The sequence below is a fragment of the Methylophilus sp. QUAN genome, assembly GCF_015354445.1.
Taxonomy (GTDB): Bacteria; Pseudomonadota; Gammaproteobacteria; order Burkholderiales; family Methylophilaceae; genus Methylophilus.
In genome coordinates this window covers 634,386-749,728 of the sequence record NZ_JADKYT010000002.1, presented here as the reverse complement: position 1 = coordinate 749,728, position 115,343 = coordinate 634,386, and the positions used below count along the sequence as shown (strand labels likewise).

113 protein-coding genes (2 of these 113 cut by a window edge) are annotated in these 115,343 nt (G+C 46.1%); 21 read left to right on the top strand and 92 right to left on the bottom strand.

What is annotated here, in order from left to right; genetic code table 11:
- The 17 genes from ccmI to INP79_RS11965 all read right to left on the bottom strand — a co-directional run.
- Positions 1 to 270, bottom strand: partial view of a c-type cytochrome biogenesis protein CcmI gene (ccmI, locus tag INP79_RS12045; RefSeq protein ID WP_194754475.1) — the 5' end (the start) only. 558 nt of this gene lie to the left of the window's left edge; 270 of the gene's 828 nt are visible here — the first part of the coding sequence; the start codon lies at positions 268 to 270; its stop codon lies beyond the left edge, outside the window.
- Complete coding sequence (locus INP79_RS12040) at positions 267 to 725, bottom strand: cytochrome c-type biogenesis protein (protein WP_228519922.1); 459 nt, start codon at positions 723 to 725, stop codon at positions 267 to 269. The genes ccmI and INP79_RS12040 overlap by 4 nt, the downstream gene beginning before the upstream one ends.
- Positions 726 to 751: 26 nt before the next feature.
- Positions 752 to 1,291 (bottom strand): DsbE family thiol:disulfide interchange protein, encoded by a 540-nt coding sequence (locus INP79_RS12035; protein WP_194754473.1) that lies wholly within the window; start codon positions 1,289 to 1,291, stop codon positions 752 to 754.
- Complete coding sequence (locus tag INP79_RS12030) at positions 1,288 to 3,258, bottom strand: heme lyase CcmF/NrfE family subunit (protein WP_194754472.1); 1,971 nt, start codon at positions 3,256 to 3,258, stop codon at positions 1,288 to 1,290. Before INP79_RS12030 ends, INP79_RS12035 begins: the two co-directional genes overlap by 4 nt.
- On the bottom strand, positions 3,255 to 3,722 hold the full coding sequence (gene ccmE, locus INP79_RS12025) for a cytochrome c maturation protein CcmE (RefSeq protein ID WP_194754471.1): 468 nt from the start codon (positions 3,720 to 3,722) through the stop codon (positions 3,255 to 3,257). The genes INP79_RS12030 and ccmE overlap by 4 nt, the downstream gene beginning before the upstream one ends.
- Positions 3,719 to 3,862, bottom strand: coding sequence for a heme exporter protein CcmD (gene ccmD / locus INP79_RS15665; protein ID WP_370583268.1), 144 nt, complete (start codon positions 3,860 to 3,862; stop codon positions 3,719 to 3,721). Before ccmD ends, ccmE begins: the two co-directional genes overlap by 4 nt.
- A 23-nt stretch (positions 3,863 to 3,885) precedes the next feature.
- Entirely contained in the window at positions 3,886 to 4,641 is a 756-nt protein-coding gene (locus INP79_RS12015) for a heme ABC transporter permease (protein ID WP_194754469.1), read from the bottom strand.
- A gap of 17 nt (positions 4,642 to 4,658) precedes the next feature.
- The gene (gene ccmB / locus INP79_RS12010; RefSeq protein WP_194754468.1) at positions 4,659 to 5,330 is read right to left on the bottom strand and encodes a heme exporter protein CcmB; all 672 of its coding nucleotides are present in this window, start codon (positions 5,328 to 5,330) and stop codon (positions 4,659 to 4,661) included.
- Positions 5,327 to 6,001, bottom strand: a complete 675-nt coding sequence (gene ccmA, locus INP79_RS15660) for a cytochrome c biogenesis heme-transporting ATPase CcmA (RefSeq protein ID WP_194754467.1) — start codon at positions 5,999 to 6,001, stop codon at positions 5,327 to 5,329. Before ccmA ends, ccmB begins: the two co-directional genes overlap by 4 nt.
- A 96-nt stretch (positions 6,002 to 6,097) precedes the next feature.
- A complete protein-coding gene (gene msrB / locus INP79_RS12000; RefSeq protein ID WP_194754466.1) occupies positions 6,098 to 6,541 on the bottom strand; it encodes a peptide-methionine (R)-S-oxide reductase MsrB in 444 nt (147 codons plus the stop codon).
- Positions 6,542 to 6,720: 179 nt separating this feature from the next.
- The gene (locus INP79_RS11995; protein ID WP_194754465.1) at positions 6,721 to 7,638 is read right to left on the bottom strand and encodes an NADP-dependent oxidoreductase; all 918 of its coding nucleotides are present in this window, start codon (positions 7,636 to 7,638) and stop codon (positions 6,721 to 6,723) included.
- Positions 7,639 to 7,690: 52 nt separating this feature from the next.
- Positions 7,691 to 8,272, bottom strand: a complete 582-nt coding sequence (locus INP79_RS11990; RefSeq protein WP_194754464.1) for a cytochrome P460 family protein — start codon at positions 8,270 to 8,272, stop codon at positions 7,691 to 7,693.
- A gap of 44 nt (positions 8,273 to 8,316) precedes the next feature.
- Positions 8,317 to 8,913, bottom strand: coding sequence for a cytochrome P460 family protein (locus INP79_RS11985; protein WP_194754463.1), 597 nt, complete (start codon positions 8,911 to 8,913; stop codon positions 8,317 to 8,319).
- A gap of 347 nt (positions 8,914 to 9,260) precedes the next feature.
- A complete protein-coding gene (locus INP79_RS11980) occupies positions 9,261 to 9,974 on the bottom strand; it encodes a hypothetical protein (protein ID WP_194754462.1) in 714 nt (237 codons plus the stop codon).
- A gap of 29 nt (positions 9,975 to 10,003) precedes the next feature.
- Entirely contained in the window at positions 10,004 to 10,285 is a 282-nt protein-coding gene (locus tag INP79_RS11975) for a hypothetical protein (protein WP_194754461.1), read from the bottom strand.
- Between the two features lie 170 nt (positions 10,286 to 10,455).
- Positions 10,456 to 10,974 carry a YkgB family protein gene (locus tag INP79_RS11970; protein ID WP_194754460.1) on the bottom strand — a complete coding sequence of 173 codons (519 nt, stop codon included), beginning with the start codon at positions 10,972 to 10,974 and terminating at the stop codon, positions 10,456 to 10,458.
- A 161-nt stretch (positions 10,975 to 11,135) separates the two neighbouring features.
- Entirely contained in the window at positions 11,136 to 12,086 is a 951-nt protein-coding gene (locus INP79_RS11965; RefSeq protein ID WP_228519920.1) for an AraC family transcriptional regulator, read from the bottom strand.
- 357 nt (positions 12,087 to 12,443) lie between these two features.
- On the opposite strand from INP79_RS11965, the gene INP79_RS11960 reads away from it, so the two are divergent.
- Positions 12,444 to 12,914, top strand: coding sequence for an EF-hand domain-containing protein (locus tag INP79_RS11960; protein ID WP_194754459.1), 471 nt, complete (start codon positions 12,444 to 12,446; stop codon positions 12,912 to 12,914).
- Positions 12,915 to 13,017: 103 nt separating this feature from the next.
- On the opposite strand, the gene INP79_RS11955 is transcribed toward INP79_RS11960, so the two are convergent.
- The 3 genes from INP79_RS11955 to INP79_RS11945 all read right to left on the bottom strand — a co-directional run bounded on the left by INP79_RS11955 (position 13,018) and on the right by INP79_RS11945 (position 15,104).
- The gene (locus tag INP79_RS11955; RefSeq protein WP_194754458.1) at positions 13,018 to 13,932 is read right to left on the bottom strand and encodes a thioredoxin family protein; all 915 of its coding nucleotides are present in this window, start codon (positions 13,930 to 13,932) and stop codon (positions 13,018 to 13,020) included.
- 90 nt (positions 13,933 to 14,022) lie between these two features.
- Positions 14,023 to 14,646 carry an FMN-dependent NADH-azoreductase gene (locus INP79_RS11950; protein ID WP_194754457.1) on the bottom strand — a complete coding sequence of 208 codons (624 nt, stop codon included), beginning with the start codon at positions 14,644 to 14,646 and terminating at the stop codon, positions 14,023 to 14,025.
- Positions 14,646 to 15,104: a GNAT family N-acetyltransferase gene (locus tag INP79_RS11945; RefSeq protein WP_194754456.1), complete on the bottom strand. Its 459-nt coding sequence runs from the start codon at positions 15,102 to 15,104 to the stop codon at positions 14,646 to 14,648. Before INP79_RS11945 ends, INP79_RS11950 begins: the two co-directional genes overlap by 1 nt.
- 92 nt (positions 15,105 to 15,196) lie before the next feature.
- Here INP79_RS11945 and INP79_RS11940 point away from each other — a divergent pair, with 92 nt between their 5' ends.
- Positions 15,197 to 16,627 carry a PLP-dependent aminotransferase family protein gene (locus INP79_RS11940; RefSeq protein WP_228519918.1) on the top strand — a complete coding sequence of 477 codons (1,431 nt, stop codon included), beginning with the start codon at positions 15,197 to 15,199 and terminating at the stop codon, positions 16,625 to 16,627.
- Between the two features lie 43 nt (positions 16,628 to 16,670).
- Positions 16,671 to 16,961: a nucleotidyltransferase family protein gene (locus INP79_RS11935; RefSeq protein WP_194754455.1), complete on the top strand. Its 291-nt coding sequence runs from the start codon at positions 16,671 to 16,673 to the stop codon at positions 16,959 to 16,961.
- A 102-nt stretch (positions 16,962 to 17,063) separates the two neighbouring features.
- Here INP79_RS11935 and INP79_RS11930 read toward each other — a convergent pair whose 3' ends face one another.
- From INP79_RS11930 to INP79_RS11900, 7 genes are all read right to left on the bottom strand, one after another.
- Positions 17,064 to 17,372 (bottom strand): hypothetical protein, encoded by a 309-nt coding sequence (locus tag INP79_RS11930; protein ID WP_194754454.1) that lies wholly within the window; start codon positions 17,370 to 17,372, stop codon positions 17,064 to 17,066.
- A gap of 348 nt (positions 17,373 to 17,720) precedes the next feature.
- Positions 17,721 to 18,871 (bottom strand): IS3 family transposase gene (locus tag INP79_RS11925; RefSeq protein WP_370583266.1). Its coding sequence is split into 2 segments (ribosomal slippage): positions 17,721 to 18,628 and positions 18,628 to 18,871, totalling 1,152 coding nucleotides; the frame shifts between segments, so codons are not numbered across the junction.
- 41 nt (positions 18,872 to 18,912) lie between these two features.
- The gene (locus INP79_RS11920) at positions 18,913 to 19,653 is read right to left on the bottom strand and encodes a hypothetical protein (protein WP_194754452.1); all 741 of its coding nucleotides are present in this window, start codon (positions 19,651 to 19,653) and stop codon (positions 18,913 to 18,915) included.
- 228 nt (positions 19,654 to 19,881) lie between these two features.
- The gene (locus tag INP79_RS11915) at positions 19,882 to 20,091 is read right to left on the bottom strand and encodes a hypothetical protein (RefSeq protein WP_194754451.1); all 210 of its coding nucleotides are present in this window, start codon (positions 20,089 to 20,091) and stop codon (positions 19,882 to 19,884) included.
- Positions 20,092 to 20,150: 59 nt separating this feature from the next.
- Positions 20,151 to 20,525, bottom strand: coding sequence for a DUF779 domain-containing protein (locus INP79_RS11910; RefSeq protein WP_194754450.1), 375 nt, complete (start codon positions 20,523 to 20,525; stop codon positions 20,151 to 20,153).
- 19 nt (positions 20,526 to 20,544) lie between these two features.
- Positions 20,545 to 21,261, bottom strand: coding sequence for a cysteine hydrolase family protein (locus INP79_RS11905; protein WP_194754449.1), 717 nt, complete (start codon positions 21,259 to 21,261; stop codon positions 20,545 to 20,547).
- 52 nt (positions 21,262 to 21,313) lie between these two features.
- Complete coding sequence (locus tag INP79_RS11900) at positions 21,314 to 21,880, bottom strand: TetR/AcrR family transcriptional regulator (protein ID WP_194754448.1); 567 nt, start codon at positions 21,878 to 21,880, stop codon at positions 21,314 to 21,316.
- 178 nt (positions 21,881 to 22,058) lie between these two features.
- Between INP79_RS11900 and INP79_RS11895 the strand changes: the two genes are divergently transcribed.
- Positions 22,059 to 22,592: a hypothetical protein gene (locus tag INP79_RS11895; protein WP_194754447.1), complete on the top strand. Its 534-nt coding sequence runs from the start codon at positions 22,059 to 22,061 to the stop codon at positions 22,590 to 22,592.
- A gap of 72 nt (positions 22,593 to 22,664) precedes the next feature.
- Here the strand turns inward: INP79_RS11895 and scpA are convergent, their stop codons facing one another.
- The 10 genes from scpA to INP79_RS11845 form a co-directional block, all read right to left on the bottom strand.
- Complete coding sequence (gene scpA, locus INP79_RS11890) at positions 22,665 to 24,755, bottom strand: methylmalonyl-CoA mutase (RefSeq protein WP_194754446.1); 2,091 nt, start codon at positions 24,753 to 24,755, stop codon at positions 22,665 to 22,667.
- Positions 24,745 to 25,575 carry a Pnap_2097 family protein gene (locus INP79_RS11885; protein WP_194754445.1) on the bottom strand — a complete coding sequence of 277 codons (831 nt, stop codon included), beginning with the start codon at positions 25,573 to 25,575 and terminating at the stop codon, positions 24,745 to 24,747. The genes scpA and INP79_RS11885 overlap by 11 nt, the downstream gene beginning before the upstream one ends.
- An 11-nt stretch (positions 25,576 to 25,586) precedes the next feature.
- A complete protein-coding gene (locus INP79_RS11880) occupies positions 25,587 to 26,873 on the bottom strand; it encodes an MSMEG_0569 family flavin-dependent oxidoreductase (RefSeq protein WP_194754444.1) in 1,287 nt (428 codons plus the stop codon).
- Positions 26,874 to 26,905: 32 nt separating this feature from the next.
- A complete protein-coding gene (locus INP79_RS11875) occupies positions 26,906 to 27,202 on the bottom strand; it encodes an MSMEG_0570 family nitrogen starvation response protein (RefSeq protein ID WP_194754443.1) in 297 nt (98 codons plus the stop codon).
- 30 nt (positions 27,203 to 27,232) lie between these two features.
- On the bottom strand, positions 27,233 to 28,207 hold the full coding sequence (locus tag INP79_RS11870) for a sll0787 family AIR synthase-like protein (protein WP_194754442.1): 975 nt from the start codon (positions 28,205 to 28,207) through the stop codon (positions 27,233 to 27,235).
- A 2-nt stretch (positions 28,208 to 28,209) separates the two neighbouring features.
- Positions 28,210 to 28,791, bottom strand: a complete 582-nt coding sequence (locus tag INP79_RS11865) for an MSMEG_0567/Sll0786 family nitrogen starvation N-acetyltransferase (RefSeq protein WP_194754441.1) — start codon at positions 28,789 to 28,791, stop codon at positions 28,210 to 28,212.
- A complete protein-coding gene (locus INP79_RS11860) occupies positions 28,784 to 29,902 on the bottom strand; it encodes an MSMEG_0568 family radical SAM protein (RefSeq protein WP_194754440.1) in 1,119 nt (372 codons plus the stop codon). The genes INP79_RS11865 and INP79_RS11860 overlap by 8 nt, the downstream gene beginning before the upstream one ends.
- A complete protein-coding gene (locus INP79_RS11855) occupies positions 29,874 to 30,884 on the bottom strand; it encodes a Nit6803 family nitrilase (protein ID WP_194754439.1) in 1,011 nt (336 codons plus the stop codon). The genes INP79_RS11860 and INP79_RS11855 overlap by 29 nt, the downstream gene beginning before the upstream one ends.
- A gap of 43 nt (positions 30,885 to 30,927) precedes the next feature.
- Positions 30,928 to 31,410: an MSMEG_0572/Sll0783 family nitrogen starvation response protein gene (locus INP79_RS11850; protein ID WP_194754438.1), complete on the bottom strand. Its 483-nt coding sequence runs from the start codon at positions 31,408 to 31,410 to the stop codon at positions 30,928 to 30,930.
- 310 nt (positions 31,411 to 31,720) lie between these two features.
- The gene (locus tag INP79_RS11845) at positions 31,721 to 32,944 is read right to left on the bottom strand and encodes a porin (protein WP_194754437.1); all 1,224 of its coding nucleotides are present in this window, start codon (positions 32,942 to 32,944) and stop codon (positions 31,721 to 31,723) included.
- 306 nt (positions 32,945 to 33,250) lie between these two features.
- Here INP79_RS11845 and INP79_RS11840 point away from each other — a divergent pair, with 306 nt between their 5' ends.
- Positions 33,251 to 34,642 (top strand): PLP-dependent aminotransferase family protein, encoded by a 1,392-nt coding sequence (locus INP79_RS11840; RefSeq protein WP_194754436.1) that lies wholly within the window; start codon positions 33,251 to 33,253, stop codon positions 34,640 to 34,642.
- A gap of 221 nt (positions 34,643 to 34,863) precedes the next feature.
- On the opposite strand, the gene INP79_RS11835 is transcribed toward INP79_RS11840, so the two are convergent.
- From INP79_RS11835 to INP79_RS11810, 6 genes are all read right to left on the bottom strand, one after another.
- Positions 34,864 to 35,940: a two-component system response regulator gene (locus tag INP79_RS11835; protein ID WP_194754435.1), complete on the bottom strand. Its 1,077-nt coding sequence runs from the start codon at positions 35,938 to 35,940 to the stop codon at positions 34,864 to 34,866.
- 42 nt (positions 35,941 to 35,982) lie between these two features.
- On the bottom strand, positions 35,983 to 36,342 hold the full coding sequence (locus INP79_RS11830) for a response regulator (protein WP_194754434.1): 360 nt from the start codon (positions 36,340 to 36,342) through the stop codon (positions 35,983 to 35,985).
- Positions 36,343 to 36,363: 21 nt separating this feature from the next.
- On the bottom strand, positions 36,364 to 39,558 hold the full coding sequence (locus INP79_RS11825) for a response regulator (RefSeq protein WP_194754433.1): 3,195 nt from the start codon (positions 39,556 to 39,558) through the stop codon (positions 36,364 to 36,366).
- A 304-nt stretch (positions 39,559 to 39,862) separates the two neighbouring features.
- Entirely contained in the window at positions 39,863 to 40,759 is an 897-nt protein-coding gene (locus INP79_RS11820) for a hypothetical protein (protein ID WP_194754432.1), read from the bottom strand.
- A gap of 314 nt (positions 40,760 to 41,073) precedes the next feature.
- Entirely contained in the window at positions 41,074 to 41,589 is a 516-nt protein-coding gene (locus tag INP79_RS11815; RefSeq protein WP_194754431.1) for an FxDxF family PEP-CTERM protein, read from the bottom strand.
- Positions 41,590 to 41,852: 263 nt separating this feature from the next.
- Positions 41,853 to 43,655, bottom strand: coding sequence for a PQQ-binding-like beta-propeller repeat protein (locus INP79_RS11810; protein WP_228519916.1), 1,803 nt, complete (start codon positions 43,653 to 43,655; stop codon positions 41,853 to 41,855).
- Positions 43,656 to 43,810: 155 nt separating this feature from the next.
- On the opposite strand from INP79_RS11810, the gene INP79_RS11805 reads away from it, so the two are divergent.
- Genes INP79_RS11805 through INP79_RS11755 form a run of 11 tightly spaced genes read left to right on the top strand, consistent with a single transcriptional unit; the run spans position 43,811 to position 55,452 of the window.
- On the top strand, positions 43,811 to 44,863 hold the full coding sequence (locus tag INP79_RS11805; RefSeq protein ID WP_194754430.1) for a cyclopropane-fatty-acyl-phospholipid synthase family protein: 1,053 nt from the start codon (positions 43,811 to 43,813) through the stop codon (positions 44,861 to 44,863).
- Between the two features lie 30 nt (positions 44,864 to 44,893).
- Positions 44,894 to 45,418 carry a DUF2878 domain-containing protein gene (locus tag INP79_RS11800; RefSeq protein ID WP_194754429.1) on the top strand — a complete coding sequence of 175 codons (525 nt, stop codon included), beginning with the start codon at positions 44,894 to 44,896 and terminating at the stop codon, positions 45,416 to 45,418.
- Entirely contained in the window at positions 45,415 to 46,191 is a 777-nt protein-coding gene (locus INP79_RS11795; protein ID WP_194754428.1) for a DUF1295 domain-containing protein, read from the top strand. The genes INP79_RS11800 and INP79_RS11795 overlap by 4 nt, the downstream gene beginning before the upstream one ends.
- Positions 46,184 to 46,819: a DUF6134 family protein gene (locus INP79_RS11790; RefSeq protein WP_228519914.1), complete on the top strand. Its 636-nt coding sequence runs from the start codon at positions 46,184 to 46,186 to the stop codon at positions 46,817 to 46,819. Before INP79_RS11795 ends, INP79_RS11790 begins: the two co-directional genes overlap by 8 nt.
- Before the next feature lie 5 nt (positions 46,820 to 46,824).
- A complete protein-coding gene (locus INP79_RS11785) occupies positions 46,825 to 47,364 on the top strand; it encodes a lipocalin family protein (RefSeq protein ID WP_228519912.1) in 540 nt (179 codons plus the stop codon).
- Between the two features lie 42 nt (positions 47,365 to 47,406).
- On the top strand, positions 47,407 to 48,348 hold the full coding sequence (locus INP79_RS11780) for an acyl-CoA desaturase (RefSeq protein ID WP_194754427.1): 942 nt from the start codon (positions 47,407 to 47,409) through the stop codon (positions 48,346 to 48,348).
- 9 nt (positions 48,349 to 48,357) lie between these two features.
- Positions 48,358 to 49,605, top strand: a complete 1,248-nt coding sequence (locus INP79_RS11775; RefSeq protein WP_194754577.1) for an NAD(P)/FAD-dependent oxidoreductase — start codon at positions 48,358 to 48,360, stop codon at positions 49,603 to 49,605.
- A complete protein-coding gene (locus INP79_RS11770) occupies positions 49,602 to 50,384 on the top strand; it encodes a DUF1365 domain-containing protein (RefSeq protein WP_228519911.1) in 783 nt (260 codons plus the stop codon). Before INP79_RS11775 ends, INP79_RS11770 begins: the two co-directional genes overlap by 4 nt.
- A 2-nt stretch (positions 50,385 to 50,386) precedes the next feature.
- Positions 50,387 to 51,673, top strand: a complete 1,287-nt coding sequence (locus INP79_RS11765; RefSeq protein ID WP_194754426.1) for a cyclopropane-fatty-acyl-phospholipid synthase family protein — start codon at positions 50,387 to 50,389, stop codon at positions 51,671 to 51,673.
- 9 nt (positions 51,674 to 51,682) lie between these two features.
- Complete coding sequence (gene mnmC / locus INP79_RS11760; RefSeq protein ID WP_370583263.1) at positions 51,683 to 53,668, top strand: bifunctional tRNA (5-methylaminomethyl-2-thiouridine)(34)-methyltransferase MnmD/FAD-dependent 5-carboxymethylaminomethyl-2-thiouridine(34) oxidoreductase MnmC; 1,986 nt, start codon at positions 51,683 to 51,685, stop codon at positions 53,666 to 53,668.
- Positions 53,665 to 55,452, top strand: a complete 1,788-nt coding sequence (locus INP79_RS11755; RefSeq protein ID WP_194754425.1) for a tetratricopeptide repeat protein — start codon at positions 53,665 to 53,667, stop codon at positions 55,450 to 55,452. The genes mnmC and INP79_RS11755 overlap by 4 nt, the downstream gene beginning before the upstream one ends.
- Here the strand turns inward: INP79_RS11755 and INP79_RS11750 are convergent.
- On the bottom strand, positions 55,449 to 56,360 hold the full coding sequence (locus INP79_RS11750; protein WP_194754424.1) for a DMT family transporter: 912 nt from the start codon (positions 56,358 to 56,360) through the stop codon (positions 55,449 to 55,451). The two genes, INP79_RS11755 and INP79_RS11750, sit on opposite strands and share 4 nt — an antisense overlap.
- 15 nt (positions 56,361 to 56,375) lie before the next feature.
- On the opposite strand from INP79_RS11750, the gene dapC reads away from it, so the two are divergent.
- Entirely contained in the window at positions 56,376 to 57,563 is a 1,188-nt protein-coding gene (dapC, locus tag INP79_RS11745) for a succinyldiaminopimelate transaminase (RefSeq protein ID WP_194754423.1), read from the top strand.
- Positions 57,564 to 57,631: 68 nt separating this feature from the next.
- Here the strand turns inward: dapC and INP79_RS11740 are convergent, their stop codons facing one another.
- From INP79_RS11740 to INP79_RS11710, 7 genes are all read right to left on the bottom strand, one after another.
- Positions 57,632 to 58,147 carry a PEP-CTERM sorting domain-containing protein gene (locus tag INP79_RS11740; protein WP_194754422.1) on the bottom strand — a complete coding sequence of 172 codons (516 nt, stop codon included), beginning with the start codon at positions 58,145 to 58,147 and terminating at the stop codon, positions 57,632 to 57,634.
- A 39-nt stretch (positions 58,148 to 58,186) separates the two neighbouring features.
- A complete protein-coding gene (locus tag INP79_RS11735; protein ID WP_194754421.1) occupies positions 58,187 to 58,690 on the bottom strand; it encodes a PEP-CTERM sorting domain-containing protein in 504 nt (167 codons plus the stop codon).
- Between the two features lie 357 nt (positions 58,691 to 59,047).
- Positions 59,048 to 60,493 carry a phosphomannomutase gene (locus INP79_RS11730; protein WP_228519909.1) on the bottom strand — a complete coding sequence of 482 codons (1,446 nt, stop codon included), beginning with the start codon at positions 60,491 to 60,493 and terminating at the stop codon, positions 59,048 to 59,050.
- Positions 60,480 to 61,892 carry a mannose-1-phosphate guanylyltransferase/mannose-6-phosphate isomerase gene (locus tag INP79_RS11725; protein WP_194754420.1) on the bottom strand — a complete coding sequence of 471 codons (1,413 nt, stop codon included), beginning with the start codon at positions 61,890 to 61,892 and terminating at the stop codon, positions 60,480 to 60,482. The genes INP79_RS11730 and INP79_RS11725 overlap by 14 nt, the downstream gene beginning before the upstream one ends.
- A 33-nt stretch (positions 61,893 to 61,925) precedes the next feature.
- On the bottom strand, positions 61,926 to 62,900 hold the full coding sequence (gene galE, locus INP79_RS11720; RefSeq protein WP_194754419.1) for a UDP-glucose 4-epimerase GalE: 975 nt from the start codon (positions 62,898 to 62,900) through the stop codon (positions 61,926 to 61,928).
- A 40-nt stretch (positions 62,901 to 62,940) separates the two neighbouring features.
- On the bottom strand, positions 62,941 to 63,708 hold the full coding sequence (locus INP79_RS11715) for a WecB/TagA/CpsF family glycosyltransferase (protein WP_194754418.1): 768 nt from the start codon (positions 63,706 to 63,708) through the stop codon (positions 62,941 to 62,943).
- A 44-nt stretch (positions 63,709 to 63,752) separates the two neighbouring features.
- The gene (locus tag INP79_RS11710; protein WP_194754417.1) at positions 63,753 to 64,943 is read right to left on the bottom strand and encodes a glycosyltransferase family 2 protein; all 1,191 of its coding nucleotides are present in this window, start codon (positions 64,941 to 64,943) and stop codon (positions 63,753 to 63,755) included.
- Positions 64,944 to 65,649: 706 nt separating this feature from the next.
- Between INP79_RS11710 and INP79_RS11705 the strand changes: the two genes are divergently transcribed.
- Entirely contained in the window at positions 65,650 to 67,128 is a 1,479-nt protein-coding gene (locus INP79_RS11705) for an Atrophin-1 multi-domain protein (RefSeq protein WP_228519907.1), read from the top strand.
- A 101-nt stretch (positions 67,129 to 67,229) separates the two neighbouring features.
- Here INP79_RS11705 and INP79_RS11700 read toward each other — a convergent pair whose 3' ends face one another.
- The 21 genes from INP79_RS11700 to epsL all read right to left on the bottom strand — a co-directional run bounded on the left by INP79_RS11700 (position 67,230) and on the right by epsL (position 90,643).
- A complete protein-coding gene (locus INP79_RS11700) occupies positions 67,230 to 68,666 on the bottom strand; it encodes an Atrophin-1 multi-domain protein (protein WP_228519905.1) in 1,437 nt (478 codons plus the stop codon).
- 24 nt (positions 68,667 to 68,690) lie between these two features.
- Entirely contained in the window at positions 68,691 to 69,812 is a 1,122-nt protein-coding gene (locus INP79_RS11695; protein ID WP_194754416.1) for an acyltransferase, read from the bottom strand.
- Between the two features lie 24 nt (positions 69,813 to 69,836).
- Positions 69,837 to 71,462, bottom strand: a complete 1,626-nt coding sequence (locus tag INP79_RS11690) for an FAD-dependent oxidoreductase (RefSeq protein WP_194754415.1) — start codon at positions 71,460 to 71,462, stop codon at positions 69,837 to 69,839.
- Entirely contained in the window at positions 71,455 to 72,675 is a 1,221-nt protein-coding gene (locus tag INP79_RS11685; protein ID WP_194754414.1) for a glycosyltransferase family 4 protein, read from the bottom strand. Before INP79_RS11685 ends, INP79_RS11690 begins: the two co-directional genes overlap by 8 nt.
- A 15-nt stretch (positions 72,676 to 72,690) precedes the next feature.
- Positions 72,691 to 73,644, bottom strand: coding sequence for an NAD(P)-dependent oxidoreductase (locus INP79_RS11680; protein ID WP_194754413.1), 954 nt, complete (start codon positions 73,642 to 73,644; stop codon positions 72,691 to 72,693).
- Positions 73,641 to 74,651: an acyltransferase family protein gene (locus INP79_RS11675; protein ID WP_194754412.1), complete on the bottom strand. Its 1,011-nt coding sequence runs from the start codon at positions 74,649 to 74,651 to the stop codon at positions 73,641 to 73,643. The genes INP79_RS11680 and INP79_RS11675 overlap by 4 nt, the downstream gene beginning before the upstream one ends.
- Positions 74,644 to 75,171: a serine O-acetyltransferase gene (locus tag INP79_RS11670; protein ID WP_194754411.1), complete on the bottom strand. Its 528-nt coding sequence runs from the start codon at positions 75,169 to 75,171 to the stop codon at positions 74,644 to 74,646. The genes INP79_RS11675 and INP79_RS11670 overlap by 8 nt, the downstream gene beginning before the upstream one ends.
- 21 nt (positions 75,172 to 75,192) lie before the next feature.
- A complete protein-coding gene (locus tag INP79_RS11665) occupies positions 75,193 to 76,575 on the bottom strand; it encodes an O-antigen ligase family protein (protein WP_194754410.1) in 1,383 nt (460 codons plus the stop codon).
- 42 nt (positions 76,576 to 76,617) lie between these two features.
- Entirely contained in the window at positions 76,618 to 77,646 is a 1,029-nt protein-coding gene (locus INP79_RS11660; RefSeq protein ID WP_194754409.1) for an acyltransferase, read from the bottom strand.
- A gap of 5 nt (positions 77,647 to 77,651) precedes the next feature.
- Positions 77,652 to 78,623, bottom strand: coding sequence for an SIS domain-containing protein (locus INP79_RS11655; protein ID WP_194754408.1), 972 nt, complete (start codon positions 78,621 to 78,623; stop codon positions 77,652 to 77,654).
- Positions 78,624 to 78,662: 39 nt separating this feature from the next.
- On the bottom strand, positions 78,663 to 79,940 hold the full coding sequence (gene kdsB / locus INP79_RS11650) for a 3-deoxy-manno-octulosonate cytidylyltransferase (protein WP_194754407.1): 1,278 nt from the start codon (positions 79,938 to 79,940) through the stop codon (positions 78,663 to 78,665).
- Between the two features lie 13 nt (positions 79,941 to 79,953).
- Entirely contained in the window at positions 79,954 to 80,793 is an 840-nt protein-coding gene (gene kdsA / locus INP79_RS11645) for a 3-deoxy-8-phosphooctulonate synthase (RefSeq protein ID WP_194754406.1), read from the bottom strand.
- 20 nt (positions 80,794 to 80,813) lie between these two features.
- Entirely contained in the window at positions 80,814 to 82,130 is a 1,317-nt protein-coding gene (locus INP79_RS11640; RefSeq protein ID WP_194754405.1) for a hypothetical protein, read from the bottom strand.
- Positions 82,131 to 82,139: 9 nt separating this feature from the next.
- Complete coding sequence (locus INP79_RS11635; protein ID WP_194754404.1) at positions 82,140 to 83,546, bottom strand: lipopolysaccharide biosynthesis protein; 1,407 nt, start codon at positions 83,544 to 83,546, stop codon at positions 82,140 to 82,142.
- A gap of 3 nt (positions 83,547 to 83,549) precedes the next feature.
- A complete protein-coding gene (locus INP79_RS11630; protein WP_194754403.1) occupies positions 83,550 to 84,278 on the bottom strand; it encodes an exosortase C-terminal domain/associated protein EpsI in 729 nt (242 codons plus the stop codon).
- An 8-nt stretch (positions 84,279 to 84,286) separates the two neighbouring features.
- Positions 84,287 to 85,183, bottom strand: a complete 897-nt coding sequence (gene xrtB, locus INP79_RS11625; protein ID WP_194754402.1) for an exosortase B — start codon at positions 85,181 to 85,183, stop codon at positions 84,287 to 84,289.
- The gene (gene epsG / locus INP79_RS11620) at positions 85,180 to 86,049 is read right to left on the bottom strand and encodes a chain length determinant protein tyrosine kinase EpsG (RefSeq protein WP_194754401.1); all 870 of its coding nucleotides are present in this window, start codon (positions 86,047 to 86,049) and stop codon (positions 85,180 to 85,182) included. The genes xrtB and epsG overlap by 4 nt, the downstream gene beginning before the upstream one ends.
- A gap of 51 nt (positions 86,050 to 86,100) precedes the next feature.
- Positions 86,101 to 87,450 (bottom strand): chain length determinant protein EpsF, encoded by a 1,350-nt coding sequence (epsF, locus tag INP79_RS11615; protein ID WP_194754400.1) that lies wholly within the window; start codon positions 87,448 to 87,450, stop codon positions 86,101 to 86,103.
- 15 nt (positions 87,451 to 87,465) lie between these two features.
- Positions 87,466 to 88,494 (bottom strand): SLBB domain-containing protein, encoded by a 1,029-nt coding sequence (locus tag INP79_RS11610; protein WP_194754399.1) that lies wholly within the window; start codon positions 88,492 to 88,494, stop codon positions 87,466 to 87,468.
- 85 nt (positions 88,495 to 88,579) lie between these two features.
- Positions 88,580 to 89,401, bottom strand: a complete 822-nt coding sequence (locus tag INP79_RS11605) for an EpsD family peptidyl-prolyl cis-trans isomerase (protein WP_194754398.1) — start codon at positions 89,399 to 89,401, stop codon at positions 88,580 to 88,582.
- Positions 89,402 to 89,440: 39 nt separating this feature from the next.
- Positions 89,441 to 90,643, bottom strand: a complete 1,203-nt coding sequence (epsL, locus tag INP79_RS11600) for an XrtB/PEP-CTERM-associated polysaccharide biosynthesis outer membrane protein EpsL (protein WP_228519903.1) — start codon at positions 90,641 to 90,643, stop codon at positions 89,441 to 89,443.
- Positions 90,644 to 90,887: 244 nt separating this feature from the next.
- Here epsL and INP79_RS11595 point away from each other — a divergent pair, with 244 nt between their 5' ends.
- Positions 90,888 to 92,297 (top strand): undecaprenyl-phosphate glucose phosphotransferase, encoded by a 1,410-nt coding sequence (locus INP79_RS11595; RefSeq protein WP_228519901.1) that lies wholly within the window; start codon positions 90,888 to 90,890, stop codon positions 92,295 to 92,297.
- A 54-nt stretch (positions 92,298 to 92,351) separates the two neighbouring features.
- Here the strand turns inward: INP79_RS11595 and INP79_RS11590 are convergent, their stop codons facing one another.
- From INP79_RS11590 to INP79_RS11550, 9 genes are all read right to left on the bottom strand, one after another.
- Positions 92,352 to 93,518, bottom strand: a complete 1,167-nt coding sequence (locus INP79_RS11590; RefSeq protein WP_194754396.1) for a nucleotide sugar dehydrogenase — start codon at positions 93,516 to 93,518, stop codon at positions 92,352 to 92,354.
- 154 nt (positions 93,519 to 93,672) lie between these two features.
- Positions 93,673 to 94,623 carry a tRNA (adenosine(37)-N6)-dimethylallyltransferase MiaA gene (miaA, locus tag INP79_RS11585; RefSeq protein WP_194754395.1) on the bottom strand — a complete coding sequence of 317 codons (951 nt, stop codon included), beginning with the start codon at positions 94,621 to 94,623 and terminating at the stop codon, positions 93,673 to 93,675.
- A 36-nt stretch (positions 94,624 to 94,659) separates the two neighbouring features.
- Positions 94,660 to 95,031 carry a 4a-hydroxytetrahydrobiopterin dehydratase gene (locus tag INP79_RS11580; RefSeq protein ID WP_194754394.1) on the bottom strand — a complete coding sequence of 124 codons (372 nt, stop codon included), beginning with the start codon at positions 95,029 to 95,031 and terminating at the stop codon, positions 94,660 to 94,662.
- Positions 95,032 to 95,093: 62 nt separating this feature from the next.
- On the bottom strand, positions 95,094 to 95,957 hold the full coding sequence (locus INP79_RS11575; protein WP_194754393.1) for a triphosphoribosyl-dephospho-CoA synthase: 864 nt from the start codon (positions 95,955 to 95,957) through the stop codon (positions 95,094 to 95,096).
- Complete coding sequence (locus tag INP79_RS11570; protein ID WP_194754392.1) at positions 95,954 to 96,865, bottom strand: RimK family alpha-L-glutamate ligase; 912 nt, start codon at positions 96,863 to 96,865, stop codon at positions 95,954 to 95,956. Before INP79_RS11570 ends, INP79_RS11575 begins: the two co-directional genes overlap by 4 nt.
- Positions 96,866 to 96,947: 82 nt before the next feature.
- A complete protein-coding gene (mch, locus tag INP79_RS11565; RefSeq protein ID WP_194754391.1) occupies positions 96,948 to 97,922 on the bottom strand; it encodes a methenyltetrahydromethanopterin cyclohydrolase in 975 nt (324 codons plus the stop codon).
- Positions 97,888 to 98,970, bottom strand: coding sequence for an ATP-grasp domain-containing protein (locus INP79_RS11560; protein ID WP_228519899.1), 1,083 nt, complete (start codon positions 98,968 to 98,970; stop codon positions 97,888 to 97,890). The genes mch and INP79_RS11560 overlap by 35 nt, the downstream gene beginning before the upstream one ends.
- Positions 98,971 to 98,993: 23 nt before the next feature.
- Positions 98,994 to 99,887, bottom strand: coding sequence for an NAD(P)-dependent methylenetetrahydromethanopterin dehydrogenase (locus INP79_RS11555; protein WP_194754390.1), 894 nt, complete (start codon positions 99,885 to 99,887; stop codon positions 98,994 to 98,996).
- Between the two features lie 119 nt (positions 99,888 to 100,006).
- Entirely contained in the window at positions 100,007 to 100,981 is a 975-nt protein-coding gene (locus tag INP79_RS11550) for a hypothetical protein (RefSeq protein WP_194754389.1), read from the bottom strand.
- Positions 100,982 to 101,185: 204 nt separating this feature from the next.
- On the opposite strand from INP79_RS11550, the gene ppsA reads away from it, so the two are divergent.
- Together ppsA and INP79_RS11540 are read left to right on the top strand one after the other, a co-directional pair.
- Positions 101,186 to 103,558: a phosphoenolpyruvate synthase gene (ppsA, locus tag INP79_RS11545; RefSeq protein ID WP_194742031.1), complete on the top strand. Its 2,373-nt coding sequence runs from the start codon at positions 101,186 to 101,188 to the stop codon at positions 103,556 to 103,558.
- Between the two features lie 37 nt (positions 103,559 to 103,595).
- On the top strand, positions 103,596 to 104,399 hold the full coding sequence (locus INP79_RS11540) for a pyruvate, water dikinase regulatory protein (RefSeq protein WP_194742032.1): 804 nt from the start codon (positions 103,596 to 103,598) through the stop codon (positions 104,397 to 104,399).
- 38 nt (positions 104,400 to 104,437) lie between these two features.
- Here INP79_RS11540 and INP79_RS11535 read toward each other — a convergent pair whose 3' ends face one another.
- From INP79_RS11535 to gyrA, 11 genes are all read right to left on the bottom strand, one after another.
- The gene (locus INP79_RS11535) at positions 104,438 to 105,124 is read right to left on the bottom strand and encodes a hypothetical protein (protein WP_194754388.1); all 687 of its coding nucleotides are present in this window, start codon (positions 105,122 to 105,124) and stop codon (positions 104,438 to 104,440) included.
- A gap of 133 nt (positions 105,125 to 105,257) precedes the next feature.
- On the bottom strand, positions 105,258 to 106,472 hold the full coding sequence (locus INP79_RS11530) for a multidrug effflux MFS transporter (protein WP_194754387.1): 1,215 nt from the start codon (positions 106,470 to 106,472) through the stop codon (positions 105,258 to 105,260).
- 79 nt (positions 106,473 to 106,551) lie between these two features.
- Positions 106,552 to 107,733 carry a pyrroloquinoline quinone biosynthesis protein PqqE gene (gene pqqE / locus INP79_RS11525; protein ID WP_194742035.1) on the bottom strand — a complete coding sequence of 394 codons (1,182 nt, stop codon included), beginning with the start codon at positions 107,731 to 107,733 and terminating at the stop codon, positions 106,552 to 106,554.
- Between the two features lie 17 nt (positions 107,734 to 107,750).
- Complete coding sequence (pqqD, locus tag INP79_RS11520; protein WP_194754386.1) at positions 107,751 to 108,035, bottom strand: pyrroloquinoline quinone biosynthesis peptide chaperone PqqD; 285 nt, start codon at positions 108,033 to 108,035, stop codon at positions 107,751 to 107,753.
- 35 nt (positions 108,036 to 108,070) lie between these two features.
- The gene (gene pqqC, locus INP79_RS11515) at positions 108,071 to 108,835 is read right to left on the bottom strand and encodes a pyrroloquinoline-quinone synthase PqqC (protein ID WP_194754385.1); all 765 of its coding nucleotides are present in this window, start codon (positions 108,833 to 108,835) and stop codon (positions 108,071 to 108,073) included.
- A 9-nt stretch (positions 108,836 to 108,844) separates the two neighbouring features.
- Positions 108,845 to 109,786 (bottom strand): pyrroloquinoline quinone biosynthesis protein PqqB, encoded by a 942-nt coding sequence (pqqB, locus tag INP79_RS11510; RefSeq protein WP_194754384.1) that lies wholly within the window; start codon positions 109,784 to 109,786, stop codon positions 108,845 to 108,847.
- A 280-nt stretch (positions 109,787 to 110,066) separates the two neighbouring features.
- Positions 110,067 to 111,149, bottom strand: coding sequence for a 3-deoxy-7-phosphoheptulonate synthase (locus INP79_RS11505; RefSeq protein ID WP_194754383.1), 1,083 nt, complete (start codon positions 111,147 to 111,149; stop codon positions 110,067 to 110,069).
- Positions 111,146 to 112,258 carry a histidinol-phosphate transaminase gene (gene hisC / locus INP79_RS11500; protein WP_194754382.1) on the bottom strand — a complete coding sequence of 371 codons (1,113 nt, stop codon included), beginning with the start codon at positions 112,256 to 112,258 and terminating at the stop codon, positions 111,146 to 111,148. The genes INP79_RS11505 and hisC overlap by 4 nt, the downstream gene beginning before the upstream one ends.
- A gap of 8 nt (positions 112,259 to 112,266) precedes the next feature.
- Positions 112,267 to 113,349, bottom strand: coding sequence for a prephenate dehydratase (gene pheA / locus INP79_RS11495; RefSeq protein WP_194754381.1), 1,083 nt, complete (start codon positions 113,347 to 113,349; stop codon positions 112,267 to 112,269).
- Positions 113,350 to 113,372: 23 nt separating this feature from the next.
- Positions 113,373 to 114,452, bottom strand: coding sequence for a 3-phosphoserine/phosphohydroxythreonine transaminase (gene serC, locus INP79_RS11490; RefSeq protein WP_194754380.1), 1,080 nt, complete (start codon positions 114,450 to 114,452; stop codon positions 113,373 to 113,375).
- Positions 114,453 to 114,476: 24 nt separating this feature from the next.
- On the bottom strand, positions 114,477 to 115,343 hold the 3' end of the coding sequence (gyrA, locus tag INP79_RS11485) for a DNA gyrase subunit A (RefSeq protein WP_194742043.1). It continues 1,704 nt past the right edge of the window; 867 of the gene's 2,571 nt are visible here — the last part of the coding sequence; the start codon falls outside the window, past its right edge; the stop codon is at positions 114,477 to 114,479.

The window sequence follows — 115,343 nt, the reverse complement described above, 5'->3', positions numbered from 1 at the left end:
CAAAGAGTCGATGGATGGCGAATCCGAAATATGTGCGTCCTGTAAAAGTTCGCGTCCTAGTTCAGACTCCCCCGCTTCCAGTTGTTCTAAGGTCAGAAGGCCAGTTTTATAGAGAGCCTCCAGCTCATGAAGTCGATCTAGATAGAGCTTGGTATTGACGTCCGTGCGGTTTATTTGATGATTGTTTTTAAAACAGCGCATCAGTGGTACTAAAACGAATGCTAATGAAACAAAGCACAAACTCCATGCATAAAACCAGAACGTGTTCATGACTGCTTCTCACTTGATTGCGCTGCATCATTTAAAAGGCTGATGAGGCGAAGTTGCTCATCCTCGGAAAGTAGTCGCTCCCCTTTGAATCGGTCTCGTCGCCTCACCGATACAATGGCTGCCACTGCAAGACATCCCGATAACATCATTACAACTGGACCTAAATAAAGCGGTAGTGTCTTAGATGACAGCTTAGGATCGTATAGAACATATTCACCATATCTACCCACCATGAAATCTATGATTTGCTCATTAGATTTACCGGCTTTAAGCATGCGATTAATTTCAAATCGCAGGTCCTCAGCGATGGGTGAACCAGATTCTGCTATGTTTTGGTTCTGGCATTTCGGGCACCGGAGAACCAGTGTGAGATCGTGATAACGCTGGAGCAAGATATCATCCGAGTTCAGAGAAGAACTTTTTGCTAACCCATTTGAGCCATACATGCTGGCCATTAAAACAAATGCGAGAGATAATCGCCTCATTGTTTATTCTCCGCTACGAGTTTATGGTAGATAGGTTCGAGCTTTTCATGCCAGACACGCATATCTATGGCACCTACATATTTATCTCTGATGATGCCTTTTGAATCTATTAAAAAAGTCTCAGGTGCACCATAAACACCCAGATTCAAGCCCAAGGAGCCGTCAGCATCGTGAATGGTTAGTCGATAAGGGTTTTGTAAGTTTTTTAGCCAACGTTGAGCATCTGCTCGGTCATCTTTGTAATTTATGCCGTAGATGATCACGCCCTGTTTGGCTAAGGCGTTTAGTACGGCATGTTCTTCACGGCAGGAAGGACACCAGGTTCCCCAGACATTGATTAGAGCTGGAGATCCTTTTAAGTCATCTTGAGTGAGGCTCAGTGAAGAATCATTGGTCGAGGAAAGCAAGAAGCTTGGAACTGGTTTGCCAATCAGGGGCGATGGCAAACGAGATGGATCAAGAAACAGTCCTCGGTAGAGTACCGCGGCCAAGACAAGGAATAACCCGAGGGGCAATAGAAGTAATAAGCGCTTCATGATTGCGTACCAAATGCACGACTTCCAAAGCTGCGAAGGCGGCTTAGCATGCGATAGCGACCATCGCTTGCGGCCATTAGTCCTCCAAGTGCCATCATAAGTGCACCAAACCATATCCAGCGTACAAACGGTTTTATTTGCACCCTTACCGCCCAAGCGCCACCACCCAGAGGCTCTCCCAACGCGACAAAGTAATCACGAATAAAGCCGGCCTGAATTCCTGCTTCAGTCATGACGGACTGTCTGGTTGGATATATACGCTTTTCGGGATGAAGCACGGCAACCTCTTGACCATCGCGTAGAACTTTGACGAGCCCTAGATCAGAAATGTAATTGGGGCCCTGAGATTGACGGGTTCCTTCAAACTGAAAGTAATAACCTTCTAATTCAATGGCTGAACCAGGTACCATCCGGGCTTCCCGTTCCGAGCTACCAATCGTAGCGAGTACAGCACCAACTGCGCAGACTACAAAACCCAAATGCGCTAGTTGCATGCTCCAATAGCTCCTGCCAAGTCCAGCTATACCTTTAAGTAGCCCTCTGTGTCGTGTTTTGTCGAAGATGTCCCGTACACCTGCCAAGATAACAATGCTTGCCAGTAACACGCAGCTTACTGCCGCCAGATTCAATCGTTGCTGCAGCATTGCTACTACGGCTGCGAGAAAGAAACTGATGAATAGTATTGGGGTAAGCAAATGCTTAAGTTTATTAAACGAAGTGTCTTTCCACTTGGTAAGGACACCTATCGCAACAGCGATCATCAGTAATGCCATAGTGGGCACAAACATGAAGTTGAAGTACGGAGGACCTACAGAAAGCTTAGTCCCAATCAAGGCATCCAAAATTAGCGGATAAAGGGTTCCCAGCAAGATAGTTCCAGCTGCCACTGTTAGTAACACATTGTTGACCAAGAGTAGTGTCTCTCTCGACAGCAAGCCGAAACCAATATGGCTTTTGAGTGTTGGCGCCCGGACAGCAAATAAAGTTAAAGAACCCCCAATCACAAGGAGAAGAAACGTCAGTACGAATACTCCCCTGGCTGGATCAGCGGCAAATGCATGCACAGAGGTCAGTACCCCGGATCGAACCAGAAATGTACCCAGCAAACTCAACGAGAATGTTGCTATAGCCATTAATACGGTCCAACTTTTAAACGTGCCACGCTTCTCCGTTGCCACCAGGGAATGTATTAGAGCTGCACCAACTAACCAGGGCATGAATGATGCATTTTCCACTGGATCCCAAAACCACCAGCTTCCCCACCCTAGCTCGGCATAAGCCCACCAGGAGCCCAGTGTGATGCCCATGCCCAGGAATGCCCAAGCGGTCAACGTCCATGGGCGCGACCATCGTGCCCATGCACCATCCAGCCTACCGTCCAATAGTGCGGCAATAGCAAAAGCAAATACCACTGAAAATCCAACATATCCCGTATACAAGATAGGCGGATGGAAGATCAGGCCTATATGCTGCAAGAGAGGGTTTAGATCCTGACCTTCCACGGGAGTATTTAAAAGCAAGCGAGAGAATGGATTTGAGGTAATGATCAGTAATAATAAAAAACCAATACTGATCATACTCATCACAGCTAATACTCGGGCAAGCATGCTTTCGGGCAACTGCTTTCCGCTCAGAGAGACGGCAGTCATCCAAAATGAAAGAATCCAGACCCACAAGAGCAATGATCCTTCATGTGCGGCCCAGATAGCGCTGAACTTATAGTACCAGGGCAGCAAACTGTTGGAGTTGTGGGCAACGTACGCTACTGAAAAGTCGTCCGTCAGCAAGGAATAGCCTAAACAAGCGAACGAAAACGTTATGAAAGTGAGTTGACCCCAAGATGCAGACTTGGCCAGCCCCATCCACTGTGGGTCTTTATAAGCTGCGCCCAGTAATGGAATGATGGCTTGCATGACTGCTATGCAAAGTGCCAGGATCAGGGAGAGTAAACCAAGTTCTGGAATCATTTACCATTATCCTCTAACGGTTTAGTCAGTTGATTAGCTGCGCTTGCTTCTTTCAAAGCATGTGCAGCCTCAGGTGGCATATAGTTCTCATCATGCTTTGCCAAAATCTGATCGGCCTGAAGCACCTTATCCTGGTTAAGTTTGCCCAGTGCAACGACCCCCTGCCCTTCACGGAAAAGATCCGGGAGGATGCCTTTGTACTTCACGAGGATATTGCGATCGCCATCAGTAATACTGAATTGCAATTCAAGAGAGTCTGTAGTGCGAACCAATGACCCTTTTTCCACTAACCCTCCGGCTCGTATAAAAATCCCCTCGGGAACCTCACCAGCAATGATTTGGCTGGGCGTGAAGAATAGGTTGATATTCTCTTGAAGAGCTGTGAGTGCCAGACCCAAGGCCGTGCTTACACCGCAAACTAGTAGAAATATCTTGCCAAGTCTTCTTTTACGGATCGGAGTCATCGTGATGCTTCTCTTTGCCTGCGTTTAGATAACTGATCCAAATAGCGCCGGCGTGCCATGAAGGTTAAGACTACGTTTAGTAGCATTAAAAAAATGCATAGTCCGTAGGCAGTCCAGACATAACCTCCATGACCTCCCATAGCAAGACTAGATATGAAGGAACTCATTTATGCTCTCCTATGAGTCTGTCAATTTCAGTTGTAGACCATTGGCTGCCGTTTTCACGTTGTAACACTTCAAGTCGCATGCGCATGAACAACATCGCACCGAAATAACAATAAAAACCTATTACAGTCAGTAATAATGGAAACCACATCTGGGTTGGCATTGCTGGTTTTTGAGTGAATGAGAAACTGGCTGATTGATGCAAGGTGTTCCACCATTCAACCGAGTATTTGATAATTGGAATGTTGACCACGCCGACCAAGGACAGGACCGCACAAGCCCGTGCTGAATTATCACGATTCGTAATTGCTTGCCCCAGTGCAATTACGCCCAGATAAAGAAATAACAGAATAAGCATGGATGTGAGACGAGCATCCCAGACCCAGTAAGCGCCCCACGTGGGTTTGCCCCATATAGAGCCAGTCATTAGTGCGATGACGGTCATCCAAACGCCAATCGGTGCAGCCTGGCGAAGGGCAATATCAGCAAGTTTAATCTTCCAGATCAGGCCTACCGCACCAGCCACCGCCAACATGACATAAATCGACTGAGCCAATATGGCGGCTGGAACATGGATGTAGATGATGCGGAAACTGTTTCCTTGTTGATAGTCAGGAGGTGCAAAAAACAGTCCCCATACTATGCCGACAGTTAACAAAACCACGCTAGTAATGGTCAGCCATGGCAAATATCTGCCGCTTAAGGCATAAAACCATTTTGGGGATCCCCATTTATGTAGCCAAACCCAATTCATTTTCAATGTCCTTTCAATCACTCGGTAACGCTAATTGAAAGGCTGGCGCCAATGGCAAACGGTGTCAGGGTAATTGCCAATACCGTGAGGCATGCCAGCCAAAGTATATGTGCAGTGATGGGGAGGCCTTGTAACGAGGCCTCAACTGCTCCGCAACCCAAAATCAAGACGGGTACATATAGGGGAAGTATCAAAAGCGCTAGCAATACCCCTCCTCTTCTGAGCCCTACAGTTAGAGCGGCTCCGATAGCACCGATTAGACTTAGGATTGGCGTTCCTAATAAAAGCGATAGCATCAATGCAGGAAGGCAGTAACCTGGAAGCCCCAGCATCAAAGCCAGGACTGGAGCAAGCACGACTAATGACAGGCCAGTACAAATCCAATTGGCCGATACTTTTGCCAGGCTTAGAATTGCTAATGAGTTCGGCGACACAATCCATTGCTCAAGCGAACCATCATCAAAGTCCGATCGGAATAATCCTTCAAGTGACAACAGCACTGCGAGTAGCGCAGAAACCCATAACAGACCCGGTGCGGAAGCTCTTAAAAAGTCTGGTTGAGTGCCTAGGGCTAACGGAAATAAAGATCCAACCAGGGTGAAAAATGCTAAGGGATTAACGAGTTCAGACGGTTGTCGAAACAGCACGCGTAACTCATAAAGGAATGAGGTAATGAATAGGTTATTCAAGATGCGTACTGCCTCAAGTCAAGTCCAGAATAAGCGTGTGGTCTGGTGTTCAATTCGTGATGGGTAGTCAAAACAACCAGTCCACCATTACGGCAATGTGTTTCCAAATGCGCTTCCAGCTGCCATATGGCTTCAGCGTCTAGACAAGTAAATGGTTCGTCCAACACCCACAAAGATGCTGGATTTGATAAGTAAAGACGGGCCAGGGCTACACGACGTTGTTGACCGGCTGACAGAGCATGGCAAGGGGTGTCTTCGAAGTCTCTTAAGCCCACCTTTTCTAATGCAAGGGGGATTTCCGAACTCGCAGATCTATTATGCAGAGACTGCAGCCATTCCAAGTTTTCTCGAGCTGTCAGAGTTGCTTTAATTCCTGGGGTATGTCCAATCCAAATCATTCTCGAAGCCAGAGTATTACGAAGGTCGGCGAGTGGCCGGCCTAACAGTAATACATGCCCGGATGTTGGTTGGTTTAGTCCATTTAGGAGACGCAGTAAGCTGCTCTTGCCACTGCCGTTATGACCCCGAATATGCAACATATCACCTGCTCTAAGCTTGAAGCTAAGGGACTTAAAGAGTTGGCGATTATTCCTCACACAACTTAAATCTACCGCTTCAAGTATCGGGGATGAGCCAAGACTGCTTTTCTTTTGGGAATGGAGTTCGAGCATGACAATGCATTTTTCTGAATAATCTATTTCGTTTTATTCAGTACTTATCGGACGACCCGATGCAAATAACCTCAGAATGAACCGTATACATATGTGTCATGCCTCTCTGATCTGACTAATAAATTCCCTATAGCCTTCACGTTCCATGTCGTCGCGATGAATGAAACGAAGCGAGGCTGAATTAATGCAATATCTAAGTCCGCCTTGATCAGGTGGTCCGTCAGGAAAAACATGGCCGAGATGGCTGTCTCCATGGGTCGATCTCACTTCAGTCCGAATCATTCCGAGAGAGTTATCACGAAGAGTATTGATATTTTCTGAAACAACTGGCCTTGTGAAACTTGGCCAGCCACATCCGGAATCATATTTATCCGTTGATATGAATAATGGCTCTCCTGAAACGATATCAACATAAATGCCAGGCTCGTGATGATCGTCGTATATCCCAGTAAACGGTGCTTCTGTTCCGCCTTCTTGGGTGACTCGCCTCTGTTCATCAGTCAATTGCTTGATTGCTTTCTGCGACTTACGATACTGCATAGTGAAACTCCAATGCGTTAATTAAGGAACAAGGATGTGGGTATGCGAATCTAGCTTAATAATCCAGAAATACTTTCCGTTTATGAAGTGATGAACATCCCCAGGAAATTTTGCTTATTTTTTTAATTGCCTGTTCTAACCTGACCCAAATTTGAAACACTTGTGATTCACCTACATTCCTAGCACCGAATATGGATAATCGTTTTCCCAGAGATGCGGTGGTGCATATTTAAATCTGCCGCTGCGTTTTCTAATGTGATCACTCTTCCAATATTTGCCAGCAGCCGGCCATCGCGGATCCGATTAGCGAGTTCAACGAGCTGACTGCGGTCAGCCTCTACAACAAAATCAATTACTTCAATGTTTTGAGGGAGTGAAGATTGTGGGCCTACTACCGAGACAAACACTCCCCCGGGTCTAATCAAGTTTGCTGAACGCGCACCTATTTCCCCGCCGATGACATCAAAGACCAGATCAACAACATCTATGCCTTCAAGTATCTCGTTATCCAAATCAATAAATTCGTGACAGCCATAGTGAAGAGCTTTCATACGATCAACTGCACGTCCAGTGCCAATAACGTGAGCCCCTGCTTCTAAAGCGAGTTGTGAAACCATTGTGCCTACAGCGCCGGCAGCTCCGTGAACGAGAATGCGTTGACCCGCCTTAATACGGCCGTGCTGGAATAAACCTTGCCATGCAGTCAAGCCTGAAATAGGTAGACTTGCGCCCACTGAAAACTCAATATCTTCAGGAAGTGGAGCAAGGTTGCGTGCTTCTATGGCGATATACTCAGCGAGCGAACCGTCTCTATACCAATCAGCAAGGCCGAACACGCGTTGACCGATCGATAGTCCGGTCGTGCCATAGCCAACAGATGTCACCACTCCAGCTAATTCATGCCCAGGAATTGTTGGACTCCTGATCAGCCCTCTCCTATCTATCCAAGTGGGAGGCCATTCCATTTCATCTCGAACAAACCCTGCAGCGAAAACCTGCACAACTACTTCGTTAATCCCCGCTTCTGGTACAGGTCGATCAACTAGCTGCATACCAGACAAGCCAGTTTCCTGGTCGTCTACAACGATCGCCTTCATGGCCCATCTCTCCTTAGTACAACTGGGCCATAGATCTTAATGGCCCACATCACTATTTATTTTTTAGAACTGGATAACCTGAGCTGTAAACCCAGTCAGAATTTTTTGCAGGTACATGGCATGCCTGGCAATCGGTTACGTAGTTGGTAGAGGTTGTGTTTTTTGGATCTTTAGCGTCAAACCAAGCCCAGCCCCAACCATCTCCCCAGAGCTTGTTATCAGGAAAGCGGTGCAAATCGTCTTTAACCATGACAAACCAACCTACTAAATTTCCCGGACTGCCGACGAGTCCTGTCGTCATTTTATTGTTGGCAGATTTGTATACTTCTTTGACCAGTACTGTGCCATCAGGGTAGTGACCTGTCCTTCTAAAAGCAGAAATTGTTTTAGGAGAGGCATAAACTACATGCATTTCCTTGTTGCCCGGCTCAGGATCTGAAGCTACCGCCCATGTGCCAAGCATTTGATACACTGTTCTGTATTCCTTGGGAACGTGCATATTCCCCTTACCGTCAACGACTTCAGCAGCAGCCCCCTTATAGGCAGGAGCTGATTCAGCGTATACAAAAGCTGGAACGCCCACCATCATTGATAAGAGTAATGGGGTGTAACATAAGGTATTGATAATTTTCATAGTGTTATTCTCTTTACATTAGATGATAGGCGCTCGCAAGGAACTTACTTATCTAACAACGGATAGAACTGCGTCCATACGTCGTCTTTTTTCGCACTCGCAATATGGCAGTATGCACATTCGCCTTTACCTTTGACTTTTGCTGTAGGTGCTTTTGGTTCGCTGTGGTTGAAGTTGAAGTATCCCCACCCCCCCGTTTCAGCAAATCGCTTGGAGTCTTTAACAGTCACATCCGCACCATTGAGTTTTCCAGGGAAATAGCCACGACCTGAAGGCTCATCGCGAGAGCCATCAGCATGCTGGCCTGGAAGAGTAAGTTGCAGCTCTTTGAAAAAGATTGTTCCTTCTGGGAATTTGCCGGTTTTTTTGTAAATCTCGTACGAACCTGGTTCAATGTAGACATTGTGATATTCAGGGAAACCAGCTTTGCCATTATTAAGGCCGTTTGGAGTTATTGGAGAACCTACATACACCCACTCGTTGAAGTTCTTTGGCAGAATTAACTCCCCGGAGTCAGTGTATTCCGGCAGGTAACGTTTTCTTGCCGGAAGGTTTCCATCGTCTGTCCCTGGTTGCGCTAATGCAGTTGTAGCAGTTATTGCAAAAGCTACCAGACTGGTGATCAACAAAGAAGTACGCATCTCATCTCTCCTATTTTGTAATTGATGTGGAAGTCATCTTAGCGATATCCAAGTTCTGTTTGGTCTCGAATATGTTCTTATTCGTCCATATCTTTATCCACGTCTTTTTTGGAAAGCTAACTTTTGGAAAAAAACATTTGTTGCTGCCCTGCAATAAAGAAATTTCAGAGCATAGGAGGTGAACAAGACAAAAGTCTGGATAAAATATTCTGTCTTTCGCATGTGGCCAACCTAGATCAATATAGTAACCAAGTGAGCAGCAAGACCTTAAGAAAAAAGCCCCAATGGGGCTTTTGTTTAATAGGTTTTTTGGACGAGATAGTCGAATGCTAGCTATGCTTTATTGTTTAGTCAGCAACCTCTTCTAACATATCGATCTCACGTAACAACATACGTCCGAGATGGGTGATGGCCATATAACTAGTGCGGGGCCTACCGGTAAATTTGTCAAACTCTGGAAGCCCAGTGTCTCGATCCAATCTGACATTAGATCTAAGTAACCCTAAACGCTCAAGATGCTCTTTGTAGCTGTCTTGGATAGCACTTTTGTCCATTACGGCTTCTTCAGCGCCGATATGAGCCCTGGCATGCTTAAAAACATTGGCATGTTTATCTCGAAACTTTACATCACCGCCAATAGTAGGATTCAAATAAAAACGGAGCCACAATACTTCTTCGTCATTGAGCTCTGATAGCAGTCCAAGAAGATATCTCTGCCGGCCGGCCTCGATATCTTCATTGGCCAACCCTTTCGCAACAATTGATGCGATATATGCCGTGCGTTCAGGAGTAATTGATCTGGATGCAGCTATGAATCCATCTTCGGCGAGCACTAAATTTTCCGGTTGCGCCAGTGAGGCCCTTATCACCTTTTCTTCGGCTTGCGACAGGCGCAATTCAAGTTCTTGCACATATAAGCTTAGTCGATCCAATCTTTGGTTTGGGACCAGGTGATCAACTATTTCTGTAAGTAATGGCCCCACAAAGGGAACAATACCTACGATTGATTTGCCGACTGAAGCTATAAGGTCGTTCTTCTTTTCACCGAATAAAGGATTCATAGTGCTTCCAGCTGGAAAGATGGTTCAGTTTAATGGGATGCCCAATTAGTTTCTAACCATTTTGTGACATTAGCATGGCTTCTAACATCGCCAGGTAACTTATCTTTGATCATCCGTTCCACTTTTAGGCCGGATTCCTTTTTTTCAAGAGAGTGTTTTTTTGCAAAGTTGTTTATGAACGCTAAAACTTCATAGCCTTCATTGCGATTAAGCAACGTGCTATCAGGCTTGCCGGTAGCTCTGGGATCATCTGGTGGGATCGCGTTCCATGAATATTCGTAAACCAAATCTGATTTTTGTAACAGTGCCATAAAGCCTCCTTAGATGAATTTAAAAGTTCTTACTGTTATATCCATACAAACTCGTCTTGCAGTTACTCATTTACTAGCTCACTTCGCTGCTCGACTTTACGCTGGAAAACGCATTTTTGTCTAGAACCGCATGCTTTCCCCAGCAGCTATCAGCCGAAACTCAATTCAAGTTAACCAATGTTTTCATGATTTCTTGGACTGGATCCATATCGTTGAACCGAAGCTAAAAACAAACAAATTGATGCAGCCAGTAATACGCTGTCTTTGAGTAAGAACTGACCTGGCATAGCACCTAATGCAGGAAACCCTCCCTCAGAAGCCTCTGTGATACCTGGTGTGGTCAACATGAAAGTTAGAGTGATGATATAAGTCACTGCTGACATGGCTGCTCCCAGAGCTGAAAAGAGCGGATTGAAGGCACCGGCAATTAATGCAACTGCTGTTGAAAGCTCAAGTATGCCAATAACATAACTTGCACCCGTCACTCCAAACAACGAATTTAACCAGCTCATTAAAGGACTGTGGGTGATAAATGGCGAAATAGCATTGGCCTCGTATGCAGTGAATTTCATTCCGCCAAACCAAAGAAAAATCAAGACCAAAGCCCATCTGAGATACACGAGAAAAGCTCGCGACCCAGCACTTTCTTCTGCGATTTGCAGCCGATATCCATTTTTACTAATTTTCATTTTAATTTCCTTTCGTTGTTATAGAACTCTCTGGTGGAGAGTGCTTGTAAGCTTTAGTTACCTAAACGCAAACAATCGGATTTAAGCTATCCCCGGGTAATGCAGGAGCTAGCAATAAACTTCTTTAGGTTTCCTGTCCATTGTCAGCCTAGTCCCTGGCATCATGTTGGGGCAACCGTATGCTTACGACGGAAACCACTTGGATCCACGCCATAAACTTCACTAAAAGATAAGGAGAAATTACTTCTGCTTGAAAACCCAACTCGCTTTGCGACTTCTGTTACTGGAAGCGAAGTGGTGACCAATAGGTCACTTGCTCGCCTGAGACGGAGTAACTTGACGAGGTTCATGGGTGACTGACCAAAAGCGCGGCGAAACGCAGCAGCAAATGCAGACCGACTCATACCTGCAATCCTGGCTAGGTTATCCACGGTGTATTCGACTGCAGGCTGCTCAATGATGGCGTGTAATGCACGACTTAGTCTTGGATCCGTAACACCGGTTAACCAGGGTAATGGGGATGCTCCATCCTCCATCCTGCGTCGTAAAGACAGAACTAAACATTGTTTTAGTAAGGCTTCAGTCAAAACACGCGAACCCATACTCGGTCTTGCCGATTCGGCCATCAACATTACAAACTGATCATGCAGTCCGTTTTTGGTGTCAAAACGAACCACGAAGGGTTCACCCAATGAAGTGAATAGATCAGGACCACCCGTTAAACCAACTCGAATTTCGCCGCATGATGTGATGATGCCTTGTTGCCCATCTCCAACAGTCAACATGGGAACCGATTCGTTTGTTGCCGATCCGCAAATACGCGCTCTATGTTCAATTCGTACTTGTTTTTGCGCGCCACTTTCAATCCGGTAAGGAAGATCAGGTGGTAGAAGTACAAAAGTATTTCTATCAAGTGGAATTGGTAACGCGTTATGGACTATCAGCGAGCCCATACCGTCTACGCAATAGTGGAGAGTAGCTGTTTTGCACGCATCAAAACGCGCTCCCCAGCCATCGCGAATATCGCAAATAGTGAAGTGGACAACGCCAACGTCAAGTACTGACAGTAAGCGATCCATGGCCATATGTGAGGGTGAGGTGTAATTAAACATGGGACGGATTCTGAGTGAAATTTGAAGGCATTAAAACTGCCGATCTGAATTTATAGACGAATAAGAACCAAATCGAGACCATACAGAACACGGACATAGCTAAGATGATTTCGTGATTGATCGTGAGTAAAAATTGGGACTGGTATTTCATATTCGCTCCTTTAAAAACGGCGGATAACTTGTTTACGAAATTAACTTAATCCTGATGTTTTAAGTTATTGAAAACTACAAATTACTTAATTATCAATATCTTATTTTATTCATTCCATCACTCCGAAGCCTTAATTCGGCTCTTGACGGAAAATAGTTATAGTTTCCTGAAGAAGCCTCCTCATCAATTATTTAAAAGGAAATACTATGTCTCAATCGAAAAAACTGACGCTAGCTGCGATCTCCTTGGTTGCTTCAATATCCACTGTTGCTATCGCACAACCTGATTTGGATACCGGAGGCTACGAACGTGAGCTCCAAACCAAAGAAATGATGGAAATGCTTGATGCAAACGGTAACAGCATGGTTACGAAAGAAGAATTCAACAATTACTACAACAAAGTCTTTGATATCCTTGATAAAAACAAAGACGGCCACTTAGATGAAAAAGAATGGATTGGTGCTACTAAAGACATCAAACCAAGTCTTGCCACTGGTGGTTATGTTCGAGAGTTAGGATCGGTGAAGCTTATGGGTTCAATGGATATCGATAAAAACAACAAAGTCTCCAGGCAGGAGTTCATGGCTTTACACGCCACCATTTTCAACAGAATGGACCTCAAAAACGAGGGTGAAATTGATCCCCAAAACTGGTTGAGAAAAATTACCCGCAACTGAATATTGATTTAAGCCAGAAGATGCAATTTCGATTGTTATCTTCGTCAGAAGCTTCAAACAAGGGCACGATTTTCGTGCCCTTGTTTCTTACGAATTTCCTCCATTACTTACAAAATTCCATGCGGGCTTTACAGAGTTTTGTTTCGTCAAAGTCACTAGTTCGAAAAACTTCTTTTCCGTTATCTAGAAGCACTAACGTTGGAAATCTACGTATTTGAGAATCGAATATTTGCTGGTTAGTAGTGTCGATCTCGATAGGATAAGAAACATTGAATCTGAGGGCATATTTGCGAATATCCTCCTCGTTGGTCCAGAGTCTGGTGGCGACACCTTTCCATGCGATCGCCTTGTTTTTGGCTTGAAGCTCATTTACTAGATTCTGGGACTGAACACATTGCTGGCTCATGCTCGGCCTGGAAGATTTCAAATACCAATCGCACCAAGTCGCGAAATAAAAGATTGCTTGCCGTCCGCTTGGCTGGTTTGGTTTCGACTCAGCATTTACCGAGTGGGTCTCAGCCTGATGAGGAGTTTGCTTAGGATTATCTAGCAACACCTTTTGCAAAGCTTCATCTACAGGATTGGTGTCGATGTAGCCTTTGTAAGCAATCTGGCCAGATTTATTCACCACTACATGATAGGGAGTCCCAATCAGGTTTAATTTCTGTGCTAGTTCACCATCCTTATCGATGACTACATCCATCGATAATTTAAACTTATTGATAACTTCTGCAACAGATTTTTTGTCATCGTTAACACCGAGGTTAACAGCGATGATTTTAATTTTCCCTTTGTACTTTTTCTGAGTGGCCTCTAAGTGAGGCATTTGCTTAATACAATCCCTGCACCAGGTAGCCCAAAACTTTATGTATACAGGGGTATTCCCTTTGTATGAGTCCACATCAATTTGCGCTCCATTCACCGTCTCAAGCATTACATGTTCTGGGAATGTCTGAGCGCCGAATGTCTCCATCGAAAATAACAAAAGAAAGAAATAATAAAGGTTTCTGAGATTCATATAGCGCCCATTAATTAAATAAATAACTTCTATAGAAACAGGGAATTTCTAGATCCAAGTTACTGATTACAGCCGAGTACAGTTTTGGAATCACACTCCTAAATCTGCCAAAAGTTCGGATACATGAGACCTGGCCAATGACCTGGCATATTCTGCAGCATCCGGTCCATGTCCCATCGATTCAAGGTATATAAATTCGACGTTGGTAATGCCTATAGTTTTTAGAATTTCCTTCATGTAAGGCGTAAGAAAATCAGGTTGCCAGGCAGGTCTGCTTGTGTGATGTCCTCCAGAAGCGACTACAACGTAAGTTCTCTTGTCGCCAATCAATCCTACTTTGCCTTGGGGCGTTAACTTTATAGTACGGTGAGCACGTACGACGTGATCAATCCAAGCCTTGAGCACAGACGGAACAGTAAAATTGTGCATGGGAGTGGCAATCACCAAGATATCGCTCGCCTCAACTTCTTTAATAAGGGTTTCTGATAACTTCAGAGCTTCCACCTCTTCAGGTGTTCGCAAGTTTTCTGGTACCTCAGATGCTAAGGCGTGCTGGCTAGAAACATGCGGGATTGGAGATGTACTGAGATCCCGCTCGACTATTTTTGACAACCCGAAAATGTCAGCCAAACGGTTAACTAACTCCTGACCGAATGTCCCACTGTCAGATCCCTTAATTTTGGGGCTACAGCGAATAAACAAAATTGATTTCATTATTGATCTCCCAATTGATATGAAAAATGCATGCCCATGGCCAGCATGCCCATGCGGTAGTAAAAACGTTGTGCAAGTGAGTTTCCGATACCTGTATCCAGGATCACTTTGTTGTAATGTTGTGATCGGGCAAATTCAAATATATATTTCAGTAGGCGTTCGCCTAACTTATGCCCTCGTCGACTTTTGCTGGTCACAAGGTCGTCCACGTAAATGAAATTGCCGTGAATGATCATTTCTTTATCCCTGAAGCCGGCTAGCGCAACTGGAACTCCGTTCTCTTGTGCAGTAAGAAGCTGATAACCACGTTCACGCATTCTGAGTACTTGGTCCAAAAAACTTTGTGCGCTAGTCAGATTAGGACGTAGCTCGCGCATCACCTCGAAGCAAGCAAGAATCTCCTCGTCGCTTTCCGCAAATTTGATAACAATGTCTGGAGAATTCAATTTTTTGGCCATGTTCGCTCTTTCTTATTAATACTCAATGGTGTGAACTTTAAGGATTAAATGACATAATTAACAGGGTCATGTTTTGATTAAATAAGTAGGCCATGATGCGAAAATCAGATATGCATATTGAGCTGAATTCAGAAAGCCAACAGCCAATTTATTTGCAGATTTACCTCCGTTTCAGAGAAGCTATCTCCGAAGGATTACTCAAGCCTGGAGACAGGGTGCCTTCATTACGAAATTTGGCTGAAGACCTCAATTTAGCTCGAGGCACGATAGAAACGGCATATGGAATGCTGATTGGTGAAGGCTACTTCTTGTCTCAAGGTCAGGCGGGTACTGTGATAGCCCCCTTCCTAGAGGAGCATCTTCCGACGATACGTATAGTGGAACAGTCAACTCCGTATCCGTATCCTCGATCAAGACACCTTAGCTCGACCCCTCTTCCGTTAAGCCTAGGCCTCCCTGCCTTAGATACATTTCCCCGTAAGCTCTGGGCGAAATTGGGTTCTCAAGTGCTTAGATCGGCTACTGAAGCTGATATGGGATACCCATCACAACTAGGTTTAATGTCACTTCGTTATGCATTGGCCTCTTACCTCAAAGTCTCGCGTGGAATATCGTGCAAGCCTGAGCAAATCATCATTACCGACGGTTATCGAGGGTCGCTTGATTTGATATGCCGGGCATTCTTAAATCCGGGAGAGAAAGTGTGGATGGAAGATCCGGGATATCCCGCAGCGTTGAAACTCATTCAAGCGGCTGGAGGCGATGTCGTTTATGTGCCGGTAGATCAGGAAGGCATCGTAGTCACTAGAGGGGTAGATAATGCTCCAGAAGCAAAAATGGCTGTGGTCACGCCCTCTCATCAAAGTCCGTTAGGCATGACGCTTTCCCTGGAGCGCAGGCTCGCACTGCTTGAATGGGCCGCAAATAATCACGCTTGGATAGTTGAAGATGATTATGACGGGGAATATCGCTATGCTTCGCGCCCTATCCCGGCCCTCAAAAGCCTGGACTCACAAGACCGGGTTATTTTTTGCGGGACAATGAGCAAAGTAATTTCACCCTCTCTTCGACTCGCTTATATCGTAGTGCCCGAGTCACAGGTAAATCACGTTGAAACAATTTGCAGGATTTTCCAAAATGGATGTCCGTGGGTTACTCAGGCAACGGTGGCTGAATTCATTACGCAAGGCCACTTTTCTAGACATCTCAAGAAGACGCGTTCTTTATATAAACTTCGAAGACAGTTCCTTGTACAGGCATTAATGGAGGTTTATGGAGAGGATGTTAGTATTGAGTTACAAGCAGGAGGAATGCATTTAGTTGTTCGGCTGAATAAAATAAACGATGACAAATATTTGGTTCGGCACCTTAATGAAGCCGGTTTCGGCATTCGAGCCCTATCAGACTGGGGATCGCAATATTTTGAAGGTCAAGGTTTGATTATGGGCTTTACGAATATCCACTCAACTGAATATGCGAAAGAGCTGATTCTAAGAATGAAAAAATCTACAGCGAATCTTTGATTCAATTTCGGAAAATGATCATACCAACATATAGAGGAAGTCTATGAAACAGTCGGAAGCTCTCGAAATGAATAGACGGGCAATTAGAGAAATTGTCGTTCAGAATAATGCTTGTAACGCAAAGGTGTTTGGTTCAGTTTTGACTGGCGAAGATACCGAATCAAGTGACCTGGACATTCTGGTTGAACCTACTGGAAACACTACCTTGTTTGACCTGGGCGCAATTCAGTATCAGCTAAGAACCCTACTTGGGATTAAAGTCCATGTTTTGACTCCTAACGGACTTCCAGACTCTTTCCGAGAGATAGTCGTTTCAGAGGCTTTGCTGATTTGACTTTACAATTCTTGGATTTATGCATTTTATAAGCGAATATCGATAACCCTATTGCACCTATAGTCCCAATAACACTTAGGTAAATTGCAACATTCAGCATGATTATTCGTCGCTCTTATGCCCTTTCTGGGCCCATCCATCAGCAATAGCACTTTCAATTTCTTCGAGAGTGGCTACATGATCTGTTTTATCTGCAAGCGACCCAACAAAACTAGTGATATCCCCCTTTGGGGATGTTTTTTGACGAGCTTGTAGCAACACTTCCTGTATCTCCTTCGCGCTCTGCCTTAACAGCTGAATTTCCTCTGGAGTAAGCATGCCGGGACCTTTGCCTTTACGTTGCTCATTAAGCTTGAGTGTAGAAGGTGTAACACTAATCTGGTCGTTTGGATGGAAAGATTCTTTTGACATGAAAATGTTAATCAAACTTCAAAATTGTCTTGAAATTTAAGTCCTCCGAAAATTCCCTTTTCCCCTGCAGATCATGATCAAAACCACATCCATTTTCAACTTCAAAACGATAGATACAACCACTCTCGTCGTTAACTTTGTATTTCGCCTGTAAGACGCTTTTCAGGATTTGTAGTTTCCAACTTTTGGATTTATTCAAATATCCTGGACTGATCACATAGGCCTTGGCGGTTTGATTATTACTGGCAAACTCTGTCAGTTTGTTTATATCTGACAATAAGTGAGTTGTCGTGCATAACACTTCTTCGTCCGAATCGAATTCAGGTACTTTGAATCGACCCGGCTAGCCTAGATATTTTCGAGCCTCTCGAAATACCGCCGTTCAAACTCTGCGGGAGCGAGTTGATCAGCATAGCCATGTCGGCGTTTTGGATTGTAAAACATTTCGATGTAATCGAAGACATCCCGCCTTGCCTCTTCGCGTGTCAAATAAATCTTTCGCCTTATGCGCTCACGCTTCAATAGTTGAAAGAAGCTTTCGGCCACAGCGTTATCATGACAATTGCCACGACGACTCTGACTTGCACATAAGTGATGAGTCTTCAGGAAGTCACGCCACTCATAACTATTGAATTGACTACCCTGATCGGAGTGGATAACAACCTCTTGTTCAGGTTGCCTACGCCACACAGCCATGAGAAGTGCATTAATTGCGAGTTCACTCTCCATCCTCGGCTGCATAGACCAGCCAATCACTTGTCGGGAGAATAAATCCAAGACAACCGCCAGATACAACCATCCTTCATGCGTTCGGATATAGGTAATATCTGTGACCCATATCTTATTAGGCTCCATGACGTCGAATTGCTGGGCAACGTGATTAGGGGCTGCAATAGATGGCCTGCTATAGCGGCCACCTGGTCGACGCCGATAACCAGTCTGCGAGCGCAAGCCTTCCTGCTTCATCAATCGATAGACGCGATGTTTGCCGCAGCGCTCGCCGACATCTCGCAAATCCTGCGTGATCTTACGATAGCCATACACGCCACCACTCTCTAGCCAGAATTGCTTGATCAGCCCAGTCATCCGCTCATCTTCACGCTGCCTATTGGATTGGGGCGCATTTTTCCATGCATAAAACCCACTGGGATGTACATTCATCACGTGACACATACGGTATATCGAGTACAGCCGATGATGTTCGCGAATGAATGCGTACTTTACTGCGACACTTTTGCAAAGTACGCGGCGGCCTTTTTTAAGATGTCACGCTCTTCGGTGACGCGTTTAAGTTCTTTGCGAAGGCGGAGTATCTCTGCGTGATCCGCTGCCTTCACTTGGTAAGCATCCGAATTGGGACCGTAGGCTTTTAGCCATGCGTACAGGCTATGTGTTGAAACACCCAGACGGGAGGAAACCTCTGCAACAGAGTACTGCCGTTCGTTGATCAATTTGACCGCTTCTTGTTTGAATTCCTCAGTGAATCTTTTATTGCTCATTTAATACTCCTGTTAACCTCAATTATGAGGCTAAAAAGTATCTAATGCAGCCGGGTCGATTCAGGGTTGTTCTTACTTGGATCATCTATCCCTGATCCTGTGGTACTAGGTAGTCTATGAAAACCATTTGTTTCCAAGGTTTTGAAAAACCTCTCAATAAATGGTCTGTCATTGGGATTATGTCGATTTACAACTAAAGGTTCGGTGTAGCCTGAGGAAATGAGACTTAATTTTGATTTAACCCGATCTGAAATATTGGCTAGAGCCTGATCAGTACTGAATTCTTTCCATAAAACACCGCAATATTTTGAGGAATAACCCGAAGGAAATCCAGCCCCATCGTTGTATTTCAATGTTGGGATCATTAATTGCCTAGGCTGCCATTCGGTCAGCGCTGATTTGATGGCCTCTAAGACATCACTTGAATTGCACTCTCGTCTCAGAGAAAGGTAATACCCTAAAATTGCTCGAGATTTTACTTCTTCAATAATTATTACCCATAGTCTCTTTAAGATCTTGGGTATTAACTCCCCAAATTGTGAAGGAATAAGAATGCAAAACATTGCATCGATGTGATGCGCATCGCACTCTACACGTTGAAAAGCTTCTGTTACCGGCCGGTCACTGCCATCTGAAGTTACAAAAGTCTTTGAAGCACCTTCCGATTGATTAGCTGCAATTGCTAACCTTGGATTTTCTAGTTGAATTTTATTAACATATTCAGCAAGTGCGTTATAAGCTAACTTATGAGTATTAAAGGGATAGGCATTTTTTATTTCCAACCCCAATTCCCTACATTTATCCAAGAATTTTTTTTGCAAACTTCTTATTGAAATCCTACTTTCGTAAACTTCTTTCTTCTTAAATTTTTTAAATACCTCTCTTTCTATCAAGTCCTTTAAAACAGTATGATTTTCTAAAAGAGAAAGAAATGCTCCAGAGTATCCATTTGTTTCGAATAAAGATGGATCAACCTTGCTTAACCTATTATGATATTTAACCTTACTTCCCTACATTAATTGAGAAAATGCCAAGGAGACTAAGATTGAAATAACCCATGAAAATAACCAACCACTTAGCCAAGTACCCAAGGTTACCTTTTCAATACCAAAATGGGAAAGTAAGAATTGTGCACTAGTAATTGAACTGGCAAAACCCGTTGGAATAGCAATCTTAATTAGCTTTAAATGTCTCACGCTCTTCCCGCCGATCATCAGCATGCCAATGAATACTCATGTTGAAAGCTGGGGAAAATAATTTTCCCCGCCTCCATCCTGACTTAAGCTAACTCAGGCAAAGCTACTACCAAAGCGCTCCACTCCTCGTCAGTAAATAATCTAGACTTAGTAACAAAGCTGCGTCCATCAGGTGCATTCAATGAGAAAGTATTGTTATTCCCAACCTCTAGTTCAAGGATCAGCTGAGTGTGTTTCATATACTCATACTGAGATTTGGACATGAAATATGGAACGCTTCCAACAAAGCCAATCTGGATATCGTTGGGGCCAATCGCATATTCGTTTTTGGGGTAACACATTGGAGTACTACCCTCGCAACAACCTGATGACTGAAAGAAAATTAAGTCACCATATTGCTCCTTTAAAAGCTCAACTGCCTTCTTACTTTCCTCAGATGCTACGACACGTTCCACCATGCTCATCTCCCTTAATAAGCTATTTAGTTTTACTAGCTAACTGATTGACGGTTTCGTCAGTAGTCCAAAGCGCATGTGCAATAAATCTAAAATTAATTAACGCGGCCAAATATCCGTCTCCTTCTGGCACTCTTGGCGCAGCAGTGGCATCTCTAACGACAGCAACCTCAAAACCTTGCTCTACCAACTCACGCAAATGTGATTCAATACACAAATTTGCCGCCATACCCGCTAGCAAAACTTGTGTTACACCTTTCTTTCTTAACTGAAGTGCAAGATCATTGCTTTCAGGCCCATAGACCTTATGTGGAGAAGCAATGATTGTTTTTCCATCAAGAATGTAAGGCTTATATATTTCCAGGAAATCTGCGCCCGACCCCTCAAAACCTTCCAAACTTAATGGGCTCTTTCTTTCGAACATGCCAATGTCATGCATTACATGCTCCAATGGCCCTCCAAAATCCCACTGATGATCTACCGGATAGTAAAAATGAGGGGACACTGCTACCGTTATTTCAGATCTTTTTGCTGCCTTGAACAGTGACTCGATATTTGAAACTGTATTGTTCTCTGTTACGCATTCGCCGACGAAAGGCCAACTTACCCCCTGCGGAGTAAGAAAATCGTTTTGTGGATCGACGACGACTAATGCAACACGATTAATATCAAGTTCGAATTGGCTTTTTGGCAATACTGGATTTGTCGGATCGGCATAAATACTCTTACTTTCTTTCATCTTAATCTCCTTTAAAAGACGACTGGTCAACTATTTAAATGCTTAAAAAAATTTACTTCAAAATTTGTTTCAAAAAAATATTTTTAAAACTTAAAAATGGGGTATTACTTTTTAGCAACTTAGCTTGCATAACCGCCCCCTCAAATCCTGATATGCAAACGTCGGCCAGTTGATTTAGCTCATTTTCAGCTTTATTTGGAAACTCAGCCTGGATCTTTGTTAAAAGTAGCTTTTTCCATTGAATGAAAATTTCTAACAAAGTATCTCTAACAACAGCGTTGTTTCCACCTAACTCCAAAGCGAGATTACCTAATAAACACCCCTTAACAAACAGATTCTCCTCATGGTAATTAGCCAATAAGTCAAAATGCTCAATAAGGGTTGTGGCCCTACCGTTTACCGAATGATCTGACTCTAAAATTCCTACCCAGTAAGCCTGCAATATCTCAACAGCAAAAGCCTCCTTGCTTTCAAAATAGCTGTAAAAAGACCCTTTAGGGATATTCGCTGCTTGCGCAATATCTTGGACTGAACATGCATTGAATCCATTAGCTTGAACGAATTCTTGCCCTACGGATAAAATCTTTTCTCTAACAACAAAATTGACTGGGCGTGGCATAACTTAAAATAGATGACCGGTTGGTTTTTTATATTATTGAACCACCAAATCCAAATGTCAATTAGTTTTTTTTAATTTTCGAGTAGAAATAAGCATAAAGATGGCTTTTACTCTGGAAAAAGCTTGAGCTTCTAATTAGTTAGGATTGTTTCTGAAATTCCACATGGAGAGAATAGCAATGTCATTAATCAATGGTATTAGTAACAACATCAGAGTCTTTGAAAAACTAGCGAGCAAGCAAGATTCAGATAAAGCTAATACGCCACCACCTCAAGCCACTGAATCCTCCAAAGTAACGCTTAGTGAGGATGCCAAGGCCCTGGCCAATTTTACAAACAAAGGAATTGCGGTATCGATGAAGGAATTCGATACCCCATTAACTAAAACAAATGCTGCAGGTAGCTCCGCACAGTTTTCCAATTCAATTGTCACAGACAAAAAGATTTCAAAGGATGATTTTGCAGCTTTATTAAGCAGCCTTGGCGTTAAAGAAACAGATCAACAAGACATTATCTCAGCGTTTGACACAAACTCTGACAACACTATCTCACACGGTGAAATTCTAAAATCGCTCTCTCAAGCCGCACAAAATAACAGCCCGCTATCCCAGTCCATTTTAAATTTAATGGACAAAAACGGAAACAATGATGGACAAGTCTCCGCTCAAGAGTATGCCAACATTTCAACAAGACTTTATGATGCTGAAAGTTAACAAGTTAATTAGAAATCGATGCATCACTAGACTTTAATACCCTCGAACCTGTCTAGGCTTACTAATTGACAATCATGGCCAATTATTCAAACTTCTTTTTTTAATAATACTCATCAATGAAGGGATTGCTTTTTGAATCGTCACTCCGGGTTCCATCACAAAAGCCACTCCGTATCTTTTTAAGGCTTCATGATCCTCAACAGGCACAATGCCACCTAAAACTACTGGTATATCAATATTCTTACACCTTAGCTCGTACATTAATTGGGGGATTAGTTCATTATGAGCATTCGCCAAAGAAGAAATGGCAATCATATCTGCCTCAAAATTACTTGCATAAGAAACGATGTTTTCGATGTGAATAAATAATGGAAGTTGTTTAACCTCACAACCCGAATCACACAAAATAGAGGTTACGACATTTGCTCCTCTATCATGCCCGTCTTGACCAACTTTCGCTACAAGCACCCTAGGCGATCTACTAAGAAGGTCGGCAATATCGCTCACTGCCTGTTTAGCAGTCATCCATTCAGGATGATCGTCGATTTCACCCTTATAGATGCCTTCAATCAAAACAGGAAATTGTTGATGCCTTGGAAAAGCTTTTGTGAGAGCGTCAGTGCATTCTTGAATAGTAGCTCGGTATTTGATTGCCTCTATAGTCGCACTTAACAAATTACCCTGCCTTTTTTGAGCTACTCTGCTGAGATTTTTAAGGGCGCGTCGAACTTTCATATCGTCACGACAAAGCTTCATTGCCTTTATTTTAGTTGTTTGCTGTAAACGAATCACATCTGAGTCAAAATTAAGACTCTCAGTCTTGTGCGTAATATTATCCGCACCAACAACTTTCTGTTTTCCAGAGTCAAGGTTAGCCTGAGTTTTTGCAGCACGTGTCTGAATTAATTTCTGAATCAAGCTGTCATCAAGGGCCTTTAACATTCCGCCCGCAGAGTCAATGTGATTGAAAACAGCTTTGACTTCATCAATGACTTCTGCCGTAATTTTTTCCATCATGTAGGATCCGGCCCATGGGTCAATGACATTGCAGATGCCAGTTTCTTCCTGCAAAATTCGCTGAGTGTCCCTTGCCACCTTTGATGATTGTTCGGTAGGCAATGAGTAGGCTTCATCGTAGGAGTTGGTATGTAGAGACTGAGTACCGCCAAACGCCGCTGCCATGGCCTGTGCTGTCGTACGGGCAATATTATTCAATGGATCTCCTGCAACCAAAGACCAACCCGAGGTTTGGCAGTGCATTCTGAGTGCCTTTGCTTTTTTGCTGGTTACGCCATAGCTTTCAAGCAATTCGGTCCATATCAATCTGGCCGCTCTCAGTTTTGCAATTTCCAGGTAAAAGTCAGAACCTACGCAGAAGAAAAATGTGAGATGCTCACAGAATTTATTGATGTCCCAGCCTTGCTTGATTGCATACTCAATATAGGTTTTTGCATTAGATAGGGTTAACGCAAGCTCAAGCACAGGGTCAGCACCCGCTTCCTGAAAGTGATATCCAGAAATAGACATGGAGTTGAACCTGGGGATATTCTGGGCGTTGTACTCAACGATATCCGCAGCGATTCTGAGTGACATCTCTGGCGAGAAAATATAAGTATTTCTTACCATAAATTCTTTCAGAATATCGTTTTGGATCGTCCCGCTGAGGTCCGCCACATTAAAACCAAGCTCATCTGCTGCAACAATATAGGCCGCCATGATTGGCAATACAGCACCGTTCATGGTCATTGAAACTGAGATGTCATTCAGTGGTATCCCAGCAAGGAGCTCCTTCATATCTTCAACGCTATCAATGGCAACACCTGCTTTGCCAACGTCTCCAGCTGCATGAGGGCTGTCGGAGTCCCACCCTCTATGAGTAGGCAGGTCAAATGCAACGGAAAGGCCTTTGGCCCCATTGCCTACGGCATTACGGTAGAGCTGGTTTGTTGTCTTGGCATCACCAAATCCCGCATACTGCCTTATTGTCCACGGCCTTTGTGTATACATGGTCGGGTATGGACCACGTAAAAAAGGTAACTCACCTGGTTTACTATTCAGATGGGTAATCCACTGCAAGTCCTCAGCTGTATATAAGGGCTTATACTTAAATCCGGTTTCAATATTTAACCCAGACTCAGGGGTTTGAATAAGGCTAGGTTGCATGTTTTGCCCTTCTCTTGATCGTAAAGACATCCGCAATTTTGACGTTCTGGTTATTTACGACCTCACACCAATGCAGTAGTGTATCCGTCGACAACTCCACTGAGCCTAAAGTAATGGTCAATGAGTCACCAACATTGATGTTGCCGTAGTAGTAAAGCTCACGAGAATCCAAGGCCCATAACTCATCACCTCTAAACCACTCCCACTCAGCCTTATCGATATAGTTTTGGAAGCTTGCGAAGTACAGGAAATTGGCTCCATTAAAATCTGAGTGTGGGCAAGGAGTATAGGTCAGGGCATGTTTCTTTCCGGTGTAGTACCGCTTAATGCCCATATGCTCGACCCAATTACCGCTTCTAGCCATCTTTGCAAAGGCGACCCACTCATCCAGCTGTTCACGATCCCCATTAAACTCCGTAGGCTCTGCCTTAAAGCTCGCTCTTGTGACAGATTGATTGTTCTTGAATTCACGGCGGAACACGAAAGTGGAGAGCATCGTTACCTGAGCACATTGAAAGCTTCTGGACGTGACAGTATGCTCTCCCAGGTATCTAGCTGGCCCAACCCTGGCAACCTCTGAGCGTATCGAAAAGGACTGATTCTCATCGATACCCTCCAGTGATTTAGACTTAATCTTTACCGCAGTAAACGCCGCATATGCTTTGTTCCCAGATAGATCAAAGAACTCAGGTAACTCTTGGTTATTGAGCTCAGCCAACCCCAACCAATGGCGATGACCACACTCTTTGAGCAACCAGTTCTCTGATAGCCCCTCATAAGACAATTGAGGCATGCCAGCGATGTAGACTTCTTCTTGCAAACTCATACTCCTTAAGCAGCTTCCTTAGCTTCGATCTTTGATTTGGCTGAACTAATCGCTTCGGAAATATATTTGGCATCACGATCAATGCCTGAGAATCTGCCTGACCCCCAAGTGTAGAGCCATGGCAATCCAAGGAAGTAAAGCCCCGCTTGTGGAGTGATCCCACGTGTATGGGATGGATAGCCACGGCCAGTAAATATAGGCGCATCGATCCAGCTAAAATCTGGTCTGAAGCCAATGCACCAGACAATGCTTGTAATACCAGAGTTAGCCAGGTCTAACTCTAAGTTTTCCTTTTCAGGCTTCCATACAGGTGCATAGCTAGAGGAAGCTGGCGCATCAATATTATTTTCTGCAATGTATTTATCAATTGTCTGATTAATACGGTTATAGACGGCATCGGCCTGATCTAACAACTCGCTCAAATTGCCGCTAAATTCAAATACACCATCTTTGAAGTCATTCAGGAATCCAAATAACTGCATGCCTTCGCTGGCAAATCTACGCAAGTCGATATCTCTACCGCCATCGCGACCAGTTACATAATGGTTGGTGTTATCACGCACACCTTCGCGTAATGGATGCTGGTCAACTGGTAAGTCGTAGTAGTTCATATCTGCCAACCAATCCACTACATCTTTACCCCTGTAGAAGCGAGCGCATCTTGGAGCATCCCCAACGGCCAGGAACACTTTACGGCCGGCCAAATGTAGGTCCTCTGCGATTTGAGCACCTGATTGACCGGAGCCAACAACCAGAACAGCCCCCTCAGGTAGCATGCTCGGGTTGCGATATTGCTCCGAGTGAATTTGTTTAACGGTTGCCGGAATTCTTTCCGCCATTCTTGGAATAATCGGCACATGGTAGCCACCTGATGCCACAACTACTTGGTCAGCCGTGTACTCACCATCAGACGTTGTCACAGCAAAACCGCCTTGAGGAAGAGATTTCACTTGTTTAACCTCAACGCCCTCTTTGATTGGTGGGTTCACATGCTTAATGAAGCCATCCAGGAAGGCAATGATTTCCTCTTTAACCATGAAGCCGTGAGGATCGGCGCCACTATAGGAGTAGCCTGGTAAGTTACATTGCCAGTTAGGTGTCACAAGACAGAATGTGTCCCAGCGTTGTGTGCGCCATGCATGAGTTGCCGTATGCTTTTCAATGACCAGGTGATCAGTGTTTGTCTGCTGCAAATAGTAGCTGAGTGATAATCCAGCTTGGCCGCCGCCGACCACGATCACAGAGAAATGGCTTTTGTTGAAGGTTAAATTCGATTGAATTGTGTTGTTCATGTTCTTTCCTCAGTAATGATTAATGGCTTGGTTTAAAGGTCGTTCTCAGTAATTCTTCTGATGAGAATTTTTGATCCTTTAGGGAAGTTGCCTTTCGCAACCAAGTCCTCAATGGTTTTTAATTGATCTGCCGCAGCTGAGCAGCTGTATCCATATTTAGCCCTGACTTTTTCAGACGCTTGTGCCAGTCCCTCTCTCACTTTTTCCATGAAGACGTCAACTTCATAAGACTCGCCCTCAACTAAGAACTGTTTGATCACTGTTGAAGGTGAGTAGCATTGGGACCGGCTTTCATCTGGCCAGACAACATTAAAATAAACGCTAGGCATAGGTTCTCCTTTTCGAGCTTTAAGCCTCAGTCAGTCCGCACTGACAGAGGGCAAAATAAAATTATTAGTATTCAAATCCCAGAGGGTTTCTGTATTGCCTTGATAGCCAAGAGTGACTAATTTCGTATTGTTGATACTTCCAATTTCCTGGCAGGCAATGAATCTGTCTTTGAACTTCTTGATGACGGCGTCACTGTTCTCTGGTCTGACCGACAAAATGAAACCAAAGCTTGGGAACGCAGATAACCAACGCAGCATAGGAACGTCTGCAGGAATTGGTAATGCATCCAGGTTTATATGGGCTCCAGCCTTTGAGCACTCCAGCAGCATGATGGATGTACCTATGACACCAGCCATGCTGATATCTTTAGCGGCATCACATAGTCCCTCTTCCGCCAGCGTTGGAAGTATTTCGAGATCGCCCCTCAGTCTTTCTGAAGAGGCCTTTGTTGATGCATTCCAATACGGATATGCGCTTTCAAACTTGCCTCGCATATCGATAGCCATCAGAAGCTTGTCGCCAGGGCGCGCATTAAAGCTTGATAATAATTTCTTGGCCTTGCCCAAAATGGATACTGCTAACTGGCCTTGATTAGACCTGACGTTAGAGTGCCCACCGACAATAGGAACACCATAAGCTTTTGAGGCTTTTGCCATACCCTCGACAATGGCTTTAGCATTGATGGCTCCCTCGCTCCAGAGAGCATTCACCACCGCTAATGGCCGCCCGCCCATGGCATAGATGTCACTGATATTCACCATGACTCCGCTGTAACCGGCAAACTCTGGCATTTCCCGGACAAACTCGCCAACGAGGCCTTCGATAGCAAACAGGAGATATTCATCACCATCAGGAATCGCGGCACAATCGTCGCCAATCAGAATGTCCTGGGCTGAGTTAACAGGTACAACCTTGTTTAAATAACCAAGCACATCTGAAATATCGTGTTTATGTTGGAAGAACCTGCTTGCCTTCAGTGACTTCACAATTTCATTGAGAGCCATGATCAACTCCTGGCCTGAATCACGAAGCCTTCAGTTGGCTTTTTAAAGGCGGGATACTTATCCAACCGGGCTTGCATCAAGTGATGCGAGCGGTTGAGCAGCGTCTCCTGCTGTAAGATGTCCCAATGCAAGCGTCTGAACAAGGGTACGTTTTGACTTTGAACATGCGCTAAAAAGGTCGTGCAACCGACCCAGTTCGCGCTACTCACAGCCAGCTTGATAAGCGAAGCGCCAAGCTTTCCTTGAGACCTGAACTTTTGATGAACTGCAAGGCGTGATCCGTACCAAACGCCAGGCTCATCCTCATGGATACGCACCGTGCCTACTACAGCATCTGGGTGACCAGCTTCACATGACAGGGCGACGATAATTTGCGCTTTTTCATCAATCGCATCTTTATCATTGCCATCAAAGATGCCCTGCTCTTCGCAAAAAACATCTTTACGAATTTGCATTGCTTGCTCAATCTCCCATGCCGAGGTTGCCCATTTGATCAGATACTCAACCGGCTGATATTTGGGAAATTCCGCATAAATTGGGTAATCAAAACTTGAATGGTCGCCTTGTAGAGAAGAATCAAGCATGTTCCACCTCATATGTAGACAGAGATGAACAGGCGCCACATTTACCACAACCCGCTTTGATGTCCTCAGAGGTCATTTTTGCCCGTTTGAGCATGCCACCCAAAGGTTCCAGAATCGAGCGCATAAAGTCTGGCGTTGGGGCCGGATGGTCTTCGAGAGGGGTTCCTGTGATGGGTACAAAAGGCACAACGAAAGGATAAACTCCGATGTCGATCAACTGTTCTGACATGCTCAAAATAGCCTCTTTGCTATCACCCAGGCCGGCAAGGATGTATGTATTCACCTGGCCTCGACCAAATACTGCAACAGCGGCTTCGAAGGCTTCAAAATACTTATCCAGGCTTACTTGAGCTTTCCCGGGCATGACTTTCTCTCTAACTTCTTGGGTCACTGCCTCCAAATGCAGGCCAATTGAATCAACGCCTACATCTTTCATGCGATTAAACCAATTAAGATCCTCTGGTGGTTCGCATTGAACTTGAACAGGCAGATCTACTGCAGCTTTAATGGCTGCGACACTTTCACACAGAATTTTGGCCCCACGGTCATCCGTTGCAGGTGTGCCTGTTGTTAAAATCATGTGTTTTACACCGTCAAGGCGAACGGCTGCACTTGCAACCTCCGCTAATTGACTTGGCGTTTTATAAGGAATCGTTCTTCCAGCAGATAACGACTGGCCAATCGAACAAAATTTGCATGACTGCTTTTTACTTTCGTATCTCACACATGTTTGAAGCACAGTTGTCGCTAACACATCAGCGCTATGCAATGTCGCAATATGTGAGTAAGGAATGCCGTCCTCTGTTTTCAGATCGTAGAACTTAGGTGCCTTTGGAAAGCTAATCTCAGCGATGGGTATAATCCCCTTCAACAGCTTACTTACACCTGCTTGATCCGGAATATCAGCCTTGAATGATGAATTCCATGCTGTATTCGTATGCACCGGCACCATGACAGTGACACCATCAATCGTGACCGCCTTATGATCAGAAGGACCCGCGCCACCTCGCCTGCTAGAGGCACCAATGTTTGGTTGTTCTAATCGCAGACCAATGGACTGCAATTCAGTAATGAGTTGCTGTTTAGTTTGAACTGCCAAGCTTGTCTTCATTTTTCAACTCCTCTGCGATGTGCATTTGTTCGTTTTGTGGTCGCCCCTCGTTCATTGGAAATATTGTTTTTGTTGGCGTGTCATTAATCGCCAGGCTTAACAGCTCCGGTCGTGAGTAATGACCGACGGAGTCCATCATTCTTTTTCGCTTAGTGATTAAGGACATATCCAAGTCAGCAATCACCATGCCCTCGCCTTCTCTTAATGGATCAGCTAAGTGCTGCCCTTCTGGCGAAATAATTGCGGTGTTACAGCCACCTCTTAATGCTTTTTGCATTTTGGGGTCATCCGTAATTGATTTGATCTGATCATCTGTCAGCCAGCCCGTCGAATTGATCACGAAGCAACCAGATTCAAGTGCGTGGTGGCGAATAGTGACTTCCATTTGATCGGCGAAAATTTGACCAACCATGGAGCCTGGGAATTGAGCACAATGAATTTCTTCATGCTGTGTCATCAGTGAATATCTAGCTAATGGGTTGTAATGCTCCCAGCAGGCAAGTGCGCCGACACGACCAACTTTGGTATCAACGACTTTCAGCCCAGCCGCATCGCCCTGCCCCCATATCATTCGCTCATGATAAGTGGGTGTAATTTTTCTTCGCTTGAGCAGCACTTCACCGCTAGCATCGAAGATTAATTGAGTGTTGTATAAGCTGCCGTTGTCACGCTCATTGACGCCTAACACGACAACCATTTGATTGGTCCTGGCACGCTCTGAAATTGCCTGGGTAATCGGGCCAGGTATCACGACACTCTTCTCATAAAGCTTCAAATGCTCAGCACCGGCAAGCACTGGCGGAGTAATGAAGGAGAAGTATGGGTAATAAGGGAGAAATGTTTCAGGGAAGACGATAATTTGTACCCCCTTGGCACCTGCCTCATCAATGACACTACAAACCTTCTTCGCAGTTCCATCAGCCGATTCAAAATCAGGAGTAATCTGAACTGCTGCCGCCTTAATAATTCGCTTTTCTGACATCGTGATACCTATCCCTTATTTAATTACACAGTCCTAGATTTAATTACACAGTCCAGGTGTCGATAATCACAGCGTTGTCACGCACGTGTAACAGCTTCAAATCCAGAACATCCAGAGGATTGATTGGGCGAATGCCTTCGATCAATGCAGGCTCACCATGACCGTACAGCGCTTGCAATGCAAAACGGCATGCATAGACCTTCCCACCTTCAGCCATGAACTTTGTCAGCTGACGATTGAAGTTCAAGTGGCCAGGAAATGCCTCATCACCCAACTTTGGAAAGCCGCGTTGAACACCGAGAGTTACACCTGGGCCGTAGAGTAGAATGGATGTCTCAAAGCCTTTGCGTTGCAGGCGAGTTGCTTGCAGCATGTTTACAAAGCCGATGGAGCCTTCGAACGCTACTGTGTGGAAAGTCACCAAAGCCTTCTGACCTGGCTCCGCTTTTACGTCTTCAAATACCTTCTCTTCAAAATCAACGAAAAAGTCTCCGTCTTGATGTTTGGGTGCTGTGATTGCAGGCATTTTTTTCTCCATAAATGATTTTCAAAATGAAAAGAACTCATTTTCTCTTCACAGTGACAATAGCAATCGGTATGCCATCAATTAATTTAAATAATGCAATCAATTTGCAATCAATATGAAATAAATTGGTATTGATCGGCAGTAATTTTTTTAGGAAATTTGGTTGGTTATTTACCGCCCGCCAACTGGAAGCCCATGCGCACCAAATTGATTCAATGCGCACCATTTTGGATGCACTTGTTTGGATCGCCTGAATAAAAAAAGCCCGACGTTAGGCCAGGCAAAGAGAGAGGTTTGAGAATCTTTAAAATTAGAACTGCAGCTGAACGCCAAGTGTTACCTTGTTCTCGTCTTTAGCGTTTGAGTAGTCATTTTTAGTGTAAGTGGCACTTAACCGTGCATTGTGACCATCAATCACGTAGTGCACGCCGTAATCGTATTGCTTGGTTTCACTGGAGAGCACGTCGACCGACAGAGCGCCGCCATCACCCTTTGTTGAGTCAGCATCAAACTTTTGATATCTGAAGTAAGGTTGCAGCTTTCCCCAACCAATCTGCTGAGGGAATAATAAGGCTGATGAAAACAGATAGGCTTTGCCTTGCTTGATGCCACCAACGTTTGCAGTCAAGCTTGGAGTAGAGGTTAATAGTGATTTTGATACATCTGATCTCCCATCAGTATCGAATTTATATATGCCCGCCTCTACATCGAGAAAGCCGAAACCAACATCCTTTTCCCAAAGCAAATCTGCGTTATATGCCAGGTAATCGCCTTTTAAATTTGCACTGCCCACACCATTCTTTTGATATTGAGATGCAAAGCCGATAGATAAGTAATCCTTCCCATAGAAGGTACTGGCAGTGTAGTAAGCTGGGGTCATGCCCTCACCCCAAAAGTCATATTGCACACGCCCTGCATAGAGCAAATTATCATCTTCACTGGAGGCGCCTTTGAAGTTGTTGTGCCCCTCAAAGGATCCAACTGAGTAGATTAAATGCTGGTCAATCAATTTACCCCACACGGTCACACCAGTATCACGGCCAGCCAGCTGGCTTGGATATTGAGCAACAACACCTGGATACAGCCAGGAGGACAGAAAGTATGGTCCATCCAAGTTGGAACGATCGCTTGGTGTTAGCATGCGCCCAGCCCAAAGATTGAATTCGGGTGCAAACTCAAATTGCGCGATCGCCTCATAGATTTCAAAATTCTCACCAAGTTTAGAGCCGCCGGTTGTGCTTTCAGCACCATGTGTGCCTTCAAGGTTCAGTGTGCCTTTAATAACCCTATTCAACTGGGCACTGGTGTAGATACGAGTACTATATACATCGAAATCATTGGAGCGAGATTTGCCATCTGCGGCACCATCTGAAGCTGAAGTGTAAGCAGCTCTTAAGCCTAAGCCCAAATGGAGAAATTTATCTTCACCAAAGCTAATAGTGGCACCAGCATGAGCATTACTGGCAACCATCCCGAGCATCGCCTGGGCAAGGACTAACTTTAGTTTAGTTTTTGAAACTGCATTCTTTTTCATAGGCTCTACATTCCCTGAGTTAATAGTTAAGTGATAAACGCACCTGGAGATGCGCTAACCCAGTTCAGCAACAGCCATGCCATTTACTTTTTAACAAAAAGCAATCAATATGCAATCATATTGATATATTATTGCTAATAGGACTTTAAGTTTTTTTATCGATTTATTGAAAGAAATATTGCTCCTCGGCTAGAAGTGATTTCATGGTTCAATTAGGTGCAATATTGAAAGTTTGGTCGCCACAAAATGGTGCCAGTGCAGTATAAAAGTCGATACATGCTTTTTAGATTTCTAGGGAAATAAAAGATGGCCCCGAATATTCAACACTGGATAAAGCGCTTAAAAGATAGCAACAAACCTGCATATCTACTTGTGGCAGATTTGATAGAAGAGGATATAAGCAACGAAAGATTACGTCCTCGGGATCAATTACCTACCCTAAGAGAGCTGTCTCAATTTCTAGATTTAAATTACACAACGATATCCAGAGCTTACAGTGAAGCTAAACGCCGTGGCCTCATAGACTCTCAAGCCGGCTCAGGCACCTTCATCAAAGGTAAACCTCCAGCATTTAAACTAAGAGATGGCAGCAGCATTGCAATGACCATGAACATGCCACCAGAACCCATGTCCGTGGCACAAAAGATCAAGGAAGATGCTGCAAGAATAGTTTCAAATGCCGACCTATACGACCTGTTGAGATACCAAGACTTTGGAGGCACTCCAGAAGAAAGACAGGTGGCCGCCTCATGGTTGAAACAATACGTTCCCACCTGCGGCGCAGAGCAAGTTCTGGTGTGCCCTGGCATACACTCGGTACTACTAGCATTAATGACCAACTTAGCTAGACCAGGGGAAACCATCTGTGTCGAGGACCTGGTCTATCCGGGCATTAAGGCGATTGCAGCTCAACTGGGCATCACTCTGTTATCCATTCCTAGTGATAAAGACGGGCCCGTAGTTTCTGCTTTTGAGGAAGCTTGTAAAACCAAGAGAATCAAAGGCTTCTATTGCAATCCCACCATTCAAAACCCAAGCACATTGACGATGACCAAACATCGGAGGGAAGCTCTTGCTGATGTTGCGATCCGCTTTAACGTTCCAATTATTGAGGATGACGCGTATGGCATGCTACCAACTGACAGATTGGACACTATCGCAAGCATCGCCCCAGAGGTGACCTGGTATATCAGCGGCTTTTCCAAGTGCTTTGGTGCAGGACTTAGAACTGCCTTTGTCGCAGCCCCTTCTCAAAGACAGGCGCAACGTTTAGCAGGCTCTTTAAGAGCCACATCTGTAATGTCTAGCCCCATCACTAATCTATTAATTACCAATTGGATCAAGAATGGCATTGTTGATGACATGCTGAAGGCTATTCGATCTGAGTCGGCAACTCGTGTCCGCTTGGCCAGTCGCATATTAGATATGTGGCAATTCATGTCACACCCGGAAGGATTTCATATATGGCTTCCAGTGCCCAATACAACAGGGTGGAGCCCATCCGAACTTGCTGTTCATTTAAGATCTAATGGTATTAGCGTCGTATCTAGTTCCGCATTCTGCACGGATAATAATCCACCAGATGCCGTCAGAATTTGCTTAGGTGGCCCCACTACAAGAGAAGAGTGTGAGCACAGCTTGAAAATTATAGCCGATACATTGGAGTACCCTCATCATATGCACCTGCAGATTATGTAAAGCATGTATGAATGGGTAAAGCAACTCATGAACAAATGGCCTCTAGCTCTATTCTTTTAAAAGAATTCACGAAGTAAATATTACTTCGTGAAGTTCAACTGATTGTTTTAAATTGAAATATGTTCACGAACTTACTCAGAGTTCAGAGAAGTTAAATTAATGTTGTGGCTATTCATCCAGCTGTTCAGGCAAGAACGCAAGATGCTGAATTTGACAGATGCTTAATCTGCACCGTCTGAGTGTTCGTCGAAGATCTCTCTGAAACGATTGGCGAGTTTTTTGAATGCATTGAGTATGCATGGATCAAAGTGTTCAGGCTGCGTACGGCCGTCGCCTTGCATGATAATTTGCAACGTATGCTCGTGTGAGTACGCTGGCTTGTATGGGCGTTTGCTACGCAGCGCATCATAGACATCGCTCATCATCATGATGCGTGCTGATAATGGGATTTGTTCTTGTTGCAGACCATTCGGATAGCCGGTGCCATCCCAGCGCTCGTGATGGTTTAAGGCGATTTCTGCACCCATGATGGTAAATGGTGAGGTACTTTTGCCGTGCCCTAAAATACTATTGCCCAAGACAGTGTGGGTTTTCATCACTTCCCACTCCTCATCTGTGTGTGGGCCCGGTTTGAGTAAGATATGGTCCGGGATACCAATTTTGCCGACATCATGTAGCGGGCTGGCATGATATATCGTATCAATAAAATTTGAGTCCATGCCCAAATCTGTTGCCAGTTCTTTGCAGTAAAAGGCGATGCGGTGAATGTGCTCGCCGGTTTCTTTATCCCTGAACTCTGCCGCACGCATAATGCTGAACATGGAGTCAAAGTAACTGGTGAGCAATTGCGCGGTCCGCTCTTCTACCTGTATTTCCAGTGTATGGCTATAATCGGTCAGGAAGTCGTTATATTCCTTTAGTCGCAGCAAGTTACGCACTCTGATCCAGAGCTCGGCCCTGTCTATGGGTTTGGTGACAAACTCTTCAACACCACATTGCAGGGCGCGCATTTTGGACGTGCGGTCTATCAATGCCGTGAGCATAATAATCGGAATGATTTTTGTCGCTTCATTATTTTTTAATTGTTCAGCCAGCTCGAAGCCGTTCAATACCGGCATCATGGCATCCAGCAGAATCAGGTCTGGTTGATGGCTTAAGGTCATTTCGAGCGCCATTTTGCCATCGTGGGCTTGCAGTGTGGCGTAGCCTTCAGCGGTGAGCAAGGCTTCCAGGAAGGCACGATTGTTTTCTTCATCATCGACAATCAGAATGGTTTTACGCGTGACTTTCATATCCATGTGATGGGTCCCCTGCAAGCGTATTTTCTGGTGATGTCTGCTTTAAAGTAAGGCATCTACTGTTTGCAGAAACTCTTTATAGCGGATAGGTTTTGCGATATAGCTGTCGCACCCTGCCTGGCGCATTTTCTCTTCATCCCCCTTCATGGCAAAGGCCGTGAGCGCGATGATTTTGATATGACTGGTTTGAGCATCTTCTTTAAGCAGTCGTGTCGCGGTCAGGCCATCCATGCCTGGAAGCTGAATATCCATGAGGATCACTGCGGGTAACAGGCTACGTGCAATGTCCAGGCCATCCAGCGCGTTAACGGCCTGTAGTACCTCGTGTCCAGAGCTTTCAAGCAGCAGTTGCGCCAGTTTCATATTGTTAGGATTGTCTTCAACGATGAGTATTTTCGCCATGCCCACCCTCTCTTCTTGATATTACGGCTGCTTGGCCTGGCCAGCCAATGCGCGATGCACTTCGCTTAAGAAGTTGCCATGATTAAATTCAGATTTTTCGAGGACGGCTAATACATGGCCTTTAAGCACGTGGTGTTCTGCTGGTGCCAGGAATTTTGAGGTGACGATAATGATAGGGATTTTTGCCGTACGTTTGTCCTGTTTTAGCTCTTCGACCACCTCAAAGCCATTAACTTCCGGCATCATTAAATCCAGGATGATTAGGTCTGGTTTCTGTTGTTTTGCAATTTGAGCGGCCTCATGGCCGCCATAAGCACGCATCACCGAGTATCTGGCATGCTCAAGATAAGACGAAATAATTTCTACGGCTTTAGGGTCATCGTCGACAACCAATACCTTCACGCTGGCTTGATTGTTGATTGGGGATGTCAATCCCAGCTTGCCAAGCGCTGTATGTAAATCATCGGCAGAAACGGGTTTTTGTAATACCTGAGCTGCGCCGAGTGATAGGCCTCGGTTGCTGTCCGCGACAATAGACAGGATCACTACCGGAATATGGGCCAGCTTCTGATTAGCCTTGAGCTTTGTCAAAAATTCCCAGCCATCCATGCCTGGCAGCAAAATATCCAGCGTAATTAAATCAGGTGGCGCACCATCGGCCAAAATAGCCAGGGCAATTTCGGCGGTGGCTGCACGCGTCACACGGCAATGGTCAGATTCCAGTTGCAACCTGATCAAGTCGGCGGCACGGTCATCATCCTCCAGAACCAGCACATGCGGTGACTCTTTATTTAATAATTGACCGGCGGTCTCTTTAGCCTGATGAATGGTATTTTCAGGTGCCAGCAGATTGACTTTATATTGCAGCCAGACCGTGAATGTACTGCCCTCCCCTGGCGTGCTGCGGACGGCGACTGCGCCGCCATGCAGCTCTGCCAGCTTGCGCACGAGTGCCAGCCCTAGCCCTGTGCCCTCAAAACGCCGGGAAAGCGTGCTTTCTAGTTGAACAAAGGGTTGGAATAGACGCTCAATGTCCTGCGCCTCAATGCCTATCCCGGTATCGGTAATGGCAATCTGAATGAAGTGTTGCGCGTTACCTATGGGCGATATCTGGTGTGACGGAATGTCTTTGGTCTGCTCAAGTACGGCGGCACGCTCAAGCAAGCTGGCTTGCAAGGTTATCTGCCCGCCTTCAGGCGTAAATTTAACGGCATTGGACAGCAGATTATAAATAATCTGCTTCACCTTTCGTGCATCCAACCACGCATTGCCTAAGTCTTCCGATAAGTCCGCTTGCAGTTTGATATGTTGCGTAGTGGCTTTTTCCTTAACAATAGAGAGGCTGTTTTGCAGCAGCACTTTAACGTCGGCGATTTCAGGTTCAAGCTCCATGCGGCCTGCTTCTATTTTTGACAAATCCAGTACATCATTAATCAATGACAGCAGGTGCTGCCCGCTTTCAAAAATATCGCTGATATACTCTTTTTGCTTGTCTGCTAACGGCCCAGTTAAGCCATCCCGCAGGATCTCGGAGAAGCCGATAATGGCATTGAGTGGCGTTCGTAGTTCATGCGACATGGTGGCCAGGAATTCAGATTTCATGCGGTCTGCTTCGAGTAGCTGTTCGTTTTTTGAGCCGATTTCTTCACTACGCAGGTGCAACTGTTCGGCCAGTAATTTGAGGTCACCATATTGCTGAATATTATGCAGCGCGACACCAAGCTGCGCAGCCAAGCGCTCGATAAAGGTTTGGTCGCGCTCGGTAAGGCTTTGAGTGGCTGCAAGCACCAGTACGGCCAGGCGCTTTTCCTGGTAGGTCACCGGGCAGATGATGATGCCAGCTGGCTTGATAGATACCAGCCCGGCTTCAATGGTCAGTGATGGTAACTCGTTGGTATCGCCCAGTATCAGTGTCTGGTTCTTTTGAATGGCCTCCCCGATCACGCCATGCCCCAATTTAAACTCATTGAGGATATCGATCGGGGCCGCATGCGTGCTCTCCAGCTGATAGCAGCCACTCCATTCATCATAACCATAAATGGCCGAGACCGGCAGCGCATGGTTGTTGGCTAGAATGTCCAGCATGCCGGTCAAGATTGTTGCGCGGTCATCATTGGCATTGAATAACCTTAAAACCTCGCTATGGGTTTGGTCATAAATAGCTGCGTTGGTCAGGTCGACTTGAATCTGTTTAAAGTCGCTGACATTGCGTGCAACCATCGATAAATGTGACGGCATTCCATCCACATCCCGATGCGCCACGATGACTTGTGACACAGGAATCTGTATGCCGGCGCGGGTAATATAAGCAGACTCGCCACTCCAGACGCCACTGCTTAACGCAGCAGGGATTGCTTGATGATGGATTAAATCAGTCGCCCAGTCTGGCCGTATGTGCGAAATCGCCTGAGGTGTGATTTCTTCCTGTTCACCAATGCCCAGGAGCTTGCGCCCGCCGCTATTCAGGTAAAAGAAATCTCCCTGCAGATTTGCGTTGGCGATGAGGTCAGGCGAAGCATCAAGGATATCCGTGAGTCGTTTTTGCTCTGTGGAGGCTTGTTTGCGGATATGCAGGTCCCGCTGAATACGCCAGATCAGCAGTGGGAAAAAAATTAAAATGGCAATAGACATGACCGCAAGCAGCGTTAGCAGGTCTTTGGCGTGGCTCTGTTCAGATTGTGTACGGTCAGTGAGCAGGTTCTGCTCTTCAAGTGACATTGCACTAAAGACACCACGAATCTCAAGCATGTCTTCCCTGCGGATATAGTCTTTACGCAGAGTCTCTTTTAGTTTATCGGCCGAAGTGGTGCGCGCAATCTCGATAATGTGATTAAAGTAAATAATCCGCTTATCAATCAGTTGCCTCAATTGGGTAATTTGCTGCTGCTGGAAGTAGTTATCTTTGGTCAGTACGGCAAGCTCGGTGACATCTTTTTGTAAGTCAGCCAGTGCCGCGTCGCGGCGTGTAATAGAGCTATCATCAGCCGTGAGCAGGAAGCCGCGTTGTGAAACTTCTAGTTGATTGAATAGCACCAGGCCTTTATCCAGCTTGGAAATGACCTCGTTAGTATGGCTGACCCAGCGGTTATTTTCAGCGAAACGCTGCAGGTAGACCATGCTGGTAATACCAAGCAAAACGAGCAATACAAAGAAACTGATGAATCCATAAATAATGACGGATTCCAGCGCCCACAGCTCTTTCTTTTTCGAACTCATACCAATGAAACCTTGCCGTTCAACATTATGACTCCTTCTTGTTTTTAACTTCAAGGATCAATCAGTTCCGGTGCTCGCACTGTAGAGCTATTAAATACTAAATTAAGAAAACACGTAAGTATTTTATTTGTATCAATTAAATTATGTGAGTAATAGGATATTGGGAAATAGTCGCAGCGCTTGCGCAGGGATATCTGCTCTTCTCCGGCTAAGATCGACTGAGATAAGGCAAAGCATGAATCAGGCGCGGCAATAAAAAAAGGGCTACAAGAGCCCTAAAAGTCACGAGAGGGTGACGTTGCTACTATTCGGATTTGCGGCGTGCGATGCTGCTGATGAGTAGCATGCCTGCCATCAGCAATGCGTATGCGTCGGATTCCGGTACGGCGCTGGCGACATAGCTAATACCACTGACATAAGTGTTGACTTGCAGGTAGCCGACTTTATCGCTGCCTGTGTAGTTGATATATGCGGCGCCCAATACGTCGGTCTTGTCATCATTCTGGCCGATATAGTCATAGGTTTGTGTTTGGTTGTTCCACACAGCGTCGTAACTGGCATTAGCACTGATGCTGGAATAACTGCTTTGTGAGCCTGAATTACCTGATGGCTGCGTCCCCCATACATTCAGCACTGAGGAGGCGCTGGCAGCTTCATTGCCCCAGCCATCCTGGTAACCTACGGTTGTGCTGGCAGAGGCGCTCACATTGGCGCTGAACACCACGCCGGTATACGCGCCCAGTGTAAACGTATCGTAGTTGTAATAAGGCGCGTAAGAGCCGCCCTGAAAATAGCAATAGTTGCCAGCCACGGTGGTGCCGTCAGCATAGCCATAAGAGGCCATGCTCATACCATTAATATTGGTTTCATCGCCACCACTGCTAATGCTTGATGTGGCCGCACTGTGCGCAGTGCTTGTACTTGAGCTGTTGTTTGAACCAATATAGGTGCCCAATGCACCATTAGTTGGGAAATTACCATTGGCCGTGTCATAAGCATAGACATAGGTGTAGTTACTGTAGCCGTAGTAGGTATTATTGCCCCAGTTAATGCTGGGCAAAATGCTGTCTAGCGGGTTTAAATCAATCAGGGTCACCGTCACCGGCCCCAATGTGGCTGTTGCATAACTCATCGCCTGTGCGCCTTGAGACACAAGCGCCAGTGAGACTGCTGCTGCCAGCAAACCAAATTTAGCGCGCATAACCTCTTCTCCTCAAGTAGTAAATCTATTGAATATCAATGACATCTATAAAGATCATGCGCAAGTGGATTCATGGATTTGTTATATCTTCCCTCACCTATGCACAACACTTGTTAACATTTTACATTAATTAATATAACATATGTAAATATTTGGTTGTTGATGGTGGGAGGAATAAATGGGTGCATGAGGGGAAGCTATGCGCCGGTTCAATGGCCGATTGGTTAATCATCAATGAGGTCTATGTTGCGGTAGGCTTGAAAAGCAAAAAGGGCTCAAAGAGCCCTTTTAAAACTGCTTAAATAAGCGAGCGCTTATTTAGTTTTACGACGAGTAACCAAACCCATCAAACCCAAACCAGCCAGCATCAAAGCGTATGTATCCGCTTCTGGTACTGGTGTCAGTGGATTGATGTTAAAGCTGACATTGAAGTCACCGCCCAAAGAACCAGACAGTTTGCCTGTGGCAGTCAGGAAATAAGTACCAGCAGCCAGGTTAGTCAATGTGGTCACGGCTTCGCCGTTTGCATCATAAAAACCATAGTTCATGAATGTTACGTCATACTGTGCATTGTTGCCTGTGGTGATTTCTGTGATGCTGTATGAAAAATCAGACACCTGAGTCAGGTTGATTTCATAAATATCTTCAAAATATGGGCCTCTGGTATTCAAAGCGCCAGTATTTTTTGTGAAATCTGCATCAGCGATCAGGCGAACGAAATCCAGGCTTTGGCTGGTGGTATAAACGCCAAAGTCTTGCGCTTGTGCTGCAGACATAGATGCAATGCCGAATACGCCAGCGATTGCCATTTTTTTCAAGGTTTGAAACATTATGACTTCTCCAAGGATGAATACTAACTAAAAAACTATAATCATTATTTGTGACAACTGTTAGATACACAATAGTACTAACGGGCTACTCCACGGCTTATTTTTATAATCATAAAACTGCAATTTCAAAATCGCAGCCATTCTAACTGTTTACGCTACATTCTGTAAATCTAACAATCTGTTTTTCAAGATAAAAATGCCATTTTTAGCAATTAAACAAATGCATGACAGTCAATTTAATTGGCTGGTATTTTAAAAAGGGATTAATGCTTTGGCGGCAATTTAAACGTTAAAATACGGTCACCTTGCTTGAAACCAAACAGCGAATTACCGCCACTGACCACCGCAATATATTGTTCGCCATTGATTTGATATGTAATCGGTGGCGCATTGACGCCATACTCCGATGCAAACTGCCATAACGATTGCCCGGTTTGACTGTCATAGGCGGCGAATTTTCCATCGCCCTCCCCGCAAAATAATAAACCGCCCGCCGTGGCCAGCACACCACCTACCAAAGGCTGGCTGGTTTTGTGTTGCCAGGCAATCTGCCCGGATTTAAGGTCAATTGCACTGAGTAAGCCCCAGCGCGCATCGTCTGTTGGTTCGCTGGCAGCATAGCGGATTGGCTTTTCACCTGCGCTGACTTCAGTTTCGTGCACGCTGTATTTGATCGGGCTGTGCATCGCCGCGACATAAGCCTTTTGCTGCTGTTCATCTACGCTGACTGGCGACCAATTGGCACCACCAAGAATGCCCGGGTAGACAATCGTGCCTTCTGCGCTCGGTTTTTTGAATAGGTTGTGTTGTGGTACAAAGGGTGCCGACTTAGCCAGGAATTGCCCGTTGGCACGGTCATGAATATAGAACCAGCCCGTTTTACTCGCCTGGCCGACTGCAGCAATGGTTTTTCCCTGGAGGTTGTAATTAAACAATACTGGCGGGCTGGCCAAATCATAGCCCCATAAGTCATGTGGTACTTGTTGGTAATGCCATTTGTATTTGCCGGTTTCTGTATCCAGGGCGACCAGCGAAACGGTGTAAAGGTTGTCGCCAGGCCTGGAAACATCATTCATTTGCGGCGACGGATTGCCTGTCCCAAAATAGAGGGTATGGCTGGCCGTATCAATGGCTGGTGTGCTCCATGCTGAGCCGCCGCCAAAGCGCGCAGCGTCCGGGTAGTCTTTCAGCGCGGCTTGCTCCGCAGCAACATCTCGATCGAATTGATTATCGTCAGCGGTTTTTGTTGCAAACTGCCCTTCCCAGCCTTGCTTGGGTATCGTGTCAAATTGCCATACCTGGTGACCGTCATTGACATCAAACGCCGCCAGAAAACCTGGGCGGCCATAGCGCCCGGTGACGCCTATCACCGCGCCCAAGGGCGCATCACTGCGCGGGTTGTCGATATGCAGGCCGTAACCAACACCGGTAATACCAATAATGACTTTATGCCGGTATACCACCGGCGCCATAGCGATGCCCACGCCGGTGCCGCCAGTGACTTTACGTGTTTTATTCGGATCCGAGCCACTTAAAGCATCCTGGTGTTCGGTATTCACCTGGTTGCCTGCTACATCAATATCCCACAGCTTTTGCCCGCTTTGTGCATCCAGTGCGATCAGCCTGGCATCCACAGTGCCAATAAAGACCTTGCCTTCTGCCACGGCGACGCCGCGATTGGCTGGGCCACAGCACATTTGCCAATCTGCTTTGCGTTCGTGTGTGTATTTCCATAATGGCTTGCCGCTGGCTGCATCCAGGGCTAATACGTGGTTAAACGGCAGGCTGACATACATGATGCCATTCACCACAATAGGCGTGGCCTGAAAGGTTGCCTTCACGCCTGTTTCGACAGACCAAGCTGGTTGCAATTGGGATACATTGTTTTGGTTGATCTGCGACAGCGCTGAAAAACGCTGCGATGCCATATTTAAACCATAACTTGGCCAATCCACCTGGTTATTGTGTTGTGCCTGCGGCTTGGTCGCTTGTGTGCAGGCCAGCAAGAGGCCGCAAATGGTAGCAGTAATGCAACGTGTAATCTGTTTGTGAGGTGCCAGGTTCATATCAAAAGCCCATAAACTATACAGGTTAGTATACACCTTAAAAGTGTGGACTTGCGAAGTGGATTAGCCGATGCAAAAAAATTTAAACCACGAAACTAAATCTAGCCTGAAATGGCCATAGACAGTATCAATTAATTCGTACAATAATAATAAGCATGACAACTAAATCTAAAAAAACACCTATTGGACTCAAGCTGGCCGAGAAGGGAATGTTATCTGATGCGTTAATCCGTCGCGGCATCAGGTCGTTGTGCAAGGACAGGTTGCAGGATATCGCTGCTGGGGATTGCGAAAGCATGCAGTGCAAGCTGATCCAGTTTATTGAGCAAATGGGCTTGGCTGACATTGCGCTCTTACCTGAAAAAGCCAATGCGCAGCACTATGAAATACCGTCGTCGTTTTACCAGTATTGTCTGGGCATGAACCGTAAATACAGCAGCTGTTTTTGGCAGCATGATACGCAAACACTCGATGAAGCCGAGCAACTGGCGCTAGCGCAAACCTGTTCACATGCCTGCCTGGGTGGGCCATTAGATATATTAGAACTGGGTTGTGGCTGGGGCTCGCTGACCTTGTGGATGGCCAGTCATTATCCTAGTGCGCAGATTACCGGGGTTTCTAACTCAGCCTCGCAACGCGAATATATCTTGCAGCAAGCCAATGCACGGGGACTGTCGAATATCAATATCATTACCGCAGACATGAATGTGTTTGATACTACGCAAACATTTGACCGCGTGGTGTCTGTAGAGATGTTCGAGCATATGCGCAATTACCAGGCGTTGTATGCACGCGTGGCGCGTTGGCTCAAACCGGATGGTTTGTTTTTTAAGCACATATTCGTGCACAAAGACGCGGTCTATCCATTTGATGTGAAAGCAGATGATGACTGGATGAGTCAGTACTTTTTTAGTGGTGGCATGATGCCCAGTGATGATCTGCCACTGTATTTCCAGGATGACCTGAAAATTGTGAACAAGTGGCGCTGGAACGGCACGCATTATCAAAAAACGGCTAATGCATGGCTTGCCAATATGGATAAACATCATGCTGAACTGACCTCTGTTTTAGAGTCGATTTATGGCAAGGCAGACGCTGAACTCTGGCGTCAACGCTGGCGTATTTTCTTTATGGCATGTGCCGAACTGTTTGGTTTCAATCAAGGCCAGACATGGTGGGTGAGCCACTATCTGTTTTCAAAAAAATAGAAAACACTAGATATGCCAACGCAAAAGTGGATGATCCTTAATTTTCTGGGCTTTCAGTTGTTATGGTGGGTCTGTGTGTTATCCGCAACCTCCACTGTTGGCGGGCTCGTGCTACTGTTGGTGGCTTTAATTTCAGCCGCTCAATTACACTGGCTCGAAGGTTGGCAGCAAGTTGTGCCCACCCTGCTTGCTGCCACGACAGGCTGCATTCTTGATCAAACCATGCTGATGGCTGGCTGGATCAAGTTTCATCCTCAATTGCCGCTAGCGCATGTTGCCGTGCTGCCCCTTTGGATGATGGCATTGTGGATGGCGTTTGCGAATACACTGAATCTCAGCATGCGCTGGATGCAACAACACTTGTTTATGGCAGCCGTTTTGGGTGCAATTTTTGGTCCTGTTGCCTATTTGGCTGCCGAAAAACTGGGTGCAGTGCGACTGCCCTACTCCACGTTAAGCTTGGTTTTGATCGCCATTGAATGGGCGGTGGCCTTGCCACTGATGCTGTTGATACGCCGCCGCTTTAACCAACATATGGGTATCGCCCTGCCATGATTTACTACTACGCCCTGATCGCTATCCTGACGTTCGCGCTCTGCGGATGGCTGCTGAGTTTTGCTACACGTCACTACAGCCATGTCGATAGTATGTGGAGTTTGTTTATGGCGATCACGGCTTACGTGACAGCGATATTCACTTGCGACCTGTCACTGCGCGCCGCGCTGGTATTAGCTGCAGTGACATTGTGGGCGTTGCGTCTGAGTATTTTTCTCACCTGGCGCAACTGGGGGAAAGAGGACCATCGCTACGAAACGATACGCATCAACAACGAGCCCTTTTTCGTTTTTAAGAGTGTTTATATTATTTTTGCTTTCCAGGGAGTATTGGGCTGGTTGATTTCCTATCCTGTCTACAGCGCTGTCAGCAGCCATACACCGCTGCAATGGCTGGACTATGCAGGTTTATCTTTATTTGTAATCGGGTTTTACTGGGAGGTGGTTGCAGATTGGCAGCTCATGCAGTTTCGAGCACAGCCCGAGCATGATGCCGCCGTGATGAATCATGGTTTATGGCGATATAGCAGACATCCCAACTATTTTGGTGAGGCCCTCATCTGGTGGGGCTTCGCGTTGTTCGCCGCGACGGATGGCAATGTCTTTATTTGGTTTTCGCCCGTTTTAATGACTTTTTTACTGCTCAAATTCAGTGGTGTGTATTTGATGGAGCAGACCATACACAGGCGTAGGCCAGGTTACCGCGAATATGTCGCAACGACCAATGCGTTTATCCCCGGTTTACCAAAAAGCAAGCGGGCTGACCATGATTAAACGCATAACGCTAAGCTTGGCCTTAGCCTATAGCGTGTTGTGCAGTCAGATGGTGCAAGCACAAGAATGGTCATTTGCTGTCTGGCTCGATCAACAGCAGATCGGCACACACCGTTTTAGCTTAGACCAAAACCAACTGCAAAGCCGGGCAGACTTTAAAGTGAAAGTGTTGTTTATCAATGCTTATCGCTACCAGCACCAAGCCGATGAAACCTGGCAAGGTCCATGCCTGAAAAAACTCAGCGCCCATACCGAAGAAAATAAAGCGCGCACCGACGTCAGAGGTCAGCAGCAGGATGCGCAGTTCGTGGTGGAGAACAATAGCCGTAAGCAATTCCTGCCTGGCTGCGTGATGACATTTGCTTACTGGAATCCGGAAATTCTCAAGCAAACGCGCTTGCTCAATCCGCAAAATGCAGAGTATCTGGATATCACGGTGACAGATCAGGGGTTTAAAAATATTACCGTCAAAGGGCAAGTTATCAGTGCTCACCAATATTATTTGCAAGGCAGGTTTGAAGGAAAAGACAAGCTGAAAATTACCTTGTGGTATGACCAGAAACAAGAATGGGTGGGACTGGAATCGGTCACGCCAGAAGGATATAAAATTGTTTATAAACCCATTTAATCAATATGATGAATATTTTAGTTAAAGTGATTTGTATCATGACGCTATTGGGATTAAGTGCCTGTCAAAACCTGCCGACGATCAAAACGGTGCACCAGGTGGATCTGGATCGCTTTATGGGTTACTGGTATGTGATCGCAGCGATTCCTACATTGATCGAAAAGGATCCATACAACCCGCATGAACGATATGAAAAAAATGCGGATGGCAGTATTGCGACCACCTTCAGTTTTCGCCAAAGCAGCTTTGACGGACCAGTTAAAACCTATCATCCGACAGGCTATGTGGTGCCTGATAGCGGTAATGCTGAATGGCGGATGCAGTTTTTATGGCCATTCAAGTCGGAATATTTAATCGCCTACCTGAGTGACGATTACCAGCACACCATTATTGCCAGAAATAAGCGCGACTATGTCTGGCTGATGTCGCGCACGCCACACCTGGACAAGGAAACTTACACCAATCTGGTTTCAAGGATTGAGGCGATGGGCTATGACGTGCGCAAATTGCGCGTTTTTCCGCAGCAAGATTCCCATACAAAATAAACCAACAATAATACGCATGAGACTTTGGAGAGAGGTATCACGATGCAACAGAGAACGCATGGCCTGCTCTGGCGGCTGATAGGCTGGCTGGATAATCAGCAATACCAGCCCCCGGCATATGCCAATGCTGAGAGCATAGACTGGTGGCGGGTATTGCCTTTTGTCGCGCTGCATATTGCCTTGCTTGCTCTGTTATGGGTCGGTTGGAGCCCATTTGCTGTCATGTTTGCTTTGTTGATGTATGTGGTGCGCATGTTTGCCGTGACGGGGTTTTATCATCGTTATTTTGCGCACAAAACCTTTCAAACTTCGCGGATTGCACAATTCGTGTTTGCATTAATTGGTGCGATGGCCGTGCAGCGAGGCCCGTTGTGGTGGGCGGCACATCATCGCAGCCACCATGTACATGCCGATCAGCCGCAAGATATACACTCCCCTCACCAGCATGGCTTTTTATGGAGCCACCTGGGCTGGTTTTTAAGTCATGCCAACTTTAAAACACAGGTGGATCGTGTCCGTGAGTTGACTCGATTCAAAGAGCTCTGCTGGCTGGATCGTTTTGATAGCCTGGTCCCTATTGCGCTGGCATTTGGCTTGTTTGGCCTGGGCGAGCTGCTCAGTCAGTATGCGCCTGGATTGCAGACAAATGGCTGGCAGCTATTGGTGTGGGGATTTGTCGTGTCTACGATTGCTTTGTATCACGCCACATTTTGCGTCAACTCGCTGGCCCATGTCTGGGGCAGCCGTCGTTATGCCACACGTGACCACAGCCGCAACAATTTGCTGATCGCTATTTTCACTCTGGGCGAAGGCTGGCATAACAATCACCACCATTTTCCGGGCTCAGCCAAACAGGGGTTTTATTGGTGGGAGATTGATTTCACCTACTATGGCTTAAAGGTGCTGGAGGCCATGGGACTCATCTGGAACCTCAAGCAAGTGCCGGTCGACGTGCGTGATCAACGTGCGGTAGAAAGGCCTTAATCCATGGGGTTGAATATCGCAATCATCGGTGGCGGCATTGCTGGTAACACCCTTGCCTACCATTTGCATCAACAGCACCAGATTACCCTGTTTGAAGCCAATGACTATATTGGCGGACATACGCATACCCATCAGGTAGAGGTCGGCGGCGAAACCCATGCAGTAGACACCGGCTTTATTGTTTTCAATGATAAAACCTACCCGCAATTTGAACGCCTGCTGCGTGAAGCCGGCGTTGCCTGGCGTGATAGCAGCATGAGTTTCAGCGTGCGTAACGAGTTAACCGGTCTTGAGTACAATGGCACCACGTTTAACAGCCTGTTTGCGCAGCGGCGAAATTTACTCTCCCCGGCGTTTTACCGCATGGTGCGCGATATCCTGCGCTTTAACAAACAGTCTCTCAGCCTGTTAGCTCCTGGGACAGAAATTGCACTCGGCGAATATTTGCAACAGCATGGATATTCCCGGCAATTTATCCGCGATTACATTATCCCTATGGGTGCAGCTATCTGGTCTACCGATGCCGAGCAAATGCTGCAATTTCCTGCGCGCTTTTTTGTGCGGTTTTTTCACCACCATGGCATGCTCACTATAGACCAGCGGCCCCAATGGCGGACCATCGTTGGCGGTTCTGCGGCCTATCTGCAAAAGCTAACGGCTGGTTACCGTGATCGCATCGAGCTCAATTGTCCAGTGGCATCAGTGCAGCGGCATGCACAAGGCGTGACGCTAAACACCAAAAACGGCCAGTCGCTCACGTTTGACTATGTGTTTTTTGCCTGCCATAGCGATGAAGCCCTGCGTATTCTGGGCGTGGAGGCGACTGCTGCCGAGTCTGACATCCTGGCCGCGATTCCTTACCAGGATAATACGGTGTATCTGCATACCGATGCGCGTTTGATGCCCAAGCGCAAGCTTGCCTGGGCGGCTTGGAATTACCATGTTACGCCGAGCCCGAGTGGCAAGGTACAAGTCACCTACAATATGAATATTCTGCAAGGCATACAATCCGCTGAGCCTTTACTGGTCACACTCAACTATACCGATGCGATTGATCCGGCCAAAATCATCAAAAAATTGCATTATCGTCATCCGCTTTATACTCTGCAAGGCGCGCGTGCGCAGGCCAGACATGCCGATATCAGCGGCCATAACCGCACAGGCTACGCCGGTGCCTACTGGCGCAACGGATTTCATGAAGACGGCGTTGTCAGTGCATTGGCTGCCATTGATCACTTCAAGGTGGCGATGCGATGACTGCCCCAGGCATGCCTCAACGAGTAACGCGTAGCGCCATCTACACCGGATGGGTCAGCCATCAGCGTTTGCAGCCCAGGCTGCATGGCTTTAAATACCGCTTATTCATGCTTTACCTGGATTTGGAAGAGTTGCCATTATTGTTTGAAAACAATCGATTATGGTCATATCTTAAACCGAACTTAGCTTACTTTAGACGTGAGGATTATTTAGGCGCCACTGACAAACCACTGGATCTTTGTGTGCGTGACCTGGTAGAGCAACACACCGGCCAACGACCTTTAGGGCGCATAGGTTTGCTCACCCATGGCCGTTATTGGGGCATTTGCTTTAACCCGGTCAGTTTTTATTACTGCCACGATCAGGCTGGTGAATTACAGGCAATTGTCAGTCATATCACCAATACACCGTGGAAAGCGCAATTTGCGTATGTGCATGATGTGAAGCAAGACCGGTCACTGTTATTTGAACTACAAAAAAGCTTTCATGTGTCGCCTTTTATGCCTATGGATATTCAATATCAATGGCAGTTTTCACCGCCTGATGCGACGCTCAGTGTCCATATGCAAAGTTGGCAGCAAGCGCAGGCCATGTTTTATGCCACATTAAAACTGCAACGCCAGCCCTGGCAAGCCAGCACGTTGAACAGGCTGTTGTTCAGTTATCCATGGATGACCCTGAAAGTCATTGTGGCGATCTACTGGCAAGCACTACGCCTATGGCTTAAAAGAACTCCTTTTTATTCACACCCTGACCAGCATTCCCGTTTTGGAGACTGACCATGAAGTCTGAACTTTCTTCGCCCCCCATCATCATGGATACACTGACTGCACCGCTCAAATCTAAAAGCCGTGCCAGATGGGTAGCCACATTGGCCAAATCGCAAGTGCTCAAACGTCTGGCCAGCTTGAAAGTGGGCCAACTCACGGTGATTGATGGCATTGAGAAATATGTGTTTGGTCAAGCATCGACACAAGCACCTGTCGCAACCATCACCATTTTGGATTCACGCTTTTATGGTGAAATTGCCTTCGGTGGCAGTATTGGCGCCGGTGAGGCTTATATGCTGGGTTACTGGCAGGCGGATTCACTCACCAATGTCATTCGCTTGATGGTGCTGAATCAAGCAGTGACTGATACGTTGGAAGGCGGCTATCAGTGGCTGAGCAAACCGCTACTCAAGCTTTTTCATTGGCTGAATAGTAATAGCGAAGCTGGAAGCCAAAAAAATATTGCGGCGCATTATGACCTGGGTAACGATTTGTTCAAGCTGTTTCTGGATCCGAGCATGATGTATTCGTCGGCGATTTTTGATACAGAGGCGACGACACTGCAAGCAGCGTCAGCACGTAAGTTACAGGTCATTTGCGACAAGTTGCAACTGACCGCTCATGATCATGTGCTTGAAATAGGCACTGGCTGGGGCGGGTTTGCTATTTATGCGGCCAAACACTATGGATGCAGAGTCACCACCACGACCATTTCTGAGCAACAATATGTGTTGGCAAAAGCACACATTGCCGCTGAGGGCTTACAGGCGCAGATTACGCTACTCAAGCAAGATTACCGGCAATTGCAAGGGCAGTATGACAAGCTGGTTTCGATTGAGATGATAGAAGCTGTCGGGCACCAGTATTACGATACTTATTTTAGTAAGGTCAGCCAACTGCTAAAGCCTGATGGCGTGGCTTTGATTCAGGCCATCACCATTGCCGACCAGCGTTATGACAGTGCGATTCGTTCGGTAGACTTTATCCAGCGCTATATTTTCCCGGGCTCTAACATCCCCTCCAATACTGCCATGCTGGCCAGTATGACCCGTAGCAGCGATTTGCGATTAGTGGATTTGCAGGATATCGGCCTGCACTACGCCACTACCTTGCGCCACTGGCGGGAGAATTTTTTTGCCAATATAGAAGCAGTGAGAAAATTGGGCTATAGCGAAGTGTTTATTCGCATGTGGGATTTTTATTTAAGTTATTGTGAGGGCGGATTTGCCGAGTGTGCGCTGGGTGATGTGCATCTGTTACTGGCAAAACCTGGTTACCGGATCAAGCAGCGCGTGTAACGCTATTGTGTGCGTGATAAACTTGCGGCCATGAGCACGCATGCAGTATTGGAGTGGCGGGATGGCCTGCCCTACTCCACACAATTCGATGATGTTTATTTCTCAGTCAACCCGGATCATCCACAGCATGGGCTGGCTGAAACACGTCATGTCTTTCTGCAACACAACCAGTTACAGGCCAGATGGCAGCAATTGCCGACCGACCGCCCCAGCCATTTTGTGATTGTTGAAACCGGCTTTGGCAGTGGCCTTAACTTTTTGGCGGCCCTGCAACTGTGGCAGGAAACCGCACCGGCGAATGCCCATCTGCATTTTGTCAGTATTGAAATTGCGCCATTTACCTTGCAAGACCTGCAGATGGCGCATGCACATTTCCCAGAGCTCGCTGCCATGAGCCAGGCTTTATGCCAGCAATATCATTTGTTGCAACCAGGCATTAATCAGCTGGAGCTACCTGCATTTTCTGCCAGTTTGACCTTGCATATCGGCGATAGTCAGCAGATATTACCGCAGCTACAACTGCAGGCTGATGCCTGGTTTCTGGATGGATTTGCCCCGGCGAAAAACCCTCAAATGTGGCAGCCTTATTTATTTGAATGTATGGCCAGATGCGCCCATGCCGGGACCACATTTGCCACGTTTACCAGTGCGGGACTGGTCAAGCGTGGTTTGCAAGCGGTTGGCTTTCAGGTTGAAAAAACACGCGGATTTGGCAAAAAACGTGAAATGTTATGCGGCGCATGGCCGTTATCCGAACAGTCCGCTGCAGCATTGCCTAAAGTGGCGATTATTGGGGCCGGTATTGCTGGATCTAGTACCGCCTGGCAGTTAGCCGGTTTAGGCTGCGAGGTGCATGTGTTTGAACGTGCCGCGCAGATTGCCAATGGCGCCTCTGGCAATCCCCGAGGCATGCTCTACCCCAGGCTGAATGCCGAAAAACCGCAAAATGATCAATTGGCATGGCGCAGCTATAGTTTTAGTGTGCGGCATTATGCCAGCCTTAATTTGGGTGAAGAGGCTTTTCAAGTCTGTGGTTTGTTACAGCTGGGGAGTAACCCGCGCGAGCATAAGCGGGTACAAAAAGTGGCCAGCCGCTATGCAGCATTAGGCTTGTTGCAACAACTCGATGCGGCTCAGGCCAGCGTGCAGGCTGGGGTTAGTCTGACGCATGATTGCCTGTACTTTGCTGCGGGTGCCTGGGTGAATCCAGCCACAGCCTGTGCGCGAATGATGGACCATGCCAATATTACGCTGCATCTGCAGCAGGATATTCGTCAATTGTCTCTACAAAAACAAGGTTGGCAGCTGAGTCATCAGGCTGGCGCAATCAATGATTACTTTGATGCTGTGATTGTCTGCAATGCGGCAGACGCGGCCAAGCTATTGCCTGGTAGTGGCATGTGGCTGAATCCGGTGCGCGGCCAGATGGGCATGATTGCCGGGCAGCCATCTATGCAGGCCCTCAAGGTCGTGTTATGTGGCGATGGTTATTTGACGCCCTTGTTTAAAGGTCAACATGCGATGGGGGCTACTTTTGCCCCGGGTGATTGTAGCACCGAGGTGCGCGAGCAGGATAACTTGAGTAACCTCGACATGGTGGGCAAGTTAAGTCCGCATTTTGATCATGTCAGCGCCGCAGACGTGACTTATGCGCGCGCATCGTCCAGGTGCGGTTCACCGGACTATTTGCCTTATGTCGGGCCTGTGCTGCCGACAGCAACGTTGAATGCACAAGAGGCGCCTATTAGCGATTTTGCAGCATTACCTGCGCCGCAAGGTTTATATGTGCATGTCGCGCATGGCAGCAAAGGCCTGATGACAGCGCCTTATTGTGGCGCCATGCTGGCCAGGCGCTTGCTAAGCGATTTTGGCACCCAGTTGCCGCAACTGACAGAAGACAGTTTTTGGGCGGGTTTGCATCCGCAGCGTCATTTATTCAAGCAACTGGGTTGGAAATCATTGCTCAATCCATTCAATGATCAGGCATCAGCATGAATGACAGCATTCAGCAGTTAAAGCAGCAATTGGCGCGCACGCCACAAGATCCTGAGCTGTATTATGAACTGGGGCGACACTACCTGGTACTTAAGCAAGCTGAGGATGCAGAACAGGCATTTCTTCAGGCGCTACGTTGGGCGCCGGATCATCCGCAAATATTGATGCAACTTGGCAACGTCGCCAGTTTGCGCGGGAATGAGGCTGCCGCTGCGCAATATTTCAGGCAATCGTTGGCACAAGATGTGCAACAGGCCGATGTACATTTCAACCTGGCGAATAGCCTGCGCAAGCTGGGTGACAATGCCCTGGCGATTCAACATTACAAGCATGCCCTGGCTCTGGCACCTGACGATGCCGAGTGTCACAACAACCTGGGCAATGCTTACCGTGAACAAGGCCAGCTGGATTTAGCCGTAGCGGCGTATGCACAGGCGATCAAGCTGGATCCTCACCTGCTACATGCCAAAGTGCACTGGATTCATCAAAAACAACATATGGCAGACTGGCAAGGGCTGGATACTGCCATTGCCGAGGTGCGTGCTGCATTAACGCACAATCCCCAGGCGCAGATTCCGCCGTTTGCGTTTTTGGCGATGCCGGGTACCACGGCGACAGAGCAACTGGCATGCGCAAGCAATTGGGCACAGTTGCATTATGGCCATATCCAGCCCCTGGCAGCTTCGCCACAGGCTAGCCAAACAGTCAATCAGCAGCGCATCAAAGTCGCCTACCTGTCTTCTGATTTCCGCCGTCACCCACTGGCTTATTTAGTCACGGATGTGATTGCTGCGCATGATTCACACCAGTTTGAAGTATTTTTATATAGCAACAGCAAAGACGACCACTCAGATGAGCGTCTCGCCTTGTTTGCCGCAGCCAATCACTGGGTAGATATCACCAGCATGGCAGATGCTGCAGTCGCTTCACATATGCAGCGCATAGGGATAGATGTCCTGGTTGATTTAACGGGCTATACGCAAAATAGCCGTAGCGGCGTCGCCGCCTACCGCCCTGCCCGCGCCCACATTAATTGGCTGGGCTATCCCGGCAGTATGGGCCTGGTAAATGGCAGGCCATTATTTGATGCCATTATTGTAGATAACACCTTGAACGCCGTGGAGTTGGCCGAGCAGCCCGTGGTATTGCCATGCTATCAGGCAAACAATGCACAACGCCCCATGGCTGAGGCTGGTACACGCGAACAGCATGGCTTACCTGCACAGGGTTTCGTGTTTTGTTGCTTGAACCAGAGTTTTAAAATCACACCGGATGTGTTTACTGGCTGGATGCGTATTCTGCAGCAAGTGCCAGATAGTGTTTTGTGGCTATTACAATGTAACCAGTGGGCCACACGGCATCTGCAACAGCAGGCGCAAGCCGCTGGCATTACTGCCGATCGATTGGTGTTTGCGCCACGCACCAACATTGCGCAGCATATTGCCAGGCAGCAACATGCCGACCTGATGCTGGATACTGCGCCTTATAACGCGCATACCACCGCCAGTGATGCTTTATGGCAAGGGATTCCCCTGCTCACGCTGGCTGGCGACACGTTCCCGGCCAGGGTCAGTGCCAGTTTGCTCAAGCATATCGGGCTGGATGAATGCATTTGTGCCGACTGGGCGACGCTTGAACAGCGCGCTATCACTTTGGCGCATGATGCAAGCGCACTGGCATTGCTCAAGTCTAAAGTGAAAAGCCAGGCTGGTGTGCTGTTTGAGCCGCACACATTCTGCCTGCAACTGGAGCAGGCTTATCGGCAATTGCTGTCTCGCGCTTAGTCAGACTCGCCGACACTGACAGATAATATGCCTGCGGCAATAATGCAACAGCCGCCTATCATTTCCATCGCTGACATTGTTTCGTGCGCCAGGAAATAGGCTGCAACCGCTGCAACAATCAACTCAGTCATAAACAAGACGGATGCCTGAATCGCCGGAATTTTAGTCACGCCATATTGCACTAGCAAGGTCGCTGAAACCAGCAATAAGGCAATCACCAATAGCGTGATTGCCACTTGTGAAGTGAAGAGTGATGCCGTCATAAATGCAAGGCCAGCGATGCCAGATTGCCAGAATAATACCAATAGGGATAAGCCAAAGACGCCCAGCCACACCAGCATGCCTTTAGCTGCAATCGTCAAATGTGTGGAAAAGCGGGTCATGACATTGGTTAAAGAAAAACCTATTCCGGCAGAGAGCGCCAGCCAGTCCGAGGTGGATTGCGGCCAGGGCCACATCCATTGCCCGTTGGTTAGCATTAAAACGGCGCCTAATAACGATAATGCAATGGCCAGTAGTTGCGGTTTATGCCAGGGCTCATGCAGCCAAACTCTCGCCAGTAACAAGGTCCACAGTGGCGACAAGTAAAATAGCAGCATCACCCGCATGACTTCACCGTCAATAATCGCCAGCACATAGGCCAGGTTGGTCCAGCCTGCAATCAGGCTCAACCAATAGGCAGAGGCCGGGACTTGCAGGATGCATGTGAATCGCCGCCAAAACAGCATGCCACCTATCAGCAACGCCAGGCTATAGCTCAACAAGCTGGATTGCACGCCAGACAGACCAATATCGTTGAGCAGGCGGTAGGGATACCAGATAACACCCCAGCACAACGCACCATAGATCAATGCCGCTGAGGCTGTATATTTTTGCCCGGAAGCTTTTTGTTTATGTGACAGGCTCACTTATAATACACACCTATGAATCCAAATTTAAACCTACTCCAACCTTATCCTTTTCAGCGCCTGCGTGATCTGTTTCAGGGCCTGACGCCTAATCCGGCGTTTAGCCCTGTCAATCTGTCGATTGGTGAGCCTAAACACGCCACACCGAGTATCATTAGTGGCGCACTCGCCAGCAACCTGGGGGGATTGGCCAGTTATCCTACCACAATCGGGATCCCTGCCCTGCGTGAAGCGATTAATCAGTGGTTGCAACGTCGCTATAGCATACCGGCACTCAATATCGATAAAGCGATTCTGCCGGTGAATGGCAGTCGAGAAGCATTGTTTGCATTTGCGCAAGCGGTGGTCGATACCAGTGTTACCCAGCAACCAGTCGTGATTTCTCCTAATCCGTTTTACCAGATTTATGAAGGTGCCGCCTTTTTGGCTGGTGCGCAACCCTACTTTATCAACACCACGCCAGACAACGACTTTGTCATGGACCTGACACAAGTGCCGGTGGATATCCTCAAGCGTACACAACTAGTGTTTGTATGCAGCCCGGGTAACCCATCCGGCAAGGTCATGGATATCCAGGCTTGGAAAACCCTGTTTGAACTGTCTGACCAATATGGGTTTGTCATTGCGTCGGATGAGTGTTATTCAGAAATCTATTTTGATGAAAATAACCCACCTGTAGGTGCCTTGCAGGCTGCGCATCAGCTTGGGCGCGACTTTAGCCGTGTCGTCATGTTCAGCTCGCTGTCCAAGCGATCAAACGTACCAGGCATGCGCTCGGGCTTTGTAGCGGGCGATGCTGATATTGTTGAAAAGTTTGCCTTGTATCGTACCTACCATGGCTGCGCCATGAACCCGGCCGTGCAGGCAGCCAGTGTCGTCGCCTGGAATGATGAGACGCATGTGATTCATAATCGTGCTTTATACAGTGAAAAATTCAGCGCTGTGACGCCCTTGTTGCAACACGTCTGGCCACACACGCAATTGCCGGATGCAGCATTTTATTTGTGGATTAACACACAACAAGACGACACCGTTGTTGCCAGGCAGTTATACCAGGAGTTGAATATTACGGTATTGCCAGGCTCTTTCCTGGCGCGTGAAGCGCATGGCCTAAACCCCGGCAAGGGTTTTATTCGTATGGCGCTAGTGGCGTCGACAGAAGGAACCATCGCTGCCGCTCAAAGAATCAAAGACTACTTATAGTAAGGCATGTGTTAAAAACAAAAAAGCCGGTTGCAAATGCAAACCGGCTTTTTTGTTGCAAGCAAAAATTAAGCAAATTTTCTGCGAGCGATCAAACCAATGATACCCAAACCAACCAGCATCAATGCATTGCTTTCTGGTTCTGGTACTGGCACGGTTTCATACGCAGTGAAAGTCAGTTTGTTTTTCAAAGTCACATTCAATGCACCAGGATTGAACTTGAATACATAGTCATCGCCGGCTGCCAGATTGGCAAAAGTGAAGGTCGTTGTTGCACCAAATGTTAGTAATGGAATGTTGTATGAAGAAATAAAGTGATTTGAGGAGTCATACAGGCTAAATGTTGAACCAATGCCAATACCCAAAAGCGCTTTGAAGTCCACAGTCACCGTGGAGTCAGAGCTCAAATCAAACTTGTATAGATCTGGCAACCACAAACCGTCAATTTGCAACAAGGATTGATCAACCACCGGGCCAGCATTCAAGTCGCCCAAGTCAGTCACGTTTGTCGTCGCAAACGCCTGATGTGAGAAGCTGATGGCAGAAATTAAGGCCATAGATCCCAATACATTAGATACTTTCATATCCTCTCCTCTAAATTAAAAAACAAAAAACCTTTTAATTTAAGCAGAATGTGATTTACGCGCAGACACCAGGCTAATCATGCCCAGGCCCGCCAGCATGATCAAGGCCAAGTCTGGCTCAGGTACTGGAGTGCTCACATTGGTGCTTAAGAAATATTGTCCACCGCTAAATCCGTCAGCAGTGCCAGAAACCCTTAACTGGTAAGACTCACCTGCTGCTAAGAGATATGGCCCAGTCAGCAATGTATTGGAGGAGTCATAGAGACCATAGGTTAAGGTTCCATCCACGATGTTGTATGCAGGCTCTTCCAGCTCTGTCGTTTTGAAAGTAAATGGAAGAGAGAATGTTAAGGAGGGGTCAATAAATAAGTCATAAATATCCGTGAAGTTAAACGCACCGATGACGCCTGCATCACGATTTACAGAGACGAGTAAAGGGGTGTCACCATAGCTTAAAGTGACGTTGGTGGCATTCGCATTGCCAGTGAACGCAACAACAGATGCGGTCACAATTGATACATTTTTTAGCCATTGCATAAACATGCTACTTCTCCTCGGAAAGTGAATTGTGGTCATCTTATTATGTCGAGAGCTACTTTTATATAGCCCAAATTGACCAATCACTTTATGATTGTTAATAAGCAAAAAATAGACCAGGTTCTTTGTTTTTTTATAACCCATTGATTTGTATTTAATTTTCAATGGGTGGCAGGTGCTTGAAATTTTAGAATATGTTTGAATTGCACCACCATTTTGAAAGGTGTTGCGTGTAATGCACCATTTCAATGCACTTATTGTACCGGGACTTTACAAAACATAGCAAAAGAATTTGTCAGAAATATGACAGTAGGGACTATATTTCTGACGTGATTCTTTTATTTTAAATGCGATAGTAAGTGATTAGAGGCAAGCCAGCTGTTTCAGAATCACATCAACAAGTTGATTTGACGATATTGCGGAGTTAGTTTCGACATAACACCTGAGTTCTGGCGCGTTACCTGATGGACGTAAATGAACGATGTTGCCTGACTGACAGGTCACTCTAAGGCCATCCGTGGCGTCAACACTGGAAACCGTTTCATCCAGATTCAGCGCTTGCAACATTTGTTGTGCTGAACTGGACCAGTTTTCAAGCAAGGCCTTACTTTTTTCTGTTGCAAAATTTTGCAGGCGATCACTAGCCGTATACCGTTGCGGCAATGAGGCTACCAACGCAGAAAGCGGTTGGTTTTGGCGTTTTGATTGTGCCAGCAGACAGACCACAGGCAATACTGCATCACGGGTTGGCAGTGGTGCCAATGTTGGGTAGGCCGGCACGGTTGAGCCTAACAAGAAGCCACCGTTAGCTTCAAAACCGGCCACGCTGCTGGCGCCGTTTTCTTGCAACGTTTCCATGCCAGCAATTACATAAGGCGAACCTATGCGTGTGCGTGTGACTTGCTTAAATGCGCCACTGGTCTCGATGGCCGTGTTACAACTGACAGGCACCGCCAGATGCGTGATATTGAGTGCGTGTGCTGTCAGCAACCCCACAATATCACCACGTAACCACTGCCCTTTTTCATCGCTCATTAAAGGGCGGTCACCATCGCCATCGGTTGAAATAATTGCGTCTACAGAATATTCCTTGGCCCAATCCAATCCCTTCTGCATATCCTCTGCAGAAACTGCCTCGGTATCAATCGGGACAAAGGTATCCGAGCGCGCCAGGCAAATGACTTCGGCACCTAATTCGCGCAGTAATTGTGGCATCAAATCACGGCCAACGCTGGAGTGTTGGTACACTGCCAGTGTTTGGCCTGCGAGGGTGCCCTCGCCCAGCAAGTCTTTATAGCGCTGGATATACGCATTTTTGGCTGTGAGATCTTCTGCCGGTAAAGCAGATGATACTCCGGCAAATGGCTGCAACTCACATGCCAGCATGGCGCTTTCGTCGGCCTTGCTGATTTCACCGTCAGGACGGTAGAACTTGAGGCCATTACGGTCAAATGGAATATGGCTGCCGGTCACCATGATGCCAGGTATATTGCGCGTTTGTGCAAACAAGGCAAGCGCCGGAGTGGGAATCGCCCCGCAAAAAACAACCTCCAGACCTAGCTGCTCAAGCATCGCGACACAAGCGGTGGCAATTCTTGGGCTGCTGGGACGCAAGTCAATGGCAATCGCCACCTGCTTAAAGTTAAAAGACTGCTTGAGTGTCTGGATAAACGCTTGCGTGTAAGCTGCACACACCTCGTCTGTCATGGCAGTCACCAATCCTCTGGCACCACTGGTGCCAAAGGCCACACCGCTTTGCTGCATCACTGCTTGTAACACATCAGTACCTTGCATCTTAGTTGCGGCCATAGGTATCTTCATAACGGACAATATCATCTTCGCCCAGATAGCTGCCAGATTGCACTTCAATCAAATGCAATGGTAATTTGCCTGGGTTTTCCAAGCGATGTGTGGAGCCAATCGGGATGTAGGTCGATTCATTTTCGGTAAACAGCTTGGTCTGACCATCGACGGTAATCATGGCTGACCCGCTCACGACCACCCAGTGCTCGGCGCGATGATGGTGCATTTGCAGCGACAGTTTCTCACCAGGTTTGACCATAATCCGCTTCACCTGGAAGCGCTCACCGACATCAATGCCCTCATACCAGCCCCATGGGCGATAAACGCGTGGATGCACCTGATGCTCGGTCCGACCACTGGCCTTGAGATGATCGACAATGTTTTTTACATCCTGTGCACAGTCCCGATGCGCCACCAGCACTGCATCACCGGTTTCTACAATCAGTAAATCTTCCACGCCGACGGCAGCGACAAATCTATGCTCGGCGCGTATCAATGTGTTTTTGACGTTTTTCAGAAACACATCGCCACGTGCAGCATTGCCCGCCTCGTCATTTGGCTGCACGTCTTTTAATGCTGTCCAAGAGCCAACATCATTCCAGCCCATGCTTGCCGGGACAACCGCTGCCAGTTTGGTTTTTTCCATGACCGCGTAGTCAATCGAATCTGAAGGTGACTCAGCAAATGAGGCTTCGTGCAGGCGCACAAAATCCAGGTCTTTGTAACTTTGTTCAACCGCTTTGGACACAGCGCTCACCATGGCAGGCGCATATTGTTGCAACTCGCCCAGGAAGACCGCCGGTTTAAACAAAAACATCCCGCTATTCCAGTTAAAGTTACCGGCATCCAGGTATTGCTGTGCTGTGGCTGCATCAGGTTTCTCTACAAAACGCGCCACTTCAAAGCAACCCTCGGCATCACCAAGTGTGTTGCCCGATTGAATATAACCATAACCCGTTTCAGGGTGCGTTGGTTTAATGCCAAACGTCACCAGCCTGCCCTGCTCTGCGGCCACACTGGCGCGACGTACGGCAGCTTCAAAGGCCGCTACATCGGTAATCACATGATCTGCTGGTAATACCAGCATCAAGACCTCTTTATCCTTGAGGGCAATGGCCGCTGCTGCGATGGCAGGTGCCGTATTGCGCGCGACAGGCTCCAGCACAATGGCTTCTGGATTGAGGCCAACCAAACGCAACTGCTCTGCGACGAGAAAGCGATGATCATTGCCACATACCACAATTGGCGACTCCACATCGGCCCAACTGGAAAGCCTCAGCAGCGTTTCTTGCAGCATGGTATTTTCAGTGACCAAGGGCAACAGCTGCTTAGGCAATACTGCACGTGATAAAGGCCATAAACGAGTGCCGGAACCACCAGAAAGAATCACTGGAACAATTTTCATCTGTATCAACCTTATGCCTGTATTTTGAATTCGTTAATTTAACTGCTTGCGTTCCCACTGCCATGCGTGCGCAACGATGGTTTCCAGATCAGTAAAGCGGGGCTGCCATGCCAGTATATTTCTTGCACGTTTGGCATCGGCCACCAGCCTGGCTGGATCCCCTTCACGCCTTGGGCCGTTAATCACCGTGACCGGTTTGCCTGATACTTTTTGTACGGCATCAATGACTTCCTGTACAGAAAATCCGGAGCCATTACCAAGGTTGAAGCGATCGCTACCGCCGCCTTTATTCAAGTATTCCAGTGCTGCCAAATGTGCAGAACACAGGTCTACAATATGAATATAGTCGCGAATGCAGGTGCCATCAGGTGTGTCGTAATCACGACCAAAGACCTGAATACTATCGCGTCGACCAGAGGCCGCCTGCAGGATCAATGGAATCAAATGCGTTTCTGGATCGTGGCGTTCACCCAGTTGACCTTCAGGGTCAGCGCCTGCTGCATTAAAGTAACGCAAGCAGACTGAGCGTAAATCGAACGCTTTGTCATAGTCGGCCAGCACTTGTTCAATCATCCACTTTGAGCGTCCATAAGGATTCAATGGGCGGTTAGGATGGGCTTCATCAATCGGCACGTAATCAGGCTCACCAAATACCGCTGCGGTGGATGAAAAAATGAATTTCCTCACATCAAACTGCAACATGGCATCCAGCAAATTCAGCGTATTGGTCACATTATTGCGGTAGTAGATGTCTGGCTTGCGCACAGATTCTCCAACCTGAATATAAGAGGCAAAATGCATGACCGATTCTGGCTGATGCTGCTTAAATACTTGACTCAGGCATGCTGGATCTGCCAAATCACCTTCCACAAAGGTGCCACCTAGCACCGCATCACGGTGACCGCTAGACAGATTATCCAGTGTGATCACCTCGTGGCCGGCACCCAGCAACATTTTGACCATATGTGAGCCAATATAACCTGCTCCGCCTACGACTAACACTCGCATTTATTCGGCTTTCATTTAAAACTATTGATAGGCATCAAGATTATTTTCTAGGCGCCATCCACTCCCTAAAGAAGAGTTTGGGGAAAATAATTGCATCGACTAAATATCTTTTTACCAGGCGTTTCGGCTCTGAACACATTCTATGTAGCCACTCCAGGCCAAACTTGCGCATCCACATCGGAGCCCTGGGTTTGTTGCCTGCCAGAAAATCAATGGTGGCACCAACACACAACGCGACTTTGACAGGCAGCTTATGTGCATATTTATCCACCCAGATTTCTTGCTTGGGCGCCCCCAGGCCGATGACCAGTAAATCTGCTTTGGCATTTGCCACGGATTGGCAAATCCGCTCGCAATAATCACTGTCTTTCTCAAAACCAAAGTCCGGACTCAATATACCAACCACTTCAACCACTGGCCATTGTGATTTGATATTCGCGGCAGCTACTTCACCTACACCAGGCATGGCGCCAAGTAAGTATATTCTGAGTGGCAAATTGTTTTGTTGAAAACGGGTAAATATATTCGGCACCAAGTCACTGCCAGGCACGGTTTCCGGTAATGGTTTACCCAGCAGTTTTGACGCCAGCACAACTGGTTTTCCATCTGCGACAACCATAGCGGCATGGGCATAAGCCTGTTTGAATGCTGAATTTTTCTCCAACTGCACAACATGGTCTACATTGGGTGTAACAACATATTTACAGTCGTTGCCTCCGAATTGCAGCCATTCCTGTAGCACATCGACTGTCTCTTTCATCGAAAACTTGTGGATGGTAATACCAAACATTTCTATTTTATTAATCATATCTTTAACTTAAGTTGATGTTACCTATGGGGCGAAGGCAAAAGTTACTCATCACGTTTTGAACGGACCCATTCTGATTGCCGATGAAAAATAAATTTCGCATAAATAGGCAGCTTCATCAGGATGTAATACGGGATACTTAGTAATTGCCCCAAGCTAATTGCTTTGCGACCATAGGCAAGCCAGAAAAGCATAATAGATATGACAAATATAGCAAACACTGCTACAGCGTTGACCAATAGTGATGCAAAGGCGTTCGAAATAAGCGTGAGCGCCAAACCGCCCATCAACAAAGACATTAGCATGATGGCCATTAAAGACAATGGAGGGACGATTAAGTCTATGCCCATTGCGAATAAATTGAGGTTTTTATGCGTAATGCCTTTCCGTAGTACGCTAGGAACATCCTTAATAATAATCCCTAAATGACCATGCTCCCAGCGCGTGCGCTGGGTTTTTATCCCTTCTTCATTTACAGGGAAGTCACTATAAACAAGTGCTGCTGGGCAAAAAACTGGGGCAAATCCAATGTCTGCAAAATCCAGCCCCATTTTCATATCCTCGACAATGTGTCCGCTCGCAAAGTTAACCTTGGAGATGAGGCTCCATGAAAAAGCCATCCCCGAGCCTGTCAATTGGCACGGCAACCTCAATTGCATAAAACCCAAAGGCCGGACAAAGTTTTTAAGCAGCCATGCAAACTCTGCTATTTTAGTTTTTATGGATGACTGAGCAGATGATCTCATTAAATAGCAGGCTTGCACTGGGCGAGCCTCATGTTTTGCCGTGTTGATCAGTGCAGTGATGGCATTAGACTCCAGCACACAATCTGCATCAACGATCACCACATAATCAGGTGCTGCCTCTTTAGCTAAATGACGCACACCAAAGTCTAGCGCATAACCTTTACCACGTAGGCTCTGATCAAATCGCTCAACCGCTGTGGCGCCTGCTGCACGGGCTATGTGGGCCGTGTCATCTTCGCAGTTGTCCGCAACTACTAATACCTCTACTTTTGTTGACTGCGCTTTTAGAGACGCTAGTGTTGGGAGAATGTTACTGGATTCATTATGTGCGGGAATTAGAACTGTCACGCGATCAGTAATAGCATCATTTACATTCACTCTTGCTTTACGAGAGGCAAAGGCAGCGAAAAAAACTTGAATAAATAAAACTAAGGTCGGGATAGCAAAAACAATAATTAAAAGGCTATAAATAATCTGGATGAATAGCATTAAAGTCCTAATTCACATACGTTATTAATTAGGCTAGGAGGTTACTGGCCCAACAAGCCTTATTAAAACTTTTAAATAACGAAAAATCAACCTCAAGGACTACTGCTTACAATAATAAAAGTAGGTAGTCATGTAAGAATACAATAAAAACAATCTCTGAGGACTGACTTTACATATCTCTGCGCCCCATAGCTGTCACTAAACACAGCCAATCTAATCAACGATGGTATCTTTTTTGCTTTAAACATTCCAGCTCGATATTGAGCCTGAAAAAGTAAGCATTTTAAGTCTAGGCACTCTCAAAATTACCCAGATTGGTCACTTTTTTTAAAATCCATATCCACACTGTGACAAATTCTGACTGTTTTTTGAAGGTTTGCGATGGGATGTGAATCTAAATCGGGTAAAAAAATTAACCGGGTCTTTTGGCTATCTCAATAGTCTTTCTGCTTAAACAAAACAACGGCCGCAAGGCTTGAATGATGCAGGTGAGTTAGAAGTGGTATTGGAAAGTGTTTCAGCTCTTGACAGCATATATACGCGACACCTGCGTATTTTGCTGGCCAGAAATATCAGTGCAATCAACATTGTAAAGCGTACGAAATAGGTCTTAGATTGGTCTATCGATCTGCTCCCTAAAGTTACTGCGTCAACTTTACAACTTGCTGATCATTTAAATCATAACCTTTCCTTGCAGGAGTAAGTGATGAAAGCATCTACTAAAGTGTCTTTTATTATCCAGAGTTGCCTCGCCACAGGCTTTTTATTATCCAGTTTTCACGCCAATAGTGAAGTTGCTCCGAATTTTCCAGGGTCTCGAGCACAGTCCACTAATAGTGCATCGAACCAAGTGGGCCTTTCGCAATACTACGAAAAACCATTTACAAGTAGCTCTTTATGGAACAGCAGACCCATCTCACCGACTTTTTCAAATTTCGTGATTCCCACTGCAAAATATAACCCTTTAATCGAATCTGTCGGTTATTCTTCAGGCTGTTTTTTTGCAGATGATAAAAGTGGGCCGATGGCAGTAAAACCTACTCCAGGCATTAAAGGCTTGAAAGATGCCGATTCAGAAACGTACCTGCCGCAGATCGTGATACCACATTGGCCAGATAACGTCGAGCCGGCAGCTGGTGGCGATGGCCATGCAGATATTTACGATGTGTCGAGCGGAGTAATTCATTCTTTCTGGCAACTTAAAAAGTTAAACGGTGTTTGGACTGCAAACCTATATTCATGGTCACCAATCAATGGTTCTGGCTGGGGAGATCCAGCGCATTATTACCAAGGTGCCAGGGCTGTGGGTATCGGTGCTTGCGCAGGGATTATTCGTAAAAGCGAGTTTTTAAGTAACGCCACAATTTATCCGCATGCGCTTGCCATGTCACTGTTTCAAACAGGCTTAGCCCCTGGATATGTGTTCCCTGCAACCTCGGCAGACTCCCATAGTGCGATTAATACTGGTCAGATTCCCGAAGGGGCATTATTAATGCTACCAGCAGACTTTGACGTTTCTAAGGTTAAGACGCCAGAGTTAATCAAGATTGTGAATACCTTGAAAGTGTTTGGTGCTTATGTTGTTGATGCAAACTATGAGACACCCTTTGTGATATACGCTGAAATAGGCTCAGGGCTTAATTTGCATAAAAATGGCTATAACATGAAAGCGGTCAATGAGTTGCAGTTGATTCGTCAGTCTTTGCGCATGGTCACATCGGCTAAATATTGGATAAATGCAAATGGCAGCCCATTTATCCCAGACAAAAATTTGAATATTTTATCTATGCGTGGCCCATGGGGGCTAAACAAGGGTAACGGCTGGTACAAAGACCACCCGAGTATCGGACAATTTGATACTTGGAAACAGGCGGTGGTTTTCGGCCCGACCACAGCACCAATTGTACAGTCCAACCCTACCAACCGTTTTATCAGCCAAGTGACATGGGCTAAACCCAACGCCAGTGAAAAATTCAAGCTGACAGCGATTACAACGGGTGGCGCCAAGCTAAGGTTGATTATTTATGATAAAGAGCGGAAAACAAGAGTAGACACCTATGACCTTTCTAATGGTCAAACGGTCACATTTGATTGGCCAGCTGGTGATTTGTACTTTAACTTGTTAGCCACAAGTGGCGTTGGTCAAGGTTCAAGTGTAAGAGGTAATTTAATGCGCGTAAAATAATAACCAGTACTGCCCCACGGCCTAATCATCAGTATGGCTTATTGATGATGTCAGTACAGCATGGGGCAGGTCACTACACGTAGTATGTTAAATAGCTATAGCTACTTTTGTTTGATTAATTCAGCCTTGATACTAGAGCTATCGCCAACGCCACTGGAAACTATCAATGTGATTGAAAAGTTATCAGTGGGCCAGGTAAAAGTCTCAAACTCTTCGTTTTTGAGTTCTTTCGATTGAAAGACAACTTTTTTTTGCGTTTTATCAACTATCTTAAACGCTAGGGTTGCACCTCCTTTAGAAAAGGCAGATAGCTTGAACGATTCCCCGGTAATTGGCTTTGCCCAGTTAATAATTTGCATGGATCTACCAGAGTAGTTTTCCTGAACAGTCACCTGTGTTGTTTTACCAAAAACAACTTCCTGTTTCAAAGTATCAAACTCGCCAGCTTTATTGCCTTGTCTTAATGTCCATGGCCCTCGCATTGAAAGTAAATTTAAATTTCTATCTGGCATGAAACTATTACCGTTTCCATCCACCCAGCCATCTGTTGATACTACTTGCCGTAAATTGGATCGAATAATGTGAAGCTCGTTGGCAAGCTGCCCATCCCATAGTAAATTTGACCTCTTTAGCTTAAGTTCTTTTGAACCATTTTCTACATAAATAACAAATGGAGTACCGGTATTGCGATCTACAACATAAGCCCCGTATGTTTTTAAAGTTTGAGCAATTTTTATTATGGTTGGATTTTTTAATTGAGTCATATTGAAGTTAGATGGAAGCATTAAAAGAGCTCCCTCAGGAATTTGACCACTATTCGTTGTCGCAGCGTTTGTATCTGCCGATGTCGCAGGAAAAACATAGCTAGGATTAGAGGCTAAAGCATTATGAGCAAGCGAAAGTGCTAAAGCATGCTCAAAAATTGGTTTCCCATCGTCAAACTCATGCTGTCGTATAATGCCTGCTGATGTTGGAACTCCAGCGGCCCTTGCACCTTGAAAATAGTGACCAGGCTCGGCCCACCCACTGCCACCTAAAGGAGACCATGCGTATTGAGTTGCATACCATTTGTTGTCGATTAGTTTTAATTGCCAGAATGAATGAACAATGCCAAGCCCCTCATCAATAATATCAGCATGACCATCACCACTTTGAGATGGCAGAACGTCTTTGGGCCAGTGCAATATTTTAATATTGGGCTTGAATACTTCAGAGTCAGGATCCCAAAGCCCCCTTTTTTCCGGGTAGCCATTTACAGTGACTTCAGTATCGCTATTGGTCGCCAAAAAAACACCAGTAGAATATTTACCTTGCTGAACAGCAGGATAATAAATAGAGGTTGGAATTTCAAAATCTAACAACTTGGGATTGATGGGCTTTGAATTCCACAAAGAGTTCGCAGAGAAGGGTTTTAAATATGTGCCAAAACTTGAATCATTCAACTCCGCTGCATTCGCATAATTAATAAAAACAATGGATATTAAAAGAACTAAAACTATAGCTTTTAGATTAGATTGCTTTTTAATTACGTGATTCATAGTTAATCCTTCTTTGATTAAAGGTTAAGCCTTTAAACCAATAAATTGTCTAGATTTCCTTCTAAAAGGATTTTCAATCAAAATAAATGTCAAATATGCGCAGCATAAGGCCGTGGCTAAAAAGCCGATAGCTAAGAACATTCCCTCGATATTAGAAAACTGAGGCGTCAAAAGATTCTCAACTTTTATTTCTGGGCGTTTAAACACAAATCTCACCGCTTGAGAGTAGAACCAGAGCACTGCTGAATGAGACATGTATAAGGAAAAAGATAACTTACCTAACCAAACAAAAAGTGTGTTTGAAAGTATTGTTTGCTTCCCGGCTTCATTAGTTTTAAGTATGGAGATAATCAACAATGCTGTTAATAGAAACATTATGACATTCAATGAGTTTCTACTATCCGTAAAGTAAGCAAAAACAAAGATAGTGCCTAATAGCAAATAACTAAGGTAGTTGTAATTTAAGGCGGGGAGTGAGTAGCGCTCATACATACGTGCAACTAGGCAACCTAAGAAAAAGCCTGTGATGCAACGCATCATGAAGTCATACCCATTAAAATCTAAAACCAATAACAGAATAAAGCCTACTAAAAACAGTAAGCCAAAAAAGTAGAACTTTAATGTTTTGGCAAAAAGTGTAATGAATGCAAAAATAAGATAGGTGTAAAACTCGGCGCTGATAGACCATGCTGGGCCATTAAAAACGATTGCTTGTTGGTTTGGCCAAAAAGCCTGTATTAATAATAACTCTTTTAAAAATGCGAATCCGTTATTCTCTGAAAATGGCTGCTTGTTAAGGCTGGGCATATTAAACTTGACTTGAAGAACGTACTTCAAACACTCAATGCCTAGGTAAACTAATAAAAATGTTAAATGTACAGGATACAAACGCCCAAATCGAAGAAACTGAAACTTTGCAAGCTCCATAAATGAGTTAACCCTTGAGCTGTATGCCTTACATATAACAAATCCGGATAAAACAAAAAACAAATCGACCATCAAGTAGGCATTCCTGAAAATAGGAAAAGAGTGAAGCTGCAATGACCAAGCCGGCACATGAGACATCACAACCATTAATGCGGCAAGTCCACGTATGCTTTCTAGTTCATCAATTTTTGATGGCTGCGTATTTCGATGTTTAGACATGTGTATTCCCGTTTTTTTGAAAGTCTATTTTAAGTAGTTTGCAATTTTCAAACTTAAAGCAACTATTGTTAACGTAGGGTTCGCATGGCCATTAGTCGTAAACACAGATGAACTCGCAATAAACAAGTTTTCAACCCCGTGAACTCGGCCATCGCTATTCACAATGCTATTGGAGTCAGAGGTACCCATTCTTGTAGATCCAATATGATGCCCACCTACAGGCAAAGCTGACGAGACGCCCTCTTCTAGCTTCTTGGCATCAAACTCTAATCGGCAGTGATCTGTTTTCTCTAATAGTTTTTTTAATAGCTGAAATGATCTAATACCCGAGTCTATATCTTGATCAGTCATTCGCCACTCTACTTTAATTCTGGGCATTCCAAAGCGGTCAACGGCATCAAGCAGGCTAATCTGATTGTGTTTATCTGGCACTTGCTCACTGTTAAACTCCAGTGGATAAGTGCCGTTTTTGTTATTAATAAGCGTATATGGCAGTTTACGCTTGGCAAGCTGGCGCTTTAGTATCCAGTCCATTCCAAATTTGGCAACAGAATGGGCATCGGTCACTACATTAGAAACATGTGCAAAATATTGCCTATTGCCAGCAATCTCTTGCCCACCATGATTCAAAATGGCTTGATACTCTTTGGCCAGCACAGACTTGGCAAGATAGATTGTCGACAACACACCACTGCCATGTGAGGGATCTGCATAAGCAGGGAAATGTAACCTAAACGTCGAGTTTAAAAGGTGGTGCTGATCCAGGAATGCTTCATTAAATTGCAACTTCCTGCGTGCATAAACACCATCCATTGTTTTTTCAAACTCAAAGTAAGGCTTGTTTTGATTGAAACGTAATGAACCAAAAATAAGATCATAATGACATGCGTAGTACTTACCGAGGCTGCTGTCAAATCGCTCCCACGCCGGTGTATGCTTGCGAGTTGCAAGCATCAATCTTGTAGACTCAATCCCGCCCCCAGCAATGACTACTTGGTTGACCTTCATATTCAAGCGTGATTCGCCATTATTAAGTTCAATTGATTCAACGCTATCCCCTGACTTATTCATATGCATTGAAGTGACGCGTGTCCCTTTCAATACGAGAATGTGTTTAGAGGATTTAAGTTCCGCCCCAAATTTTCTGGCGAAATCTGTGGGCAAGCTATATCGTTCGATGAGCTCTTTGATCTCACCATCCAGCTGTTTTAGATCTTCGAACATAGCGGCTTGATTGCGCAATGCATTCACAGTGAAATCATTTTCCCCTGCATCACAATAATCAAGAGCTTGTGAATAATAAGGAAACAACTCATCAGCCTTTAAAGGCCAACCGCTGTTAGGTACGTAGTCGCGCTGCTTAAGGTCGTAACTATCTAGCGGAACACAACGGCCACCCCATAAATGGGTGGTTCCGCCCAGTCGCTGATAGCGAAACTCAGTCGTGGTTGCATGAGGGCTTACCGCCTCGCCCGTATAAGCATCATTATTTTGAACCTCTTTCCAATCGCCGCCCTCAATCAATAATACTCGTTTACCCTGACGAGATAGTGCAATTGCCAACGTAATTCCTGCTGCCCCACCGCCAATAATGCAGACTGGATAAGACTCTAGCTCACTGAGTTGGCAGTCTTTCAATGCATTAATCATGAGCTGTACCATCCGTAAACAGTGTTTCCAGTTTTGTCAGCTCAATTTGTAAGTTAAAGTCTTGCTCAATTTTTTTACGGGCATTTTGACTGACTCTGGATCTAAATTCAGCGTCATTTATATATTTTTTAATTGCCGTACTTAAGCCATCAATATCTGAAGGCGACACGACCAAGCCAGAGTATTCTGGTGTGATGAGCTCAACAACGCCACCAACATACGTACCAATCACAGGCACACCGATTGCCATAGACTCCATTAAAGATACGGGAACGCCTTCTGCAAAACTTGGCAGAATGAAGAGATCACTATTGGTTAAAGCATTACGGATCGTTTGTTGATCTGCAAAGCCAGCAAAGGTGACATATACATTTAAACCGTGGCTAGATACCAGTTGCTCCAGCAGTTTACGGTCAGCACCATCACCATACAGGGTTAAGTGGAATTGCAAGCCTTGATTTTTTAGTTCAACCAAACTTTGCAATAAAATCGGCACGCCCTTCTCACCTGCCAGGCGCCCAACATATAGCATATTGACGGGCTTATCCTCACCAGGATTGGCTTTAGGCGCAAACACATATTCTGAAATATCTACGCCACAATGTACGATTTTTAACTTATGCCAATCAGCCTGATCAGAGAAAAGCATCACTTGGCTTTTGCAATAGTGGCTGATGCAAACAATAAAGGCCGAGTGTTTAACTTTTTCACGTAAAGCCCACTCTTGCGGCTCAAAGAAAATATGCGGGCCATGAATAGTAACGCTATATGGAATATCACTTAACTTTCCAGCAAGCATACTCACTGTGCCACTGCTATCGCCAAAGTGATTATGTAAATGAGAAATCTTATTAATAAGCAATGACTGTGCAAGCAATAAGGCTTCTTGAAAATAAAATAGCTGGAATAGCCAACCTTTCAAACCTGCACGCGATGTTCTTAATGCCAGATTGAGTGCATTAAAATACTTCCCAGGTTGAGTGAATAACCACCTGATATTTAATCCAATAAGCGCCAACGGATTTGCCGGCAAAAGATAGTGTGTATTTTCTCGCTCAGATTTAACCAGATTACTGACATTGTGATCTATGCCGGGTTTGCGTAATGCATAAGTCAAAACATCATGTCCTTGATGTCTTAAATGTAAAACCTCGCGCTGGATAAACGTATCAGTGGCTCGAGGATAAGCGCTGGTAAAATAAGCTATTCTCATATCAGCTTTTCTTAATTACTTGAATTTATTAGGCTTCCAACCTAGTAGGCTTTTGGCCACCTGATTGGAGTAAACGAAAGGTTTTAGTCGGGTTGCGAATGCTTGAGGCATAAATAAACTCGGCAAATGTTGCTCGAGCTGTAAGAGCTTAAATAAGCGATACGTCTGTTGCACAAACAAATTAAAAAAACGCCAATTAATAGAAAAATATTTTTGGGGTAAGAGATTATAGTCACGTAACCGTGCAATATAGTCGGATTGGCTAGGTAAATCATCCTCCACAAAGTTCACACAAAAGTAACTTGCTGACTTTAGAGGTTGATTAGCTGCTGCCAAAAGGCCTTCAATTAAGGAGTTAACTTCGACAACTGGAATCTGTCCACCATTTTTGATAATAATGGCACTGTTTTGTTTAACGATACCAGCGTAGGCATTATTTAGTTTTTCACTCTCATAAACCAACCCAGGCCTTGTTATTACTACGCTTGCCCAATAGTTTTTAGCGTAGCAAATAAAGGCTGCCTCTTGCATGGACTTTAGTGCGGCATATTTACCCATGCGTCTATATTGATTACATCGACGGATGTTTTCATCTACTAAACCACCAGCCTCTAAGCTCTCAAAATCAAGTACGGAAAGGCTACTCATCCCTAATAGTCGTGGTGTTTTTGCATCCTGCATAGCTTGTAGTAAGCGATTTGTTCCCAAAAGCAAGCGCTCAAATGACTCACTTGACTTTGGACTCATGGACACAGCAAGATGAATTACGCCATCAATTTTAAGTAAGGCCAAGTCTGGAATTTCATCAACTTCAATATCCAACTCTAGAAAACTAAAATTGGACAGTTGATTAAGATCACATAAAACCGAACGAGTGTCTAAACCCACTACTTCATGGCCAGATTCACATAGTTTTTTTGTAAGCTTTGATCCAATAAACCCATTACAACCTGTAATTAAAAACTTCATTTGTTTTTTAAAGGATATCCATTAATTAATCTAGATACATATGGCACTTTATCTAACATATACACAATTACTAACAATACAAAAATATCTACCAAGCCAGTAATGATGGGATTAAAAGCAAGTCTGCTAGTGTATCCATGCACTAGGTAATTAAAGCCAACAAACGGTAAAGTACGATACCCAATAAATGTGAATAGTTTATTGTCGCCGATGCGGTGTGCGATAGCCATTGCAACCCACGCACCTATTAATGCTAGTAAGAAATGAGCAACAATTTCGTATCCAAACTCTCCGTAATAAGCTCTAGCCATCACAATTGTTGACTCATTTAAGAGTGGAGTTATTACGATTAAGAGGCTTGCTATAATGAATACGGACATTGCTTTACTCTCTACCGGAGCTATGGTGGTTATATTTCCTTTTAAATAAACAGCAATCAGTCTTCCAATATATAGCCATGGTATAAATTGAACAGATAGAAATATTCCATTCAAATAATATGGGATAACGGCTTGTTTAAAATTGATATAAAAAATGATGATTGCAATAAACACAAGCCCAGCAATAAGCTTGTTAAGCTTTACAATAAAATAAAAAAATGCCTCCGCAAAAAACAGAGCATATAAGTACCATAACGGCGAACAATTAAAATTAAATTGAACCGAAGAGTTACCTGATATGGTTCCTACAAGCTTGAACATAAACTCTTGAATGAGCTCGTGATTCCTAATTACTTTTACTAGAAATGGCAGAGCACATATTCCTCCCATTATGATGGCTGGAATTACAAGTCTTCGCACTCTTTGAGTAATAAAAGTAAAGTATGGAGTTGATAGGTTTTTGGAGCTAAATAGCATGCCACTCAAAAGAGCGAGGGCTGGCATATGAAAGTTATAAATGAACTGGAATATATAGCTACCTTCAGTGACTGCGTGCCCAATTACCATAAGCGCAATCAGCATGCCTTTGTAGGTATCTATAAAGTACAATCTATCTACTTTAGCCATTTTTAACGTCTTCAGCGTTTATTTTCAAGACTTTTGCAGGAATGCCTGCAACCGTAGCATTATCAGGAACATCACTAAGCACAACTGACATGGCGGCAATATTTACGTTATTGCCTATTTTAACGCCACCTAGTATCTGTGCATAAGCACCAAAATTTACATTATCTCCAACAATAGGGAGTGGCCCATTGTCATGCCTGTTACCTACTGTAACACCTTGTCTAAGTGTGCAGTTTTTTCCAATTACCGCACCCGAGTTAATAAATATATTGCCAAAATGCCATATTCTTAATCCAGCGCCGATTTCTGCCTCAAGCGGAAGACTAACGCCAGTCGTTGTTTCTGTAAGTCTAAATGCAAGCCAGTAGAATGGAGTCAATACTCTTCTTAATATAATTGATTCAGAGCGACGAACTTTCCTTCCCCAGCGATAAACAGCCAGGGCCCATATCGACTGTTCTTTTAAAAAGGGTTTAGAAGGATACCTTTTTAAATCTTCAATAAAGTCTCTATCTATCAATTTTTGTCCAATATATGAGCTTTAAGCTGTTGATTTTCGCAGGTTCACATATGAAAGAGTGAGGCCTACAACAAACCAGAGATACCAGTCGAAATTTAAATAGTCCAACATGTTGTCTGAATAACATTCAAATAAATACTCTACGAGAATAACAATGACTGTAAATATTAATAGTTTTTCATATTGATAAAGACCAATAAGAGCTTTCAGCTTTGAGTAAATAATGTATAAAAATGCGAGTAGCCCTAAAAACCCTAATTCAAAAATTAATAAAACATAAACACTATGTGCATTGATCCCTATTTTTTGCTTATTAAAAGCGTTCCCCATGCCGAATTGCGTTGAGTGATCTAGAAAACTATGAAGCCCATAGCCAGTTAAGTAATGTGTTTTAGACATCCAAGTTAAAGCGTCAAGCCAATACTTCTTTCTCCAAGCATACGAATTTAAACGCTCATAACCTGTGGATCCAAAATCATTACCACTTTGCAGGTCCACCATACGCTCTTGGACCTCCGGAATTAGTAGAGCAACGAATGGAGCCGTTAAAACTATAAAAAGATATTTTCGTTCGTAAAGCACGGCATATGAGAAGAAGAACAAATAACATGCAGCCCATGCCGCTCTTGTCTTTGTCATTATGAGCAAGCCAAGAAGAATAATTATGTACAAAGGAATTAGAGTTCTAATTTTAGGGCTAAGATATTCTGGTTTTGTCTTGAACAGGTAAAAACAAATACTAATAATCAAAACAAAATAAAATGACAGCGAGTTTGGATGATTAAATGTACTTTGTAAGCGAAAGCCCTCAATAATATTGAATCTTAATCCACTAGTGCCAAATATGATGGAGTAAATACCCCAAAGTACAGGAATTATTGATGAGTAAACAACAATGCTTATCCATTTGCCAAAGTCAGCCTTATTTCTAACTGAAGATAGCCCTAAATAAAACATAGAAGCATATGACAGTAGAATCAGAAATACTTTTGAGCTAGCTAATAATGAAGGGGCGTAGAAAATCGAGATAAACGATATAGCTAGAAACATTGACCAAGCAAGCAATATTTTTCTCGACTTCAAATCTAAATTAACTGGTTTCTCCAGTACAGTTAATATCGCAATTAATATTATTAATGCGTTAAGTACAGCGCCGAGCCCAAAACTACCAAACTTGATTGCGTCAAATGCAGAGTCTAATGAGGCTCGACTTAAAACAACAACCAAGAAAAATAGCTGTCTGTTTAGCATAAAAAACATGCAAAGACTGAAAGCCAATGGCAAACTTACTAGGTATACATACTTTTCACCAACAAGATTGACTAAAACAAGAGATACTAAGCCGAAAAAAAAGGCAGAAAGTATCGCTAGCAAAAAGAGTATATATTTATTCTTATTTCTCATTAGAGTCTGTGTCACAGTTGTAACCTTTAAACATGCTTAGCATTAACTATATTTTCTTCTAAAATAGCCTCTTAACGGCATTTCAAAATAGAAATAAGATACACAAGCAACTATTGAAGTAATAGCTATTGATACTAGAATATTTATCCAAGATGGGCTAATAAATGTGTCAACAATCTTAAAAATCGGCAAGTGCCAAAGGTATAAGCTATAAGATAATAAACCTAATGTAACCATTATCTTGCTTGACAGCACATCATTTACAATTGGGATCACACGAGAGTCAATAGAGCAAACAATTAGTGCTCCGCTAATACCGATTACTGTCGAGTTAAGCACATTGGGCAAGGGTACCTGCTTAAATGCATATAGCGCCATCAATAAAATACCAATCAATAGGTGACCAATTTTAGGTTTCCAGCCATCGTGAAGCAAAAACATTACAAAGCAGCCATACATAATTGCGTCTAATCGCTCTATTGTTCCCAAATAAAACACTATTTTATTGATACCGATCTGGTCTAAGAAAAATCGCCAAACTAGTACGAATAAAGAAGCACTTAATGACCCTATTAACAACCCTTTCAGCTTAAATCTTGAGAAAAGATAGCCCATTAATAGAGGCCAGATAATGTAAAAATGCTCTTCAACAGCCAGCGACCAAGTATGACCAAAACCTGATAAATGATGTCCGTAATAAATTGCAGCAAAATTAGTTGTATACGTTAGCGCAAAAATACCATTAAAGGCATCTCTCTTCATGTGTAGCAATATAAATATCAAAGAACAAACGAAAACACTGAGGAAAAGACCTGGCATGAGGCGCCCCAAGCGTTTCATATAAAAACTAAGTAGATTAATCTGTCCGCTCTTATTAAGCTCGCTAAGCAATAGACCAGAGATTAAATAACCTGATAGCGCAAAAAATAAACCAACACCAATTGGTCCCAAGGGATAGGATTTGAATTTATTTGTATGCTCTAAAAAGACTAATATAATGGCAACCGCCCTAAGACCGTCAAGCCATGGTCGGTATGCTAAGAGTTGATTGGGTGATGTAAAAGAGTTCATGTAGATTAAAAATTATAGATTTGTAATATTCCACATACGGTTCGTTTTTCGTTTAAAACTACCATCGAGTTGATTTTATGGACTTGCATAATTTCCTCAGCAACAGAAAACATTTCATCCTGATTAATCGTTTTAGGTGATGTTGTCATGAATTCTGCGGCTTTTAGCAGAATTGGGTTGTCGAAGTTGTTGAGCGCCCTGCGTAAGTCACCATCAGTAATGATCCCCTGCAATTGATCATTATCAATAATAATTGCCAAACCCAACCGGCCTTGATTCATTACAGAAACAACATCCCTAAAGCTGGCATCCGATCCGCAAATCGGTAAATCTTTGCTGCGCATGACTTCATGCACTTTTGTGAGTAGCTTCCTGCCCAAGCTGCCACCCGGGTGAAAGCGGGCAAAGTCTTCAGGCATAAATTGTTTCAGGGTCGACAAGGTGACGGCCAAGGCATCGCCCATGACGAGTGTCGCTGTCGTCGAGCTTGTGGGGGCCAGGTTGTTATTGCAAGCCTCTTTCGCAACCGCGATGTTTAAAACAGCATGTGCATTACGTGCCAGCGTAGATTGTGGATTCCCGGTGAGGGCAATCATTTTGTTTTTTTGCCAAGTTAAAAACGGGATGATTCTAATGAGCTCTTCGGTCTCGCCACTATTAGAAATTAATAATGTCACATCACCTGGCTGGATCATGCCCAAATCACCATGAAATGCTTCACCAGGGTGCACATAAAAAGAAGCCGTACCAGTGGAGGCCAGTGTCGCTGCAATTTTTTTGCCAATAATGCCCGACTTACCCATGCCGATAATAATGAATCGACCACTGCTTTCCAGCACCAATTGCACTGCTTTGGCAAACTCAGCATCCAGTTCGCTGGCGATCTGCTGCAAGCTTTCGATCTCTGTGTTAAAGACCGTTTGGGCAATTTCCAGAATATAGGACTCGCTGGCGGCTGTAGGTAATAATTTATTCATACTAACGATCGGCTTTTAAAGTTGAAAATTACGCTTGGGTTATTGCACCATCATGTCCATGATCTTTGCATAACCATCTGTGGTGGAAAGCACCTCATAAAGCCCTTTGGCGACCAATATTGCATCGCTGGCCTCCCTGAATGCACCGTGGCCACCGCTTAACTTCAATACATGGGTTGCATGCTGTTTCACATACTCGGCAGCATCTCCTACTGCAAAACAGACGCCACAGGCCTTGAAGGCGGGTAAATCTATCGAGTCATCGCCCAATGTTGCTGTCTCGTGTTTGGTGACACCGCAGTCTTGCATAAGGTCGTTACACGCTTGGAACTTGTCCTTTACGCCAAGCTTGAAGCGTGTAATGCCAAGGTCTGCAATACGTTTTCTCAGTACGGCAGAATCGCGGCCAGAAACCACAGCTACTTGAACACCTAATTCGATCAACATGCGAATGCCTAGGCCATCACGTACATGGAAGCGTTTGATAAACTCACCATCCTGGGTGTAGTACAGCCCGCCGTCAGTGAGCACCCCATCAACATCGGTAATCACCAATTTGATTTTTGCCAATGGGTTTTCTGGAAGGGCTACACTTTGCCCGGTAAGCATTGCTTCCACTGTCTTGAGGTCTTGGGGAGTATCGACCCCAGGGCCGGTCTCCTCTACCGTTAATGCCTGTATGGGGATGCCCGCTTCAAGCAAGCGTAATTGCTCTAATGACTCTGCATTTTCCAGGCCGGAGAACGGTAGCTCATAAAAACGCTCAAGCACCTGTTTTTTATAAGCATAAACACCCACATGTTTGTAATAAGTGGCGTGCTCTGCATTACGCGGATATGGGATTGGTGAGCGGCTAAAATACAATGCTTGCTTGTGCTGATTTAAAACCACTTTCACAAAATTAGGATTTTTTGCCTCTTCAGCATGAATGGCATGACATAAAGTTGCCACTTGTGTTTCAGGCAGGCCAAGCTGAGCCACCAGCAAGGCAATATCCTCTGGGCGAATAAGGGGCTCATCACCTTGAACGTTAATGTAAGCATCTGCAGGGTATGCTTTCATGACCTCAATTAAACGGTCGGTGCCTGATTGGTGATGCTCAGAAGTCATCATTGCTTTACCGCCAAATTGCTCCACAGCTTCAAGAATGCGAGCATCGTCAGTAGCCACGACAACGTCAGCAATACCTTGCACCTGCTTAGCGCGCTCATATACATGCTGAACCATAGGCTTACCCAATAGCATTGCCAACGGTTTAGCCGGGAAACGTGTAGACGCATACCTTGCCGGTATGACAATGATAATCTTCTGTTGCATACTAAGTAGCTACTTAATCGATATTCAAAACTGGGAATGATTTAACCAACTGGTCAATCTGTTTCACCTGAGACAAGAACTCTTCAAGCAAAGCAATTGGCAACGCACTTGGGCCATCGCATTTCGCTTCGTTCGGATTAGGATGGGCCTCAAGGAATAAACCAGCAATTTTGGTTGCCATGCCTGATAATGCCAGATCAACTACTTGCTGACGGCGACCGCCAGAAGCAGCACCTAATGAGTCACGTTGCTGAAGTGCATGCGTCACGTCAAAAATAATCGGCACATTCGGGCACACTTTTTTCATCACACCAAAGCCCAACATGTCGACCACCAGATTATCGTAGCCAAAGGCCGTGCCGCGCTCACATAAAATCACGTTCTCGTTACCGCCCTCTTTAAACTTGTCGACGATATTGACCATCTGATGTGGGCTCAGGAACTGTGGTTTTTTGATGTTGATTGGTTTGCCGGTTTTGGCTAATGCAACCACCAAATCAGTTTGACGTGCCAGGAAAGCTGGTAGCTGCAGTACGTCACATACTTCAGCTACTGGCGCGGCTTGCCATGGCTCATGTACATCAGTAATCACCGGCACGTTGAATTCTTTTTTAACCGCCTGAAATATTTTCATGCCCTCTTCCAACCCAGGGCCACGGAAAGATTTAATAGAGGAACGGTTAGCCTTGTCGAAAGAGGCTTTAAACACTAAAGGAATATCAAGCTTTTTAGTGATATTGACATAGTGGTTACATGCTTCAAGTGTTGAATCCAAATCTTCAAGCACATTAATGCCGCCAAACAGAACGAATGGTTGATTATTGTCTAAGGTAATGTTATTGATGGTGAACATAAAGTTTCTCTTTGTAATGATTAAGTTGCGTTTACGAGATAATGAATTCTTCGTGCGCAGAGTTGCATGGTTTCTGATGAAAAGTTCTTCCAGCTTCCTTTGAAAAAGAAATGCTGATTGATAAATTGTAAGTAAACTTTGATATTGTCCTGCCGCTCTTGGGTCAATGGCTGCATGGAGTCAAAAATAGCTTGTTTTGAATGAGACAGATCAGTAATAAATGAGCATATTTCATCGCGCGAATATATTGAGTCACCATATACAATCACAGCTTTCTGCCTTGCTATAGCTTGTAAACCAACAGAAGAATTAATAACAAGAGTAAATGCTGCGTGATCTAGCAGGTAATCAATATCAAACTTTCTTAGCCAAATAATATCGGGAAATTCACGACGTATATCTTCGTAATCGTAGCGCAGCATATCTTCCGGATGCTCTTTCACGATAATCGGAAAGTCTTTCCCCAGGGTGGTCCTGATTTGCTGATAGCAATGCCTTAAAAACTGCTTTGGATCTTTAAATAGAGGCGAATTAATCAAAACTTGTGTGTCGTCATGTACCTGTAAAGGTATGAAAGCAAATGTAGACGGGATTTCGACTACATCTAAGGGGATTAATCTGCGAGCCTTATCTAAAGCTCTTTTTTTAAACCAGCTTGATCCTCTTAATTCAGGATATTTTGCATAAAAACTATTATCCAAGACTCTGTGAAGGAAGTTAGACAATTGATCCCACTTATTTAAATGTAGGATAGGTAACAAATCTGGTGCTTCATTAACTGAAGGCAAAAGCAAAGTGTCGCTTACTAAATTTTTAATTTTAGAGAAACTATAATCGCGATTTAAGGCACTAAGATTAACACCACGTGTGTCAGCTTGCAGCGTATTAGAGAAGTAACCATTTTCCATATAAATAGTCTTGATTCCTCGACGTTTTGCAATCTCTGTTAGCGCCCTTGCTACATGGTCTTGACCATTCCATACAACAATCAAATTAATATCATTTTTTGAAATAAAACCATCCAGGTAATTCGCGATTTTAATAGTCCTGTTCTTCCACTCTGCGAGACTTCCCTTATGTTTCGTATGCATAAATGCAAACAAATCAGTTACGTCAGCATCTCCCAAGCTCATCGTAGTTTCTGGTTGCTCTTCAATTTCAGCTAAAGAGGCTGGAGAAAAATGCTGCCCATTTTTTTTTAAGATTGCACGTTCTCTAGGGGTAAATGAAACCAGATATGGTTGATATCCATAAAGCTCTTTCTGAAAGTGTGCCAAGTTAACAAAAAAAGGGACGAAAATATCCGCAAAGACGTAATACAAAGCTTTTGTATGCATAAGACACAGTTACCTTTTGACAAACCTAAAATGGTCTGGGCTTAATTTGAATATCATAGCCAAATAAAGCAATAAAAATACCAAAGTCACAATTATGAATCTAACTAAAGTAGGAGACTCAATTAACATGCTCATTAAATGCAGCGATATCAGTCCCGAGAAAATTGAACAAACCAAACTCCACCCTATCGATGGCAGCATTTCCTTAAGTGATAAATTAATTGTCTTATGGGCAAAGTAAAATGTGAGTAATGTGACTATTAGACAAGCAAGTAAATAGCATTGAACGACCTCAACAATGCCGAATTTAGCACCAAAAACAAACAATAGGATATGTAGTAGTGCACCAAAAATTCCAAATTTAAAGAGAAATGATGTTTTACCCAACGCCATAAAGACTGGTCCAGTAGTGCCGCTAATGGCTTGTAAATAGCCAATCGCGGTCATATAGGTTAGAAGTCCAGGAATTAAATTCCATTTTTCCCCTAACGCGAGTTGAATAAAATCTACACGAGTCACAAACAATAGCATCATTAAAGGGGCGGTTAAGAATGAAACACCCATGATCGCACTTAAATATAATCGTCGAACCTCATCCATATTATCCTGAGCTCGACTTAGCAATGGAAAAATTGCTCGTGTTGTAATCCAGGAAATATTTTGGATTGGAAATAACATAATCTTGTATGCCATTGAGTAAACACCGAGCAATGCACTATTTAGGAAGCGTCCAATAATAATTGCATCAGCATTTCTAAAGGCAAAGCTGACCATTTGATAACCCGCCATATTGGCAGAAAAATGCATGAGTTCTTTGAGCTTAGAGAACTGAGGGTTGAATGTTGGCATCCAAGAAGCGAAGTACCATAATAACAACGTGACACTTAGTGCTTGAACAAGAACTTGAAATGCTAAGCTATAAACGCCAAATCCGAACAACGCCGCAGTAATTGAAACTGTAATTGCAAGTAGTGCGCCAAATCCCTCAATACCTGCGATGAGTTTAAATTTTGACTCTCGTTCCAATAGCGCTTGATGAATCGCTGAGCTACTGGAAATAAGAAAAGTTGGTGCAATGATCCATAATACAAATGTTAATTCATGACTTCGGAAAACAGAGCCTAAATATGGTGCGAATAAGACTAACAACATGCATATACTTAACCCCATCACTACATTGAGCCAAAACACAGCATTAATGGTTGGATGGTCAATCGTTGACTTTTGGATAACGTTTGATGCTGTTCCCATATCTCGAATGAGTAGCGCCAAGTTGGATGCTACAGTTGCAATTGCCATCACGCCATAATCGGAGGGGGGTAGTATCCTGGCTAATACAAAAATATTGGCCAATTGAGATATAATTTTTGCAGCTTGAGCAACTGCAACCCACTTTACATTTTTAACTGCCGTCATGGGTTATTGCTTTAAATGGGTAGGAACAAGTAACCCCGGTGATTGTTTTTCTATCGTATCAACAAACTCCTTGAGAAAATGCTCTTGCAGAGCATACGCTTCCGACTGTTTACTCTCGTCTGGGATCACTGATGATACACGCACCAAAATACCGTCATCCAGACGCCGTTCAAGAAGCCCATCTTTAATAATTTTTAAGCGCATTTGTATGCCTGAGGTTAAAGTGCTATCGCCCACGCGAATCCAGTAGCTGACCGCTTCAAGATGATTTTGGCCGTAGTATAGCTGTCGTTTACCTATCACTGGGGCGGTGCGTTGCAAGGCATCAAATGAAACAGTTTCTGTTTTTTGCATTTGATAACCTTGTGCCGGATAGCAAACATCCGGTTGGTGAATCTTGACATCCTGGCGCTGCTCTTTAGCGTAGGCCAAAGCAACCATAATTTGATTACCGTTTTTATCAGCATAGCTACGCATCAAGGTGTCATCGTATAGCTGACTAATAAGGCTACGCTCATCACTGACTACGCTAACCTGTGGTGTGGATTGTTGAACCTCTACCCACTCACCGATCACTCTAGGGATTGTTTGCTCGAAATTGCTATCAGTCCTTGCATAATGTAGATGTGGTTTGAGGCTGGTCGCCAGAACCATAAATATCACGCTCAACACCAACAGAGGTACCCCGGTTTTAAGATTGATATCAGGCAGTTTCAGGAACAAATCTTTCATGGCTGGGGTTAATCCTGGCTAAGCAAGCTTTTAAGTTTGAATTTTTCGGCAATCTTTTGAATCAATGAATCAATCACAATAATCAAAATCAGTGCAGTTAGAAAAAGTACCATGCCGGAGAAGTTATGCAAGAAGCCCTGCCCGGCTTCGTCACCCATGTGGAATGTAATCAATGCCAGCGTACATACACGCAGTACGTTTGATGTGAATGAAATTGGCACAATTAACACCGCCAGCAGCACATTACGCCAAAAGGCCTGATGGTTAATCACATTAATATACAACAAGCCTATGGCCTCTAATGTGAATAACGAGTTAAGTCCAGCGCAGGCATCAGCTACCAGTAGTTTGTATTGACCTATTTGCAAAATCACGCCTGAACGCGCAATCGGATAGTCCAGCGCATACAACAAATGGTCAGAGGCATACGAAACGGCAATTTTCATGGGTTGCGTCAATGTATCAATCACGGAGGCTGGCCATGGGATCAGGAACACAAAGAAGAACAGCGCAAACCAGTATTTAAGTGCAATTTTGCTGCCAAATACAATACAAATCAGGCCACATAATACAAATACCAATGACAGGATTGAGATGATGTAAACACTTTGCGAGTAGCCGATCAGGTATAAACAGCCACCGAACACAATCAATGGCCACCCCAACAATGGTGCAGGTTTGAAGCTATGTGGCTTTTCAAGGATTTGCCGGGTTTTAAAATAGAAAAACCAGATGCCTATCCCCAACACAATGGGCCCATGGGATTGGGTATCGGTATTCCAGACAGTGACGAATAAGTCATGGAATACCGGCACATACAGGATCAGCAGTGACAGTAAGATGGCCAGATAGCCGATCAATTTATGATTCGGCACCGGTGATACGGCAACGGTAGGCGTGGTCATGCGTTGGTGTTCAATGCAATTTGAACGTCGATACCGAGGCTACGGCAAGCCTCATATGCTTCTTGAGTATCTTTGAGCGTGGTTTTGTTTTGCTGTGTTGAAATCAGTACACCGCCTATTTTTTTAGCCACAATTTGCGCATCTGAAGATTGTAGCAGTGGTGATGTGTCGACAATAATCACATCATAGTGCTCAGCAAACGCTTTCAACAACTCATCCATCGCTTCTTTATTTAACAGCTCTTGTGGGTTAGGCGGTGTGGCTCCGGCACTCAAAATACTCAGGTTCAACAAGGAAGGAATCCTCACTACAACATCAGTGGACGCCCTGCCAACCAGAATATCGGATAAGCCATGATGATTGTTCAGCCTAAACAAAGTGTGTTGACTAGGTTGCCTTAAGTTTGCATCAATCAACAAGGTACGTTCGCCCAATTGAGAAAACACTACAGCCAAATTAGCAGCCAATAAGTTTGCGCCGTCAGCTTCTTTTGCTGATGACACGGCAAGCGTTTTAAAGCCGCGTTCAAACCAACGTAATATCAATTGCGTACGTAAAGATCGCAACGACTCAACTTGTTTTGAGAATGGATCGAATGCAGCTACTAGCCCGGTATTAAATGTGGCTTTATCAGGGGTGATATAAGGATAATCAAATTGATACGATAGCGCCTGATTAATATCTTCGATAGAAACAAAGCCAAGTGCTAAGGCCGCTTCACCAAAACGCATGGACTTTTCTTTTTGAAACTTCAAAATGCGCTCAGCATCTTTCTCAGTAATTTTTCCCATATCAAGCAACAGGTGCCCAATACTGGAAGAAATGGTTTTTAATGGCGAGGTGTTCTCTGTTTCAATAATATTCATACCCAATTCACTTTTTGCCTGATAAGTTGTTTTCTAAATGGCATGCCAAATTTAGACTGATTTAATGCTGTATTCAAACACAGGGATTTCACCCAGGGTCAGAATGTCATCCTTACCCCGGATACGGCGATCCAGCAACTCTGCTAGCGCAGCAAACAAGCAGCCTAAAAACAGGCCAACGATCAAGGAGAACGGTGCAATTAGCCATAAGCTAGGATTGCTAGGCTCAATGGGAGGTACAGCAACTTCAAGAACAGAGATATCACCTTGATTAGATTGACCTTCCAACGCAGTTTGGCTGAAACGCCCATTGACTGCCTCTAATGCATTTTGTGCAATCTGCACTTCTTTCTCAAGAATTGCCAGATCAGATCTGTATCTGTTCAACTCCAATACTTTCTGTTTTTGTTTTTCCAATTGCTGCTTTAAATCACCCAAGCGCTGTGAGTTGATATTTGCATTATTACTTAAGCTCACTACCGTACGGTCAATTTCCGTGCTCAATTGGCTTCGAAGCTTACTAACTTCAGCTTCTGCTGAAATATAAAGTGGATGATTTTTGCTATAGCGCTGCGCGGTATCTGCAAGTTTGGCCTCAGCAGTGACCAAGCTCATGCGCAAATTCTGAATCACAGGGTTCTGCACAACATCTGGAGAATCGCTCATATTTTTAGAAGCGTCATTGCGGCGTGAGTTTGCATCAATAGACTGGGATTGCACCAACCCATACTGTGAAGAAAGGTCTCTTAACTTAGAGCTTTCAACGTCAAATGCATCCTGCACACTCGTCAAGCCATGTTTCTGCTGATACTCACCCAAGCGGTCTTGCGCTTGTTGTAAGTTGTCCCGCAATACCTTGGTTTGCTCAGATAAGTAATGTGAGGCTTTAATTGCCGGATCCATTTTAAGTCTTAAGCTTAAATTGATATAAGACTCAGCAAAAGCATTCGCCATGGTTGCTGCAAATACAGGATCTACGCCCTTATAGCCAATACTAATCACGCTACTTTCTTTAGAAGGTAAGATAGACAGCTTTTGCTGTAGCAAATCTGCCAACCACTCATTAATATCAGCCTGCTTACCCTGAGTTGCTTGTGCAAACTGCTCTTGTAGTGATTTTACTTCAGATAAGTGTAAACGTTTGATCACATCCAAAGTCACGTTTTTGCTTTGAATAATATCGACCTGTGTCGCCATATAACCTGGCATCAATTGAGCTGGCATTGCTATACCCGTCACAGGGTCAACACCTTTGTAATTCAAGATAACCGTCGTGGCTGCCTTGTAACTTTTGGGAAATAACAGACTGACAACACTGGCTGTCAGCAATGTGATGATTGATACAAGCAAAATCATCTTGTAGCGTGCTTTTAAAATCAGCACTAACTGAGAAAAATTCATGGTCTTCCCTTTAAATTACAACAGGCTTTCTTCAATAAACAGTACATCTTCATCTTGCAAAACGGCTGTTAAATCTGGAACTTGCTTAACAACAGCACCTTCAGCATTTTTTCTATGTAATTTAACAGAGCGTTGCGTACCGCGAATAGTCAAACCACCCGCTTTTGCAATCGCCTGCATCACGGTCATATTCTTGTCAATTTTAAACATACCTGGACGTTGCACCTCACCGTAGACGTACACTTGAGGTGCTTTTGGCACATAAATAACATCGCCTGGCAGTAAATCTTTATTGATAGCGCTGGCTGGGGCGCGGAATAACTCATCAATATTGATTTCTTGTGTTGTTGGTGTACCTGAGCGTGTAGATGTAAAAAACAATGTCTCGCCAGCGGCCTCTGTAGAGCCTCCAGCCAGGGCAACAAAGTCACTGATTCTTCTTGAGCCACCTTGAATACCATATTTACCTGGACGCAATACTTGTCCGGTCACCGCGACATCACGAACGCTGACATACACAGTTTCACCACCAGTTAAACGAACATCCTGCTCGTTTAAGTTGCGACGCTCAATAACTTCATTTAAATCATACTCACTGCGCTTATCACCACGTACAACAGTGATAATTTCCGATGCATCGGGTACTAATCCACCCGCTTCAGCAAGAATGTCTTTAACATCTGTTAGCCTGGTGACAGGATAACGACCTGGCTTTAATACGCCTCCCAAAACAGAGACGGTTTTGCTCATAAACTCCAGCACCAGCACTGAAACTTGTGGGTTTGCAATAAAACCACCACGTTTCAATTGCTCAGCAATTCTTTTTTCACTCTCAATCGTTGTCAGCCCACCAACCTTCACCTCACCAACCAATGGCATGGTGAGTATGCCCTCTTCTGACACCCGAGTTTCACGCATAAGCTCATTATCACCATATACGGTTACTCTGACATAATCACCTGCGCCTAGGGTGTAGTCTGCATGTGCTAAGGAACTTAATATAAACATCAGTCCGGCTGTGAAAGCCTTTAAAAACTTGGTCATAAGCGATGAACTCTTTTCGTAATGTGAATTTAAAGATTTATGTATTACGGCAATTTTTTCGTAAGATTAATGGAGTAAAAACTGGTTAGTGAGTTTGCGATGCTAATTTGTCTTCATAAATATCTATGGTTGATAGTCCCTTTAAGCGCTCAACCTCAGCTTTAATGAAGTCCTGTTTTCTTTGCTGACTAATCAACTTTGTTGCAATGGCCCCAGCCATTTTTGGTGGCATTGGCATTTCGTTTACATTTTGAATGACTTTTACGATAACACCGTTATCGTTGTGCACAAAGAGCAAATCGCCTTTTTGTAACTGACCGATTCTGGATAATATATTTACTGGCAGTCTGTCGGTTAAAAATTGACTACGACTTATTTCATATATAACACTTTTGGATCCAAGTTCAGCCTCCAAAGCTTCCAGGCTTGTTATCTCATGCTCCATACGTTTGATATCAAGTAATTCAGGGGCATTTGTGAAAGTAACATCTACTGTTTTAAATAATTTACGATGCTCAAATCTTTCCGGATGTTGCTTGATAAAGTCAGCGATTTCCTCGCCTGATACATTGTTTAATTTTGCAGTTTTTTGTGAGATATATGCTTGTGCATATATCTGTGCTTTAGAGGACTCAATTGCTTGTATGACTTCAGGTGTTCGATCCAAATTCAGCTTGATAGCCTCTTGCATTAACAATTGCCGCTCAATTAATCTGGAAAGTATCTGCTTTTTAGCCTGTATATCTAACGCTGCCACAGATGTATTAGGTAACTCTGCATATAACTGTTGCATGGATACCTCATCGCCATTAACGCTTGCCAAAGTCTGAGTGCTTTCAATGCTTTGACTGTTATGGCATCCCGTCAGCATAAGTGTGACTACAAGCAAACAACCTACCTGATTCATGTCCTCATTCCAACCTAAAAAAGCTACCAGTCTATAACATCAAATTTTCAAATCGACCATCACACTGGTCGTAAGATCATCGTATTCAAAATTGCTATAAGCTGCGCTTGAGGTTCTTCTTGACTTAATGGAGCTTAAGGTTAGTCCAATATTGTTTATAGGCCTCCAGGTAACTGAGCCAGACAAACTTTGCTCGTCATCGTCTCTCTTAGCCGCACCAGCAATTACCGCTTGCTTGAAGTCGCGCTGCGCTACCCGACCATTAAGCATGAAGGTGATTTTGTCTGAATATAAATAACTTACTCCAATCGTTGCGGAGTCAGTCAAACTGTAAGTACTGTAATTGGTTTCAAAAGGGCCTGCATTACGAGCTAAGCCAAAACTTGTTTTAATTTTTCCGGTTAACAGAAGGTCATAGTTGATATAGCCTATCCATACGCCGTAATCTCTAACAGAGAAATTATCGTACTCACGAGAGAGATATCCTAACTTACTACTTAAATTGCTTTTCCCCGTGGGCTTTAAAACAAAGTCCAATTCGTACTCATCTTCAGTAAATCCATTATCAAACAATGCTGCTTGATTGATTTGCCGCTGAAATTGACCATTACGCTTATGTGCTAAAAGACTTAAGTTACTACCGGAAGCAAAGTTATAGCGGGCGCCGTAGTCTAATGCAGTCGCATTATATTGAGCCACTGCATTAAAAGTTTGGCTGTTTTGGAAGTCTGTCTCAGTAATGCCGCCGATTAAAGTCCAGACCTTATAAGGTGAGTATTCCGCTCTAAATTGGCTAATATCTGCTGTTCTAATGTTTTGCGTAAAGGATCGAAAATCACTAAAACCATTTAATGTCTTGTTACGGCTGGTAGACAAAGTACCAGTCAAGGATGGTGTCAAAGACCACAGCCACTTCGCATCGTAGTTGAGCGCTTCAAAGTTTAAAAAATCACTAGTTTGATACTTATAATCAACATACGACACATCTACAATAAATCTTTGAAGTGAATATGTTTTATCCAGCTTAACACCTGCTGTCGACGTGGTGATTTGGTCTGATGTTCCGTTATTTTTCACTCTGAACAAGTTGTCATCATAGGCCCTGTTCACTGAAGCACTGAATTGCAAGGTGTCAAATTCATCCGCCATTGCACATAATGGCAAAGCACTCAATGTCAGCGCTAGCCAACAGCGCATTGGTCGTTTTATCTTTACTCTGGGAGATTGCTTGCGGGATGACATGTGTTTTCAGCAATAGCAAATTATGATGTTTGAGTTACATTCTAACCTGTAAACATACATTCAATGCTACCAAAATTTAACTTTTTAGCAGATGTAAGTAAGAATTATTAAATCACTCGTTTAGTATACGCCAGCTTTCAAGATGGTTTTATGACACTAAATTGGTTTGCAAACCTCCACTCCCCGATTGATGTTACGCATTAATTTGGTTAAACTCAGATGGAGTAAGGGTTTAACCAAACATATGAAAAAAACTATCAAGCCGCCAATTAGAACCATCTCCGGATTATCGTCGGGGCCTCGAAGCCCCCTTTACTTCATCGAATCCATTGTAGAGCCCCTCGTATTAGTCTTTTTTATGTGGGGCATTTTTATTTATTTCGAAGATAGAATCCCTATCTCAATATTCTTCACTTCAATTTTGCTGTTTTCGGTGACCTTTCCAAGCGGTGCAAAAATTCGCTTGGGATTTTGGAAAATGGTGCGCGATGTCATTTTTCAATGGATATTACTGGCTGGCATGGTGCTCGTTTTTGCGCGTATCACAGGCTACATTACGCTTTACACGCCCGAGATTATTTACACCTGGTTAATTGGTACGCCGATTGCACAAATTCTGGCTTTAACCGCCCTCAAGGAACTATCTCCTTTCTTTATCAGCTTGCAGGGACCGATCAAGAATGCAGTCATTATCGGCTTGAATGAGCAAGGTCTGGCTGTGGCAAACAACCTGCAGGCAGATGAATATAGCCGCGTGTCTGTATTGGGCTTCTTTGAGGATCGTGCACCAGATCGGGTACCGCAGGATCATGGGTTTGAAATTTTAGGGGCACTGACGGATATTCCGGCCTATTGCAAGAGCCATCAGATTCATACGATGTATATCGCGTTGCCGATGTCTAGCCACCCGCGCATATTGAGGTTGCTGGATGACTTGAAGGACACCACGGCGTCTATTTACTTTGTGCCGGATATTTTTGTGACCGACCTGATCCAGGGGCGGGTGTCTGACGTCAATGGCATTCCGGTGGTATCGGTGTGTGAAACACCCTTTACTGGTGTGGATGGCCTCATCAAACGTACGGCAGATATTTTATTTTCGTTGTTTGTACTGATCTTGATTTCACCTATCCTGATCGGGGTTGCATTGGGTGTCAAGCTCACCTCCCCTGGTCCGATCATTTTCAAGCAGCGCCGCTATGGTTTGGATGGCCAACAGATATTGGTCTATAAGTTCCGCTCAATGACGGTGACTGAAGACGGTGCAACCGTGACGCAAGCGACTAAAAATGACCAGCGTATTACGCCGTTGGGTGCTTTTTTACGTAAATCATCATTGGACGAATTGCCTCAATTCATTAACGTGTTGCAAGGCCGCATGAGTGTGGTTGGCCCACGCCCGCATGCTGTTGCGCATAACGAGGAATACCGCAAGCTGATTAAAGGCTATATGGTGCGTCATAAGGTGAAACCTGGCATTACCGGCTGGGCGCAGGTCAACGGTTTCCGTGGCGAAACTGACACGCTGGAAAAGATGGAGCAGCGTGTGCACTACGACCTGGAGTATTTGCGCAACTGGAGCCCACGTCTGGACATGCTGATCGTGGCTAAGACAGCCTGGTTAACCATCGTCGGACAGGATGGCGCTTACTAACAATAAGCGCATAGCGTTAAACAATGCCCGCCTCATGATGGCGGGCATTTTTATTTAATCAAGTCCAAATAGATCTCGGGTGTAGACTTTAGACATGACATCCTCTAACTCATTCGCTTTGCGGTTGGCGACAATGACATCAGCCACCTGCTTAAAGTGGTTTAAATCACGCATCACCCTCGAGTGATAAAACTCTTCCACCTCGAGTGCAGGCTCATAAACCACCACCTCAATGCCACGCGCCTTGATGCGCTTCATAATGCCTTGGATAGACGATGCCCTGAAGTTGTCTGAACCTGCTTTCATCGCCAGTCGGTAGATACCGACGACCTTGGGATTCTGCTTAATAATGCTCATGGCAACAAAATCCTTGCGTGTGGTATTGGCATCTACAATGGCATTGATGAGGTTCTGTGGGACCTGCGAGTAATTGGCCAACAATTGCTTGGTATCTTTAGGCAGGCAATAACCGCCGTAGCCAAAGGATGGGTTGTTGTAGTGGTTACCAATACGTGGGTCCATACACACACCTTCAATAATCTGGCGCGTATTCAAATCATGCGTCTCGGCATAGGTATCCAACTCGTTAAAATAAGCGACACGCATGGCTAGAAAGGTATTGGCGAATAACTTGATAGCCTCAGCCTCTGAGCTATTGGTTAACAGGATAGGTGTATCCGGCTTGAGGCTGTTATCTTTCAGCAGGTTGGCAAACTTCTGTGCCCGCTCAGACACCTCGCCAACCACGATGCGTGATGGATATAAGTTATCGTAAAGCGCCTTCCCCTCACGTAAGAATTCAGGGGAGAAGATCAGATTGTTACAATTAAACTTGGCACGGATTTTTTCAGTGTAGCCGACGGGAACAGTCGATTTAATCACGATCACCGCATCAGGATTGATGGTTATCACATCGCTTATTACGGCTTCAACAGATTGTGTGTTGAAATGATTCGTTTCAGCGTCGTAATCTGTCGGCGTCGCAATCACCACAAACTCAGCATGTTGATATGCTTCTGCTTTATCAGTGCTTGCCTTGAAGTTTAGAGGTTTGTTCGTTAAAAAATCTTCGATTTCCTGATCAATAATCGGTGATTTTTTCTGGTTTAATAGCGCCACTTTTTCTGGCACGATGTCCAGCGCAACCACTTCGTTTGTTTGCGCCAACAATAGCGCCAATGACAATCCGACATATCCTGTACCGGCTATTGCCACCTTCATAAGACACGCTCACAATTCATATTTATTTAAAACCCATGAACAAGTTCTCAAGCTGGCTACTTGCTTGAGCATCACGGGTTTAGATAATAAATACGCTAAATGAAAGTTTGATGTATCTGATGTGGATTGTGTTAAAGAGTGTCTTGAGGCTCGTTTAGATAGCAGAAGTGTGCTTGCCGATGGATGTTAATGCGTCCTCCACCCAACCTGTACGCAAGCAATCCAACACCTGCGCGTCGCCCATACCACGTAACCAGGTGAGCTGGCGTTTGGCGAGCTGACGTGTAGCATAGACGCCATGTTCACCCAAGGTGGGTAAGTCAATCTCACCGCTGAGGTGTTGCAAAGCCTGTCGATAACCGACACAACGCATACTTGGGCTATCTGCATTGAGTTGTGGGTATTCAACCAACAGCCTTTTGACCTCATCCACAAAGCCGTGTTTAAGCATGAGTTGAAAACGTTCGGCAATTCGTTGGTGTAAAACGCTACGGTCACTGGGCATCAAGGCAAGTTTAAGAATATTGAACGGCAATGAGACTTTTTGCGATTGCGCGCGTAAAGCGCTCATGGATTTGCCGCTGATACGATACACCTCTAATGCGCGCTCTATGCGCTGGGAGTCGGTGGTGTGAATTTTTGCGGCAACGGTCGGGTCGATGCTGGCTAGTTGCGCATGCATCGCGGGCCAGCCTAAGGCATTTGCCTCAGCTTCAATCTGGGCGCGGATAGCTACATCGGCCTCTGGCAAATCGCTGAGGCCGTGCTGCAAGGCGTTGAAATACAGCATGGTGCCACCGACCAACACCGGGATACGACCATTTGCCGTCGCCGCATGCATCAGAGCCAAAGCGTCTTTGGCAAATTGCGCGGCAGAATACTGTTCTAACGGTGAAATCAGGTCTATTAAGTGATGCGGCGCCTGGCGTAATGTGTCGGCATCCGGTTTGGCGGTGCCGATATCCATATCGCGATAGACCAGTGCCGAATCGACGCTGATGATGTCGACGGGAAAACGCTCACACAGGGCAATGGTGGCCGCTGTTTTGCCGCTGGCGGTGGGGCCCATTAAGAAGATGGCTGGCGGCAAATAGGTGGCGGTCATACAACGTGAAACATTAACAAGCAGACATCAAATGGATTAATCGTATTTAACGTAGCTAAAGCGCAAATCACTCTGCGGCGTTCCTTCCAGGGCTGATCCGACTTGTAATTGTGGCTGCCATTGTACGACCTCTTCAATTTTACGGGCGAGTTCGATGTCTTTCATGGTGATGCCTTTGGCGCTGTGCGTGCACAGTTTGACGATGACAAAGGCATAAGAGACGGTTAAATCAGGATGGTGCCAGGCAGCCTCAGCCAGGTGGCCGACGGTATTTACGACCATCAGTGTGCCTTTCCAGCTATTGGTTTTGTATTTGCGGCGTATCCAGCCGTCTTCAAATACCCAATGAGGTAAAGACTCAGTTAAATGCTGTTGCAGTTCCTGTTCTGTGAGCACTTGGTCGGTCATGGCATCCTCCTGATAAGACTTGCATTAAAACCATGCAGTATACCTCAGCTATGCCGCCGGACTTAAGAGAAACCGGCAGGTTTGCTTGCTGTTAGCTGTGAGAGCATGGCAGTGATCACGGTGAGATCAGCACTGGTACCTGGATTGAGCTTATTCTGCTTGAGCGCCGCATCCCATTGCAGCAAGTCAGGCATATAGTGTTTAGGATTATCTAGCGCCTGAAAAGCCTGATAATGCGTGGCGGCAAGTTGTTGGACCTCAGCGGCAGTCTCCGACCCATATTTGCGGGCAATATGGCTGTCCGGCACGCTAGAAAGCCAATATAGATAGACCGCCGTCAGCGCCCAGGCAGGCCGCTGCCAACGCTCGCACAGTTTATGATAAAGCGGTATGGCAGCTGAAAAAATCTGCGCATAGCCATCCACATACTGGCGCGCCACCATGTCGTTCTCGCTGGCCAGCTGCATGGCCTCCAGCAAGGTGATTTGGGGTGTCTGCGCCACATCGTGCTCATCGCGCTGGCCCATGCCCGCTGGGCTGACCAGCCGGATACCTTCATATACCAGGGCTGCATCGTCCACCGTTGTTCGTTGCAATACTTGCTGCAAGCCTGCTTGCAGTGTTAACCCGGAATATTGTAAACGGGCCTGTACGGCTGGCGCAGCAAGCAGGATGATCCCCAAATTGGTATTACATCCCACTTTTGCGTGGGTGGCTTGCAAGGCTTGCAAAATGCGCTGGCCCAAGCTGCGCACACCCAATACAGTGTCATCACATAAGGCTGGCGCCGACACCTCGGCACTGCTGATAAAGTCCTGCACCTGCATGCCATGACCATCGGCAAAAATATGTACATTGCCGGGCTTTAATGCCTCCAGCTCTGCCAGGCACGCTTGCTGGTAGGCCTGTTGTAGTATCGACGTCATACCAAGGCCCCGACTGCATCCGCCTGCAGCAACAAATCATTAACCAGCACATCGGCAATTTCTACGCTGGTCACTGTTTGCAAGCCGCGCCAGGCCGGAATACTGTTTACTTCTATCACCCACAGTTTGCCATCGCGGTCTCGCATCACATCCACGCCAGCATAATCAATCCCTATTGCCTTGGCAGCCTGGACGCCAATGTCCGCCACATCGACCTCATCACAGGCCGTGCAGCGCGCACCACGCGCCACATTGTGCAACCAGCTATCCCCTTGCCGCTTCATCACGGCAATCGGTTCGCCACGCACCACAAATACCCGGTAATCATGCTGGTAGGCACCGCAATCAATCTTCTCTTGCAGATAATAAACGCCATCGACAAACATATCTTGCGGTAGCGCAAATTGCGCGCGCTGCTCGATTAAGCGCACACCTTTGCCCTGCGAACCAAATAGCGGCTTGATCACCAGTGTTTTTCCATTATCCAGCGCCTGTTGCATGAGCGCATGCGCGATGTGCCTGTGCTCGCACACCCAGGTCGTCGGTGTTGCGACGCCCTGCTCTGCCAGCAACTGGCTGGTCAGGCCTTTATCCACGGTCGTTTCAATGGCTCTGGCATGGTTGTAAATCGTCATGCCTTGCCGTTGCAAGGTGTGCAACAGATTCATGCGTGTAATGATTTGCTGCGTGGTGCCGGCAGCGACCCCACGTACAAACGCCATAGGCGCTGCTTGCGTTAATCCAGGAATATGCACTTGCACCGACTGATTGACGATGCTGACGTAACAACTATCCAAGGAGACCATCAGCGCTTGCCAGCCACGCCGCGCAAATGCCTGTGCCAATGACTGTCCGTGCCAGCCGCCTGCTTGGGCGACTTCGTCGGTAAAAATAGGAACAACCTTCATGTCAGCTCTAAAGAAATCACGCGGGAACAGTGCATGGCATGCATTGATTCCCGCGTGAGAATGGTTTTATAAGACTTTAAGTTTAACTTCCAAACGACTGATTCAAAAGCTCTTCATTAAACTTACCAGCAAAGAATGTCTTGCCGGACTTAAGGTTGGTTACGCTGACTTTGGCTGGCGAGAATAACATCGGATCAATCTGGTAGAAGTCCATGTTCACGGCTTTAAACACTTCAGCAAATGGGCGGCCATAGTCTTTAGAGGATGAAGAAGGTAATTGTTGTGCCAGTTGCTCCGCTGCGGCATCGTCAGCATTGACGAATAACTGCACGAACCCGCCAAACAGGATGGCGTCATTGGTTCGGCCCATGCCGATAATAAAGTCCGGGGATGGGGCAGGCACTGGCGCAACCCCATAACCATCCACAATCGCATCCAGGTCAAAATGCAGGGTATGGCATTTGTGCAGCGCGACTTCGAGTACGCGCGCAGTCACCTGCAAAGAGCCAGCCACACTGCGTGTCGGTGTCAGGATAAAGGTCAGCTTATTGGCTGGCAAACCGGTATCTCTAGCCACTTTTTCAATCACTTGCACCGGCGGCACCTTATCGGTTTCAAGCACTAATACGGTTTGCTCGCCTTTGTCGCTATAGTGAATATCTTTAAACACCTCTTCGCGCTGCGCAATCGAGCGTGCCGGGCCACTACCCAGCGAGAAAAACTTCTCGTGTGACAACGCCCAACCAGCATACTGGCTACCTAAGCAAGCGATCACGGGCTGTTTGGCCGTCACTACAACGCTCAGTGGCCAATTGGCAAACTGAGGCACTTGTTGCAAAGCGACACTCCCTAGTCCGCCCATGCAGATTTCGGCAATAATACGCCCCGCCTCTAACCCACCTGGCACTTGAATACCGGCGTCGACAATCGTCGCGCCGCTTTCATGGGTAGATACCGCACAGCCCAGGGCCGGTGCGTTGGCAATCAAATGCGCGACCAACGGTGCGCTGTATTGTTGAACGCTAATGGATGTTGAATTCGATGTTGTCACAGACATAAGTCCCCCATAATGTTTCTAATCGTGTTTTTCTGTCCTGCAAAGCCTGTAGAACTTCGCTGTCTGAGTGCCCTTCTGCATAGAGGCTGCAAACGGGCTGCCCGGCAGCGATGACGCCGCCGCTGGGCCGGTCTTCCAGCCAGTCAGGTAAACTGAACTGGCTTAAATCAATCTCTTGTCGCGCATACGCAATGCAATGACTCGCATGCATTGTTTGCGGTTGCAATACCGGCACGACCTGATGCTGACAACTGGCCATATGCATTTGTATCAATGGCAGATGCCTGTACAAACGCATACTGGCACTCAACCTTGGGTTGACCTCAATGACATGCAAGCGGCCCTCATGCCACATAGCATCAATACTATTGATGCCCACCAAGCCCAACGCTGGTACTAACGCCTGCAACAGTGCGTTAGCAGCGGCATACAAAGTAGCCTCGTGTAAGCGCGTTGCACCGGCATAAGCAAAGCTGTTCACATGTTGCTTGAGCGCATGCACACCAATCAGTGTCGCTGCCTGCCCTTGTGCCGCAAATAATATCCCCACCGCCTGCCCTGACTGAAATGCTTGCCAGTAGCCTGATGCATCTACATGACTCACCGCCTGCCAATCTTGCACATGACTGCCGCCACATTGTCCTGCCTGCTTGTACAGCCACCGCCCTGCTGCGGGTTTGCTTTCAGCGATAAACGGTGATTGCACGCCTTGCGTATCACAACAAGCTTTTAACCATTGCGGATGTTTGACACGGTCAACAGTGTCAGGCGTATTACCAGCAACCGTGTAGCGTGCGAACAAGGCGGCATACGCAGCCTGATTGGCTTCAAAGCCAGACCCCACTAGTACGGCATCCGGTTGATATGCGTCCAGCACGTTAAATAACGCTGTCAACGCATCGCCAGCATGTTGCTCGCACAGCCCTGGCCATCGATATACCACCTGTGCGGCTTGTCTTGTATCGCTATCCGCAAATGCATCCACGGCCAGTACACGCCATCCCTCTTGTTGCGCGATCTGGCTATAGATACGCGCACTATGAGACAAAATGGCCAGCCGCAAGAATGACCTTATTCTACGTGAGCACAGGCATACTCATAAGCCTGGTGGTAATCAATGTGCATCGGGCTTTCGCTTTGCAGCATTTGCTCCAGCAATTTGTTTTGTGTGACATATTTCAGTTGACCAATCGCCAAGGCGCCAAATCCGGCCACCTGTGTGCCTTCAATCAAGCCGCCATTAGAAAAGGTATCCACCCCTTCAATCCCGGAGGGAGGTACCGCGTTGACGTCGGCAACGACTTTTAATGATTTGGAGTTGGCAAACTGCACTACTTCTAATACGCGAATACCTGCTGGTGTTGCGCACAAGGCGACCGTTGCCTCATTCAATACGGCAATTTTTGCAGCCTCGCTGCTACCATCCACCACTTGCAAGCTAACGTCGTAACTGGAGGATAATTTATCCACATAAGCCTGCATGCTTTCCACACCCGCGTGTGCAACCATGAATACCGTCGCTCCCTGGCGTGCGGCGATAAGTGCGGCGGTAGAGCCTACCGTACCACTGGCGCCAAAAATGGCTACTTTTTCCTTGCCCAAGCCACTCCCGGATTTTTGCAGGTAAAAATCAACTTTGGCCAGCATGGCCGCGGCGGTGGTAAAAGCACCTGAAGGATCAGAGAACGTATGGCACTCGAATGGTTTGAACATGGCACTACGTGCCTGTTTTTGCATTTCCAGCGCAACCTGGATATCGCGGCCGCCAAAGAATAAGGCCTGCTGTTTTAAACCGCTAGGACTACGTGAAAAGATCGCATCTTGTGTCAGCGCGACAATTTCATTCAAGGTGACATCAGTGTAGGAGATGATTTTTTCATAGCCCGCATCAAACGCCATATTCACATCGAATGGACTGGCGTTTTTAGCTGCAGTGAACAAATGCATAATACTGGTTTTTTTCATTCTTCCCCCCGGAACAGTGTGTTAACAATACCTTCTGCCAATATACACATTTCCAGACCAGTTCAAAATAAAGAGTAGACCGTGAAAATCATAACTTTTCAAAATTATCTTAAAAAGTTTTAATTTGCCACATCTTCTATCGTTATGCTGGCTGGCCGGTTGACGGCAGCGGTCACCAGGAAACCCAAGGCAGGCTCTCCTGCATACGTTTCAAGCAATTGCATTTGCATGGCCACCGCTTCCGCACGCGATGGCAACAGCACAAAACCGGTCGGGCCCCATGAGGTTTGGCCGATGCCGGTATACCCCTGCTGTTTGAGCGACCGTAAAATATTGCCCACCGCCTGGCTGGCATAGGCGCCGCCCTGTGCGGGGCCAAAGTAATCCGCATTATATGATTGCAAATCCCCTAAAAACGCGCTGAATCCTGCAAAGTCCTGCTCCATTAAGGCAGGTAGCCCCTCACTTAACAGTTGCTGCTGAATCGCCTGCGTCGCCGCCAGCGTGGGTGGTACCAATTCTTTAAAGGCTGTTTTCTCGCCCTGCCCGTGCAAGCCATCACGGCTATTATCAATGATCAGTAAGAAGTACCAATCCGCAGGAAACGCCTGGTGCACCAGCATGGGCGGTACTACAGTATTTGGTCCGCGTCCGCCATCGACAACCAGTCCGCCATGCTCAAAGGTCGCAATACCTATGCCTGAGCGCGCCCCACGCTGATGAACGGCAGCAATCTGCGCGGCGTCGACTGGTTGCCCGAGTAAACTATTCACCGCCGCGCCCAGCGCCAAGGCCATTTGCGTGCCTGATCCCAAGCCACCATGACGTGGGATGGCCTGGTGTATGCTGACATTCAGGTCTATTGCAAGGTGGTGTGCATCCAGATGCCGTTGCAAAATGGCGGCAGCCCAAGGGTCCAATGGTGACGACTGAATACCAGGGCTGAGGCTAAGAGAAGTTTGAAATGCATCAATGGCAGCACCGACACTGCCAAACTGGCGCTGCGTCTGCTGATTCAGGTTAAAAAAACCGAGATGTAAGCGACCGTAAGTGGTGACACTGACCGTGCGCTCTGCGGGAATGACTGCATTCATGGCGTTTTATTATAGGGATGCTAAAAAAAATGAAATGCCACCCTCACGGCGACGTGACATTAAAACATGATTTTGGCATAATGCCCGATATAAAAGTCATTCTGTAATCAGACGATGTCCGGTAGACAGCCTCTATTTATCGAATTCAATCCGTTGCACTCCGCGATAGATTATCACCAGTTTTAAAATAATTAAGGGTTTTATATGGTAAGTCATGTTATTCCATTTGAGAATCTACGTAACACTGATGTCCCGTCTGTAGGCGGCAAAAACGCTTCTCTGGGCGAAATGATCTCTCAACTCACCGCCAAAGGCGTACGCGTACCTACCGGTTTTGCGACCACTGCGGATGCTTATCGTGAGTTTTTGGCGCAAGGTGGATTAAACAACAAAATCAATGACTTGCTGGACAAGCTGAACGCAGACGATACACAGGAACTGGCCCGCGTTGGTTCGCAGATCCGCCAGTGGATCATGGAGGCCGAGTTTCCACCAGCACTGCAGACCGCCATTGCTGAAAACTATGCCAAACTGATTGAACGATCAGCGCAAGGCACCACCTTTGCGGTGCGTTCTTCTGCCACGGCAGAAGACTTGCCAGATGCGTCTTTCGCTGGCCAGCAAGAGTCTTTCCTGAACATCCATGGCCTGGACAACATTAACCATGCGATTAAAGAAGTATTTGCTTCTTTGTATAACGACCGAGCAATCTCCTACCGTGTACACAAAGGTTTTGTACACGCAGATGTGGCCCTGTCTGCAGGCGTGCAACAAATGGTGCGTTCAGACATTGGCTGTGCCGGTGTGATGTTTACCATTGATACTGAATCTGGTCACCGTGATGTTGCCTTTATTACTTCATCCTATGGTCTGGGTGAAACTGTGGTGCAAGGTGCCGTGAACCCGGATGAGTTCTATGTACACAAGCCATTGTTGGCACAAGGTAAGCCAGCCATCGTGCGTCGCACCATGGGCTCCAAATTGATCAAAATGGTGTTTTCTGACGCCACCCAAGCGGGTAAATCTACACACACAGTGGATGTAGATGCGGCAGAAAGCAACCGCTACTCGCTGACTGATGCCGATATTCTTGAGCTGGCTGGTTATGCCATGACCATTGAGCAACACTATGGTTGCCCTATGGATATCGAATGGGGCAAAAACGGCCTGGATAACAAGCTATACATCCTGCAAGCACGTCCTGAGACTGTGAAGTCACAAGAAGCGGCGAAAAACGTGACCGAAACGTTCAAACTGCAAAAGCACTCTTCAGTGCCTGTGGTGGCTGGCCGTGCCGTGACACAAAAAGTAGGCGTGGGCCCAGTGCGTATCGTGCTGGATCCGGCAGAGATGCATGAAGTACAGCCAGGTGACGTACTGGTGGCTGACATGACTGACCCTAACTGGGAGCCAGTGATGAAACGTGCCAGCGCACTGGTGACCAACCGTGGCGGCCGTACTTGCCACGCGGCGATTATTGCGCGTGAACTGGGTATCCCGGCGATTGTCGGCTCTGTGAATGCAACTGACCTGCTGCGTGATGGCGAAATGGTGACCGTTTCTTGTGCTGAAGGTGAAACCGGTTTTGTTTACCACGGCGCATTGGACTTCGAAGTGTCTACACAATCGAACAGCGCACTGGCAAAACCACCTTGCAAGATCATGATGAACGTGGGCAACCCTGACATGGCGTTCACCTTTGCCCAGACACCAAACGATGGTGTTGGACTGGCGCGTCTGGAGTTCGTGATTAACAACATGGTAGGCATACACCCGAAAGCCATCCTCAATGTGGATGCCATGCCAGCAGCCATGCAAGCAACCATCAAGAACCGTGCGCGCGGCTATGCCAGCCCGAAACAGTTCTACATTGATAAAGTGGCCGAAGGTGTCGCGACCATTGCGGCAGCATTCTATCCAAAACCAGTGATTGTACGTACTTCAGACTTCAAGTCTAACGAGTATAAAAAACTGGTTGGCGGTGACATTTACGAGCCAGACGAAGAAAACCCGATGATCGGTTTTCGCGGTGCGGCACGTTATATGGCAGAAGACTTTAAAGAGTGCTTTGCCATGGAATGCCAAGCCATGAAGAAAGTGCGTGATGAACTAGGCCTGGTCAACGTTGAATTGATGATTCCATTCGTACGTACGCTGGAAGAAGCACGTGCCGTGACTGAAATCATGGCTGCCAACGGCCTCAAGCGCGGCGAAAATGGCCTGCGTCTGATCATGATGTGTGAAATCCCGGCCAACGCGCTGCTGGCTGAGCAGTTCCTGGAGTATTTCGATGGTTTCTCTATCGGCTCTAACGACCTGACACAGCTGACATTGGGGATGGACCGCGACTCAGGTATCCTGGCTGACGGTTTTGACGAGCGTAACGATGCGGTGAAAGTATTGCTGAAAATGGCAATCAACACCTGTAACCGTTTAGGCAAATACGTTGGTATTTGTGGTCAGGGTCCTTCTGACCATGAAGACTTTGCCGAGTGGCTGGTCGCAGAAGGGATTCAGTCTGTTTCCCTGAACCCTGACACTGTGGTCGCGACCTGGCAGCGTCTGACAAAGAAATAAGCGTTAGGCTTGATTAGCAATTACTTGAGGCATCTGTATGAATCACCGTTCTGTGTTTATTATTTCTGATGGTACGGGGATTACGGCAGGTGCCTTAAGCAAATTGCTGGAACACTTTCCGAATACCAAATTCACCACCACTCGCCTGCCCTTTACCGACAATGACGAGAAGGTTCAGGCAGCTTTCGAGCATATCCAGAAAATTGCAGACCAGGATGGTATTCGCCCGATTGTGATTATGTCCGTCGGCAATGGCGAACACCGCAACCACCTCAAGCAGGCGAATGCCTACTTTATTGATTTATTCCACCGCTTTATTTACCCGCTGGGCTCAGAGCTTAACCAGGAGCCACTCACCGGCGCCAGTATTGCTTATAGCGCCATGGGTAACAGCTATTCAGAGCGTATGGAAGCGATTAATTTCACGCTGAACCATGATGACGGCATGACCAATACCGGCCTCGATGAAGCGGAAGTCATTCTAATCGGGGTATCCCGCTGCGGCAAAACGCCGACCAGCATTTACCTGGCCATGCAGTTTGGCATCAAGGCAGCCAACTACCCGTTGATTCCAGAAGACTTTGAACGTGGCGCTTTACCTGCCGCCTTGCAAAAAAATATCGATAAGATTTTTGGCCTGACGATTAAGCCTGAGCGCTTGCACTCTGTACGTAATGAGCGCCGCCCGGACAGTTTTTATGCCTCACTGGATAACTGCCGCAAGGAAATTGAAATTGCTGAAGGCATGATGCGCAGTGCAGGCATCCCCTGGGCAGACTCGACTAGCCGCTCCATTGAAGAGTTGTCTGCCTTGATCCTGCAAAAAATTCGCCAGCGTTAAGGCTGGCGGCTAGGTTTTGTTATTGACACAATGGCTGCTTAGGCAGCCATTGCCATTTCACGGGCTGGCGATGTATGAACGCGTTCAGTTTGTGGCTTCAACATGTCGCCACGCCAAAAATAATAAAACTCACGAGAGACGCTGAGGAAGGTGTGCTGCGAACCCAGCGCATTAAACAATGGCAGGTTTCTGTCCACCATCTGGCGATAGCTATGGGATTGTTTGTGTGAAATGTGGCGCAAAGACAGCAACAGGCACTTAGCCATGCGCATGCGTTCTTTAAACACCGCAGGCTCAAAGCCGCGCACCAGAGTGACTTGCTCAAAAGCATCCATGACCTGAGTTTCATGACTGTTCATGGCTGTTTTATCCAGGTCATACCAATGCTTGAATAATTCGTCTTGCGTCACCATGGCCACCGGCGTACTGCCATTGAATACTTTGGCCTGGCTCATGGCCGCAATGGCTTTGATATCACGCACCCAGAATGAGAAAAACTCGCGAATGACCGGCAGAATGCTGGGGATTTCAGCTGGATCGATGCTGGCAATAAAACGGTCAACGGCGTGTCGGTAATGGCTGCCATCACAAGGGATATCTTTCAGAAAAGCACTGACTCGAATAATAATGAACTCGCGTTGTACCAGCACACGCTCACTCACGCCCTGTCCGGTCAGCAATTTGACGTAAGCTTTGCGAGCTTCTTCTTCTCTGGTCATTTCCATGATTCACTCCCCTGATTGATTCTGAATAATGCCTGATTATTTAGCAGGCATTGACAGTTTCATATTAAAACAGGTGGCCGTCGATCAAACATGTAATGAAATTGGTAAATCCCCCACATTTCAGCGCTTGCGCTTAGCGCGTGTTTATCACCACTGGCTGTTTGGGCTGACGCGCCAGCAATAACAACAGGCTACTGAGCAAGGTCATCGCCAGCATGGCAGCCGCTAATGTTAGCGTGGAATGCCAGACCAAAGGCACAATCAGTGCCGAGCTCAAGGTTGAGCATAGCATCTGCATAAAGGCCTGCGCTGAGGCGGCCGTGCCGCGTAATGCTGGATAGCAATCAAGCGCTGCAATCGACAACACAGGCATGGCCGCGGCCATCCCCACATTAAACAAGGCAATTGGGATAATGGCCAGCCACCAGGCGCTGTGCACGTTGGAGCTAGCCCACCACTGCAAGCCCACATTACAACTGGCAATCAATACCATCCAGGCAAATGCCCAGTACAAAATGCGCGCGGGTGCCACTTTGCCCGCAGTATGCCGTGAGATCCAGGAGCCTAGCATCATGCCTGTCACCGTGGGAATAAATAGGTAACCAAACTGCTGGCTGTTTAAATGCAAATGCTTGACCAGAAAGACCGGGCTGGCCAGCACATAAATAAAAAATGCGGAAAAGTTCAAGCCCAGGCAAGCGATCAGGCCTAGAAATACCTTGTGCTTAAGCATCCTGCCGTAAGTGGCGATGATTCCTTGCACAGAAAAAACAATACGCTTTTCCGGCATCATCGTTTCTGGCAGATAACGCACCGCCATCCATAGTGCAATCGCGGCATAGACCGATAAGAAAATAAAAATAGCTTGCCAGTGTATGCCTAGTAACACGCCACCTAAAATCGGCGCGACGGCTGGCGCGATGCCGAACAACAGCTGCACGGTCGCCATCACCCGTTGCGCCTGCGCGCCGGAAAACAGGTCGCGCACCATGGCGCGCGCCACTGTGTTACCTGCACCGCCACTCACGCCTTGCAACGCACGGAATAACCATAACGTCTGCACATTCGGCGCAAACGCACAGCCCAGGCTCGCTAGTGCGAAAATGGCCAGGCCCCATTTAATGGTGGTGATGCGCCCGATGGCATCTGAAATGGCGCCGTGGCATAAGGTCATCACGGCATAGGGCAATAAATACAAGGTCAGGCTTTGCTGAATCGCCAGTTCATCAGTGCCAAACTCAGCGGCCATCACATGGAAAGCAGGCAGATAGGTGTCAATCGCAAACGGTGCTAATGCAGCCAGCCCAGCCAAGACCAGCACCAGGGTAGAAGAACGGGATATCAACATGAACAACCTTGTAAAAAAGCAAAGGTGCCCTCAGGCACCTTTAAGATTATAAGCCACAATGCCTGCGCTATGAGCAGCCTTAAGGCAAGGCATGAAATTGCGCGATTCTTTCCTTGTCACCCTCGACATATTTTTTGGAGTTTTTGTCCGTTCTGAAAATGATGGGCTGCTCACGGACCAAGGGGTTTTGTGAATTGACCAAGGCTTCATCAATCAAATGACGGTTTGGAGATTTGGTACATACCGGATCCGCCATTTCAGCATCCCCACTGAGCAAGTAGGATTGGCAACGGCAGCCGCCCAAATCATTCTCTTTTTCATCGCAGCTACGGCAAGGCTCTTTCATCCACTCCATGCCACGGTATTTAGTAAAGGCGGGCGACTCTTTCCAGGCCCATTCCAGGCCATTTTCGCGTACATTGGGGAACGTCATGCCTGGCAACACACGGGCAGAATGACATGGCAATACATCGCCATTGGCAGTCACAATCATGAATACTTCACCCCAGCCATTCATACATTTTTTCGGGCGGTCAGCAAAATAATCCGGCACCACAAAGAACACCTTCATTTTATTGCCCACGCGCTCCCTGAACGCATTGGTAGCCGCTTCTGCGCGATCTAACTGCTCGCGCGTAGGCATCAATTGATCACGGTTGACCAGGCTCCAGCCGTAATACTGCGTATTGGCCAGCTCAACATAATCAGCGCCCAAGGCTTCCGCCATTTCCAGTATCTTGCCGACCTGGTCAATGTTGTAGCGGTGTATCACTACATTCAGCACCATAGGATAGCCATGCGATTTAATCATGGCGGCGACTTTTTTCTTGAGCTCAAAGGTACGCGTGTTGGTAATAAAGTTGCTGATGTCTTCAGTCACATCGTGCATGGAAAGCTGGATGTGATCCAGGCCGCCTTCTTTAAACGCCTGGATACGCTTTTCAGTCAGGCCTACACCTGAGGTGATCAAATTGCTGTAATAACCCAACTTGTGTGCTTCGGCGACAATTTCTTCAATGTCATCACGCAGCAGGGGCTCGCCGCCCGAAATGCCCAACTGGATGGCGCCCATTTTACGGGCGTCACGCAAGGCGCTAATCCATTGCTCGGTCGTTAATTCATTTTTGGTGTGCTTGTCATAATCGGTTGGGTTATAACAGAACGCACAATGCAGCGGGCAACGATAGGTCACCTCAGCCAATAACCACAAAGGCTGCTTTTGCGTGACGCTTGCTGCTACACCATTATTTAACTGTGCCATGACGCCCTCCTTGCGGATTAATTCAGCTTGCGCAACCAGGCTTTACCAACAGCCAGGTCAAACATGCCTAAAATATCACTCTCAATGTCTTCGGCATCCGGAAAGGTTGTTTTCAAATCAGCCACAATATCGCCAACACTCGCTTTGCCATCCACGCGCTTGAGAATCTCGCCAGCGCCACCATGCAACTTGACCATGCCTTCCGGAAACAGGATGACATAGCTTTGCTGTGCCTCTTCCCATTGAAAGCGATGGTGTAAGGCAATCGTGTAAATGTCCGCGTGTTGAATATTGTTTTCCATATGTCTACTTTCTAATGCGCTGACTTGTCGGTCATTTAATTTTCAATGTTGATGACCGGCTGACGCAGATAATCACGCCCTTCGGTTTTAATCTCGGTCGAAGCCAGCATGATGGCGTCTGCAATCACCCACAGCACATTCAGCTTAAATTGCAAAATTTCCAGTGCCTTCATCTGCATGTCACGTGAAGTGCTGAAGTAATCCAGCGTAACGCTTAAGCCTTGCTCGACATCGCGGCGCGCTTCGGTCAGGCGTTTTTTAAAGTACATCAGGCCTTCTTCTTTCACCCAGGGGTACATGCTCGGCCAGGAGCTGATACGTTGCTGATGGATGTGTGGCGCAAACAACTCGGTCAGGCTGGAGCAAACGCTCTCTTGCCAGGGGCGCTGTTTGGCAAAATTGATATAGGCATCCACCGCAAAACGCACGCCTGGTGACACCAGCTCCAGGCTGGTGACTTGTTCACGTGTCAGGCCAACGGCTTCACCGAGCTTAATCCAGGCCTCAATACCGCCAATCTGGTCATCGACGCCATCATGGTCAGTAATACGCACGATCCATTGTTTACGCACTTCCTTGTCCGGGCAATTGGATAAAATCGCCGCATCCTTCATCGGAATCGCGATCTGGTAGTAAAAACGGTTAGCGACCCAGCATTGCAATTGTTCTTTAGTCAACTTACCCTCATACATCATCACGTGAAACGGATGATAGATATGGTACCCCTGCCCTTTCTCGCGAAGCTTTGCTTCGAATTCTTCGCGGGTCCATGGCAACTGTGCCTGAGTCACTGCGTTCATATTGCTCTCCTATAGAATGATGTCCATGCCGTCGTACGCCACCTCGATCTTGTGATCATTGAGAGTCGCACGCTCGGCGGAATCTTCCCTTAAAATCGGGTTGGTATTATTGATATGAATCAGCACTTTACGCACTGCTTTATCCGTACCAAACTTGTCCAACTCTTCTATCATGCCGCCCGGGCCAGATTGTGGATTATGGCCGATACTGCGCGCAGTCTTGGTCATTAAGCCCATATCCAGCATCTCAGTATTGGTCCAGAATGTGCCGTCCACCATAATGCAATCAGCCTGATGCATCAGTGGTGGCAAATGTGGCTCAATCTCTGCCAAGCCTGGTGAGTACCAGCATTTCTTGCCGGTGGAAATCTCTTCAATCAGCACGCCTATGGTGTCACCCGGATGCGGATCATTGCGGTGTGGAGAATACGGCGGTGCGGCACTCTTTAATGCCACCGCAGTGAAGCGCAGATTAGGCACGCCTGGGATTTCAAAACTGTGCGCATTGCTGACATCGTTGGCATCAATCGCGATTTCGTGGTGATTGACACCGCAATAATGACCCAGGATATTCAGGATCTGGTTACCGGTGGTCAGGTCTTCATAGACCATTTTTGTACAGTAAATCTCGCGCTTGACCTGGCCTTCGCGCAACATGAATAAGCCTGTCGTGTGGTCAATTTGCGCGTCAATCAGCACAATGCCTTGAATGCCGCTATCACGTACGGCACGGCCTGGTTGCAGAGGTGCAAACTCCTGGATTTGCTGCAACACATCGGGAGATGCATTAAACAACACCCAATCTACGCCATTGCTGGAAACACAAATGGATGACTGAGTGCGGCGTTTGGCCTTGATGGTGCCTTTGCGCAGACCGTCACAATTTGGACAATTACAGTTCCACTGTGGAAAGCCACCGCCTGCCCCAGCCCCTAATACGTGTATATGCATAATCGCTCGTTATTCAATTCTGTTAATTCATGGTTGCAAGAGAGTACCAAGCCTCATCATACAACAATTGTTTGTGACTACTGCATCCATCGCAAACCTGCCGCAACGCTGGCCTGCAATGTCTGTTAAGTAAGACTGGCATCATACGCATGCGTTGCATGAACAGCCTACAACTGACAATGATTCCCTGCTCATGATTTTCATGAGCGCATGCTTGTTTGTGAGATAACACCCATAAAAAAGCCGCGCTCACTGGCGCGGCTTTGATTAAAACGATAGATTACTCTTCTAAAGCATGCTTTTCGCGGCGTGCTTTGACTGCCGCAGCCAGCGTTTCCAGTACAGCCACCGAGTCATCCCAGCCCAGGCAGGCATCGGTAATCGACTGGCCATAATTCAGGCTACAGCCTGGTGAATGGTCCTGGCGGCCTTCATTCAGGTGCGACTCCAGCATCACGCCGATAATGCGCGCATCGCCAGCAGACACTTGCGCAGCCACATCATCCACCACTGCAATCTGGTTTTTGTATTGCTTTTGACTATTGCCGTGACTGCAATCGACCATCAACACAGGCGCCAGGCCTGCATCGGCTAACTGGTCACACACGGCGGCCACGCTTTGCGCGTCATAATTAGGGGCTTTACCCCCACGCAAGATCACATGGCAGTCTTCATTGCCTTTGGTCGCAAAAATGGCTGATTCGCCTTCTTTGGTCATCGACAAGAAGTGGTGCGGGCTGGCTGCGGTTTTAATCGCGTCTATCGCCACTTTGGCACCACCGTCAGTGCCGTTTTTAAAGCCTACTGGGCAGGACAATCCAGAAGCCAGTTCGCGGTGAATCTGTGACTCCGTCGTGCGAGCGCCAATCGCGCCCCAACTGACCAGGTCAGCCGTGTACTGTGGTGATACGACATCCAGAAACTCCGTTGCCGCCGGCATGCCAATCTCGTTCACATCCAGCAAAAAGCGGCGTGCTTTTTCCAGGCCTTGGTTAATGTCGTAAGTGCCATCCAGATGCGGGTCGTTGATCAAGCCCTTCCAGCCCACGGTGGTGCGTGGTTTCTCGAAGTAGACACGCATGACAATCAGCAACTCACCGGCCAGCCGCGTACGCACGTCCAACAAGCGTTTGGCATATTCCATACCAGCGTCAGTATCGTGAATCGAGCATGGTCCGACAATCACCAGTAAGCGGTCATCACCCTGATGCAAAATATGGTGAATCGCAGTGCGTGTCTTCAGGATATTCTGTGTGCTAACCGTGCTTTCCTGCAGGCGTGACAACAATTCCGCCGGTTTTACCAGCGGTTTAATTTCCAGCACCCTTACATCATCAGTGGCTAATTTTTCGTATACAGTCATGACTTCAAAATCTTTTCCAGCACTTCGAGGAAGCGTGCATTTTCGCTAAACAAACCAATACTGACGCGCAAATAATCCGGCATCTCATAATTGGCCACCGGGCGTACGATCACGCCTTGCTTGAGCAAAGCCTGATTGACGGCACTGGCGTTGGTCACTTTAAAACTGACAAAGTTGCCATAAGACGGAATATAGCTCAGGCCTAGTTGCTCCAGCCCCTGCGTAATCTGCGTCATGCCAGCTTGATTAGCAGCATAACTGCGTGCCACAAAGTCCTCATCTTGCAATGAGACCGTCGCGGCCACCTGTGCCAGGCTATTCACATTGAATGGCTGGCGCACACGGTTCATTAAGTCAGCCAGCGTGGCATGCATCAGGCCAAAACCCACACGCAAGCCTGCCAAGCCATAAGCCTTGGAAAAAGTGCGTGAAATAATCAGGTTTTCAAATTCGGCTAGCCATGTGATGGCTTCTGACTTGTCAACCGAAGACAAATACTCGTCATAAGCCTCGTCCAGCACCACCAGGATGTGCTTGGGCACCTGCTGTAAAAAGGCTTTTAAATCAGTTTTGCTAATCAGTGTGCCGGTGGGATTATTCGGGTTTGCCACAAAAATCAATTTGGTTTTAGGCGTAATCGCTTTTAAAAAACCAGGCAAGTCATGGCCAAAGTCCACGGCAGGCACTACCACGCCATTGGCGCCAACGGCTTGCGTCACTAATGGATACACGGCAAACGCATGCTGGGAATAAATTGTTTCATCGCCTGCGCTCAGAAAAGCGCGTGCTGCCAGTTCCAGAATATCGTTCGAGCCGTTACCAAACACAATTTGTGCCGGTTGCACGCCATATTTGTGGCTCACGGCATCCCGCAAGGCAAAGCTGTTGCCATCCGGATAACGCGCAATCTCATAAATGGCCTCTTCCAGCGCCATTTGTGCTTTAGGGCTCATGCCCAAGGGGTTTTCATTAGACGCCAGCTTAACGATATCGGCTTCATTGAGGCCCATTTCACGGGCTAATTCACTGATAGGCTTGCCACCTTGATATGGCGCAATGGCACGAATATTGGCTGGAGCTAACGCTGCTAAAGAGACAGATGACGACATAGAATGCTTTAAATAATAGCGGTTGGGTAAGAGCCCAACACTTTGAGTAAAGTGGCGCGCTCAGCAAGATCTTTCAGTGCGGCCTGTACGGCAGGTTGTTGCTGATGGCCTTCGATATCCACAAAGAACACGTAATTCCACAAGTTTTGACGCGACGGGCGTGACTCCAGCTTGGTCATGCTGACGCCATGGCGTGAAAATGGCTCCAGCAACTGCAACACGGCACCAGGCTTGTTGTGTGCACTCATGACCAGCGAGGTTTTGTCCTGACCGGAAGGCGCAACACCGTGATTGCCCACCACCAGGAAGCGGGTGGTATTTTTCGGGTCATCCTCGATATTTTCAGCAAGGATATGCAAGTCAAACAGTTCGGCCGCACGCTTGCTGGCAATTGCCGCCGCAAACGTACCTTCACTGGCGACTAACTCATGAATCATCTGTGCGGCACGCGCATTGCTAGTCACCGCCTCACGTGCCGCATTCGGCAAGTGTTTGTTTAACCATTCATGACATTGCGACAAAGATTGCGCATGCGAAAACACATGGCTGATCTGGCGGATATCCTGCTGAGCAGATAACAGGCAGTGATGCACAGGCAAAGTGATTTCACCGATTACCTGCAAGGGGCTAGATAGTAGCAAATCCAGAGTAATGCCCACAGCACCCTCGGTGGAGTTTTCAACCGGCACCACGCCGTAGTCGGCCTGTCCAGCTTCTACGGTGCGGAATACTTCATCAATGCTTGCACAGACAACGGCCTGACGGCCCTCGCCAAACTGCTTGAGCGCGGCTTCTTCGCTGTAAGTGCCTAATGGGCCCAGGAAGGCAATGGAAAGTTCTTTTTCAAGGGCGCGGCAATTGGACATGACCGCACGGAAAAGATGACTTACCGCCTCAGGCGACAAGGGACCCTGGTTTTCAGACTGCAGGCGCCGTATGACCTGCGCTTCACGCTCAGGGCGATAAATGACACCATCATCTTTCAAATGCCCGATCTCGCGTGCAAGCGCTGCGCGCTCATTGACGAGCGTCAGCACCTGCGTATCAATCGCATCAATTTTATCTCTAAATTGTTTTAATAAATCAGACATTTAAAAGTAATATTTAAAGTGTTTTATGAGTGAATTTTTTCGAATTCCTGCATGAATTCGACCAATGCCTGCACGCCTTCAATCGGCATGGCGTTGTAAATACTGGCACGCATGCCACCGACGGAACGATGGCCTTTTAATTGCAGCAAGCCACGCGCATCAGCAGCCTTCAAAAAAGCGTCATTGAGGCTTTCATCACGCAAACGGAACGGGATATTCATACGTGAGCGGTAAGCTGGTTCAATGTCATTGCTATAAAACTCGGTTTTATCCAGGTAGTTGTATAACAAATTGGCTTTGGCAATATTGATTTGCTCAATGGCCTCTACGCCGCCTTGTGCCAGCAACCACTCGAACACTAGGCCAGCAATATAAATGCTATAGGTCGGTGGCGTGTTAATCATACTCTGGTTATCGGCCTGGGTTTTCCAATGGAATACCGCCGGGGTCAGTGCTGACGCCTGTTCAAGCAAATCTTCACGCACAATCACCAGGCACAAGCCTGCCGGGCCGATATTTTTTTGTGCGCCGCCATAAATCACACCATATTTTGAAACATCGATTGGGCGCGACAAAATATGTGACGACATATCCGCCACAATTGGCACGCCATGCGTGTCTGGCACCTCCAGAAACTCAACGCCGTTGATGGTTTCGTTGGTGCAATAGTGCACGTAAGCCGCGTCTTTGTTCAGTTTCCAGTCGGTAAAAGCGGGCACGGTGGTAAAGCCACCAGTCTCTGCGCTGGCAACGACATTAATCTGGCCGTAGGCTTTCGCGTCTTCTACGCTGCGCTTGCTCCAGGAGCCAGTGACCACATAATCCGCAGACTTGCCGTTCAGCAGGTTCATGGGGATGATGGCATTTTCGGCAATCGCCCCGCCCTGCAAGAACAACACTTTGTAATTGGCTGGAATAGCCAGCAGTTTGCGCAAATCGGCTTCGGTTTTTTCCAGAATGCTGGTGAACTCCTTGCCGCGATGGGACATTTCCATCACGCTCATACCGGAGCCATGCCAGTCTAGCATTTCAGCTTGCGCACGCTCCAGCACGGGTTTGGGAAGCACTGCCGGACCGGCAGAAAAATTAAAAATCTGTTTCATGCGTGTATTTATTCTTCGCTGTACTTATTCTTCAGTCTCGTCACCATCATCGTCGGTCTCTACGATTTTCTCCAGACCTGACAACTTTTCACCTTCACCAAGGTTAATCAGGGTCACACCTTGTGCGGCACGGCCCATATCGCGGATTTCCTTGACGCGGGTACGGATCAATACGCCACCCGTGGTAATCAGCATGATTTCGTCTTCTGCCGTCACCAGTCTTGCCGCCACAGCCAAGCCGTTACGTTCACTGATGGCAATGGCTTTCACGCCTTGGGTACCACGGCCAGAATGACGGAACTCTGACAGCACCGTACGCTTGCCGTAACCGTTCTCGGTGGCGACCAAGACAGACTGCTGGTCATTTTCAGCAATCAGCAAGGACAGCACCTGCTGTTTAGCGGCCAGTTTCATGCCACGTACACCACGCGTTGCACGGCCCATCGGGCGCACATCATCCTCAGTAAACCAGACCGCTTTACCCCCATTGGAAACCAGCACAATGTCGTTCTGGCCATTGGTCACTTCGGCACCAATCAGGTAATCACCTTCATCCAGGTTAATCGCGATAATGCCGGACTTACGTGGGTTAGCGAACTCAGTCAGTGCTGTTTTCTTCACGGTGCCTTTGGCTGTCGCCATAAACACGTAGTGATTTTCGTCGAACTCTTTCACCGGCAAGATGGCGTTGATTTTTTCGCCCTCTTCCAACGGGAACAGGTTCACAATCGGTTTACCACGGCTGACACGGCTGCCTTGTGGCACTTCGTAGACTTTCAGCCAGTAAACACGGCCGCGACTGCTAAAGCACAGGATGTAATCATGCGTATTCGCCACAAACATCTTGTCGATGAAGTCATCTTCTTTTGTGGCTGCTGCCTGCTTGCCACG

Excerpts from the sequence above, each read along its gene's own strand:
- INP79_RS12040 (WP_228519922.1), bottom strand. The coding sequence starts at position 725 with ATGGCCAGCATGTATGGCTCAAATGGGTTAGCAAAAAGTTCTTCTCTG.
- INP79_RS12035 (WP_194754473.1), bottom strand. The coding sequence starts at position 1,291 with ATGAAGCGCTTATTACTTCTATTGCCCCTCGGGTTATTCCTTGTCTTG.
- INP79_RS12030 (WP_194754472.1), bottom strand. The coding sequence starts at position 3,258 with ATGATTCCAGAACTTGGTTTACTCTCCCTGATCCTGGCACTTTGCATA.
- ccmE (WP_194754471.1), bottom strand. The coding sequence starts at position 3,722 with ATGACTCCGATCCGTAAAAGAAGACTTGGCAAGATATTTCTACTAGTT.
- ccmD (WP_370583268.1), bottom strand. The coding sequence starts at position 3,862 with ATGGGAGGTCATGGAGGTTATGTCTGGACTGCCTACGGACTATGCATT.
- INP79_RS12015 (WP_194754469.1), bottom strand. The coding sequence starts at position 4,641 with ATGAATTGGGTTTGGCTACATAAATGGGGATCCCCAAAATGGTTTTAT.
- ccmA (WP_194754467.1), bottom strand. The coding sequence starts at position 6,001 with ATGCTCGAACTCCATTCCCAAAAGAAAAGCAGTCTTGGCTCATCCCCG.
- msrB (WP_194754466.1), bottom strand. The coding sequence starts at position 6,541 with ATGCAGTATCGTAAGTCGCAGAAAGCAATCAAGCAATTGACTGATGAA.
- INP79_RS11995 (WP_194754465.1), bottom strand. The coding sequence starts at position 7,638 with ATGAAGGCGATCGTTGTAGACGACCAGGAAACTGGCTTGTCTGGTATG.
- INP79_RS11990 (WP_194754464.1), bottom strand. The coding sequence starts at position 8,272 with ATGAAAATTATCAATACCTTATGTTACACCCCATTACTCTTATCAATG.
- INP79_RS11985 (WP_194754463.1), bottom strand. The coding sequence starts at position 8,913 with ATGCGTACTTCTTTGTTGATCACCAGTCTGGTAGCTTTTGCAATAACT.
- INP79_RS11980 (WP_194754462.1), bottom strand. The coding sequence starts at position 9,974 with ATGAATCCTTTATTCGGTGAAAAGAAGAACGACCTTATAGCTTCAGTC.
- INP79_RS11975 (WP_194754461.1), bottom strand. The coding sequence starts at position 10,285 with ATGGCACTGTTACAAAAATCAGATTTGGTTTACGAATATTCATGGAAC.
- INP79_RS11970 (WP_194754460.1), bottom strand. The coding sequence starts at position 10,974 with ATGAAAATTAGTAAAAATGGATATCGGCTGCAAATCGCAGAAGAAAGT.
- INP79_RS11965 (WP_228519920.1), bottom strand. The coding sequence starts at position 12,086 with ATGTTTAATTACACCTCACCCTCACATATGGCCATGGATCGCTTACTG.
- INP79_RS11960 (WP_194754459.1), top strand. The coding sequence starts at position 12,444 with ATGTCTCAATCGAAAAAACTGACGCTAGCTGCGATCTCCTTGGTTGCT.
- INP79_RS11955 (WP_194754458.1), bottom strand. The coding sequence starts at position 13,932 with ATGAATCTCAGAAACCTTTATTATTTCTTTCTTTTGTTATTTTCGATG.
- INP79_RS11950 (WP_194754457.1), bottom strand. The coding sequence starts at position 14,646 with ATGAAATCAATTTTGTTTATTCGCTGTAGCCCCAAAATTAAGGGATCT.
- INP79_RS11945 (WP_194754456.1), bottom strand. The coding sequence starts at position 15,104 with ATGGCCAAAAAATTGAATTCTCCAGACATTGTTATCAAATTTGCGGAA.
- INP79_RS11940 (WP_228519918.1), top strand. The coding sequence starts at position 15,197 with ATGATGCGAAAATCAGATATGCATATTGAGCTGAATTCAGAAAGCCAA.
- INP79_RS11935 (WP_194754455.1), top strand. The coding sequence starts at position 16,671 with ATGAAACAGTCGGAAGCTCTCGAAATGAATAGACGGGCAATTAGAGAA.
- INP79_RS11930 (WP_194754454.1), bottom strand. The coding sequence starts at position 17,372 with ATGTCAAAAGAATCTTTCCATCCAAACGACCAGATTAGTGTTACACCT.
- INP79_RS11915 (WP_194754451.1), bottom strand. The coding sequence starts at position 20,091 with ATGCTGATGATCGGCGGGAAGAGCGTGAGACATTTAAAGCTAATTAAG.
- INP79_RS11910 (WP_194754450.1), bottom strand. The coding sequence starts at position 20,525 with ATGGTGGAACGTGTCGTAGCATCTGAGGAAAGTAAGAAGGCAGTTGAG.
- INP79_RS11905 (WP_194754449.1), bottom strand. The coding sequence starts at position 21,261 with ATGAAAGAAAGTAAGAGTATTTATGCCGATCCGACAAATCCAGTATTG.
- INP79_RS11900 (WP_194754448.1), bottom strand. The coding sequence starts at position 21,880 with ATGCCACGCCCAGTCAATTTTGTTGTTAGAGAAAAGATTTTATCCGTA.
- INP79_RS11895 (WP_194754447.1), top strand. The coding sequence starts at position 22,059 with ATGTCATTAATCAATGGTATTAGTAACAACATCAGAGTCTTTGAAAAA.
- scpA (WP_194754446.1), bottom strand. The coding sequence starts at position 24,755 with ATGCAACCTAGCCTTATTCAAACCCCTGAGTCTGGGTTAAATATTGAA.
- INP79_RS11880 (WP_194754444.1), bottom strand. The coding sequence starts at position 26,873 with ATGAACAACACAATTCAATCGAATTTAACCTTCAACAAAAGCCATTTC.
- INP79_RS11875 (WP_194754443.1), bottom strand. The coding sequence starts at position 27,202 with ATGCCTAGCGTTTATTTTAATGTTGTCTGGCCAGATGAAAGCCGGTCC.
- INP79_RS11870 (WP_194754442.1), bottom strand. The coding sequence starts at position 28,207 with ATGGCTCTCAATGAAATTGTGAAGTCACTGAAGGCAAGCAGGTTCTTC.
- INP79_RS11865 (WP_194754441.1), bottom strand. The coding sequence starts at position 28,791 with ATGCTTGATTCTTCTCTACAAGGCGACCATTCAAGTTTTGATTACCCA.
- INP79_RS11860 (WP_194754440.1), bottom strand. The coding sequence starts at position 29,902 with ATGAAGACAAGCTTGGCAGTTCAAACTAAACAGCAACTCATTACTGAA.
- INP79_RS11855 (WP_194754439.1), bottom strand. The coding sequence starts at position 30,884 with ATGTCAGAAAAGCGAATTATTAAGGCGGCAGCAGTTCAGATTACTCCT.
- INP79_RS11850 (WP_194754438.1), bottom strand. The coding sequence starts at position 31,410 with ATGCCTGCAATCACAGCACCCAAACATCAAGACGGAGACTTTTTCGTT.
- INP79_RS11845 (WP_194754437.1), bottom strand. The coding sequence starts at position 32,944 with ATGAAAAAGAATGCAGTTTCAAAAACTAAACTAAAGTTAGTCCTTGCC.
- INP79_RS11840 (WP_194754436.1), top strand. The coding sequence starts at position 33,251 with ATGGCCCCGAATATTCAACACTGGATAAAGCGCTTAAAAGATAGCAAC.
- INP79_RS11835 (WP_194754435.1), bottom strand. The coding sequence starts at position 35,940 with ATGGATATGAAAGTCACGCGTAAAACCATTCTGATTGTCGATGATGAA.
- INP79_RS11830 (WP_194754434.1), bottom strand. The coding sequence starts at position 36,342 with ATGGCGAAAATACTCATCGTTGAAGACAATCCTAACAATATGAAACTG.
- INP79_RS11825 (WP_194754433.1), bottom strand. The coding sequence starts at position 39,558 with ATGAGTTCGAAAAAGAAAGAGCTGTGGGCGCTGGAATCCGTCATTATT.
- INP79_RS11820 (WP_194754432.1), bottom strand. The coding sequence starts at position 40,759 with ATGCGCGCTAAATTTGGTTTGCTGGCAGCAGCAGTCTCACTGGCGCTT.
- INP79_RS11815 (WP_194754431.1), bottom strand. The coding sequence starts at position 41,589 with ATGTTTCAAACCTTGAAAAAAATGGCAATCGCTGGCGTATTCGGCATT.
- INP79_RS11810 (WP_228519916.1), bottom strand. The coding sequence starts at position 43,655 with ATGAACCTGGCACCTCACAAACAGATTACACGTTGCATTACTGCTACC.
- INP79_RS11805 (WP_194754430.1), top strand. The coding sequence starts at position 43,811 with ATGACAACTAAATCTAAAAAAACACCTATTGGACTCAAGCTGGCCGAG.
- INP79_RS11800 (WP_194754429.1), top strand. The coding sequence starts at position 44,894 with ATGATCCTTAATTTTCTGGGCTTTCAGTTGTTATGGTGGGTCTGTGTG.
- INP79_RS11795 (WP_194754428.1), top strand. The coding sequence starts at position 45,415 with ATGATTTACTACTACGCCCTGATCGCTATCCTGACGTTCGCGCTCTGC.
- INP79_RS11790 (WP_228519914.1), top strand. The coding sequence starts at position 46,184 with ATGATTAAACGCATAACGCTAAGCTTGGCCTTAGCCTATAGCGTGTTG.
- INP79_RS11785 (WP_228519912.1), top strand. The coding sequence starts at position 46,825 with ATGATGAATATTTTAGTTAAAGTGATTTGTATCATGACGCTATTGGGA.
- INP79_RS11780 (WP_194754427.1), top strand. The coding sequence starts at position 47,407 with ATGCAACAGAGAACGCATGGCCTGCTCTGGCGGCTGATAGGCTGGCTG.
- INP79_RS11770 (WP_228519911.1), top strand. The coding sequence starts at position 49,602 with ATGACTGCCCCAGGCATGCCTCAACGAGTAACGCGTAGCGCCATCTAC.
- INP79_RS11765 (WP_194754426.1), top strand. The coding sequence starts at position 50,387 with ATGAAGTCTGAACTTTCTTCGCCCCCCATCATCATGGATACACTGACT.
- INP79_RS11755 (WP_194754425.1), top strand. The coding sequence starts at position 53,665 with ATGAATGACAGCATTCAGCAGTTAAAGCAGCAATTGGCGCGCACGCCA.
- dapC (WP_194754423.1), top strand. The coding sequence starts at position 56,376 with ATGAATCCAAATTTAAACCTACTCCAACCTTATCCTTTTCAGCGCCTG.
- INP79_RS11740 (WP_194754422.1), bottom strand. The coding sequence starts at position 58,147 with ATGAAAGTATCTAATGTATTGGGATCTATGGCCTTAATTTCTGCCATC.
- INP79_RS11735 (WP_194754421.1), bottom strand. The coding sequence starts at position 58,690 with ATGTTTATGCAATGGCTAAAAAATGTATCAATTGTGACCGCATCTGTT.
- INP79_RS11730 (WP_228519909.1), bottom strand. The coding sequence starts at position 60,493 with ATGGCCGCAACTAAGATGCAAGGTACTGATGTGTTACAAGCAGTGATG.
- INP79_RS11725 (WP_194754420.1), bottom strand. The coding sequence starts at position 61,892 with ATGAAAATTGTTCCAGTGATTCTTTCTGGTGGTTCCGGCACTCGTTTA.
- galE (WP_194754419.1), bottom strand. The coding sequence starts at position 62,900 with ATGCGAGTGTTAGTCGTAGGCGGAGCAGGTTATATTGGCTCACATATG.
- INP79_RS11715 (WP_194754418.1), bottom strand. The coding sequence starts at position 63,708 with ATGATTAATAAAATAGAAATGTTTGGTATTACCATCCACAAGTTTTCG.
- INP79_RS11710 (WP_194754417.1), bottom strand. The coding sequence starts at position 64,943 with ATGCTATTCATCCAGATTATTTATAGCCTTTTAATTATTGTTTTTGCT.
- INP79_RS11705 (WP_228519907.1), top strand. The coding sequence starts at position 65,650 with ATGAAAGCATCTACTAAAGTGTCTTTTATTATCCAGAGTTGCCTCGCC.
- INP79_RS11700 (WP_228519905.1), bottom strand. The coding sequence starts at position 68,666 with ATGAATCACGTAATTAAAAAGCAATCTAATCTAAAAGCTATAGTTTTA.
- INP79_RS11695 (WP_194754416.1), bottom strand. The coding sequence starts at position 69,812 with ATGTCTAAACATCGAAATACGCAGCCATCAAAAATTGATGAACTAGAA.
- INP79_RS11690 (WP_194754415.1), bottom strand. The coding sequence starts at position 71,462 with ATGATTAATGCATTGAAAGACTGCCAACTCAGTGAGCTAGAGTCTTAT.
- INP79_RS11685 (WP_194754414.1), bottom strand. The coding sequence starts at position 72,675 with ATGAGAATAGCTTATTTTACCAGCGCTTATCCTCGAGCCACTGATACG.
- INP79_RS11680 (WP_194754413.1), bottom strand. The coding sequence starts at position 73,644 with ATGAAGTTTTTAATTACAGGTTGTAATGGGTTTATTGGATCAAAGCTT.
- INP79_RS11675 (WP_194754412.1), bottom strand. The coding sequence starts at position 74,651 with ATGGCTAAAGTAGATAGATTGTACTTTATAGATACCTACAAAGGCATG.
- INP79_RS11665 (WP_194754410.1), bottom strand. The coding sequence starts at position 76,575 with ATGAGAAATAAGAATAAATATATACTCTTTTTGCTAGCGATACTTTCT.
- INP79_RS11660 (WP_194754409.1), bottom strand. The coding sequence starts at position 77,646 with ATGAACTCTTTTACATCACCCAATCAACTCTTAGCATACCGACCATGG.
- INP79_RS11655 (WP_194754408.1), bottom strand. The coding sequence starts at position 78,623 with ATGAATAAATTATTACCTACAGCCGCCAGCGAGTCCTATATTCTGGAA.
- kdsB (WP_194754407.1), bottom strand. The coding sequence starts at position 79,940 with ATGCAACAGAAGATTATCATTGTCATACCGGCAAGGTATGCGTCTACA.
- kdsA (WP_194754406.1), bottom strand. The coding sequence starts at position 80,793 with ATGTTCACCATCAATAACATTACCTTAGACAATAATCAACCATTCGTT.
- INP79_RS11640 (WP_194754405.1), bottom strand. The coding sequence starts at position 82,130 with ATGCATACAAAAGCTTTGTATTACGTCTTTGCGGATATTTTCGTCCCT.
- INP79_RS11635 (WP_194754404.1), bottom strand. The coding sequence starts at position 83,546 with ATGACGGCAGTTAAAAATGTAAAGTGGGTTGCAGTTGCTCAAGCTGCA.
- INP79_RS11630 (WP_194754403.1), bottom strand. The coding sequence starts at position 84,278 with ATGAAAGATTTGTTCCTGAAACTGCCTGATATCAATCTTAAAACCGGG.
- xrtB (WP_194754402.1), bottom strand. The coding sequence starts at position 85,183 with ATGACCACGCCTACCGTTGCCGTATCACCGGTGCCGAATCATAAATTG.
- epsG (WP_194754401.1), bottom strand. The coding sequence starts at position 86,049 with ATGAATATTATTGAAACAGAGAACACCTCGCCATTAAAAACCATTTCT.
- epsF (WP_194754400.1), bottom strand. The coding sequence starts at position 87,450 with ATGAATTTTTCTCAGTTAGTGCTGATTTTAAAAGCACGCTACAAGATG.
- INP79_RS11610 (WP_194754399.1), bottom strand. The coding sequence starts at position 88,494 with ATGACCAAGTTTTTAAAGGCTTTCACAGCCGGACTGATGTTTATATTA.
- INP79_RS11605 (WP_194754398.1), bottom strand. The coding sequence starts at position 89,401 with ATGAATCAGGTAGGTTGTTTGCTTGTAGTCACACTTATGCTGACGGGA.
- epsL (WP_228519903.1), bottom strand. The coding sequence starts at position 90,643 with ATGTCATCCCGCAAGCAATCTCCCAGAGTAAAGATAAAACGACCAATG.
- INP79_RS11595 (WP_228519901.1), top strand. The coding sequence starts at position 90,888 with ATGAAAAAAACTATCAAGCCGCCAATTAGAACCATCTCCGGATTATCG.
- INP79_RS11590 (WP_194754396.1), bottom strand. The coding sequence starts at position 93,518 with ATGAAGGTGGCAATAGCCGGTACAGGATATGTCGGATTGTCATTGGCG.
- miaA (WP_194754395.1), bottom strand. The coding sequence starts at position 94,623 with ATGACCGCCACCTATTTGCCGCCAGCCATCTTCTTAATGGGCCCCACC.
- INP79_RS11580 (WP_194754394.1), bottom strand. The coding sequence starts at position 95,031 with ATGACCGACCAAGTGCTCACAGAACAGGAACTGCAACAGCATTTAACT.
- INP79_RS11575 (WP_194754393.1), bottom strand. The coding sequence starts at position 95,957 with ATGACGTCGATACTACAACAGGCCTACCAGCAAGCGTGCCTGGCAGAG.
- INP79_RS11570 (WP_194754392.1), bottom strand. The coding sequence starts at position 96,865 with ATGAAGGTTGTTCCTATTTTTACCGACGAAGTCGCCCAAGCAGGCGGC.
- mch (WP_194754391.1), bottom strand. The coding sequence starts at position 97,922 with ATGTCTGTGACAACATCGAATTCAACATCCATTAGCGTTCAACAATAC.
- INP79_RS11555 (WP_194754390.1), bottom strand. The coding sequence starts at position 99,887 with ATGAAAAAAACCAGTATTATGCATTTGTTCACTGCAGCTAAAAACGCC.
- INP79_RS11550 (WP_194754389.1), bottom strand. The coding sequence starts at position 100,981 with ATGAATGCAGTCATTCCCGCAGAGCGCACGGTCAGTGTCACCACTTAC.
- ppsA (WP_194742031.1), top strand. The coding sequence starts at position 101,186 with ATGGTAAGTCATGTTATTCCATTTGAGAATCTACGTAACACTGATGTC.
- INP79_RS11540 (WP_194742032.1), top strand. The coding sequence starts at position 103,596 with ATGAATCACCGTTCTGTGTTTATTATTTCTGATGGTACGGGGATTACG.
- INP79_RS11535 (WP_194754388.1), bottom strand. The coding sequence starts at position 105,124 with ATGGAAATGACCAGAGAAGAAGAAGCTCGCAAAGCTTACGTCAAATTG.
- INP79_RS11530 (WP_194754387.1), bottom strand. The coding sequence starts at position 106,472 with ATGTTGATATCCCGTTCTTCTACCCTGGTGCTGGTCTTGGCTGGGCTG.
- pqqE (WP_194742035.1), bottom strand. The coding sequence starts at position 107,733 with ATGGCACAGTTAAATAATGGTGTAGCAGCAAGCGTCACGCAAAAGCAG.
- pqqD (WP_194754386.1), bottom strand. The coding sequence starts at position 108,035 with ATGGAAAACAATATTCAACACGCGGACATTTACACGATTGCCTTACAC.
- pqqC (WP_194754385.1), bottom strand. The coding sequence starts at position 108,835 with ATGAACGCAGTGACTCAGGCACAGTTGCCATGGACCCGCGAAGAATTC.
- pqqB (WP_194754384.1), bottom strand. The coding sequence starts at position 109,786 with ATGCATATACACGTATTAGGGGCTGGGGCAGGCGGTGGCTTTCCACAG.
- INP79_RS11505 (WP_194754383.1), bottom strand. The coding sequence starts at position 111,149 with ATGACTGTATACGAAAAATTAGCCACTGATGATGTAAGGGTGCTGGAA.
- hisC (WP_194754382.1), bottom strand. The coding sequence starts at position 112,258 with ATGTCGTCATCTGTCTCTTTAGCAGCGTTAGCTCCAGCCAATATTCGT.
- pheA (WP_194754381.1), bottom strand. The coding sequence starts at position 113,349 with ATGTCTGATTTATTAAAACAATTTAGAGATAAAATTGATGCGATTGAT.
- serC (WP_194754380.1), bottom strand. The coding sequence starts at position 114,452 with ATGAAACAGATTTTTAATTTTTCTGCCGGTCCGGCAGTGCTTCCCAAA.